This is a genomic window from Noviherbaspirillum agri (genome assembly GCF_054780595.1).
This window is the reverse complement of the sequence record NZ_BAAGWA010000004.1, coordinates 402,365-517,707: the sequence shown is the minus strand read 5'-3', so window position 1 is coordinate 517,707 and position 115,343 is coordinate 402,365. Positions and strand designations below refer to the sequence as shown.

Genomic DNA, 115,343 nt, shown 5'->3' with positions numbered 1-115,343 from the left:
GGTTACGTTGACAATAACTGAAGCACCTCTATTCGTCGCCGCAGTTATCGATTCAGTGGTCACCGTTGTCGAATATTTGGCGGTTCCACTAAATCCAAGTTGCTGAAGCCCGCTTGGAATATTTGAAAGTGCCGTTCCAGATGCATCTGTCAATATCGCTTGTCGAACGTATGCTTCCGGCGTATCTACAAGGTTAGCTGCCATCCTGCAGCTTGCTGCAGCGCAAGAAAAATCAAAGGCCTGTCCAAGAGTTGAATTTGTAGGCGTGTACGGCACACGAGGCACATTTGAAAATAAACCTTCGCCATTGCCCGCAAGTGCCCCCACTCCCCCATTTGCCCCAACAGTTCCCAACTTCCCACTATTCAAGATAGCCCGCGTCAGCTGCGCGCCACCAACCATACCAAACGCCCCATCCATAATCAGCGACGCCCGGATCTGCGCCCCCAACGCCGGATTGCCATTCTTATCCGCAATATCTGCTTCTTCCAACTTTCGCGCGACTGCTGCCGGGATATTGGTTAGGACAACAAGCGCATCCGCTAGCGCCTGTTGCGCCTGCTCGTCGCCCATGATGGCATTGGCAATGGTTGCACCTAACACGGGCAATCCGACAACCACCCCAGCGACGCTTTGCATTACCCCGTTACCCGCGCCGTACAACGTCGGCTTGTCCACCATCTGGCGATAGCGGTATTCGTCATTGACGACTTGCGTACGCTCGGCATTGACCGACGTATCGCCGTAGTCCGATTGGCCTTTGTAACTATCGCTGGCAGCCTTGAGATCGGCGTACCACATTTGACATGCGGTGCTGCTTGGATTTGCACAGGCAAGTTTCAACTGCTCGTTACGCCACGCGTCAAGCTTGTTCAACTCATCGATCTGGCTCTGAATCGTCTCGCAAGCGGTAGCATCTTTGCAGGTACCCCGTGCATCCATCAGTTTCGATCGACGCCTCGCCTCCGCGTGCTTGAGGTAATTATTCGCTGCCGCATTCGCGCCAAGCTGACTCGCGACATTGATCTGCTCCGCATCCAGCCCAGCCACTGCAGCCGCAATGCCGCTGATCATCCCTGCGAACTGCACCGTATCTTCGCGAACACCATAGCCTTCGGCCGCGATTTCGCCCATCGCGGCGCCCAGCGCTCCGGCGCTGCAGCCTTCGCTGCCGGCAGTGGCGGCTCCCGCCGCGCACCCAGCCATCGCATGCGCAATCTTGTTGGTGAGGTTATCCAGCGCCATGTCGCCGATGGCATGCGCACCTTGGGCGGCACCGGTATCGATGAATGCCGTCAGCAGATTGGACTTCAGATTGTCCTCGAGGCTGCCGCCATAGACCGCCGTGTTGATCACTGCTTTAGCAACCCCGGCTTGCAGGTTCTGGCTGAGCTGCTGGGTGAATTTCTGCGCGCCTCCCTGCAGGGCGGGCTCGCCCGTCGAGGGCAGGTTTAACCACTGAAGAGCGCCGCCGGTGACCATGGCGGCGATCAAGCCTTTCACGTTGGCGCTGGAACCTAGTTCCTTCAATGCAGCGCCCGGGTCGGTCGGGTTGTTGGCCACGGCAATCGCTGCCTGCGTGGCTAGGGTCGAGACGGCCGCTGTCGTAGCTCCAGCGGCGATTGTGCTGCCTGTAACCCCGAGTGTGCCAACTGTAGCGTCGCCTACGGCCGCGCCGGCGCCCGAGGCCGCGCCCCAAGTGAAGTAAGCCACCACGACCGTTAGTACCGCCGCACCTTCCGGTGTCAGGCCCTGTGCCTTGTAGTCCCACTTGCTGCTGATGTCCTCGATTTGTTCCCAGTTAATATTGACCTTGGGATCGTTGACGATCTGATTGACCCAACCCATGCCGGGCTGTGCCGCCAGTTGGGCAACGCTGTCCTTGCTTCCTACCTGGGCGGTGATTCCCGGAGCTTCGACGACGACGGTTCCTGCATCGATGTTGTTATATTCCGTTACCTGCTCCGTGCCGCCTTTGCCTTTAGCCTTCTGATACACCAGGTCTTTTTTGAACGATTCGGCACTGGTGGTAATTTCTGTTTGCTGTCCGTCGAGTGCCACCGAGCCGCTGGCAGCCCCAAGCGTCAGGGTGCCTGGTGTCGCAATGGTCGTGCCGGCAATATGGACGTCACCTGCGGTGGCGGTAATCCGGATGTTTTCCGCCTCCATCGTGGTGCGGGCCAGCGTGGTCTCTTGAATGCTTGATGTTTGTTTGGTCTTGCGGCCCACGCCTTCTGACGGATCGCTCCAGCCGAAAGCGTCGATCTTGGCACCCTTTTCCGTATGGGTCGTGGTGATACTGGCGGCATCGGTCGCCGCGCGAATATCGACAACGCCGCCGGCAATGCCGATATTTCCCCGCGTTGTTGTCAGCCCAGCGCCTTCCAGTCCAACCGCACCGGCACCATAAAGTGTGACGTTTCCTTCAGCACTACTGATGTTGGGTCCCTGTGCGGTGTAGGTAAAGGTTGTCTTGCCGTTGCCAGTACCGCGCGTCTCCGGTCGAATTGGCACCAAACTGAACGAAGTGAAGACACCGCTCTTCCATTTTTGCTTGTCGATTGTCTCGCTATAGGTGTCGTGCGTGGCGAAAGCAAGTAGCTGGTTACCAGCATAGAGCGTGGCATCTTTGGCGGCATTAACCTGAGCGCCTTCCAAGAGGAGATTGTTTCCGGCAATGACAGTGACAGCACCGTTAGCGCTGTTGAGGCTGGTGACCTTTGCTTCTGTGCTGTCGGTGTAGCGATTGTCGATGACAGTCGTTTTACGGAATAGGCTCTTTGACTTTTTGTAATACTCGCTAGCAGTGCTGTCTTGCGCGACCATCGCTTCTGCGATGACGTTGTTGTTCGCAACGACCGCAACTTCTCCATTGGTGGCGTTAAGCGCAACACCTGCAAGACGGACATCGCCGGTGCCAGCAACAGGCTTGAGGGCACCGCTTCCACCAGCGATACTCTCTGTCTCGCCGACGGCGCGCACCGATATGTTGTTACCAGCGGAAACTGCACCGCCAACGATGGTTTCGTCGGATTCCATCGCGCGATAGTATTTGTTCTTGCTGACACTTTGGATATCCACGAGTCGCGAATCCTTGACGGCTTCGATCGTGACATTGGCACCTTCGATGGCGACGTTATTGCCTGCATTGATGTTCACCCCTTTAAGGGCAACGTCGCCATTCTCATTTTTACCTGCGACTAAAGCAATGTTGTTGCCGGCATCGAATGCCGCCAACTCGTTCGTGACGCTTTCTTCCTTAATGTAGCCAGTGCGCCCTTTGGTGACGCGGCTGCCGGTCTTTTCGTTGAGGGCGTAGCTGGTTTCTACGGCGCTGACCTTGATGTCGCGACCTGCGACGACGGCGAGATCGGTTTCGGCTTGTACCTTGCTGGCTTTGCCGATCAAATCACGGGCGGCGTCGATGGTGACTGTGCCGCCCTGCACTGTCGCGATTCGGTCAGCATTGCCCCGGCTCGTCGCGGCAGTGGTAGTGGTCTTGGCCGTCTGCCCGGCAATCGTGCGGGTTTCCAGAATGACGTCGCGACCCGCGGACAAGGCAACCCGGCTGTTGGTGCCGGTGCCTTGAATCATGCCCGAAATGTTCTTGAGGTCGTTGTTGGCACGCGCGAAGACGTCCTGACCGCTAATGCGTCCGCCTCGGTTGACCAAATCATTGCCTGCCAATAAGGTGGTTTCATTATCGGCCGAGATCTGGCCGCTGTTAACCAGGTCGCCAGTAGATTTGATATAGACATCGGAGCCGGCGATCAGGCCGCCATTCGGCAATATGTCTCCGGCCTGTGGACGACGGAGGTATACCTGAGGAACCAAAACTTCCTGCGTGCTTCCATCCGCAAGAGTGACCTTCTTTGTGACGAGCAGAACAATATCGGTGGTCAGCAAAGCCATCTGTTCTGCTGACAATGCAACGCCCGGGCTAATCTGGTACTGCTTGGCATAGGCAATGCCCGCATCCATCAGGCTCTTGTATTCACTCTCTGTGCTGGTATAACCGCTGAAATAGCGGCGCCCAGTTAATGCCAGGATCTGGTCGTTGACCATTTGCTGTTCGACGAAACCATCACCGTAGCGCTTCATCAGACGTTCCGGATTGCGGTTGAGCGCCTCCAGGTAGTAATCGCTGGATAGAAAGTTATTCCTGTTTGTGAAGCGAGGATCGGTTTCAACCAGATACTTCGCACCTGGAGCCGCATTAACGATAAACAGACTGTTATTCGGCACTGTCCAGTTGCGATGCATGTTCTGCCCCGCAAGTTGATCCTGCACAGCCTGTGACACCGGGACATCAACCGATTTGCCGGCTGTGGAGATAACCTTGCTTGTGACCGATGAAGGACTTGCTCCTAGGTTGACGCCTGACGGTTTTGTTGTGGCGAGGCTAATTGAAGTAGTCGGATTCGACGCGTAGGGGCGATAAGTGAACGCCTGCAGTGTGGTGGTGGTAACGACGGGGGCTCCCGTTATGGCGCCGAGATCGTACCAATGCAGGTCGCCGCCATTACCGAGCGTTGCAACATAGCGCAGCTTTTGGGTGCCGACTTCGGTAACGGACTTCGTTCCCTCGGTGCCACGATTCTCGACGGTGGCACCCGTAATACCTACTGCACCGCCCGCAACAATACTGCTGTTGTCGTTTAGTACTGATCCGCTGGAGGAAATTGAAATTGCACCGCCTGCCAGTATCTGGGCAGGTCGTGTAGCGGCGAGTACAGTCTCTGTGGTATCCCGACGGGTAATTTGGTATTCATACCAGTCGTTGAAGCTGCGGTTATAGAGATTGTTATTAAAGGCAGTGATCTTTTGATCGAGCAGGTTTCCCTGCGTCGTCATGCGTTCTTGCCAGGTTTGGTAATCACGGCATAAGGCATAACCGGACATCTCGCAGTCCGACGCATAGGGCAAGAAGATATTCGGGGACAAGTCGGATGTTTGCGGAGGACTTACACCCATCAGCGCCCATATAGGATCAGTAAGTGCGTAACTAAGTCCAGTGCGGTTTCCGTCGATATCGTAGGCAAATGCACTAGCTTTGGGAGTGGACCCAAATGTCGCAAAAGGATAGGTCGTGCTAGGCAAGGCATATGCACCATGTCTTCCCAACTGGCGATCCGTGTTCCATCCCAATGTGGTCGCGTCATATTTCGTTGTGTCACTGCTGTTGTACCGCTGAATCAGCAATTGATTCACTGGCGTACTGGTTGTCACGATGCTCGTAACCAAACCATCGTTTCGGTTGATCAGTTCCTTGACACTGAGAGTGATGTTCTGGCCAGCCTCGATCTTGGCAGATCCATTAACAAGCTGTTGAACTTCTCCAATGGCGTTATAGTTACCATCAAAACCGCCCGCCATCACGATGTCACCCAGGCTGTAAAGCAGGCCGTCATTCGTATTGTTGACATTACGCGCGCCAATCAACAGATCGCTACGTGCTGCGACGACACCGGTGCTGCTGTTATTGAGTGTATCGGCTTGCACCTTCAGCAGATCGCCATAGATGCGGCCGGTATTGGCCACGGTATTGGCATTGATCGTCGTGGTGGTGCCGTCAATTAATCCTGAGACTGTGTTGGTCAACGTGCCGGTGGCATTCAACGTCGTGGTAGTCGCACTGATTTCATTGACGTTGGAGAGATTTCCAGTGTTAACCGTGAGATTTTCGACCGCACTAATCTTGCCGCTATTACTGACGTTCACTGCATTGAGGATCAGCTCTTTTTCAGCCAAGACGGTGCCTGAATTGCTGTAGTCACCCGTGACGTTAAGCGTCAGGTTTTCTGCCGAGGCAATGTATCCCGAGTGGGTCTGCGAACCGGTGTCGATAACAACAGCCTTTGCACCAGTGATCTTGCCTCCTCCATTATCAAATGCCGGCGCATTCAAGGAGAGATTGCCTGCGCTGCTGACCACGCCACGTGTATTGTCGAGCGACGATGCATTCAGACTCATCTCTGCGGATGAACGAATCGTGCCACCGACGTTACCAAGCGAAGTAACGGAAACCTCTACCGCACGGCCACTAATGTCACCGCCAGCCATACCGACTTCACTGTTATCCAGTGCAGCAGTTATGAGCTTCACAGCACTGTTAGAAGCGATTGCACCACCTCGGTTATCAATCGCCGCGCTTGTTCTGATGGCGATATCGCCCAGCGCGTTGATTACTCCTTTGGAGTTCAATACCGAAGATGCTGTCGTGGTGCTCTTGCCATTGGTGACAATGACACCGCCCGGTTGGCCTTTTGTCGATACATCAATGCCATTGTCGAGCACACCGGTTAAGGTCAATGTCTGGTCCAGCACACTCGCGATGTACCCGGAACGATTATCGACATCGCCCGCCGTTAACGTTATGGTTCCGCCGCTGACAATACCGCCATTCGTGCCGGTTAGCCTGTTATCGAGCGTGGCACCTTGTGTATTAACAGCCAAGTTACCGGCTGCTTGTAGCAGACCTCTGCGATTATCGATACTCTTTGTTGTAGCACTGAAATCTCCCCCGGCCACGATCTGGCCAGCGGAGTTGTCGACCTCAGCAGTCGTCAATTGAAGGCTTGCACCGCTGATGGTTCCGGCGCGATTGTCCATTACACCGGACTGAATGGCCGAATTTCCAAACGCCTGAATTCTTCCTTCATCGTTCAGAAGACTCTGCGAGTTGGTGTTAACGTTAATCGATGCGTTGACCGAAGCGATTCCGCCCTTTGTATTGATTAACTTCCCTACCGTGACGTCCAGAGCATCATTGCCGACAATTGATCCGTCCGTGTTGTCCAGTTGCTTCGCGTTTGAATCGATGCGCAGGGAGCCGCTAGTCGCTATGGCACCTTTCGCATTAAGAATCTCGCCGCTATTGATGGACACGGCGGCATTGCCGATTAAGGTGCCGCCTCGGTTATCCAGCAATCCGTCATTTGCTCCACCGGCTGACGTAACCGTCAATTTCCGGTTGGAGAGTATCTGACCGCCCCGATTGTCCACGTCAGTTCCATGTAACGTGACGTCGTCAATCGCCTGCCATGTTCCACCGACATTGGCAATCTGGTTGGATGCGGCAACAGTGAGCGTCTCCCCCGCATAAACGTTCGCATTGCTTGCTGCCACCTTACCGAGCGACGCGGTCAAAGCGACATTGCTGTCAGACGTTACTGTTGTATCGTTCAATGCGATCGTCTGGGATTGCAGAGCAAGATTACCGGCGGCGAGCAATTTGCCGCCGTTATCTGTGATATCCGAGGCATTGATCTGCAACGATCCGGCGCTAAAGATCGTGCCACTGTTAACTGCGCTTCCCGCAATCGAAAGAGCAGCGGAATCGCTGCTGCGCTGAACAATATTGCCCGTGTTCTGCAGCGACGCTGCATTGATCGTCAGTGTCCCCTGTGCTTCGACCGTACCCCGTTGAATCAACTTCCCCGTACTTGCGATGGTGGCGTCGCTTTCACTGACGGTTTGTCCATTCAGGGTAGTGTTGCCCGCACTAGAAAGTTGAACAGTTTGCTTGGCGTAGCTGTCCTTGAGCGTGAGATCGCCATTGGCGGACAGAGTGAGATTACTTTGGAGAGCGGCGATACGCCCCGTGCTGTTTACCCCGAGTCCTTGCTCTGTGGAGACCATATACACCTGATTTGCATACATGCCACCCAGGTCTTTGATGTCAATCGCGAACGCTGGTGCAGTACCATTTCCAGCTTGTCCGGTCGCTTGAAGTGTGCCGTACAGTACCTGATTGGCACCAGCAATTGCCTTCAAGTTCTTCGCCCAAACTTCGCCCTCAATCACTATTCCGCGCGCAATCAGGTCCAGCTGTTCCAGGTTCGTGGCATCCAGGCCGTTGCCACCCACCGTCAATTGTCCTTGGCGCACATCAAAGCCATGGATTGCGCCACCGCTTCCAAACTGAATCTGACCGGTACTCAGACTTACCCTACTTGTGTTCAGGAAGCCGCAGCCATCGCAGGTAATGCCGTTGGGATTGGCGACGACGATGTCTGCACGGTAGCCAGCTACCTCCATCGTGCCCCGCAGTTGCGAAGGATTGGCACCGACGACTTCGTTAAGGATGATTCGAGCAGGTGTTAGCCCCAACTGGTTGTTGCCCGTTATCCAACCACCCAACTGAGTCTGCACATTGGACGGGCTGTTATTGAGGATTAATCCGTTGGTATTGACGTTGAAATTCTCGTACTGGTTGCGCGACACCCCTGCTGGGCTGGGAGGTGCAATATGAACAATCGGGACGCCGTTACGGGCAGCGTCAAGTATCGGCCGTTGTCCGGCTGGCGCATTCGCATTAGGTGTAACGGTCTGCACTGTTTGCGCTTGCGCCGGCAAGGCGGGCAAGATGTTCTGCAATAGCAGCAAGGCCACCATGGTGCGCGCGACGCGGCGCACCCAGGATCGCTCGCCCGTCCGTACACATGACGAAGGCTTTAATGCAAGATGTTTCTGATTGTCGATTTGTTTTTGCATGCTCATGACAGTCCGTTTTTCTTGCTTGTTCATGTCAGTCCCGCGAGAGGAGGCGTGGAGTTCTAAAACGCGTAGGTGGCAGAAAGGTAGGTGTTCCAGCGTGCTGAATGGAAGCCTTCTGGTTTGTATAGTGGCGTTGCCAGCGTGAGATCGAACTGCAGGCGTTTCCATCTGCCACGCAGGCCGCCTGCCAGTCCCGCCAGCTTGTCACCGACCAGATTGATATCGCTTGGTCCCCAAACACGGCCGAAATCAATGGCGACAAACGCCACGGAGTCGACTCCTTCGATGAGGCGCACGGGCGTCGACAAGTCATTCCTGAGAACGTAGCCGTTCTCTGCAAGGAGCACGCTGTCTCCATCAAAGCCTCGCACAGTAAAGCGATCACCGATGCTGATCTGGTCTACGGAGAGCGTCTGGTCACGGGTGTGCTGAGCCCGAAGGCTTGCGCTGAACTGCACGGGCATGCCGCCCGCATTGAACGGTTGCTGATAAGCGGCTGTTACCTGCCAGATCTTCGGACGAAGCGTCAGGCCGCCGTCGGCTGCGGTAGGCAGGTCATCTTGCGCACCTCTCCAAGGCATCCCGCGGCGGTAGCTCGCCTCGAGGTCAATGGCGGCATTACCAAGTAATTGCTTGTAAGTGACGCCAGTGGTGAAACCCGTTGTGCGTCGACGCTGCACCACCAATTCGACATCATCAAGGAAGCTTGATGCACGACGCGTGGAGAGTGCGGCGAACAGCCCTGTCTTCGCCGCACTGGTGCGCAGCATCGTGCGATGCCAGCGGAGTTCTGCCGACTCGCTTCTGCCACTTGAGAGAAAGCGGACTGTCGTCCCTTGGACGACCTGTGCGAAACGGCTGTTGCTCTTGCTGAAGGTGAACGTGTTATAGCCCCATGGCAGGCTGTAGTTGAGCGAGGCGCTCTGCGTGCGATGCGAACGGTCGACGCTTTCCACGTTGGTATTCGCGGACACGGAGAGAATGTCGTTCAGCCCGAATGGGTTATCCAACGACAGGTAACCAGAAAACTGCGCGCGGCCCAAGGTCTTGCTTCCGGAGTCATCCAGCGTCGCACCGCCACGCAGCCTGTCTGTCAATGTGCCGGACTGACGCAATATCCTCACATTGCTGGTGTCTGGCTCTGCACCTGGTTCAAGTTCGGTTGCCACGGCCTGGCTCGGCAGCCGTTTCATTTGTTCGACACCTTGCTCCAGGTCGCGTACGTTGAGAATGTCGCCGGAGCCAACAGGAAAGGCGGTCCTCCACGTGCCCCATGCATCGTCTTCGGTACTCGCCGCGCCGGCCTTGTAAAGATTCACCTGCGCCACGCGTCCTGCGTGCAACCTGAACGTCAGAACGCCATCCTTGAGATTTTGCTGGGGGAGAGAGACTTTGCTGGTGACATACCCCCATTCGATCAGCTTTGCGTCAAGCGTTGCAGCGATCTGGCGCAATCCAATGACGCCGATGCAGCGATCCAGGTATGGCGCCGTGGTGGCCGAAAGCCAGCGAAATAAACCGGCATCAGGGCCGTTTAAGCGAATCTCGGAAATAACGAAACACGGGGACTCGGTCGGTAGTTCGTCAGGGACAGTGACGCCCTGCTCGCGATTCAGCACATCGCTCTTTGGCTGGCCGCGGAGTTGAAGCTCCCGGGCACGGTCTTCCTGACGACGAAGCCCTTCTTCTGCCGACTGAGCGGGTGGAAGACTGGATGGGGCAATTGCAGTCTGTGCAAGCGAGTCGTTCCAGAGGCAGAGGCTGACCACGGCGGAACCAATCCAGGCGCCAACCATTCGGGGAAAACGGCGCGGTTGTCGCTTGCGAAAAGTGCCGTGGCTCGGGCGTGTGAGGGTGAACACCTCAAGGCGAGGACGTTTCTTAAATGCCATGGAGCGACTCCGGTACCAGCGTGTGTCTGGATTCCAGCGAAAAAAGGAGCAGACGTGTTTTCAGTTCGCCTGCGTCAACAGGCCGGGTTGTTGCGCTAGTCGGGGAAAACAGCTGTTGAGGATAGCGAAGGGAGAATTCATGCCCGACGTGTATGTCGGATTACTTCTTACACGAGACACCCACTATCAACATCAGCAGTTGCTTATTGAGCGACTAGGCGCGACGTACACAAGCGGGGCGAAGTGTAGTGAGGGGTTTGATAAATATCAACAAACAAAGATTTATGTAGAATATTTCTTCATTGTAATTTTCAGAATTTTTCTTTTTATTCAATGACTAAGGTGTCTTAGCTGTTCCACACTGCTCGTCTCTTGAGTTGTAAATTAGTCACATCAACGGAAAAGAAACGGCGGAAGCGTCGAGCGTACTAATTTGCTTCGGGCGGCATCCTAGTTCGCTCCTGATATTTGAGGCCGCAAGAAATTACATGGCGACGCCATTTAGAAAAACGGCATCGCACCTAAGCGGAATGGGAGGCAAAAGAGGAAAAAAGGCTTACAGCGCCCCTATCAAATAACACGGATGGCAACCCGATGGAGCACGAAGGAGGGAACCGCACCTCGGAACGCAACTCATCAGAGTTGATGCAAGATGGAATCAGTGCAACCCCGACCGATCCGGCTCCGCCGGCGTTGAAATATTCTCCAGCGTCCGGTCCACCTGCGCCGAATGCTTTGTCGCAAGATCACCCAGTGAGACGATGCCAATCAATTGCTGCGTGTTGTGATCGATGACCGGAACGCGACGGATCTGGCTGTCGCTCATCTGCTGCATGACCTCGTCGACTTCCTGGTCGTCGAAGCACCAGCGGATCTGGTCGGTCATGACGTCCTCCACCTTTGCTTCGTCCGGCCCCTTGCCTGCCGCGGTTGCGCGCACCGTGATGTCGCGATCGGTGACGATGCCGATCAGCTTCTGTCCGTCGCATACCGGCAGGGAGCCGACGTTCAGCTCGTCCATCATTGCTGCGGCACGCCGGATGGTTTCCTGCGGCGACACGCTCTGTACATCTCTGGTCATGACATCTGCGATTGTTTGCATCACCTTCTCCTTTTGCCTGAGAACAAAAGCGCCAGCTCCTTGTTGAAGGGGCCGGCGCAAACGAGGTGAAACCAGTCTAGTACAAACTGCGCACAAGAAAAGGTGCGCAGCAGTCAGCGCGACGCAGAAATGCGTGAATGTGGAATGTTGGAAATATTGGAGACGGCGCTATCTGCACTATCAGCGCAGCAAGCGGCCGTCCTTGCCGAGCACGGTAATCTCGACGAAGCGCGATCCGATGCGGTTCTCCGGCGAGAAGCGTACTGTAAATCCGCCGGTATCGAATTCATTGAGGGTTTCGAGTGCCCGGATGACTTTCTCCCGCGTGAGGTTGGGACCTGCTCGGCGCAATCCTTCAACGAGTACCTTGGCCCCCACGAATTCCTCGAAGCTGGTGTAAGACAGTTCGCTGCCTGGCGGCGCAAACCGCTTCATCGCCAGTTGGTATTCCTTTGCAATGGCAGCGGCCGTAGTAAACGGATAAGGCATCACTTGGGCGATGCCGAGGCCGCGCGCGTGATTGGCGCCGATCTGCCGGACGATATCCTTGGGATTGACTACCGAGATATTGACCAGCTGCGCAACGGTAGATACCGAGCGGATCTCCTTGGTGAAGGCCGCCGTACTCTTGTTCACAGAGATCATTACCACTGCCTGCGGATTGGCGGCTGCAATCGCTTTCACCGCCTCGGCGACGTTATCGGTGTTCTTCTCGTAGGCGCCGGTGCCGACAATTTCCAGGTTGTGTCTCTTCAGCGCTGCTTCCACGCCGGCGAGCCCCGCCTTGCCGAACGGGTCATCCTGGTACATCACGCCGATGCGCTTCATGTTCAGCATCACCAGCTGGTTGACGATACCCTCCGCCTCGTCGGCATAGCCGGCACGGATGTGGAAGATGTAAGGATTGAAGGGCGTGCGCAGTACTTCGCCACCGGTATAGGGCGCTACCAGTGCGATATTGGCTTTTTCCAGCACCTTTTGATTCAGCAGCTCGGCAATATTGCCCGTTCCCGCAAAACCGATCAGCGCAATCGCGCCATCCTTGTCGATGACTTCCTTGGTAAGACGGACGGTTTCCTCGACCTTGTAACCGTCGTCCTTGACGACGTGCCGGATCTTCCGTCCATTGATACCGCCCTGTGCATTGACTGAGTCAAAGTAGACCTTGGCGCCAAGCACCATGTCCTTGCCGGTCTCGGCAAGCACGCCACTCAAGGGCGCCACCTGCCCGATCACGATGTCGTCAGCGCTCCACGCGCCAAACGCAAAAGATGCTGCGATACATCCTACTGCTGTGCGTAACCATCCAAGTGCTTTCATGGTGCCTCCTCCACTGTTCTAATGATCGGCGCATTCATTGCCTGCGATGCCGGCTTGCGCTTCTTACTTGTAGATTCCATGAACTCGCCCACCGCGCTGCGGCAGAGGGCGAGCAGTGAGACGGCAGAGCTAGACTATCCCTCCACCGTTTTCACAATAGGCGCCTGCACTGCCGGCGATGCCGGCTTGCGCATCTTCTTTACGAACTCCATCAGCTCCCCCACGATGCCCCGACGGAACGCCAGCACGCAGACGATGAAGATGAAGCCGGTGACGATCGTGACCGATTCACCGATCGAGCGGAACCATTCGATCGTCGTCAGCTCCGCCATCCAGTTGCCGAAGTCGCCCAGCTTGTTCTCCAGCGCAATGATCACCACTGCCCCGACGATCGGACCGGTCAAGGTGCCCAGGCCGCCGACCAGCGTCATCAACACCACCAGCCCGGACATGCTCCAGTGCACGTCGGTCAGCGTCTCGAAGCCCAACACGACCGTCTTCGTCGCACCGGCCAGGCCGGCGAGCGAGGCCGACAGCACGAACGCCAGGAGCTTGTACTTGTCGACGTCGTAGCCGAGCGAGATCGCGCGCGGCTCGTTTTCCTTGACCGCCTTCAACACCTGCCCGAACGGCGAATGCACGGTGCGCACGATCAAGGCAAAGCCCGCCACGCAGATCGCCAGCACCACGTAGTACAAGGTCAGGTCATTGCCGAGGTCGACCACGCCGAGCAGCTTGCCGCGCGGCACGCCCTGCAGACCATCCTCGCCGCCGGTGGCCGGCACCTGCAGGCACACGAAGTACAGCATCTGTGCCAGCGCCAGGGTGATCATCGTGAAGTAGATGCCCTGCCGGCGGATTGCCAGCAAGCCCATCACCAGGCCGATGACGGCGGCGGCAATGATGCCGGCGACCAGTCCCAGCTCGAACGGCAGCCCCCACACCTTCAGGGCATGGCCGGCGACATAGCCGGCGCCGCCGAAGAAGGCGGCGTGGCCGAACGACAGCAGGCCGGTGAAGCCGATCAAGAGGTTGAAGGCGCACGCAAACAGCGCAAAGCACAGCACCTTCATCAGGAACACCGGGTACATATAGAACGGCAAGGCCAGCGCCGCGGCCAGCGCGATGGCATATCCGACTTTCTTGTTCATTTCCAACTCCTTATTTCTCTTTACCGAACAAGCCGGCCGGACGGATCATCAGCACGATCGCCATGATGATGAACACCACGGTGGCTGACAATTCCGGATAGAACACACGCGTGAGACCTTCGATCACGCCGAGGCCCAGGCCGGTGATGATCGAGCCCATGATCGAGCCCATGCCGCCGATCACGACCACCGCGAACACGACGATGATCAGGTTGGACCCCATCAGCGGCGACACCTGGATCACCGGCGCGGCCAAAACGCCGGCAAACGCGGCCAGCGCGACACCGAAGCCGTAGGTCAGCGTGACCATCAGCGGCACGTTGATGCCGAACGCTTCGACCAGCTTCGGGTTTTCGGTGCCGGCCCGCAGGTAGGCGCCGAGCTTGGTCTTTTCGATCACGAACCAGGTCGCAAAGCACACGATCAGCGACGCGACGACGACCCACGCGCGGTATTTCGGCAGGATCATGAAGCCGAGGTTGAACGCGCCGCCCAGTGCTTCCGGCACCGAGTACGGCTGGCCGGACACGCCGTAGAACGAGCGGAACAGGCCCTCCAGCATCAGCGTGATGCCGAAGGTCAACAGCAGCCCGTACAGGTGGTCGAGCTTGTACAGCCAGCGCAGCATGGATTTCTCGATAATGATGCCGAAGATGCCGACCAGGATCGGTGCCAGCAGCAGCATCACCCAGTAATTGATTTCAAAGTAATTCAGGCCCATCCATGCGAGGAACGCGCCCATCATGTACAGCGCGCCATGCGCGAAATTGATCACGTTGAGCAGGCCGAAAATGACCGCCAGCCCCAGCGACAGCATCGCGTAGAACGAGCCGTTGACCAGGCCTAACAGCAGCTGGCTCAACATTGCTTGCAAAGGTATGCCAAAGATTTCCATAACTACTTACCAAAGTAAGGCCACATTCCATGCGGCGCTAAATTGCGGGACTGAGAGCAGGACCGATCGGCGATGCGCAGCAGCACGAAACTGCTGCACATCGCCGGACCGATACATCAACCGGGATTCAGCAAAGCCCGGCCTTCCGGCTTCAGGAAATTACTTCCAGAGCGCGCACTTGGTTTCGGCCTTGGTCATGTACGCCTGGTCACCCGGGATCGTCTGCACGACCTTGTAGTAGTCCCATGGGTACTTGGATTCGCTCGGCTTCTTCACTTCCATCAGGTACATGTCGTGCACCATGCGCCCGTCCGGACGGACCACGCCGTTCTTGGTGAACATGTCGTTGATCTTGGTGGACTTCAGCTTAGCCATGACCTTGTCCGCATCATCCGTGCCGGTGGCCTTGACGGCGTTCAGGTACTGATATGCCGCGGAATAGTCAGCTGCCTGCAGCATCGACGGCATCTTCTTCATCTTCTCGAAGTAGCGCTTGGACCACTTGCGGGTGTCGTCATTCATGTCCCAGTACCAGCCGTCGGTCAGGTACATGCCCTGCGTCAGGTTCAGGCCGAGGGAGTGGATGTCGTTGATGAACATCAGCAGGCCGGCCAGCTTCATCGACTGGGTGATGCCGAACTCGTTGGCTGCCTTGATGGTGTTGATCGTGTCGCCACCGGCGTTGGCCATGCCGAGGATCTTCGCTTTGGAGGATTGTGCCTGCAACAGGAACGAGGAGAAGTCGGAAGCCGACAGCGGATGCTTGACCGCACCCATCACCTTGCCGCCGCTCGCCTTCACGACGTCTGCCGTGTCCTTCTCGAGCGAAGCGCCGAATGCATAGTCAGCCGTCAGGAAGAACCACTCCTTGCCGCCCTGCTTGGTGATCGCGCCGCCGGTGCCGCGTGCCAGTGCCACGGTGTCGTAGGCATAGTGCACGGTGTACGGGGTGCACTCTTCATTGGTCAGGCGGGAAGTACCTGCACCGATGGACACGAACACTTTCTTCTTCTCTGCAGCGACTTTCGCCATCGCCAGGCTGGCGCCGGAGTTGGTGCCGCCGATCAGCATGTCCAGGCCTTGCTGGTCGATCCATTCACGTGCCTTGGAAGCAGCGATGTCCGCCTTGTTCTGGTGGTCAGCAACCACGAACTCGATCTTCTTGCCGTTGATGGCGCCGCCCATGTCGGCAATTGCCATCTTCACCGCTTCTGCACCGCCCGGACCGTCAACGTCGGCGTACACGCCGGACATGTCGGTGATCAGGCCGATACGGATCACATCACCGGAAACCTGTGCGGATGCCGAGGCGGAAAAACCGATGCCGAAGGCTGCGGTAACTGCGAGTGCGAGTGCGTTTGCTTTGAGTTTCATTGCTTCTCCTCTTTTATATGTGGAATTCATTCAGATGTGGTTCAAACGCCCAACAGCTCGTTCAATACCGGCATCTTGGATTCCAGTTCCGATGCAGCGAAGGACTCAACAATCTGTCCATGCTCCATCACGTAAAACCGATCCGCCAATGGCGCAGCGAAGCGGAAATTCTGTTCCACCATCACGATGGTGTAGCCCTTGGCCTTGAGCGTGGTGATCATGCGGGCAAGTGCCTGCACGATGACCGGTGCGAGGCCTTCCGAGATCTCGTCCAGCAGCAACAGGCGTGCGCCAGTGCGCAGGATGCGCGCTACTGCCAGCATCTGCTGCTCACCACCCGACAGGCGCGTACCCTGGCTGCTGCGGCGCTCCTTCAGGTTCGGGAAGAGGTCGTAGATTTCGTCGATCGACATCCCCTTGTCGGTCTTCGAAACGAACGGCGGCAGCATCAGGTTTTCTTCCGTCGACAGCGACGAGAAAATGCCGCGCTCTTCCGGGCAGTAGCCGACGCCGAGGTGCGCGACCTTGTAGGTCGGACGGTCGATGGATTCCACGCCGTTGATCTTGATCGAGCCCGTGCGTGTGCCGGTCAGCCCCATGATCGCGCGCAGCGTCGTCGTGCGTCCTGCGCCATTGCGACCGAGCAGCGTCACCACCTCACCCGGCTTTACCACGAGGTTGACGTCATGCAGGATGTGCGACTCGCCGTACCATGCCTTCAGGTTCTTGATTTCCAGTGCTGCTGTTGCCATTAGTGCGCTCCCTGCAATTCGCCGCTGGTCGTGCCCATGTAGGCTTCCATCACCTGCGGGTTTTTCGATACTTCTTCGTAGCTTCCTTCTGCCAACAGCGCGCCGCGCTGCAGCACGGAGATGGTGTCGCAAATGCCGGACACCACGCTCATGTTGTGCTCGACCATCAGGATGGTGCGGCCAGCCGACACCTTCTTGATCAGTTCGGTCACGCGATGCACGTCTTCATGACCCATGCCCTGTGTCGGCTCGTCGAGCAGCATCAGCTCCGGTTCCATCGCGAGCGTCGTCGCGATTTCCAGCGCGCGCTTGCGGCCGTAAGGCAAGTCCACCGTCATCGTGTTGGCAAAGCTTTCCAGGTCCACTTCGGCGAGCAGCTCGATCGCACGGTTGTTGAGCTGGTTCAGCGTGCGCTCGCTCTTCCAGAAATGGTAGGAAGTGCCGAGTTGGCGCTGCAGCCCGATGCGCACGTTTTCCAGCACCGTCAGGTGCGGGAACACTGCGGAAATCTGGAACGAACGGATCACGCCGCGATGCGCGATCTGTTCCGGTTTCAGTGCGGTGATGTCATTGCCGTTGTAGTAAATTGCGCCCTTCGTCGGCGTGAGGAACTTCGTCAACAGGTTGAAGAAGGTCGTCTTTCCGGCGCCGTTCGGGCCGATCAATGCATGGATCGAGCCACGCTTGACCTTGAAATTGACGTCATTCACCGCGATGAATCCCTTGAAACCCTTGGTCAGGTTTCTCGTCTCCAGTATTACTTCGCTTGCCATCCGTTTTCTCCAGTGTTGCTGGTTGCTTGTTGCGCTTTTCGCCGATTTTCGACGGTGTGCAGAACGCGCCTCTGCTGCGCTTTCCGCCTGAGCGGAAAGCGCCCTTCTATTTACTTCAACCCTGCTGCATTACTCCGTGTTGCTTACTCCGGGATCATCGCCGTGTTGTTCGAGAACGTGATCCGGTCCCCGGATGCCGGCATAGTGAGGATCGGCGGCAGGTTTGCGCTGGTCAGTGCTGGTGCCGCGCCCGGTGTGCCTCCGCGCGGTACCGTGCGGATCACCTGGCTCGGCGGCAGTGCCGCGCCATTCTTCAAGTGGGCATACATCAGGTTCATCGCCTGGATGTGATACGCATGAATCGGAATCAACCGCGTGTCATAACCTGGAAAGCCAAGGAACGCATCGAAATGCTGCGCGTTCGTGATTTCCACATACGAGAGCTTGCTTGCACCACCTTCTGCAAACTTGTTGGCAGCGAAGTAGGCCCGCGAGTTGTGGTTAACCGGGATCAGCGTGTCGTTGCGGCCATGCACGATGATGGCCGGCTTGCCGCGCAGATTGGCGCTACGCAGCACATCCTCCATCCCTGCACGCACGCGCCGTGAGTCCGCTGCAGCTTTCCCGGTCAACCGTGCGCCGGTCGTGATGTCGATGCCCAGTGCTAGATTGCGCAGGCAGATCGCGCCGTCGATGTTGTAATCCATCGCGTTGGTGGAAGGCGAGACGGAGAACGCATCGGCAACGGGACCACCCACGGCATTGTTGTTCACGAGCCCGAGGCCGCCGCTCGGCGTGCCGTTCGCCGTGGCGAACAGTTGCGCGTCCTGCACCGCGGACAGCGTCGTGATCGCACCGGTTGCCGCCGTCGGCGCAAAACTGTAACCGCACACGTTGTCCGTGACGCTGAACTTGCCGTACATATTGGCGTAGAACGGCGCGAGAATGGCGAAGGTCCCGTAATGCGATGCATGCAGCAGGTCGGAGTCAGCCTCCCATCCTGCATCGCGCAGCTTCTGCAGCGATTCATTTGCCTGTTCCAGCTGGGTGCTGCCGGCCAACAGCCCTTTCGCTTTCAGTGCGGTGCAGCGGTTGGCTGCCAGCACTGGATTGACCAGTACTGCCAAAGGCGACGCTGCCAAGGATGGCGACAACGCCGCACACGCCTGATACAGGTTTGCTGTCGTGATCGTATCGAACAGGTGCTTGCCTGCGCCGCTCACTGCCGCGTTTCCACGCTTGATGGACAGTGCCGGGTTCAATGCAACTTCCGCCACCGGCTCGGATACCGCGACACCATCGATCAGCCCCTTCCTGTCCTGCTCGGCTGCAAGCAGCGCCGCGCCGCCACCGTTGGACGCGCTGGAAGCAATGACGATGGTGTTGGCCGGCGTTATGGTGACCTGGCGTTTACCGTTCTTGGAAGTGTCGCCGAATTTTTCGTTGAGCACATAGAACGCAAACTCGACTGCCTGCAAGGTGTATTTGCCCCAGTCGCGTTCGGAATTTTGCTGCGAGTGCGCCTGCTTGATTGCAAAACGGTTGGGGAAGGCAGCGTTGAACGCGGCCCGCTCCCGGCCCTTGAGCTGGGCGGTGAAATTCGACGCCTTGCCTGCCGCATCGGCATTGGCTCGCGTGCCGTTCATCAGGTTGACGGTATCGGACTGCAGATCGTGGAAACCGATGCCGCTGCCCTTGTCGCTGTAGGCAACCGCGCAACGCTGCTTCAGCCCCCAGTCCCCTGCCGTGCCGATCGCACCATACACGCCGCGCGAACCCGACGATGTCGCGGTCACGATGCACGGATTGAATTTGTCAAAGTTGGCCGGCACCTGCACCATCAAGGTCACATTGACCCGGCCGCTGCCGTCATCTGCGTAGGCGATGTATTCATCGCCGGCGATCTTGCCGTCGCCAAGCACCGCATTGCCACTGTTGTCGACGTTGGGCCCGAACAGGCGTCCATAGCCACCGTTCGTGGTGACGTCGACCAGTGCGCGGTAGTTGGAGTGAATCGTATTGCGGCGCAACTCGGCCGCAGTGGGATTTGCGGGATCGGCATATGCAGGCGCCGCCCCCTGGATGCCCGTCCATCCAAGACCCGCCGTCAGCAGGTCATCGTTGACGCCGTCGTAGCTTGCCTTCTGTATCGGGCCGAGAAAATCCGGCTTGCGATTGATTTCGTCAGCCACAGCCCCGCCGTGCACCGCGAGCAGGCCCGCGGACACGACAAATGTAATGCACAAAGTTTTACGTGTTGCCATGTTGTCTCGCTCCTTGAAATTTCCGGTTGTCGCCAGCCGGTCAATCGATGATTTTTTCTTATGGAACTACGTACTACAGCATCACTACTACTTGAAACAAAACGCTACAGGGTCATGCCACCGCAAACTTCAATGACGGCGCCATTGATATAGCTCGCCTCATCGGATGCCAGGAAAGCAAACGTATTCGCAATCTCTTCCGGCTTGCCCAACCGCCCCAACGGCACCCGCTCTTCCATCATCCGGATCACTTTTTCCGGGATGTCCTTGATGATCGTCGTCTCGATGAATCCCGGGCATACGGCGTTAACGCGGATGCCGTACTTGCCCAGTTCGCGCGCCCAGGTTTTCGCCATGCCGATCACACCGAACTTGCTTGCGGCATAGTTGGTCTGGCCGAAATTTCCGTAGATGCCGACGATCGACGATGCATTGAGGATCACGCCCGATTTCCGCTCGATCATCGCGTCCACAACTGCACGGGTGCAGTTGAAGGTACCCTTCAGGTTGACGTCGATCACGCGGTCAAACTGCTCGTCGGTCATCTTCTTCAACTGCGCGTCAGCGACGATTCCCGCGTTATTTACCAGCACGTCAATCTGTCCGAACGTCGTCAGGGCGCCGTTCACCATCGCCTCGATGCTGTCAGGCTTCGTCACGTCCACCTTGAAGCCGAGGGCCTGCCCATCCTGCAGACGGATTTCCGCAACGGTCTCTGCCACTGCATCATCAAGATCACAAACAACGAGCTTTGCGCCTTCCTTGGCAAACTTGAGCGCAGTTGCCTTGCCAATTCCCCTGCTTGCGCCGGTAATGAGAGCTACCTTGTTTGTGAGTCGCACTTTTTCTCTCCGCTGTGTTCTTGTATCGAAGGTCCGGCACCATCAAAAGCATGGCAACACACTTGCCTTCGCGATCAGTGTTGCTACTGCAATCGCCATGCCAGCGCACGCAAGTCTTTGAATTAAAAGGAAAAGATAGAAAAAAAAGGAAAACAGAAAGGATCTTGGAGCGACGCCACGGAAGAAATGTGTCTACAAACCATACACTCGCAGCTTATATCTTGTTATGTCGTTGAATAATAACGCCTTTGCGATATGTACAGGATTCGGACAGGTGTCCATTAATTGGACAACAGCTTGAAATCAACAATCTTTTGATAGAGCGTTGCCCGGGATATTCCCAACTGCCGCGCCGCCAGCGCCTTGTTTCCGGCGCTGCTCTCGAGTGCCGCCTGAATCAAGTTCTTCTCCACCTCTGCCACAGCCTCGGCGAGCGGCCGGATGGATGCCTGACCGGCGCGCGCGTCGGCCGCAGGCGTCTGCACCATGGACGGTTTCTTGTCCTCTTCCGGAAGTATCGAGGCAAAGTCTTCCGCCGACAGCGCAATGCTGTCCGTCACCATGCCTGCCTGCTCCAACGCGTTACGGAGCTCGCGCACATTGCCCGGCCAGCTGTACGACGCGAGGAAAGCCCGGGCTGACGGTGTGAGTTCGCGTTGCGGCATGCCGGTGCGGGTTGCAATCTGTTCGAGCAGGTGCTCACACAAGGCATCGAGGTCCGCAATACGCTCGCGCAATGGCGGCAGCACGATCGGAAGCACGTTCAACCTGTAGTACAGATCAGAGCGGAATTTTCCATCCGCAACCAGCTGTTTCAGGTCGTGGCTCGTCGCGGCAATGACACGCACGTCCACCTTCGTGATCCGGTTGGAACCAAGCGGCTCGATCTCCTGTTCCTGCAAAACGCGAAGCAGTTTTGCCTGCACCTGCAATGGCATGTCTCCCACTTCATCGAGGAACAGCGTGCCCCCATCGGCGATCTTGAACTTGCCGTCGCGCCCCTTGCGGTCAGCACCGGTATAGGCACCGGGCGCCACACCAAAAAACTCTGCCTCGAGCAGCGACTCCGGCACGGCAGCGATATTGACGCCCACAAAAGGACGACCGGCGCGGCCGGACGCCGCATGAATGCCATGCGCGAGCAGCTCCTTGCCGGTGCCCGTCTCACCCAGCAGCAGCACTGTCGTATCGAGTTGCGCCGCACGCCGCGCACGATGTTTGAGCTCAAGCGAGGCCGGACTCACTCCAATGAAACTGGAGATCGAATACTTGGTATGGCGCAGCTGCGCGAGTTCTTTCTGGGTGTTCGCCAGCGCCCATTGCAGCTCCGCGAACTTGGACACCAGGGGCTTGAGCCGTTGCAGCCGGTCGTACAGAGCAAAACCGAGTGCACCGACCACGCGGCCGGAATCGTCCTTCAACGGGATACGCATGACGACCAGCGGCTGGTCGCGAATCATCATGATATCGAGCAGGATAGGCTTACCGGTCTGTACGACTTCCCGCATGCGGCTGTTGGGAATGACCTCTTCCACCGCCTTGCCCAGCGCAGCGTCCGGTCCCTCCTTGAGCCCGAGGAAGGCGGCATATTTGTCATTCATCCAGGCGATGCGCCCCTGGTCGTCAACCGCCATCGTTCCTTCGCAGGAATCGTCAAAGAGATCCAGCAAGGACTGCATGCCCACCTGCAGAAATTTGTCCACATCCCACGACGAACCGACAGACGTTTTCATATCATCTCCACCATGTTCTGTGACGCCGAAGAGTATTCGGCGCATTTATTCTGGGTTCCGTGCAATACAGCGGTTCCGGTCCGGTGCTGGCAAAAGCCGGAATGAGAGCCGTTGCTGGCCAATGCCCCGAGCAAGAGGTGCACTGACCAGATGACTCATGCAGCGGGCGTCAGGCCAGGGCAGAACGCAAATTCGCGTGATGTCCTGGCATTTGCAACGCGTTCGCGAGACGGCGGAGTGCCTGTTTCGGCATTATGCGAGGGCGCCCACATTCAGGACTCTCGCATGGGGAATTGCGTGAACGCCGCGTGTCCGACCCGCCTCTGTACACAAAATCAAGCATCCTCACGCATGCAAGACTGCCAATGCCATTTGGGCGGATTATAGATGCAAGCCTGAAGCAGCGTGCATCCGTGGTTTCCACTATTGGCAGAACGGGAAAGTTAAAAATTCTGGCAAGGCGCATCTGGATTACACCATAGGCTGGGCGCGTGGAGCATCGCAGAATCAGGCCGATAGTGACGGGCGCCATTTTTCAGGAGCGCACACATGCAGAAGCGGTGACAGCACGCCCTAACCTGCGCATGAGAGACGCTCTGGCCGAAAACACAAAAAAAGCCGCTGGAAAGCGGCTTTATCAGAAATCCGAGAGCGCCGATCGCGTCGGCGTCATCATGACGATCGCTTCAGAAGATCCAGGATCTCGGACAGTTCATTGCGGATTGCGACCGTATTGACCTCGAGCGGTGGCAGGCCGGCAGTCAGGTCGTCTTCCCCATTGCCATTCGCCATGCGACTGTCGAGCTTGTTTCGCGCGCCGCTGATCGTAAATCCCTGCTCGTACAACAATTCACGGATACGACGAATCAACAGCACCTCGTGATGCTGGTAATAACGCCTGTTCCCGCGCCGCTTCACCGGTTTCAACTGCGTAAACTCCTGCTCCCAGTAACGCAGTACGTGCGGCTTTACGCCGCAAAGGTCGCTGACCTCGCCAATCGTGAAGTAGCGCTTTGCCGGAATCGGCGGCAAAACGACAGCATCGGATTTGACTGGACGCTCGGCCATGGCTTAGATCAGGCGACGCGAGCAAGTGGCTTCTGGCTGGCGACTTCCACCATGCCTTTCAGCTTCTGGCTCGCATGGAAGGTCACCACGCGACGCGCGGTGATCGGAATTTCTTCTCCGGTCTTTGGATTGCGACCGGGACGCTGAGGCTTGTCACGCAGCTGGAAATTGCCGAATCCGGAGAGCTTCACTGCTTCGCCACGCTCCAGCGCATTGCGGATCTCGTCGAAAAATGTCTCGACCATATCCTTCGCTTCGCGCTTGTTCAGGCCGACTTGCTCAAAAAGCAATTCTGCCAGCTCGGCCTTCGTCAGTGTCGGCAGGTCTTTTTCAGCCTGCGTACGCGCCTGCGCCTCCTGCATCGCACGATCGAGATCGGCGGCCAACACGGATTGAAATTCGGCTGAGTTCACGTCATTCATAGTCGTTGTGGTCCCTGCATGCACCTACACTTCACGCACGCAGTTTGGCGCCATGTTTTTTCTCGACGCATGCGACAAATGCAGCCATTGCGGCATCCACTTTGTCGTCTTGCAGAGTAGTCTGAGTATCTTGCAATGTGAAACGGAAAGCAAGGCTTTTTTCGTCATTTTCCAGCCCCTTGCCACGATATTCATCAAATAAAACAATGGCTTGCATGATAGCACAGGCGGGATTCGCTTGCCGTTCGGCAATGAAAGCGTCCATCAAATCCTGCATCGGCACAGATTGTTTGACAACCACAGCGATGTCGCGCGTAACTGCCGGGAACTTCGAAATTTCGCGGTAAACCGGCACTTCTCGCTTTTGCAACGCAGCCGCATCCACCTCAAAAACAACCGGCGCAAGCGGAAGGTCATACTTTTGCTGCCAGCGCGGGTGCAATTCCCCGATAAAGCCGACGACCTTGCCGTCAACAAGAATCTGCGCCGAACGGCCCGGATGCAGCGCCGGGTGCTCAGCCTTGACAAACTGCAAAGCCACGGGGGCGAACAGCGCTTCAAGGTCAGCCTTTACGTCAAAATAGTCGACATTGCGCGTCGCCTGTCCCCACTGCTCATCCGCCACTGGACCATACGCGATAGCCGCAACGCGCTTGGGCTGGTCGTAGCCCGCGACCGACAACGGCCCGTCCTGAATGCTGGAGCTGCGCAGGAACACCGCGCCGACTTCGAACAGGCGCACGCGATTGAGCTTGCGATTGAGGTTGTAGCGCACATTGGCCACCAGGCTTGCAACCAGCGATGAACGCATGACACCCATCTGGCTTGCAATCGGGTTCAGCAAACGGATCGGATTGGTATTTGAAGCAAAATCCGCTTCCCACGCCTCCTCGACGAAGCTGAAGTTCACAACTTCCTGATAGTCCGCATCCGCGAGCTGCCGGCGGATGGCAAACAAAGAGCGCGAATTCTCCGGTGCGAGGCGCATCATGTTCGGTGCCACCGGCGGCAGCGCCGGAATATTCTCGAAGCCGTAGACGCGCGCGATCTCCTCGATCAGATCTTCCTCGATTTCGATGTCGAAGCGGAAGGACGGCGGTACGACCGTAAACGTACCTTCCCCTTGCGTGAACTCGAGTCCGAGGCGCGTGAAGATATCGGCAATCTGTGGATCGCTGATCGACACACCGATCACTTTCACCGCACGTGCAGTGCGGACGGTCACCGGCTTGCGCTCGGGCAGATTAATGACGTGGTCGTCCACCGGTCCGACCTGTGTTTCCTTGCCGCCGCAGATCTCCACAATCAATGCAGTAATGCGCTCGATATGCTCGACCGTGGTGGCGTAGTCGACCCCGCGCTCGAATCGATGCGCTGCATCTGTCGAAAAATTGTAACGACGTGCCCGCCCCTGAATCGCCTGCGGCCACCAGAATGCCGCCTCAAGATAGATGTTGGTTGTATCAAGAGATACAGCAGTGGAATCACCGCCCATGATACCGGCCAGTGATTCGATTTCCTTGTTGTCTGCAATGACACCGACCCAGTCGTCCACCTCGACGGTATTTCCGTTCAACAACTTGAGCGACTCGCCCGCCTTGCCCCAGCGCACATCCAGGCCACCATGGATCTTGTCCAGATCGAACACATGGGTCGGACGCCCCAACTCGAGCATGACATAGTTTGAAATATCCACCAGCGCAGAAATCGGGCGCTGACCGCTGCGCTCCAAGCGCCGCTTCATCCAGTCCGGCGTCTGAGCACGCGCATTTACACCACGAATGATCCGGCCCGAAAAACGGCCGCACAAGTCAGGCGCGGAAACCTTGACCGGCAATTTTTCCTGCGAATTGACTGTAACTGCCTTGAATGTCGGTGCCTTCAGAGGCACTCCGGTCAGCGCGGCAACTTCGCGAGCAACGCCCAGCACCGACAGGCAGTCCGCCTTGTTCGGCGTGAGTTTGATCGTAAACTTCAGGTCATTCAACTGGTAATAATCGCGGAAGTTCTGGCCCACCGGCGCGTCTTCCGGCAGGTCGAGCAAACCGCTATGCTCATCCGACAGCTTCAGTTCGCGCGCGGAGCACAGCATTCCCTGCGATTCGACACCACGCAACTTCCCGACCTTGATTTCAAATGGCTTGCCGTCCTCGCCCGGAGGGAGCTTCGCCCCGGCCAACGCACATGCCACCTTCATACCGGCGCGCACGTTTGGCGCACCACAAACGATGTTGAGCAAGGTGCCCGTACCGGCATCGACCTGGCACACGTTAAGGCGATCGGCATTCGGATGCTTGGCGACCTCCACAACTTTCGCCACGACGACGTTCGAAAATGGCGGAGCGACGGGTTCGACCTCTTCCACCTCTAGCCCCGACATCGTCAACAGGTGCGACAACTCGTCCGAAGTCATCTTCGGATCAACCAGGGTACGGAGCCAGCTCTCGGAGAATTGCATAGTAAAGACCTTCAGCCACAGAATCCACAAAGGCAGCCTTTCCTGCAGGAGCAGCCGCCTCAGCGAGGAGTATTAGTTGAATTGTTTCAGGAAGCGCAGATCGCCTTCGTAGAACAGGCGCAGGTCATTGATCCCGTAGCGCAGCATCGTCAGGCGCTCAAGGCCGGAGCCGAACGCAAAACCGATGAACTGCTCTGGATCGAGACCCATGTTGCGCACCACGGTGGGATGCACCTGCCCTGCGCCGGACACTTCAAGCCAACGCCCCTTCAGGGGGCCGCTACCGAAAGCAATGTCAATCTCGGCAGAAGGCTCTGTAAACGGGAAGTAGGACGGGCGGAAGCGCACCTGCAGGTCATCCGTCTCAAAGAACGCTTTCACAAAATTCAGGTACACGCCCTTGAGGTCTGCAAAACTGATGTCATCGGCGATCCACAGGCCCTCTACCTGATGAAACATCGGTGAGTGCGTCGCATCGCTGTCGACGCGATAGGTACGTCCAGGCGCGATCACCTTGATCGGCGGTTTGTTCATGCGGGCATAGCGCACCTGCATCGGACTAGTATGCGTACGCAGCAGCAATGGTTTGCCCTGCGTATCCTTGCCGTCCACATAGAACGTGTCCTGCATCGAACGTGCCGGATGATTCTCCGGACTGTTCAGAGCGGTGAAATTGGTCCAGTCAGTTTCGATCTCAGGGCCATCGGCCACATCGAACCCGATTGAGCGAAAAATTTCTTCGACGCGTTCCCAGGTGCGCATTACCGGATGAATGCCACCCTTGCCGCACCCGCGCCCCGGCAGTGTCACATCAATGGCTTCTGCATTCAGGCGTGCCTGCATCTGCGCATCTGCCAGCGCTTCGCGCCGTGCGTTCAGCGCCGCCTCGATCTTTTCCTTGGCCGCATTGATGATTGCACCTTGCACCTTGCGCTCCTCCGGCGCAAGCTTGCCCAAGCCCTTCATCTGTTCGGTGATCTGCCCGGTTTTGCCCAGGTATTTGGCCTTCGCATTCTCCAGCGCCGTCGCATCTTCTGCAGCAGCAAAATCGGTTTGTGCTTGGACAACAATTTGTTCTAGGGAATTCATGCGGCTTTTTCGCCCCGAAAAGGCGTCTAAAAACGACGATTCAAAATAAAACGGGGCACAGGTGTGTGACCTCTGCCCCGCTTATCTTTGCAGTGCCGCCGTCCGACGGCACATGCGATCACAACACTCAAGCAGCGATGTTGGCCTTCACCTGGTTGACAATGGCGGCAAATGCCGGCTTGTCCATCACAGCCATATCTGCCAGAACCTTGCGGTCAAGGCCGATGTTGGCTTTCTTGAGGCCGTTCATGAACACGCTGTATGTAACACCATGCTCGCGCGTAGCTGCGTTGATACGGGTAATCCACAGCGCACGGAACACGCGCTTCTTGTTACGGCGGTCACGGTATGCATACTGACCGGCACGCATGACCGCCTGCTTGGCGATGCGGAATACGGTACTGCGACGACCACGATAGCCTTTGGCTTGGTCAAGAACTTTCTTATGACGGGCCCGTGCGGTAACCCCACGTTTTACTCGAGGCATATTAGCTCCTTGGTGAGGTTAAGCGAACGGCATCATTGCGCGGATGGAGTCCATGTTTGTCTCATGAACGTCCACTGCACCGCGCAATTGGCGTTTGTTCTTGGTGGTTTTCTTGGTCAGGATATGACGCTTGAAGGCTTGACCGCGCTTGACGGTACCGCCCGGACGCACGCGAAAGCGCTTTTTCGCGCTGCTCTTCGTCTTCATTTTTGGCATGACAATATCTGTCCTCTCGGACAGCTCCGTTTTTTAACATGATTGCAGGTGGCAATACTTCATTGCTCTTGGATGCCTGCTTTCACTTGTTGAGTGGCGAACTGATGCCGCCACTATTTGCGCGACCTGTTCATCTCTGAGCAGGAAGCACGAATTCTATTTTTTCTTCTTGGGCGCCAGCACCATCACCATCTGGCGACCTTCCATCTTGGGAAACTGCTCGACTTGGCCGTGCGGCTCGAGGTCGGACTTCAAGCGCTCCAGCATCCGCATACCGATATCCTGATGCGCCATCTCACGCCCACGGAACCGTAAAGTGATCTTGGTCTTGTCACCTTCCTCAAGGAACTTGATCAGGTTACGCAACTTGATGTTGTAGTCACCATCATCAGTCCCCGGACGGAATTTAACTTCCTTGACCTGGATAACCTTTTGCTTCAGCTTCGCCTCGTGGGCTTTCTTCTGCTCCTGATATTTGAACTTGCCGTAGTCCATCAAGCGACAAACCGGCGGATTCGCGGTAGGTGCAATCTCCACCAAATCGACATTTGCCTCTTCCGCCAAGCGGAAAGCTTCAGCAAGACTGACGATACCAAGAGGTTCGTTATTAACCCCAGTGAGACGCAATTCCGGCACAGTAATTTCGCCGTTAATGCGATGCGACTTTTCAGTAGCTATTGCAGTTTCCTTTAAAAATCAAATAATTAAGCCGTGCTTCGCGCTTGAAGGGTTTACCCTCAGACTTTGGTGTCGACTTCACTTTTTAGTCGCTCCACCAGTGCGCCAACCGGCATTACACCCAAGTCGACGTTGCCTCGCGCACGCACGGCCACTGTGTGTGCATCCCGCTCCTTGTCGCCGACTACGACGATATAAGGCAATTTTTGCATGGAATGCTCGCGTATTTTATAGGTTATTTTCTCGTTGCGCAAATCGAGATGCACCCTAAACCCTTGTTTTTTCAGGTTTTGTGCGATGCCTTGAGCATAGTCAGCCTGTGCATCGGAGATATTCAAGACCGCCACCTGTACCGGCGCCAACCACAGCGGCATTGCGCCAGCGTGATTTTCGATCAGGATGCCCACAAAGCGTTCCATCGAGCCGACAATTGCCCGATGCAGCATCACAGGCACCTTACGCGTGTTGTCATCCGCCACATATTCCGCGCCGAGACGACCAGGCATCGAGAAGTCAACCTGCATCGTACCAACCTGCCAAGGACGACCGAGCGAGTCCTTCAAGTGGTACTCGATCTTCGGACCGTAGAATGCCCCCTCGCCCGGCAACTCTTCCCAGGTAACGCCACAAACGCGCAGCGCAGAACGCAAGGTTTCCTCTGCTCGATCCCAGGTTTCGTCTGAGCCGATACGACTGTCGGGACGAAGTGCAATCTTGATCGAAATTTCGGTGAAGCCAAAATCCTTGTAGACGCGCATTGCCTGCTGATGAAAGGCCGTCACTTCGCCTTCAATCTGCTCTTCAGTACAGAAAATATGCCCGTCATCCTGGGTAAAGCCACGCACACGCATAATCCCATGCAACGCCCCGGATGGCTCGTTTCGGTGACATTGCCCAAACTCACCATACCGCAACGGCAGATCCCGGTAGCTGCGCAGGTCGGAGTTATAAATCTGCACATGCCCCGGACAATTCATCGGCTTGAGCGCGTAATTGCGGTTTTCCGACTCGGTCACGAACATGTTTTCCCGGTAATTCTCCCAGTGCCCGGTTTTTTCCCACAAAGTTCGGTCGAGAATCTGCGGCGCCTTCACCTCCTGGTAGCCGTTTTCCTGATACACGCGGCGCATGTACTGCTCAACCTGCTGCCAGATGATCCACCCCTTGGGATGCCAGAAAATCAGGCCCGGAGCCTCATCTTGAAAATGGAAAAGATCAAGCAACTTGGCCAGCTTGCGGTGGTCACGCTTCTCCGCCTCTTCCAGCATGTGCAAATAGGCTTCCTGCTCCTCCTTTTTTGCCCACGCAGTCCCGTAAATACGCTGCAGCATCTCGTTCTTGGAGTCACCGCGCCAGTATGCGCCGGCCACCTTCATCAGCTTGAATACCTTCAACTTGCCGGTGGAAGGCACATGGGGACCGCGGCAGAGATCGGTGAACCTGCCTTCGGAATAAAGCGAGACATCCTCGCCTTGCGGAATCGATTCGATGATCTCTGCCTTGTACACCTCGCCAATCGACTTGAAGTAGGCTATCGCCTCGTCGCGCGGAAGCACTTTACGCGTTACTGGCTCGTCCTTTTTGGCGAGCTCGGCCATCTTTTTTTCAATTGCCTGCAGGTCCTCCGGAGTGAAAGGCCTCTTATACGAAAAATCGTAGTAGAAGCCGTTATCAATGACCGGTCCAATCGTCACCTGCGCCTCAGGGAACAATTCCTTGACCGCATAGGCCAGCAGGTGCGCCGTAGAATGACGAATTACTTCCAGCCCATCTGCATCCTTGTCGGTGACAATTGCAAGATCGGTGTCGCGATCGATCAAATGCGAAGTGTCGACCAGCTTGCCATCCACGCGACCAGCCAGAGCCGCCTTGGCAAGGCCAGCGCCAATGCTGGCAGCCACTTGAGACACCGTCACCGGCACGTCGAATTGACGCTGAGAACCGTCTGGAAGTCGAACTGAAATCATTTTGCGCTCCATGTCAGTGCGGGATATGACTGACGCAAGAAAACTGCGGACGAAAAAAAACGCGGACTAGCCGCGCTTTTTCACTGCAATGACGAAAAAGATCCCGACTAGCGTCGCTCACAAACCATTTTAGTGGTAGTTCGCGGTGTCATAACCGGGCTGCCTTTCTCGCTCTTACAAATTACTGCTTGTTCGTTGGTAGGCTCGATTGGACTCGAACCAACGACCCCTACCATGTCAAGGTAGTGCTCTAACCAGCTGAGCTACGAGCCTAAAGAAGCGAAATTATAGCGGCAATTTTTCATTTTAGCTAGTCCCTTTGATTTCTTGCGGCAAATCTCTTCGGTTACCTGCGCTGAACGAGGCAGGTGCCGTCAACGTTGGATACCGGATTGGCTTTGCGCCACATCTAATGTGCTGCAAAATGTTGATCAATCTCTACCCTCGCCCGTTCAAGCCAACAATTATCATTCCGCATGAAGTCTGATCCTCGTAACGCGTCCACCAGTCACCTGCACGCGCATCGCACCGGCGACGCCTCCTATCATCATGTCGCCGAGGGGCGAAACCAGAAAGTGCTTGCCTGGTCGGTGGGACTCACACTCAGTTTTGCCTTGGTCGAGGTCATTGCAGGCTTCTGGGCGAACTCGCTCGCGCTTATTTCGGACGCGGGTCATATGGTTACGGATGCAAGCGCACTCGGCCTCGCATTAATTGCTCAATTGATTGCAAAGCGCCCCCCGTCCGCCAAGCATTCATTTGGCTTCGGCCGGGCGGAGGCGCTGGCAGCCTTCGTCAATGGCTTGGCGATGCTCGTGCTGGTTGGATGGATTACCGTCGAAGCGATTCAGCGCTTTTTGGCGCCTGAATCGGTAAAAGGCCAAGCGGTATTTGCAGTTGCACTGATCGGCCTCGTCGTGAACGTAGTAGTTGCATGGGTGCTTTCACATGACAAGCAAAGCATCAATACCAAAGCGGCATTGGTACATGTTTTCGGCGATCTGTTGGGCTCCGTCGCTGCACTGGTTTCCGGTGTCGTCATTTACTTCACCGGATGGCTTCAGATCGACCCGTTATTGTCACTCGTCGTATCGGCATTGATTCTGAAATCCACCTTGAGCGTACTGCGCACGTCCTACCACTTCCTAATGGAGGGCGTGCCGCATCATATCGACTATCTTCAAGTCGGCAATGATCTGTCGACGATCAACGGCGTCCTATCTGTGCATGATCTGCATGTCTGGGAAATGTCACCGGGCGAACCCGCCTTGATAGGTCACCTGGAAATTACCGACATGCATCAGTGGCCGGAGATCCTCAGGGAGATCAAGTCGATGCTATTGTCGAAACACGGCATCGATCACATCACACTTCAGGCCGAACTGTCAGCTCCTCCGCAGGGCACTGAGGATCATTAATGCCGCTGCACGTCCAGAACGCCGGTGACGTCACGAATGACGGACATTGCCTTCTGAAGCTGCGCAGTTGAAGAGATTTCTGCCGTAAAGGACATGCGTGCCTGCCCTTTAGCGCTTTGCGTGCTGACGCCAATCACGTTGATTTTCTCCCGCGAGAGAACCTCGGAAATATCGCGCAGCAAACCCTGACGGTCGTTGGCCAGAATAAAGATATCAACCGGATAGACCGTATCCTTGCCCGACTCACCCCAAGTCGTCTGGATAACGCGCTCCAACGCCTTCATCCGCATCTGTGCAAGATTCTTGCAGTTTGCGCGATGAATCGATACACCTTTGCCACGGGTGATAAAGCCAACGATTTCATCCGGTGGCGCGGGCTTGCAGCATCGAGCAAGCTGCGTCATCAATCCTTCGGTACCGACCACGAGCACACCTGATTTGGCGCCTTGCGCGACGCTGGAAGCGCGACTCTTGTTGGGGACGACCGTATCGGCCGCTGGCGTCTTGTCAGCAGTTTTATGCGCGTCATCCGCATGGAGCACATGCTCGATATTGCGCAAGCTGAACTCTTCCTTGCCCACCGCGAGAAACAAGTCATCCACCTTTGCAAAACCAAGCTTGTGTGCCAGTTCCTCCAAGTTGATTGCTGTCTTGCCCTCGCGCTGGAGCGTTTTCTCCACCAGTGCACGACCATGCGCAAGCGTTTCCTGTTGTTCGATCGCATTGAACCATGCGCGAACCTTGGCGCGCGTCCGTGAGCTGGCAACATACCCCGGGCTGAGCCAATCTCGGGACGGCCCTGCCGCAGCGGCTGCCCCTCCCCTTGCCGTAATGATCTCCACCGTCTGGCCATTCTTGAGCGGCGTATTCAGCGGCACCATCGCGCCATCCACGCGTGCACCGCGGCAGCGATGGCCGATGTTCGTGTGCAGATGATAGGCAAAATCGATCGGTGTCGCCCCAGTGGGCAATTCGATCACACGTGCCTGCGGCGTCAGAACATAGATCCGGTCATCAAGCGCAGCGGACTTGAGCTTCTCCACCCACTCGCGCTGCATGTCTTCCTGCCCGACGACGGCGTCGGTAATTTCGCTCTTCCATGCGAGAAGCTGCCTCAGCCATGCGATCTTTTCGTCGTACTTTTGCGCCGAAAAACTGGAACCGCCGCTCTCCTTGTAGCGCCAGTGCGCGGCCACGCCGTACTCAGCGAAGCGGTGCATCTCATGCGTGCGGATCTGCACTTCGAGGGCACGCCCATCATCGGCAATAACCACGGTATGCAGCGACTGGTATCCGTTGGATTTCGGCCGGGAGATGTAATCGTCGAACTCCTCGGGGATCGGCGTCCAGATATCGTGAACGAGTCCGAGCACCGCGTAGCAGGTCTTTACATCGTCAACAATGACACGAAACGCGCGCACATCGTACAACTCGGAGAAATCCAGTGATTTGCCGCGCATCTTGTTCCAGATGCTGAAAATATGCTTCGGCCGTCCAAACACTTCAGCCTTGATACCCGCAGATGCCAGTTCGGATTTCAGCCGTGCGATTGCGGTGTCAACAAAACTCTCTCGCTCGATGCGCTTCTCTTCCAGCATCTTGGCGATACGCTTGTAAACCGCCGGCTCCAGGAAACGGAAAGCAAGATCCTCCAGTTCCCACTTCAGCTGCCACACACCGAGGCGGTTCGCTAGCGGCGCATAAAGATCCAAGGTCACGCGTGCGTAGGAATGCGTCCTTTCGTTCTCCAGTTTGAGTTCGGCAAAGTAGCGCAGGGTCGTCACTCGTGATGCGAGGCGCACCAGCACGACGCGCATGTCGGACGCCATCGCAAGCAGCATCTTGCGGAGGGTTTCGAGCTGCTCACCTGCCTGTTGCGCAGCATTCTTTCCCTTTACAACTTCCTGATAACCGAACGTCTGGTCATGCAAGCGCATCAACTGCCGGACCCCTGAAACAAGATCCGCGATTTCCGTCCCGAACCTGGCTTCAAGTGCGACAGCTGCGTTTGAGTCGAGGATAGGCAACTCAAATAGCAGGCCCGCGATCCGTGTGTCTGCGTCGGTGTTGAGATGCGCAAGTGTTGCAGCAACACCTTGTGAAAATTCGAGCGCATTCTGACCGGTCGACACGTTCTTGTCGCGATATATCGGCTCGATGAACGCAAGCGCATCGAGCACGCGCGCACCGTCCTCCGCAGTCAGGCCGGATGAGAGTTGAGCCTGTGTATCGCTCTGGGTTGCCGCAATAGAGACCATTTCAATGGCTATTTCTGGGCAGCGGTGACGATCATTTCAACCAGCCACTCGGGTTTCGCAAGCTTGGCTTCCACAGTCGCGCGCGGCGGAGAGTTGCCCTCCGCAACCCATTCGCTCCAGACGGCGTTCATGCCGGCGAAGTTATTCATGTCGGAGATATAAATCTGGCACATCAGGATGCGGGATTTGTCACTTCCAGCCTCGGCCAGCAGTCGATCGATGTGCGACAGCACTTCACGTGTCTGCCCGGCGATGTCCTGCTTGACATCTTCCGCAATTTGCCCGGCAAGGTAGACAGTGCCGTTATGTATGGCGACTTCTGAGAGGGTTTTACCTACATGCAAACGTTTTATCGTCATGGCGCTTCAAATTTTTTGGCGTGCGCAAATAATGCGTCGCACGACACTATCCAAGTAGAAATTCTCTTGCAACGGCGATCTGCTCGGAATGGACAAATGTGGGTGCGTGTCCAATGCCCGGAAACTCCACTAGCTTCGCTTTCGGTCCACGGGTGGCCATGGCCTGCGCGACCTCCTTCGTCACCAAATCGGACTCCGCGCCACGCACGAGCAGCGTCGGGCAGGCAATTGCGTCATATGCCATCCATAACACTGCTTCGGCATGCTGTGCACTTTCCGGTGTCGTTCCCTTGAAAGGCATTGCCAGCTTCAGGTCATAGTGCCGAATCCATTGACCGTCGGTATCCTGTCGGAGCACATCGGAAGCCAATTTGCGCCACTCTTCGTCTGAGTGCGGTCCAAACGGCCCGGAAATTTTCCTGATGTAATGCACTGCCTCGTCAAATGTCGAAAACCGAACCGCTTCACCGATATATTCTGCGATCCGCGACAGTGCGACCGCATTCAGTGCTGGTCCCACATCATTCAGGATCAACTTGCGTATCGGGCTATCCTTCAAGGAAGCTAATCCCATCCCGATCAGGCCGCCCATCGAAGTGCCGAACCAATGTACTGTCTCGGCATTCAAGCGCGCAAGCAAGGTCACCATGTCGCTAACGTATTGCGGAATCTGGTAGTACTGCGGATCACGCAACCAATCCGAGCGACCGCGCCCAACCACATCGGGGCACACCACGCGGTAATCCTGGCAAAGCTCCCTGGCAAGACTGTCGAAGTCATCCGAGACGCGCGTGACGCCATGCACGCATACCAGCACCTTCGGATTCTGCGGGTCGCCCCACTCCTTGTAGACCATCTTGTGCAAGCCCGCAGGTGACAAACACTGAACGGTTCTGATATGAGCTTGAGTCATTTTGTCGAGTATCGTTTTTATCCGCTTGCCATTCTCACATTTTACTGGTCGTTCCGCTTAAAATCCTACTTCAGTTAGCCGCAATTCCAAATTTCATTCGCAGAGGACATCATGCAAGGCACCATGCACAAAGGGAAAACAGCGCTCGTCACCGGCTCCACATCCGGTATCGGCCTGGGAATCGCCAGATCATTCGCAGCCCAAGGCGCGAATGTCGTTCTCAACGGCTTTGGAGACATCAAGGAGATTGAAGCGCTGCAAGCACTGATTCGCGATGAATTCAGCGTGCAAACGGCCTATCACAATGCCGACATGTCCAAGCCAGGTGAAATCGAAGCCATGATGAAATTTGCTGCCGAGCGTTTCGGCAGCGTTGAGATTCTCGTGAACAATGCCGGCATCCAGCACGTCGCCAATGTCGAAGATTTTCCGGTTGAAAAATGGGATGCAATCATCGCGATCAACCTCAACTCGGCATTTCACACGACACGACTTGCCCTGCCTGCCATGAAGGCAAAGAACTGGGGCCGGATTATCAACATCGCGTCCGTCCACGGCTTGGTAGGATCGGCACAGAAGTCGGCGTATGTCGCAGCAAAACACGGTATCGTTGGCTTTACCAAAGTGACGGCGCTTGAGACCGCCCATACCGGGGTGACCTGCAATGCCATCTGCCCGGGATGGGTACTTACACCGCTGGTGCAAAAGCAGGTTGATGCCCGCGCAGCACAACAAGGCTTGTCCAACGATGATGCGAAAAAGAGCTTGCTATCGGAGAAGCAACCATCAGGCGAGTTTGTATCACCGGAGCAGCTGGGTGAGCTTGCTGTTTTCCTGTCTAGCGACGCAGCATCTCAGGTGCGCGGCGTTGCCTGGAACATGGACGGCGGATGGGTGGCACAGTAAAGAATTGGTCGACTGGCGGCATGACTGCGCGTCTGTCGCCGAGTTGGAGTGTTTTCGCGACGCTCAATTGATAAAGAAAAACGGCGCCCACAAGCGCCGTTTTTCATTGAGATAACGTCGGCAATCACTGCACTGCGCTGACGTCAAGCTCCGCGCCGGTTTTCTCGATGATCTCTTCCTTGGTTACACCAGGAGCCAGTTCCACCAGCTTCAATCCTGACGGCATCACATCGATCACACCGAGGTCAGTGATAATACGGTTGACGACACCAACGCCTGTCAGCGGCAAGTCGCACCTCTTCAAAATCTTGTGAGAGGTCCTTCCGTCCTTGGCCTTTGCAACGTGCTCCATCAGAACCACGACGCGTTTGACGCCAGCCACGAGATCCATCGCGCCACCCATGCCCTTGACCATCTTGCCCGGAATCATCCAGTTCGCGAGGTCACCGTGTTCACTGACCTGCATCGCGCCCAAGATCGCAATGTTGATCTTGCCGCCGCGGATCATCGCAAAGGAATCTGCAGAACTGAAGAAGGACGAACCGGGGAGCGCTGTCACGGTCTGCTTGCCGGCATTGATCAAATCGGAATCAACTTCATCTTCCGTCGGGAAAGGCCCGATGCCAAGCAGGCCGTTTTCCGACTGCAGCCACACTTCAATGTCCTTCGGCACGTAATTGGCGACCAATGTCGGAAGGCCAATACCGAGGTTGACGTAGAAACCGTCCTGCAATTCCTTCGCCGCGCGTGCGGCCATTTCATCACGAGTCCATGCCATGTTCATTCTCCCTTACTTTGCGCGCGTGGTGCGTTGTTCGATGCGTTTTTCCGGCGTTGCATTGACCACAATGCGATGCACGAAAATGCCAGGAGTATGAACTTGGTCCGGATCGATCTCACCGGTTTCGACCAGCTTCTCGACTTCAACAATGGTGATTTTTCCGGCCATGGCAACGTTCGGGTTGAAGTTGCGGGAGGTTTTGCGAAACACGAGATTGCCGACCTTGTCGGCCATGTATGCCTTCACGAGCGATACGTCGGCAACGAGCGACCGCTCCATCACATACTGCTCGCCGTTGAATTCGCGCACTTCCTTGCCTTCGGCAACGATAGTGCCAACGCCGGTCTTGGTAAAGAACGCCGGAATCCCCGCTCCACCTGCACGCAGTTTCTCTGCGAGCGTACCTTGCGGTGTGAATTCCAGTTCCAGTTCGCCGGCCAGGTATTGGCGTTCGAACTCCTTGTTTTCGCCGACGTACGACGAGATCATTTTCTTGATCTGGCGGGTGCTCAGCAACTGCCCAAGGCCGAAACCGTCGACGCCCGCATTATTCGAAATTGCGGTCAGGTTCTTGGCACCTGAATCCCGCAACGCCGCGATCAACGCCTCGGGAATGCCGCACAGCCCAAAGCCGCCGACGGCAATAGTCTGTCCATCCTTGACAATGCCGGCCAAAGCGCTGGCAGCATCAGGGTAAACTTTGTTCATATCGACCCCTCTTCTCGTAGAAAATACCCGTAACCGGGCTGTTTTAATGTGTTCGCCAGCATATGATGGTGGACTAGGCCGTGCAATACGGTAAAAATACGAATTTATCTATAAGAAAGCGCCCGCAAAGCCATGAGCGCGCCATTTCAGATCGACTACGAGACAATCTTCAAGCAAGCACCAGTAGGAATGTGCGTGTCGCAGCACCGGGTCATCCATGCATGCAATGACACATTGGCGAAAATGTTCGGCTACCAGCCCGCCGACCTCGTCGGCCAGTCTTTCCGGGTGTTGTATCCCACACTGGATGAATTTGAACGCACCGGCGCCCGCATTGTTCCGATCATGAGTGCCAAGGGGTATTACTCGGACGAGAGAATCATGAAACGGGCTAATCAGGAGCTATTCTGGTGCCATGTCAGCGGGCGTGCCTTGATCCATGATGACCCGCATGCGGCAGGAATCTGGACATTCGAGGATCTCAGTGCCAAGCGTCCTGTCACCGCAGAATTGACGCCGCGCGAGCGGGAAATCGCTGCCTTGCTCGTGGAGGGGAAGACGAGCAAATTGATCGCGCGGCAGATCGGGCTCAGTCCACGCACCGTCGAAATGCATCGCGCAAGGCTGATGCGCAAATTCTCCGCATCGACATCAAGTGAGCTTGTGCATCGCCTTGTCGGCATGACCGCGTGACAGGCCTGGCAGGTTAAGTCAGGCGCGACGCGTTACTTCTCCGGCTCTGCCAGAAGCGCGCGAACCCGATCCGGTAACGGAACAGATTTTTCTGACGGAAAATTCACCCAGACGACCTTGGCGCCGCCCTGCGATGCAAGCACATCCGGTTCGTCAAGACGACGAATCTCCTGATAAGTCTCGAAACTGGACCGCCCCGGAACACCGACATAAGTTCGCACCTCGATCTCGCCCGGATACTTCAGCTGTTTGATAAACGTGCAATGCGCGTTGATGATCACCGGCCCTTCCCCGTTCGGATCGGGATCGCAGCCGGCTTCGGTAAACCATTCGATACGCGCCTGCTCGAGGTAGCGGAAATAGACCGTGTTGTTGACATGCCCCATCGCATCCATGTCCCCCCAACGGATCGGCATGCGCATCGTATGGACGAGTTTTTTAATAACCATTTTTTTTGGGATGTCGAAAGGTTACTGAGCGCTCATTCCATCGTCTGCGGTGATGATTGCACCGTTGATGAACCGGGATTCATCGGATGCCAGCAGTAGCAGCAAACCGTCGAGATCTTCCGGCTGGCCCAAGCGCTTTCGAGGGAGCATATTGATCAGTGTGCGACCTTGCTCGGTCTCGAAATGATCTTGATTGATTTCCGTACTAATGTATCCGGGGCAGATCGCATTCGTATTAATGCCGTAGCGCCCCCATTCCACTGCCATCGATTTCGTCATATGTACGACGGCCGCCTTGCTCATGCAATAGATACCGATTTGCGGCAGCACCCTCAGCCCTGCCACCGACGCAATATTGATGATCCTGTGCTGTTTTTTCGGATCTCCCTTCGCGCGTGCGATCATCCGTTTCGCCGCCTCCTGCGCGACAAAAAAAGCGCCACGCTGGTTGGTATCCATGACAAACGCGTAGTCTTCCGGCGTCACGTCCACCAGCCGTTGTGTTGTCGACACGCCGGAATTATTGACCAGGATATCAATAGGCCCTGCCTCTGTTTCCGCATGCGCGATCGCGGACTTGATACTGGCGTAATCCGTCACGTCTAGCGCAACGACATGCGCCGCGCCTCCCTCTGCTTCGATCTCTGCCCGCAGCTCCTTGAGACGCTCTGTCCTGCGCGAAGCGAGGACCACCTGTGCGCCGGCCTCAGCGAGAGCCTTGGCAAAGCGAGCTCCCAAACCACTCGATGCGCCGGTAATCAGGGCGATCTTCCCCTCGAAATTCATCTCGATTCCCACAGAATTCTCCTTGCTATTGTCTTGTGACTGACTGTGCTGTGTTATGGAGACGTTATCATTACACGAATGGCGCCCGATTAGAGTCTCATGTCTAGCATTCTCGGGGAAAATCCATGACAATTAGCACACTCGTTCGATAATTTTAACTACGGCGGTATGACCATGACTCAAACCCAGAACCTGATAGAACAATACGGCCCGCGCGAATCGATGGAATATGACGTCGTCATCGTCGGTGCCGGGCCTGGCGGCCTGGCGACCGCAATCCGCCTCAAGCAACTGGCCGCCGAACAAGGCAAGGACGTTTCCGTGGTCGTGCTTGAAAAAGGTTCGGAACCCGGTGCACATATCATCGCCGGTACCGTGATGGACCCACGCGCCATGAACGAACTCTTCCCGAACTGGAAGGAGCTGGGTGCACCGCTGAACCAGCCCGTCACCCGCGACGACATCCTGTTCCTCAGCGAGACGGGTGCAAAACGTACACCGGACTTCCTTGTTCCACGCAACTTCCACAACGATGGCAACTACGTCATCAGCCTCGGCAACCTGGTCCGCTGGCTGGCGCAGCAGGCAGAAGCACTTGGCGTAGAAATCTTCCCCGGATTCACCGCAGCAGAAATCCTGTATGACGACAAAGGTGCGGTCAGGGGTGTTGCCACCGGCAACATGGGCATTGGCAAAGACGGAGAGCCAACCGAAGCTTTCCAGCTCGGCATGGAGCTGCTCGGCAAATACACGATTTTTGCGGAGGGTGCGCGCGGCCATCTCGGCAAGCAGTTGATCGCGAAGTACAAGCTCGATGCAGGCAAGGATCCGCAAAGTTTCGCCATCGGTATCAAAGAGCTGTGGGAAATCGATCCATCGAAAGCACAACCCGGCCTGGTAGTTCACACCGCAGGCTGGCCGATGGACAAGGAGACGTTCGGCGGCGGCTTCCTCTATCACACCGACGACAACAAGGTCACGCTCGGCTTCGTTATCGGCCTCGACTACAAGAATCCGTGGATGAGCCCGTTCGAGGAGATGCAACGCTGGAAAACCCATCCAAGCATTCGTGCGCATATCGAGGGCGGCAAACGCATCGGCTATGGTGCCCGCGCGATTAACAACGGCAGCCCGCAGGCGCTTCCCAAGACCGTATTCCCTGGCGGTGCATTGATCGGTTGCGATGCCGGCTATATGAACGCCGCACGGATCAAGGGCAGCCATACGGCCATCAAGAGCGGCATGCTGTGTGCGGAAGCGCTGTTTGCTGCGGTGACTGCAGGACGTTCCGCGGACGAGCTGGCAGCTTATCCCGAAGCCTATGAGAAGAGCTGGTTGGCAGAGGAACTGCAACAGACGCGGAATTTCAAGCTTTGGTTCAAGAAAGGCTCATTGATGGGCCCGCTCATGACAGGCATCGAACAGTGGCTGTTGCCGAAGATCGGCGTCAAGAGCCCGCCGTGGACCCTGCATCGCGACAAGCCGGATCACGTCTATCTGCAACCAGCAGACCAGTGCGAGAAGATCAGCTATCCAAAGCCCGACGGCAAACTGACCTTCGACCGACTCAGCAGCGTTTTCATTTCCAATACCAACCATGAAGAGAACCAGCCTGCCCACCTGACGCTCAAGGACCCGACCGTTCCGGTGAAAATCAACCTGGCGAAATTCGCTGGTCCGGAGAGCCGCTATTGCCCAGCCGGTGTTTACGAGTTCGTGAAGAGCGAAAGTGGCGAGGATCGCTTGCAGATCAACGCGCAAAATTGTGTGCATTGCAAGACATGCGATATCAAGGATCCGACGCAGAACATCGTGTGGGTAACGCCGGAAGGTGGTGGCGGGCCGAACTACTCGGGAATGTAAAAAGTAAAAAAGCCGCATTTGCGGCTTTTTTATTGAGCTTTTGCCCGGAATATCACTGGTTCCATACGCCCGCCAGAATCTTCTCCAGCCAGAATGAACCGATGATGGTCTTGACGTCAGTGACCTTGCCTTCTTTTATCCATCCCAGCACTTCCGGAACAGAAGCGCGGAAAGTTTCAAGGAACTCCCCATCATCGAGTTTACGCTCGCCAGCAACGAGTCCGCGGGCGACGAAAATATCCAAGTGCTCATCCGAATATGCAATCGCATTATGGATCTTGCATACGAATTTCCAGTCGTTCGCCGTATAGCCTGTCTCTTCAAGCAGTTCGCGCTTTGCACAATCAAGAGGATCCTCCTCCGGATCGATCTTGCCCGCCGGGAATTCCACAAAAACCTGTTGCAACGGGTAACGAAACTGGCGCTCCAATAACACTGACCCGTCTTCAAACAACGGGAGAATGACTACTGCACCCGGGTGGCGGATGTACTCGCGCGTCGACTGCTTTCCGTCGGGGAGGAGAACCGTATCACGCTGAATCTTCAGAAAATGGCCGTCATATGCGACGCTTCCGTCGACTTTATGTTCTTTGAGGTCCAGGTCCACTCGATCACTCCGGTCTAGGAATTCAAAGGACTTATTTTACTTCGGTAAGTCTTTTGACGTTCACTCAACGTCAAGCGTGGTGCTTGCGCAGATAGCGCACAACAAAGCCGGGATAAGCGAGGACAAGGAAGAGGCAGACGGTGATTGCATAGAACTCCCACTGCTGCACAAAGACATTACCGATACGCGCTTCGAGTAGGTAAGCGACGCCTCGGACAACGAAATAAAGAATAACGAGTTCGATTAACCGCAGCCAGAACGGTTTAGCCTGCCGGCCAATTGGCATGACAAGGAAAAGGCGCTCATTCATAAACGGCAGGTTGGCGGCCAAAGCCGCCAACAGAATTACAAACCAGCTCAATAGAGAGACGTCCACTGGAGTATTGCGCCAACTCGATCGAAATTAGCTTCCGAGCGTCTGGACAATTGCCGTAGCGCATACAGCCATTAAAGGGCCAGGGAGAATGCCAAGAGCCAGAATGGCCACGCCGTTCACGCTCAAGGCCAAACGCATGTCGCCAGTCGCCACAATCTTTGAATTATCCACGGGCTCGTCAAAGTACATCGCCTTGACGACACGGAGATAGTAGAAAGCGCCCACCAACGACAGCATTACGGCGACCACTGCGAGCCATACCTGGCCAGTACTCAACACGGCCTGAAGTACTGCGAGCTTCGCATAGAAGCCCACTGCCGGAGGAATGCCGGTAAGGGAAAACATCAACAGCAACATGACGAAAGCGAACCACGGGCTACGCTGGTTCAACCCCTTGAAGTCATCAATGTTCTCCGCCTCAAATCCGGAACGGGCAAGCAGCATGATCACACCGAATGTGCCCAGCGTTGTCAGAACGTAAGTAATCGCATAGAACAACGCAGAGCTGTACGCATTACCAGCGGACGAAACATTGCCGTCAACTACACCAGACAACAAGCCAAGCAGCATGAAACCCATTTGTGCAATCGTTGAATATGCAAGCATGCGCTTCAGGTTGGTCTGGACGATTGCAGTGATATTACCCACGGCCATGGAGAGCACTGCCAGAACCGTGATCATCTGCTGCCAGTCAATCGCCAGCGGGAACAGGCCCTCAACCAGCAAACGGATACAAATGGCAAATGCCGCGAGCTTCGGCGCACCGCCCAAGAGCAGAGTCACCGCGGTAGGTGCGCCCTGATACACGTCCGGAACCCACATATGGAACGGCGCCGCACCAAGTTTGAATGCGAGGCCGGCGACAATAAACACCACACCAAATACCAATACGGTCTTGTTCACCGTGCCGGATGCGGTTGCTTTTGCCACTTCGGTAAGGTCTAACGATCCCGTCGCACCATACATCATCGAAATACCGTACAAGAGGAAGCCTGATGCCATCGCGCCGAGCACAAAGTATTTCATTGCTGCTTCCGTCGACACTGAGTTACCACGCCGCAGCGCAACCAGCGCATATAACGACAACGACATCAACTCAAGGCCCAGATAGATAACCAGGAAGTTATTACCGGAAATCATTACCATCTGGCCGATCAGCGAGAAAAGCGCAAGCACATAGAACTCGCCACCGAGCGTACCACCAAGCATCCCGCGGTCAGTTGCGTACTGACGCGAATAAATCAATGTCAGCCCTACCGCAACGTACGAGAAGATCTTCAGCAGATGCGACATCGAATCAGACACGAACATGTTATTGAACGTGTATGTCGTCGGGCTATTGAAGCTGACCAAGCTGAGCCCGAGGCAACCCGCCAACGCCAACATGGCCAACACATAAGTGAAATGGCGCTTCGCATCTGTAAGGAACATGTCGATCAGCAGAATCGCTGATGTCGCAATCACGAGAAAAATTTCCGGATAGGCCGGGACCAGGTTCAGAGTATCCATCTTGTCGTCGCTAATTTGCGTTCACGTATTCGTTCACCGGCTGGTCATTCAATTAATCTTCGATACCGCTACATGCTTGAGCAAGTCGGATACCGAAATCTGCATTACGTCGGTAAACGGAGCGGGATAGACACCCATGCCGATCACTGCAATGGCCAGTAAGCCGAGCATAAAGAATTCACGGCCGCTGAGGTCCTGCAGTTCAGCCACATGCGCATTGCCGACGTCGCCGAAGACCACGCGCTTTACCAGCCATAAGGAATATGCTGCCCCAAGAATCAAAGCGGTCGCTGCCAGCATGCCGATCCAGAAATTGAACTGTACGGAGCCAAGGATGACCATGAATTCCCCGATAAAGCCGGAAGTCGCAGGCAACCCGGCATTCGCGAGTGAGAACAATACGAAGAATGCGGCAAAACGGGGCATCGTGTTGATCACACCGCCGTAGTCTGCGATCTGACGAGAATGCATGCGGTCATAGAGCACGCCGATGCAAAGGAACATGGCACCGGACACAAAACCGTGCGAGATCATTTGCACGATGCCGCCCTGCACCGCCATGTCATTGAACACGAAAAAACCGAGCGTCACGAAACCCATGTGCGCGATCGAAGAGTACGCGACCAGTTTCTTCATGTCCGCCTGGACGAGAGCCACAAGGCCGATATAGATCACCGCAATCAACGATAGCGCTATGATGAACCCGGACAGCGTATGGCTCGCATCGGGCGCGATCGGCAACGAGAACCGCAGGAAGCCGTACGCGCCGAGTTTCAACATGATTGCTGCCAGCACCACCGAACCACCCGTCGGAGCTTCAACGTGTGCATCAGGCAGCCAGGTATGGACCGGCCACATCGGCACCTTGACAGCGAACGCCATCAGGAAGGCAAAGAAAATCATGATCTGCACATCGAGTGGCAGAGGTAGCTTGTGCCAAACCAGAATCTCGAAACTTCCGCCGGATTTGAAGTACAGGTAAATCACCGCGACCAGGGTCAGGAGCGATCCAAGCAATGTATAGAGGAAGAACTTCATCGCTGCATACACGCGGTTCGCCCCACCCCAGACGCCGATGATGATAAACATCGGAATCAGCGTCGCTTCGAAGAACACGTAGAACAGCAAGCCGTCGAGTGCGCAAAACACGCCAATCATCAGGCCCGACAGGATCAGGAAGGCGCCCATGTATTGCGAGACACGCTTCTCAATGACCTCCCACCCGGCGATCACTACGATCACTGTAATGAACGCCGTCAGCAATACAAACCATACGGATATGCCGTCCACGCCAAGGAAGTAGTTGACGTTGAAGCGTTCAATCCAGCTCGCCTTCTCGACGAACTGCATGCCGTGAGCCGTATTATCAAACTGTGAAATGAGCGGCAAGGTAACGACGAAGCTGACGATCGATCCGATCAGTGACAGCCAGCGCACCAAAGTACGGTTTTCATCCCGGCCGATTGCCAGAACAAGCAGGCCAAACACGACCGGGGACCAGATCGCGAGGCTCAAGAGAGGGAAAGTTGACTGCATCATGATTGTTATTTGCTCTACTTCGCCAACTTATTTGGCAAAAGACGGGAATGGCATGAAATAGATCAGGAAAAACAGCACCCCGATAATCATTACAAACGCATAGTGGTAGATATAACCGGTCTGAAAATGACGGATCAACGCCGAGAACCAGCCCACCACTTTTGCACTGCCATTGACGATCAGGCCGTCAATCAACGTGCGGTCGCCGACTTTCCATAGTCCGCCTCCCAGCAGACGCGCGCCATTGCCGAACACCACTTCATTGAACTTGTCCATGTAGTACTTGTTGTCGAGGATGGTGTAGATCGCGTGGAATTTGCTGTAGAACCATGCGGGCACCTTGGGATTCACCATGTAGCAGTAGTACGCCGAAGCGACACCTGCCAGCGCCAAGAAGAATGGCATCGTCATGAATCCGTGCAGACCCATTGCGGTCGCACCATGGAACTTCTCGGCCAGGGCGGCCATTGCCGGGTGTGCATCGCTGACAAAGATTACACCCTTGAAGAAGTCACCGAACAACATCGGACCAATCGTGACAAAGCCGATAAGAACCGAAGGAATAGCCAGCAGCATCAGCGGAAGCGTCACAACGAGCGGAGCCTCATGCGGTTTTTCACCCGGTGCGAGACCGTGATGGTGGTCGTCTGCATGATCATCATGTCCGTGGCCATGGTGGTCATCGTGTGCCTTGCCAAAACGCTCCTCGCCGTGGAAGACCAGGAAGTACATGCGGAACGAATAGAACGCTGTCACGAACACACCCGCCAGAACCGCGAAGTTCGCAAAGCCGGCACCCGCGATGTTCACTTCATGTACGGCTTCGATAATGCTGTCCTTCGAATAGAACCCGGAGAAGAACGGCGTACCGATGAGCGCGAGCGAACCGAGCAGCGAAGTAATCCAGGTGATCGGCATGTATTTGCGCAAGCCGCCCATGTTGCGGATATCCTGGTCATGATGCATGCCAATGATGACCGCGCCGGCGCCAAGAAACAGCAAGGCCTTGAAGAATGCATGCGTCATCAGGTGGAACACGGCGACGGAATAGGCCGAAGCACCAAGCGCAACGGTCATGTAGCCCAACTGAGATAGCGTTGAGTACGCAACAACGCGCTTGATGTCGTTCTGGATAATGCCCAGGAAACCCATAAACAGTGCCGTGATCGAGCCGATGACCAGCACAAAGGACAGCGCCGTATTCGACAGCTCGAACAGTGGCGACATGCGCGCCACCATGAAAATACCAGCGGTAACCATCGTTGCGGCATGGATCAGTGCCGAGATCGGAGTGGGACCTTCCATGGAATCGGGCAGCCACACATGCAGCGGGAACTGCGCGGACTTACCCATCGCACCGATAAACAGGCAGATGCAGGCAACCGTCAGCAACATCCAATCGGTACCCGGCAGCATCAACTGCGCAAGTTCATCCTTCTTTGCGAATACTTCGCCGTAGTTCATGGAGCCCGAGTAAGCGAGCAACAGGCCAATGCCAAGAATGAAGCCGAAATCGCCGACACGGTTAACCAGGAACGCCTTCATGTTCGCGTAGATTGCCGTCGGACGGGTGTACCAGAAGCCGATCAGCAAATACGATACGAGACCGACCGCCTCCCAGCCAAAGAACAGCTGCAGGAAGTTGTTGCTCATAACGAGCATCAGCATCGAGAACGTGAAGAGCGAAATATAGGAGAAGAAGCGGTTATACCCCTCATCCTCCGCCATGTAGCCAATGGTGTAGATGTGCACCATCAGCGAGACGAAGGTAACGACGCACATCATCATCGCGGTCAGGCTGTCAACCTGGAAGCCGATTTCCAGTTTGAGCCCCATCACGGTCATCCAGTTATAGATCGTTCCGTTGAAGGTCGCACCATCAAGCACGGCCAGCAGCGTCTGGAATGAAATGATGAAAGCAATCAGAACGCCAAGGATCGTCACTGAATGCGACGCCGTGCGGCCAATCTTGTTGCCAAAAAACTTGGTTCCGAACAGCCCCGCGATTGCGGCGCCAGCCAGAGGTGCCAACGGCACAGCCAATAGAACGTTAGGGTTGAGTTGCCCCGCCATGATGGACCTTATCGTTATTGTTGCGGTTAACCTTTGAGACTATCGAGATCTTCGACATTGATGGTATCCAGATTGCGGAACAGAACCACCAGAATCGCGAGACCAATCGCAGCCTCAGCGGCAGCCACGGTAAGGATGAAGAAAACGAAAATCTGCCCTGCTGCATCGCCCAGATAGTAAGAGAAGGCGACGAAGTTCATGTTGACGGCCAAGAGCATCAACTCGATTGCCATCAGCAGGATGATGATGTTCTTGCGGTTAAGGAAAATCCCGACAACCGATATCGCAAACAAGATTGCGCCGATGATCAGAAAATGTGCGAGCGACAATGCCACAATGCTTCCCCTTATTGTTTTTCTGCTGCAGATGCAGCCGGCTGCGCATTACCGTTGGCGCGCTCGGATTCGGCCTTCATGCTGAGGATGCGCACACGGTCGTTGCGCTTCACCTTGACGGCGTCGGCTGGATTGAAATACTTGCTGTCCTTGCGCCGGCGCAGGGTCAAGGCGACCGCTGCCACGATAGCGAGCAACAGGATGACGGCAGCCACTTCAAACGCGTAGATGTATTGCGTGTAAATCAACTTACCGAGTTCTTTGGTGTTGCCGATCGTCGCCGAAGCCGCGGGAACCTGCGTGTCGAGCGCCCAGAAGCCATGCAGAAGGACGGCAGCCATTTCGAGCACAATAACGACACCAATGGTCGCTGCAAGCGGTAGGTAACCCCAGAAGCCCTCGCGCAACTTGTCCATATTGATATCGAGCATCATCACGACGAACAGGAAGAGCACCATCACCGCGCCGACATAAACAAGCACGAGCACGATTGCGAGGAACTCTGCTTTCAGCAACAGCCAGAGCGCCGCCGCCGAGAAGAAGGACAGAACCAGGAATAGTGCGGCATGTACCGGGTTGCGGTCGGTAATGACACGGGTCGCTGCGAGCACAAGAATCGCAGCAAACGCGTAGAACAAAGCAGTTTTAAATTCCATAATGGACCAAGTAAGTCAGCCTGGACAGGCCAGATCAAGCAGAATCAACGATATGCAGCATCCGCTGCGCGAGCCGCGGCAATGTCCTTCTCATAGCGGTCGCCAACTGCGAGCAACATCTCCTTCGTAAAGTAGAGGTCGCCACGCTTTTCGCCGTGATACTCCAGGATATTCGTTTCAACGATCGAATCGACCGGGCAGGACTCCTCGCAAAATCCGCAGAAGATGCATTTGGTCAGATCGATATCGTAACGAGTAGTCCGACGCGTGCCGTCGTCGCGCTCACGGGATTCGATCGTAATGGCCATGGCCGGGCAGACCGCTTCACACAGTTTGCATGCAATGCAGCGCTCTTCACCGTTCGGATATCGGCGCAGCGCATGCAGTCCGCGAAAACGGGGTGACAGCGGCGTTTTCTCTTCCGGGAACTGCACTGTAATCTTCCGGGCAAACATGTAACGCCCGGTCAAGGCCAATCCCTTGAGCAGCTCGCGGAGCATCAAGCTGCCGAAAAAGTCTTTAATGGCTTCCATTTTGATCAGCCCTATTCCTTACTTCCAAATATTCCAGGGTGTCTGCATCCAGGTCGCTACGATCACCAGATAAGCGAGTGTCAGCGGGATGAATACCTTCCAGCCCAGGCGCATGATCTGGTCGTACCGGTAGCGCGGGAAAGACGCGCGAGCCCAGATGAACAGCGAAACGACGAAGAATGTCTTGATACCCAGCCAAATCCAGCCCGGAATCCAGTCGAGGAAGGCCACCGGTGCGGCCCAGCCGCCGAGGAACATCAGTGACGCGAGGATGGAGATCAGGATCATGTTCGCGTATTCAGCCAGGAAGAACATCGCGAAAGACATACCTGAATACTCAACCATGTGACCTGCAACGATTTCGGATTCACCTTCAACCACGTCGAAAGGATGGCGATTGGTCTCAGCGATACCAGAGATTACGTAGATCACAAAAATCGGCAACAACGGGAGCCAGTTCCACGACAGGAAGCTCAAGCCCTTGTCAGCAAAATATCCCTTGCTCTGCCCCATCACGATGTCGGTGAGGTTCAGGCTGCCGGATACCATCAAAACGATGACCAGAGCAAAGCCCATTGCAATCTCGTAGGAGACCATCTGTGCAGATGCGCGCATCGCGCCAAGGAATGCATACTTGGAGTTGGACGCCCATCCTGCGATGATGACGCCGTACACCTCCATCGACGCAATTGCCATCACGAACAGCAGGCCCGCGTTGACGTTCGCGAGTACAGTCTCGGGGCCGAACGGGATGACGGCCCATGCCGCAAGCGCAGGCATAATCGTCATGATCGGTGCGATAACGAACAAAGCCTTGTTCGCACGTGCCGGCACAACAATCTCCTTCAGCAAGAGCTTGAGCGCATCGGCGATAGGCTGAAGCAAGCCTGCCGGACCAACCCGGTTCGGGCCGAGGCGAATGTGCATCCAGCCGATCATTTTGCGCTCCCACAAGGTAAGGTAGGCAACGCAGCCCATCAGCGGCAATACGACGACGACGATCTTGACCAATGTCCAGATCACCGGCCATGTGGCGCCAAACCAGTCTTGCCCGGTGGCGTTGATGGTCATGAACATTTGATCCATTACGCTTTCTCCACATTGATTGCGCCGAACATGGCACCCAGACCAGCTGTTGACGGGTGGCCTGCAGCCACGCGTACCGCATTCTCAGGCAGTTTCGCGTCAACGGCAGCAGTTAGCACCGCCACACCTTGCCCTTGCGTCACTTTCACTTGCGCGCCATCGGCGACGCCAAGTTTCTGCGCAAGGACTGCCGACAGCCACGCCTTCGGAGCCTGCGCATCGTGTGTCTGCTGCAATGATTCTGCACGCCGGACAATGGCATCGGTGAAGTAAATCGGCACATCAGCGATACGCTCGCACTGCGCGACAGAGCCGGGCGTCGCGGCTTTCGGCAGCAGATCCACGATGTTATTTAGCCGGGATTTTAAGTCTGCCTCTTCTGCCACTTTCGATCCGAGCAGTTCAAGGCGGATCTCTTCCGAAGTCTCGTAATGGAAGCCGGACAGTTCAAGCATATTGCCGAGCACACGCAATACCTTCCATGCCGGGCGGGTTTCACCAAGTGGCTTTACCGAACCGTTGAAGCCTTGGGCTCGTCCTTCACAGTTAACAAACGTACCGGACGTTTCGGAGAAAGGTGCAATAGGCAACATCACGTCGGCATATTCGGCAGCATGCTTATATGGAGACATGGCGACGACCATTTCAGCCTTGGTCAGTGCTGCACGTGCTGTCTGCGGATCATGGCAATCCAATTCCAGCTCGGCGTGCAGCAAGACATATGCCTTACGCGGCTGAGAGAATGCCTGGATTGCATTTGCGCCTTTGCCGGGAATCGCATTCGCGATGTAGCCACCGACGGTGTTTGCCGCTTCAGTCAAGTATCCAAACTTGGCGCCGGTGTTATGTGCGATCCATTGCGCCGCTGCGTGCAGCTGCGATGCTTGCGGATGTTGTGCCGCAGCGTTACCCATGACGACAGCGTTCTGCTCACCGGACAGCAGGCTTGCAGCGATACCTTTCGCCACCTCGCCAGCTTGTACATTGGCGAACCCTTCAGGAGCGGCGATCCCTTTGGCCTGGGCGATGGCGCTGATTACTTCCGCAAGACCGGAGAGCCACTCGGACGGCGCCTTGATCAGTCGGTTAGCAACAGGTATCAACAGATCGTCGTCGGTTGCGTGCAGGATGCTGACCTTCGTCGTGCCACGTTTTGCGGCATGACGCAGACGAGCCGCAAGCAACGGATGATCCTTGCGTAGGAAGGAACCGATCACGAAGGCACGGTTGAGTTCGCCAAACTCTTGGATCGACATGCCAAGCCATGGAACCAGCTTGCCGTCGAGGGCGAAGTCGGACTGACGCAGACGAAAATCGACGTTATCCGAACCAAGGCCACGCACCAGTTTCTGCAAGAGCGAGAGTTCTTCAAGGGTGGAATACGGCGCAGCCAGCGCAGCGATCGAATCCGCTCCATGATCCTGGCGAATGTGGTTCAAGCCATGCGCGACATATTCAAGCGCAGTCTGCCAATCGGTCTCGATCCATTTTCCATCCTGCTTGATCATCGGAACGGTCAGGCGATCGCTGCTGTTCAATCCCTCGTAGGCGAATCGATCCTTGTCAGATAACCAGCATTCGTTCACGGCCTCGTTTTCCAGAGGAAGGACACGCATGACCTTGCCACCTTTGACCTGGACAATCAGGTTCGAACCCAAGCCATCATGCGGGCTGACAGAGCGGCGGCGCGACAACTCCCAGTTCCGCGCTGTGTAGCGGAACGGCTTAGACGTCAAGGCACCGACCGGGCAGAGGTCAATCATGTTGCCCGACAGCTCGGAATTGACCGTATTGCCAACAAATGTCGTGATTTCTGAATGCTCGCCGCGATTGAGCATACCCAGCTCCATGACGCCGGCGATTTCCTGGCCAAAGCGTACGCAGCGGGTGCAATGTATGCAACGCGCCATCTCGCGCATGGAGATCAGCGGCCCCGCATCCTTGGGCACGACGATGCGTTTCTCTTCTTCATAGCGCGATGCCGCCGGACCATAGCCCACTGCCAGGTCCTGCAACTGGCACTCCCCACCTTGGTCGCAAATCGGGCAATCGAGGGGATGGTTAATCAACAGGAATTCCATGACGCTCTTTTGCGCCTTGATTGCCTTGTCGCTGCTGGTGCGAACAACCATGCCGTTGGTCACCGGCGTTGCACATGCGGGCAACGGCTTCGGCGCCTTCTCCACTTCTACCAGGCACATACGGCAGTTTGCCGCGATGGACAGTTTCTTGTGATAGCAAAAATGGGGGATGTAGGTGCCGAGCTTGTTGGCAGCGTCCATCACCATGCTGCCTTCCTGCACCTCAACTTTTTTGCCGTCAATTTCGATTTCAACCATGGCTCTGTTCTATGCCGTTGGGTACGTAGTGCGTACCGGATTTGTTAAACGTAGGCGGGTACGATGCAACGCTTGTGCGTAATGTGATATTCGAACTCGTCACGGAAGTTCTTCACAAATGCTCGTACCGGCATTGCGGCTGCATCACCGAGTGCACAGATGGTGCGCCCCTGGATGTTGTCCGCGATCGTATTCAGCATGTCGAGATCGTCTGCGCGCCCCTGTCCGTGTTCGATACGATGAACCATGCGATAGAGCCAGCCGGTGCCTTCGCGACACGGCGTGCATTGACCGCAAGACTCTTCGAAGTAAAAGTACGACAGGCGCAGAAGCGACTTGACCATGCAGCGTGTTTCGTCCATCACGATGACTGCCCCGGAACCAAGCATTGAGCCGGCCTTGGCGATCGAGTCGTAATCCATGTCGGTATTCATCATGACTTCGCCAGTCAACACCGGCATCGATGAACCACCTGGGATTACGGCCTTGATCTTTTTGCCGTCACGCATACCGCCAGCAAGCTCAAGCAGCTTCGCGAATGGCGTGCCGAGCGGGATTTCATAGTTGCCCGGCCGCGCAACGTCACCAGAAATCGAGAAGATCTTTGTACCACCGTTGTTAGGCTTGCCCAGCGCAGCGTACGCTTCGCCGCCCATGCGCATGATGAATGGGACTGCCGCGAAGGTTTCGGTGTTGTTAATCGTTGTCGGCTTGCCGTAGAGGCCGAAGCTCGCGGGGAACGGCGGTTTGAAGCGAGGCTGTCCTTTCTTGCCTTCGATCGACTCGAGCAGTGCCGTTTCTTCGCCGCAGATATACGCACCGTAGCCGTGAAATGCATTCAGCTGGAAGCTGAAGTCGGTGCCCATGATGTTATTACCAAGAAAACCAGCCGCACGGGCCTCTTCCAACGCTTCTTCAAAGCGCTCGTATGCTGCCCAGATTTCACCATGGATGTAGTTGTAACCCTGCGTGATTCCCATTGCGTACGCACCGATGGTCATGCCCTCAATCAGTGCATGCGGATTGTAGCGAATGATGTCACGATCCTTGAATGTGCCCGGCTCACCCTCGTCAGTATTGCAGACGAGGTACTTTTGGCCAGGGAACTGGCGCGGCATGAAGCTCCATTTCAGCCCTGTGGGGAAACCGGCACCACCGCGACCACGAAGCGATGAGGTTTTCAGCTCGGCGATGACCTGCTCCGGCGGAATTTTTTCGCTCAGAATTCGTTTCAGCGCCTCATAACCACCACGCTTGACGTAGTCGGCCAGATGCCAGTTATTGCCGTCCAGGCCTGCGAGGATCAGCGGATTGATATGGCGGTCGTGCAGGCAGGTCATTTCTTCAGTTCCTCCACCAGCGCGTCGATTTTCTCGTTCGACATATGGCTGCACATGCGCTTGTTATTTACCAGCATCACAGGAGCATCACCGCAGGCGCCCATGCATTCCCCTTCAATGAGGGTGAACTGGCCATCTGCAGTCGTTTCCTTGTAGTCGACGCCGAGCTTTTGCTTCAGATAGTGCGCAGCGCGCTCACCACCGGATAAGGCGCAAGGCAGGTTGGTACAAACGGAGATCTTGTGCTTGCCAACCGGCTTGGTGTTGTACATGTTGTAGAAGGTCGCCACCTCTTGTACGGCAATCGCTGCCATACCAATGTAATCGGCGATGTCCTGCATCACTTCAGGCGAAAGCCAGCCTTTTTCATCCTGCGCAATGGCCAGAGCGGCCATTACGGCGGACTGCCTTTGGTCTGCGGGGAATTTCGCGAGTTCGCGATCGATTTTTTTGTACGCTTCTTGACTTAACAGCATAATGTCAGCCATCGGTGCGCGTTGCTCTGCGCGGGTTATCGGTCAATCTCACCAAACACAATGTCTTGCGTGCCGATGATCGTTACTGCATCGGCGATCATGTGGCCTTTCGCCATTTCATCCAGACCTTGCAGATGCGCAAAGCCAGGCGCGCGAATCTTCATTCGATAAGGCTTGTTGGCACCGTCCGAAATCAGGTAGATGCCGAACTCGCCCTTCGGATGTTCAATGCCTACGTATGCCTCGCCTTCCGGCACATGGAATCCCTCCGAGAACAGCTTGAAGTGATGGATCAGCTCTTCCATGTTGGACTTCATGTTCACACGCGATGGGGGCGCAACCTTATGGTTATCGGTGATCACCGGGCCCGGATTATTACGCAACCACTCAACGCATTGCTTGATGATGCGATTAGACTGGCGCATTTCCTCGACGCGGCACAGGTAACGGTCATAGCAGTCGCCGTTGACACCAACCGGGATATCGAAGTCGAGAAGATCGTACACTTCGTACGGCTGCTTCTTCCGCAAGTCCCACGCAACACCCGATCCGCGCAGCATCGGGCCTGTAAAGCCCATCGCCATGGCGCGCTCCGGAGACACAACGCCAATGCCGACCAGACGCTGCTTCCAGATACGGTTATCCGTCAACAGCGTTTCGTACTCGTCGACGTAACCGGGGAAACGGTTGGTGAAATCTTCAATGAAATCGAGCAGCGAACCTTGGCGATTCTCGTTTAGTTGCTTAATCGCTTTCTCGTTCCGAATTGCCGATGCTTTGTACTGAGGCATGGAATCCGGCAGGTCGCGATAAACGCCGCCCGGACGATAATAGGCGGCATGCATGCGCGCCCCCGATACCGCCTCGTACATATCCATCAGGTCTTCACGCTCACGGAAGGCGTAAAGGAAGACCGCCATCGCGCCAACGTCAAGCCCGTGCGCACCGATCCACAATAGGTGGTTCAGGATACGCGTGATCTCGTCGTACATCACACGGATGTATTGCGCGCGAAGTGGAACTTCGATTCCCAGCAACTTCTCAATCGCGAGAACATAGCCGTGCTCGTTACACATCATCGACACGTAATCAAGACGGTCCATGTACGGCACGGACTGCAGGAAAGTCTTTTGCTCAGCCAGCTTTTCGGTCGCACGATGCAGCAGACCGATATGCGGATCGGCGCGCTGGATGACTTCACCGTCCAACTCCAGCACAAGTCGCAACACACCGTGCGCAGCGGGATGCTGTGGACCAAAGTTCAGGGTGTAATTCTTGATTTCAGCCATTATTTCATCCCGTACTTTTCTTCACGAATAACACGCGGAGTGATTTCACGCGGCTCAATCGTCACGGGTTGGTAAATCACGCGCTTTTGCTCAGGGTCATAGCGCATTTCGACATAACCGGACACCGGAAAGTCTTTGCGGAACGGATGGCCAATGAAACCGTAGTCAGTCAGGATACGACGGAGGTCGTTATGCCCATCAAACAGGATGCCAAAGAAATCAAAGGCCTCGCGCTCATACCAGTTAGCGGAAGGCCAGACATCAACTACCGACGGGACGACAGGCAATTCATCATCCGGAGCAAACACCCGCACACGCAAACGAGAGTTATGCGTCACAGATAACAGATGCGAAACCACCGCAAAGCGCGCCCCATCCCATACGCCATCACCATACGTTGAGTAATCGACGCCACAAAGATCAATCAATTCTTCAAAACGCAAATCAGGATGGTCGCGGAGATCGCGCATCACCGCCAGATAATCGGAAGCACCGACAACAACCGTAACCTCACCCAATGCAACGGCCACGCTCCGAATCCGATCGCCGAGCACATTGCGCAAGGCGGCCTCGAGGGTTTCAATTTTCGTCGTCATATCTTTACTTAATCGGCAGCCTTAGCGCGCAATTGTGTTTGTACGCTTGATCTTGTTCTGCAATTGCATAATGCCGTACAACAGTGCCTCGGCGGTCGGCGGACAACCCGGCACATAGACATCGACTGGGACGATACGATCACAGCCACGCACAACCGAGTAGGAATAGTGGTAATAGCCGCCGCCGTTTGCACATGTACCCATGGAGATGACCCAGCGCGGCTCAGCCATCTGGTCATAGACCTTACGCAGCGCCGGAGCCATCTTGTTGCACAACGTACCCGCAACAATCATTACGTCCGACTGTCGGGGCGAGGGACGAAAGACAATACCGAAACGATCCAGGTCGTAGCGCGAGGCGCCTGCATGCATCATTTCAACCGCACAGCAGGCCAGACCAAATGTCATCGGCCACAACGAACCAGTGCGCGTCCAGTTGATCAGCTTGTCTGCTGTCGTTGTGATAAAGCCTTCGTTCAGTACACCTTCAATTGACATGACTTACTCCCAATCCAGAGCGCCCTTCTTCCATATGTACCAGAACCCGACGAGAAATTCGGCGATAAACACCATCATCGTCACAAAGCCTGGCCAACCGAGATCTCGCATAGCGACACCCCAGGGGAAGAAGAATGCAGTTTCCAGATCGAACAAAATGAACAGGATCGCAACCAGGTAATAGCGCACGTCAAACTTCATGCGCGCGTCCTCGAATGCTTCAAAGCCGCACTCATAGGGAGATAATTTCTCGCTATCCGGCTTATACGGCGCCATTACACGCCCAAGGACCTGCGGCACGATACCAACGCCGATACCAACGAGAATAAAAAGGAGGATGGGGAGATAATTTTCGAGGTTCACGATGTGGGCCGGACGTTGGTTAGTTGAATGATTTGCAAATCAAACCAAGATTCCTCGATAAAAAGCCAGCTTGGGGAACCCCTTGCTGGCCTTATTCGTATTGGTGCCGACGGCGAGACTCGAACTCGCACAGCTTTCGCCACTACCCCCTCAAGATAGCGTGTCTACCAATTTCACCACGTCGGCTGAAAGACTGCTATTTTACCCTGCCTTACCTCGTTTTTTCAATGAAGAATTACGGGAAATCAAAATCAGGATCAATTATTTTGGTATTTGATTTGCTTGACCAGCTGCCGGAGCCACTGGAGCGCCATTTTGCGTAGGCATAGAGTCGGTCGTTGCAGGCGCTGCAGTCGCAGGAGTAGGTGCGGTAGACGCTGGTACCGCTGGCAAATTCTCCATCACACCACCGCCGGCAGCAGTGCGCTTATTTCCGACGAATGCGAGTGCAAGCGTCGCACTAAAAAAAATCGCCGCTGCGATGCCAGTCGATTTCGACAGGAAGTTCGAGGAGCCGGTTGCACCAAACAGACTACCGGAGGCGCCAGAACCAAATGCGGCACCCATGTCCGCACCCTTGCCATGCTGAAGCAAGACGAGCGCGATGATCGCCAGCGCGGACACCACCTGAATCACAACGATGAAAGTGGACAAAGCGTTCATTAATATGTTTCCAATCTAAAGTTAAATCTACTGCCCCACGCTCACGCGGCCTTGATGATTGCAAGGAAGTCCGAGACCTTGAGTGACGCACCACCGATCAGGCCGCCATCAATGTCTGCCATCGCGAGCAGATCTTTGGCATTCTCCGGCTTCATGCTGCCACCGTACAGGATCTGAACCTTTTCGGCCTCCGTCGCATTCTTGGCCGCTAGACGGGATCGCAACATCGCGTGCACTTCCTGAGCCATCTGCGGGGTTGCAGTCTTGCCAGTGCCAATTGCCCAGACAGGCTCATAAGCCACGACCAACTTGCCGACATCAGACGCGCTGATTGCAGCCAGAACCACATCCATCTGCCTTCCGACCACACTCTCAGTCTGCCCCGCCTCCCGCTGCGCAAGCGACTCCCCCACGCAAAGAATAGGAGTAAGCCCAGCCTTGATTGCACTGACAACCTTCAGCGCAACAAGCTCATCGCTCTCACCGTGGTATGAGCGACGCTCCGAGTGACCGACGATGACGTATGCACAGCCAAAATCCTTCAGCATTGCGCCGGAGACCTCGCCGGTATAAGCGCCGGATTCGTGCGTGGAGATATCCTGCCCACCCCACATCACTGGGCTGCCGCTCAATGTTGACTGGCATTGAGCGAAATATGGTGCGGGCACGCAAACTGCGACAGCGCATGCCGACTGCCCAAGTTCAGCCTTTATTCCATTTAACAAGACTTCGTTGGCAGCAAGGCTGCCGTTCATCTTCCAGTTGCCGGCAATAAGTTTGCGACGCATAAGCACCTAAAAATAAAATAACTTTTGATTTTAGCCCGTGGCAGGCGCTGCGGTCAAACTGGGAAGCCTCGATTTGACTAGCTGCACCCTGCAATGTTCCACTGACGGACGTAACGAATACGGGCAGAATGCGCACGGGCTTTCCCCGATATCAAGCCACTTTCAATACGATCTTTCCGATATGCGTGCTCGCTTCCATCATCGCATGGGCCGAAGCGGCACTCTCCAGGGGGAATACCTTATGAATGACGGGCCTGATCTTTCCAGTTTCGATCAGCGGCCAAGCATGTTCGCGCAACTTGGCGGCAATCGCAGCCTTGAAGTCAACCGAACGAGGCCGCAATGTCGAGCCCGTGATTGTCAGCCTCCGCCGCAGCACTTGGCCAAGGTCGACAGCAGCTTTTGACCCACCTAACAACGCAATGATCGCGATGCGCCCGTCATCAGCGAGGCAATTCATTTCTCGAGGCACATAATCACCCGCCACCATGTCGAGAATGACATCTACGCCTCTGCTCCCGGTTTCCGCCTTGATTGCATCGACAAAATCCTCAGTGCGGTAGTTGATACCTCTTGCAGCCCCGAGGGCTTCGCACGCGCGGCATTTCTCATCCGTACCTGCCGTTGCGAAGACACGATGCCCCATCGCCGAGGCAAGCTGGATCGCTGTCACCCCGATGCCGGAACTCCCTCCCTGCACCAGCAAGGTCTCATCCCTGGCAAGCTGCGCCCGGTCGAACACATTGCTCCATACGGTAAAAAAAGTCTCAGGCAGAGAAGCCGCCTCCAATGCGGTCAGGCCTTTCGGAACCGGGAGACATTGCCGCACTGGCGCAGTACAGTATTCTGCGTAGCCACCGCCCTGCACGAGTGCACAAACGAGATCGCCCTTTTTATAACTTGTTCCCGTCAAATCACCGTCCACGATCTCCCCAGCAACTTCCAATCCAGGGAGATCCGATGCCCCGGCCGGTACGGGGTAGTGCCCTAAACGCTGCAAGACATCTGGACGGTTCACTCCCGCAGCATGCACCTTGATGAGGAGCTCGCCGTGTTGAGCAACAGGAATTGTCCGTGTCCCCAATTGCAGTACGTCTGGCAGTCCGAACCGCACGATCTCAATCGCTCTCAAAGCTCGCCTCACATACGAGAAAACGGGCATTGTACGACAGTCATTTCATGATCATGTACCTGAGGTGTTCCCGATGCTTCGCTAGAAATGACAACCGGCAACAAAATTGATTTTACGCAACATCCTTACCGCTCAGCCAGAGAACAATACGTCGCAATGCACCCAAGGTGGTCACCATCCTACGCAGTTCCTCGCACTAGCCCCACCTCAACGGCCTGTTACACATTCGCTTTCCAAAGTTACAAAAAGTTGGGAACCAAGTAATGAATTTAATTTCCAATCGGCAATGTCGTTAATCCTGCGCAATGCCTCGCTTGCTCATACGCCCTGCCGCCAAAAGGAAATTCAATGAACAAAAAACTTCACTCATCGGCGATCAATGAAAGCCTGGCCCTCGCGCTTGAGAGCGCGGGGCAAATTGCCTTCGATTGGCACATACCCGACGACTGCCTGCAATTCAGTGGCGCGCTCGCCGCGACCTTGCAAGGCCAGTTACCAGACACATCAAGAAACTGGCGTTCGCGGGATCTTCCGGCATTGATTCACAAGGACGACCATACGCGTTTTCAGCGGCAGCTACATGCCGCCCTTAAAGGCTCAGAGGACGAAGAATCATTGTTTCGCGTCGAGATTCGACTGCGTGATGCCCTGCATTCATGGCGCTGGGTAGAGATCGCAGGAAGAGTGGTGGAACGCGATGCACAGGCACTAGCCATCCGGATGCTGGGCACGTTCTCCGATATTCACGAGAGAAAAGAGGCGGAGAACCAAAGCGTGCGTATGCGCGATACCTACGCTGCGCTAAGCCATGCAAATCAGGCCATCGTGCGAAGCCGTGACCGAGACACGCTTTTTGCCGAGATCTGCCGGATCGCTGCCCAACATGGACACTTTCACGCCGCGTGGATCGGTGTAATCGACCCCAGCGGATGTTTCGTCTCTGCTGCGTCCGCCAAACCTCATGCCGCTGCGGCGGGGGAAGAAGCACTGGCTGAAGCAGCAGTCCGTAAAAACAAAGTCCAGGTAAAGAACAGTACATGCGAGTGGCCGTCATGCCCTGCTTCGTCCTCGCATACCGGTAGTGACGTATGCACCCGGTCGATTGCAAGCTTTCCCTTTCATCGCTCTGGAGAACCCTTCGGCGCACTGACACTGCATTCGGAACAAGAATTTTTTTTCGACGCGGCGTTGATTGAACTGATTGAGGAACTGGCGCAAAATATCTCATTCGCCATGGATAACTTCGAGCGCGAATCCAGACGCAAGGCAATGGAAGCTGCATTGGCGGAAAGCGAAAAATTCAAGACAGCCATTTTGACTGCAGCCCTCGACTGCATCGTTTCAGTCAACCGAAAAGGTGAAATCGTCAGCTTCAATCAGGCAGCCGAATCAGCCTTCGGCTATCGGGGCGCGGATGTGCTTGGCAAGCCCTTTGCCGAAATCGTCGTTCCGGCGGAATGGCACGGAAAGATCCGGCAGGACATCGAACGCTTCTATGAAACAGGCAAATCAACGATCCTGAATCGCCGCATCGAGCTCACTGGGATACACGCCGACGGCTCTACCTTCCCCGCCGAAGTTGCAGTGGTGCCGTTGAGTGGCCATGGCAGGCAGGCTTTTACTGCATTCATCCGAGACATCTCGGACCAAAAACGCGCGTCAGATCTTCAAATGGGGCAGAACCGCGTACTCAATATGGTCGCTACTGGCTCCAATCTGTCGGATATCCTGACGGAGATTGCGCACTTCGCTGAAAAACTATCGGGCCGCGGCTTATGCTCCATCCGCCAACTCAGTCACGACGGAGCGTTACTGTCTAACCGCGTCGCACCGAGTCTTCCGCAAGATTTTGTGGCACAAATCGATGACGCGCACGTCGGACCGTATAACCACTCATGCGGAACGGCCGTTTATCGAGGCGAGCCTGTCACGGTTGCAGACATCGCCACTGACCTCCTTTGGGCCGAATCGTGCGAACTGGCTTTGGCGTATGACCTGAAAGCATGTGCATCTTGGCCGATACTAGGAAGGAATCACAAGATTCTGGGCAGCTTTGCCTTCTTTTATCGCGATGCAATCAGCCCTTCGGCCAACGATTTGCGCCTCTTTGAAATCTGCACCCGACTCGCTGGGATTGCCATTGAGAGCCGGGCATCAGAGGAACGGATGCGCTATCTGGCGCACTATGATGGCTTGACCTCCCTGCCGAACCGCTTCTTGTTCAAGGAGTACTTGGAGCTTGCATTACACAATGCCCGTCGCAACAAGAAAAAATTTGCAGTGTTCTTTCTTGACCTTGACGGATTCAAGGAGATCAATGACTCGCTCGGCCATGACGCTGGAGATTTTGTCTTGCGCGAGGTGGCTAAGCGAATGCATAACTGCCTGCGGCATACGGACAAGATCGCGCGCATGGGCGGGGATGAGTTTTACGTTCTTATCGAGAATCTGAGCAACGGGCGCTATGCTGCAGATGTTGCGCAGAAGCTTCTTGACGAGGTATCGAGGCCATTACGCATTGGTGAGGAAGACTGGCACCTGAGCGTCAGTATCGGCATCGGCATCTTCCCGGAAGATGGTACCGATGCACAGAGCCTGCTGCAGAATGCCGACAGCGCGATGTACCGCGCCAAGAATAGTGGCAAAAACGGGTTTCAGTTTTTCTCTGCACGAAAGGATGCAGAAGCGACCGTATTGACGCTATTCAGCAAGCGCTCGGCTTCGCTTAGAAGCGAGGAGAACGCACTCAGAGTAAACTGACTCGCTCCTCTACTCAATCTATTGCGCGCGGCCCTACACAGACAATAGAAGGACAATAGAGGACGCCCTGCAGCGTTCGTCTCTACAGCAAATAAAAAACCGCCCGAGCTTTCGCAACGGGCGGTTCTCAATCAAAAGTGATCGCTATCTGCAGCGCAATCCGATCACTGTTGCTGCGGAGCCGCTGCCCCTTCCTCAGCCGCCGCCGCCTTCATCGACAGCTTGAGGCGACCGCGATCGTCGGTTTCCAGAACCTTGACGCGCACTTGCTGGCCTTCCTTCAGATAGTCGGAAACCGCATTGACGCGCTCATTGGCGATCTGGCTGATATGGAGCAGGCCATCCTTGCCCGGCATGACTTGAACGATCGCACCAAAGTCCAGCAACTTGAGCACCGTACCGTCATAGCTCTTGCCCACTTCGACGGATGCAGTCAGCTCTTCAATGCGACGCTTTGCTTCCTGGCCGGCCGCTGCATCTACGGATGCGATCGTCACCACGCCTTCATCGGTGATATCGATCTGCGTGCCGGTTTCCTCGGTCAGTGCACGAATCACTGCACCGCCCTTGCCGATCACGTCACGGATCTTCTCCGGATTAATCCGGATAGTGATCAAGCGGGGAGCGAAATCAGACAGCTCTGCTTTACCATGGGGCATGGCTTCCTGCATCTTTGCCAGGATATGCATACGGCCTTCCTTCGCCTGTGCCAGCGCCACCTGCATGATTTCCTTCGTGATCCCCTGGATCTTGATATCCATCTGCAGCGCGGTAATGCCGTTTGCAGTACCAGCCACCTTGAAGTCCATATCACCGAGGTGATCTTCGTCGCCAAGGATGTCGGTCAGGACGGCAAATTTGCTGCCTTCCTTGATCAGGCCCATCGCGATACCCGCGACATGCGCTTTCATCGGAACACCCGCATCCATCAGCGCCAGGCAACCACCGCACACGGAGGCCATCGAAGACGAACCATTGGACTCGGTAATCTCGGAAACGAGACGCACCGAATAGCTGAACTCTTCCGGAGCCGGTAGGGCGGCTTGCAATGCGCGCTTCGCCAGACGGCCATGACCGATTTCACGACGCTTGGGCGTTCCGACACGACCGGTTTCGCCGGTCGCAAACGGAGGCATGTTGTAGTGGAGCATGAAGCGGTCTGAATACTCGCCCATCAACGCATCGATCTTTTGCTCATCGCGTGCGGTACCAAGGGTTGCAACCACCAGCGCCTGGGTTTCACCACGAGTGAACAACGCGGAGCCGTGGGTGCGCGGGAGCACGCTTGAACGGATCGAAATCGGACGAACGGTGCGCGTATCGCGACCATCAATACGCGGTTCGCCTTCGAGGATCTGCGAACGGACAATCTTTGCTTCGAGGTCGAACAGGATGCTGCCGACTTCTGCCGAATCAGGAGCTGATGCACCTGCCGCTACTGCTTCAGCAGCCAAGGCAGCGTTGACTTCTGCAGACACGGTGTTCAGCTTGGCAGTACGGGCCTGCTTATCCTTCGTCTGGTAAGCATCGCGCAGCTTTGCCTCAGCGAGCTCGGTTACGCGTGCAATCAGCACATCATTCTTCGCTGCCGGAGCCCATTGGACTTCTGGCTTGCCGCCATCGCGAACAAGCTCGTGGATGGCATCAATCACGGCCTTCATCTGGTCATGGCCGTACACCACCGCGCCCAGCATTACTTCTTCGGACAATTGGTTCGCTTCGGACTCAACCATCAGCACAGCCTGCTCGGTACCAGCCACAACGAGGTCGAGCTGGGATTTTGTCATCTGTGAGGCGGTCGGATTGAGCACATACTGGCCATCGATGTAACCAACGCGCGCCGCACCCAAGGGACCACTAAAGGGGATGCCAGCAACGCAAATCGCCGCAGATGCGCCGATCATCGATGCGATATCCGGATCGATTTCCGGGTTGACGGACAGGACATGCACGATGACCTGCACTTCATTCAAATAGCCTTCCGGGAAGAGCGGGCGAATCGGACGGTCGATCAGGCGCGAGGTCAGCGTTTCCTTCTCGGACGGACGGCCTTCACGCTTGAAGAAGCCACCCGGGATACGACCGGCAGCATAGCTCTTCTCAACATAATCGACAGTCAGCGGGAAAAAGTCTTGTCCGGCCTTGACATCCTTCTTTGCGACGACGGTCGCCAGCACGACGGTATCGTCAATCGACACGACGACGGCGCCAGATGCCTGGCGAGCGATTTCGCCGGTCTCCAGCGTGACGGTATGCTGGCCGTACTGGAAGGTCTTGGTAACTTTATTGAACACGGTGTTTCCTTTCTATTTTTGCCGACAGATTTTCAGGCGCTGTCGTTCACCTCACCACGGATGACAGGTCACGCATGACCGCCACCTTTACTGCTGAATTACAAACCATCAAATGACAAAATGCCTGCATCAGCAAACTGACGCAGGCATTTTGTCGATAAACCGAGCGAGTGCCGCAACTAATTACTTGCGCAGGCCGAGCTTCTCAATCAGGGCACGGTAACGGGTTGCGTCTTTACCCTTCAGGTAGGAGAGCAGGCTCTTGCGACGGTTAACCATCATGATCAGGCCGCGGCGGGAGTGGTGATCCTTTGCGTGGGCCTTGAAATGGTTGTTGAGTTCGTTGATGCGCGCGGTCAGCAATGCGACCTGCACTTCCGGAGAACCGGTGTCGTTCTTGCCGCGAGCATTATCCGCAATGATTGCGGCCTTGTTGATGTTTTCGATTGACATGAATTACCTTTCACATGCGATGCACAGAGTCGCAACCCCATACATCGTGAACAATTGACAAATAATCTTGGTCGAATTGACCAAGACGCGCAGTATAAAGGAAATGCCTCGGTTATTCAAACACTTAGATCGGCGACACCTTGGCTTGCCTTCAATAAGTAAACTGGAGCAGCCTTCACCTCAGCCAAGATTTTTCCAGTTTGCAATTCAGCTCCTCGCTTCAAAGTGGCATCATCGCCGTCGTTGGTGCGCCAGTACAAAAGACGAAGGAAAATGAGCATGAAGTTCTTACGGAACATAATTACAGCGGGATCCCTGCTTGTCCTTGGCGCTTGCGCATCCATCCTTCCCGCGCCAGTCAACATCGGCGACAGCGAAGCCGAGGTGATTGCAAAGCGTGGCCAACCGACACATCGCTACCAAGACGGGAAAGACCAATTACTCGAGTATGCCTTAGGTCCTTGGGGACAAAAGACCTACATGGTGCGCATTGATGAGAATCGAAAGGTCAGATCTTTTGAGCAAGTACTGACAAATGAAAAATTTGCAACGATTAAGGTCGGAGAAGCAACAAAAGCTGATGTTCTTCGCACGATCGGTGCCCCTTCGGAGACATCCTATCTTTCGCTAACGGATTTGGAAGTCTGGTCATATCCATACAAAGAAAGCGGTGTATGGAATTCCATGATGCACGTGCACTTCGACCGCACAGGCGTTGTCCGGAAGATGCTCAACGGTCCCGATCCACGCTTTGATCCGGACAAGCGCTTCCCCTTCATCTTGCTGCGTTGAATACACCATAAATCCCAGTAGTAATGAGCTCCCGGTCATGACGAAGCCGTAAAAAAACCGCCTGCTAGGCAGGCGGCTTCTCCTTGTTGAGCAAGGTTCACAGCTGCGGATTAAGTTTTTCCGCCTTGGAGTACAGCTTGTTGAGTGCCGAAATATAGGCTTTGGCGGACGCAACAACAATATCCGGATCCGCACCGACACCATTAACGATGCGGCCAGCCTTCGACAAACGCATTGTTACCTCACCCTGTGATTGCGTACCGGTGGTGATTGCGTTCACGGAAAAGAGCAACAGCTCTGCACCACTCTTTGCTTCGGCCTCAATCGCATTAACCGTCGCATCAACCGGACCGTTACCCTGCCCCTCGCATGAAAGCTCCTTGCCTCCCATGCTGAACACGACTTTTGCACTGGGCCTCTCCCCGGTTTCGGAATGCTGAGACAGGGATACAAAACGATAGTACTCATTGTCGTGCGAGTGCTGCTCGTCAGAGACGAGTGCAATAATGTCCTCGTCAAAGATCTCCGACTTGCGATCAGCCAGCTCTTTGAAGCGAGCGAAAGCAGCATTCACTTCTGTTTCCGAATCAAGCTCAATACCGAGCTCTTCCAGACGCTGTTTGAATGCGTTTCGCCCGGACAATTTGCCAAGTACGATCTTGTTTGCAGTCCAGCCCACCTCTTCAGCACGCATGATTTCGTAGGTATCACGCGCTTTTAGCACGCCATCCTGATGGATGCCGGAAGCATGAGCGAAGGCGTTAGCACCAACAACCGCCTTGTTTGGCTGCACGGCGAAGCCGGTAATCTGTGAAACGAGCTTCGACGCCGGCACAATCTGTGTCGTATCGACGGCGACATCAAGCTTGAAGTAATCCTTGCGCGTCTTGACCGCCATGACAACTTCTTCCAGCGCAGTATTGCCGGCTCGCTCACCCAAGCCATTGATCGTGCACTCGACCTGGCGCGCGCCCCCAATCATGATCCCGGCCAATGAGTTGGCTACTGCCATGCCAAGATCGTTATGGCAATGCACGGACCATACCGCCTTGTCCGAGTTCGGGATACGTTCGCGCAGCGTCTTGATCATGTTGCCGTAAAGCTCAGGAACGCCGTAGCCCACCGTATCGGCGAAGTTAATCGTCGTCGCCCCTTCCGAAATCACACCCTCGATAACCCGGCACAGAAAATCGATATCTGAACGGCTGCCGTCTTCAGGACTAAACTCCACATCGTCCGTGAACTGGCGGGCGAATCGTACCGCCAGCCTTGCCTGCTCATACACCTGGTCCGGAGTCATGCGCAGCTTCTTTTCCATGTGCAGCGGGGAGGTCGCGATAAACGTATGGATTCGCTTTCTTGCCGCCGGCGCGAGTGCTTCCGCAGCACGCGAAATATCGCGGTCGTTGGCGCGCGACAGGGAGCACACCGTCGAATCCTTGATGATCCCTGCGATGGCCTTGATTGATTCAAAGTCCCCCGGAGATGCTGCAGCAAAGCCAGCTTCGATCACGTCCACCCGCAGGCGCTCGAGTTGTTTCGCGATGCGGATTTTTTCATCCTTGGTCATCGACGCACCAGGCGATTGCTCGCCATCTCGCAAGGTGGTATCGAAAATAATCAATTTGTCGGCCATGCTGCACTCCTCTTAGGAAAATTCAGAAAACGATGCGTCTTTCAAATGGTTCTTCGCCTGCCCTTGCCTTCATCAGCATGAGCCAGGAACTGCACGAATTGTGGGGATAGGGGATTTAGCGCGCGTTAACGCACTAGTAGGAACAGCGGCAGCAGCAGGCCTAGAAGGGGGCTGCTGTGAGAAGCGGATGTGGAAATGTGGATTTCGCGGAACATGCGAAAAACTATAAGCGGAATTATGGAAAAGTGCAACTGTTTGACGGAAAAGGGTTTTTCGCCAGTTCAGTGGCTGGCACCCTCAGGCATCCGCTTTGGCCACGCACGTTTCGTTAATGCTGAAGCCGGATCCGTAACGCCTGACCGGGATAAATCTTGTCGGGATCACTCAACATCGGCTTGTTCGCTTGAAAGATTGCGCAATAGCGAGTCCGGTCTCCATAAAAATCCTTCGCAATCTTAGAGAGTGTCTGCCCGTCCTGACCTCCTACCATTTCAACTCGCCCACTGCCGTACACGCTACGCTGACCTGATCATTCGCATGTGCAACGCCTTGCACATTCCTACAGCACAGGGCATTTCTTGCGTTGACTGTTTGGCGCAGGGCCGATGACCGTTACCGTGGCTGATGCGGAATCATAAGCAACGATGAAGTTCTCTGTTGGAAGGTTTTGTACGGCCATGTCGTCGAGTATGTCGCGCTCCAGGGGCTGTTGCTTGTTTCGACTCTTGGCGGACGATCGCTGCGGTTACTGCTCCTCCGCGTTTTGGCGTGCAGGACCTGAGTGAAGCAGCTTTTCCCCTACGTTCTTGAGAAAGGCAGCCAATCCCACGATACGTCCTTTGTCGCCATCGAAAAATGATCGCAGGAGCAGTGAAACCTCACCACTAGCATGACATGACGCAGGACAAACGCCGTTATTCTTTTGCGTCGTGCGTTGAGTCGTGTGTCTCTCCGTCATTGGTATCCACAATGCTAACCGGCTTTCCCTTTGATAAACGCCAGAAATAAACAGCGTAACCAGAAAGACCATAAAGAACAAACATGCCAAACAGCACCTTCGGAGGATCGCTCGAGATCAACACAAATACCAAGACAATCAGGAATATCGCAATAAATGGGACCGATTTCTTGAAATTCACTTCCTTGAAACTGTAAAACGGTACATTCGTTACCATGGTCAGACCGGCATACAAAGTGATCGTCCATGCGAACCATTTCAATTCCGGTCCGGTCCAGCCCAAGTCATCCATCAACCAGACGAATCCCGTCACCAGTGCCGCCGCTGCGGGGCTCGGCAAACCCTGGAAGTAGCGTTTGTCGACGACGCCGATATTCGTATTGAAGCGCGCCAGGCGCAGAGCCGCTCCAGCGCAGTAGACGAACGCCGCAAGCCAACCCAGCTTTCCCATTCCCCTCAGCGACCACTCATAAACAACGAGCGCAGGCGCAGCACCAAAGGACAGCATGTCAGAAAGGCTGTCATATTGGGCACCAAACTCGCTCTGGGTATTAGTTAGCCTCGCTACACGACCGTCAACGCTGTCCAGCAGCATTGCCGCAAAGATTGCAACCGAGGCGTAGTCGAATTTCAGGTTCATTGCCATCACAATGGCGAAGAACCCGCAGAACAAATTCGCCGTGGTAAATGCGTTTGGTAGAAGATAAATGCCACGCCGGCGCAGCGTAGGCGCCGACACCTGCTCGCCTTCTTCAAACTGTGCATGGTGCAAGGTGCGCTTGCCCGGCCGCGCTGTTCGCGGCGCTAATCCCGCGCTACTTTTTGCTTTGCGACGATTAAAAGTTGCCATGCTGATTCCGTTTCAATGATGATGCTAATAAGATTACAAGGCGGCTCAAATCGTTTCGACCGTCCAATAAATTATCGTCAGTGATTAATCTGGATGTTGGGTAGAGCAGCTTAGAGCGGCTGCAACAGGCAGGAAGAAATCCCGCACATCCTGGACGACATCTGGGACAAACAGGTTGTCAGAGCCGCGTTCGTACAGTAACGATGAGTAGAGCGTGGCTATTCTAGACGAGAGGCCAATAAATGTAACCTCTTGGCATGCCTTCTTTCCAACACATTTCACGAATGGCAATTCCGATTTTCGCCATGCCCGGTGCACTTAATCCCGAGAGGTCCGGCATGCGAACCGCAGACACCAAGTCGACACAACTATTTAAATCGCACCTTTCCCACAACCCGCATTCCGAGCGTGGTTTCACCCGGCTCAAAGCTCGGCTCTTCAACCTGAACGGCTTCTGCTGCCGTTGCACGCATCGCTTTTGCTGCATATGCATCTTGTTGAGGGGCATACGCGCCGGTGGCTTCGAAGTCCACCGAGTCCAGAACCGCGTCGGATACATTCCGGCTCATTGCCTTTGCGATCGCTGCGATGCGCTCCATGAGATTGGTATAGGCCGCCGCGATACGTTGTTCGTCGAGCTTCGTGCTGGTGTCCTCAGCCAAGCCGAACTGCAGACTGCTTAGTGCAAGTACCCTTTGTGCGGCAGCAACTGTCTTCGGCAACCCGCTCAGATTGCGTGTTGTCACTTCGACATAATGACCAACCCGCCATCCCACCAGTTGTCGCGCCTTGTTGCCCTGGCGTGGCAGAATCGGTTCTTCGTTATAGACCGGGTATGTGTAGTAACCGCGCGTCTTCATGCTTGCCTGGGGATCCTCTCTCCTGAGAATGTCTATCCCCTGTTTCATCTTTTGGTTGACGCGTGTTGCGGCGACGGCCTTGTCCTTATCCTGCTCCTCGACCATAAACGTGACACGCGCTTCGTCATTCTCATGCTTGATCTCGCCAAATGCAGGCACGACCACCAAGGTGCCTGAGGTTTGGATCGGTGGCGGCACTTGCGGTTGCGCAGCGAAGGCGCTACCACCAAAGAAAAGCAATGCTCCAATGAGGGAAAGGGATCGAAACATCGAGCGTCTCCAAAAAAATAGGGCGCACATACTGTGCACCCTATTTATTCTACCCAACTCAAGCAAACGGAAAATTTGCTCAAGAAACAGGTTCAGCAAGCTTAGTTCTTCGACTGATCAACCAGCTTGTTCTTTTTAATCCACGGCATCATTGCGCGCAGCTTCTCACCAACTTGCTCGATCTGATGCTCGGAAGTCAGGCGACGACGGGAAATCAGCGTCGGTGCACCAGCCTTGTTCTCGAGGATGAAGCTCTTGGCATATTCGCCGGTCTGGATGTCCTTCAGGCACTGACGCATTGCATTCTTGGTGTCTTCAGTGACGATGCGCGGACCGGTGACATACTCACCGTACTCTGCATTGTTGGAAATCGAGTAGTTCATGTTCCCGATGCCGCCTTCATAGATCAGGTCAACGATCAGCTTCAGCTCATGCAAGCATTCGAAGTACGCCATTTCCGGTGCATAGCCAGCTTCCACCAGTGTCTCGAAACCTGCCTTGATCAGTTCAACGGTACCGCCGCAGAGCACTGCCTGCTCGCCGAACAAGTCGGTCTCGGTTTCTTCGCGGAAGTTCGTTTCGATGATGCCGGCACGGCCGCCACCGTTGGCCATTGCGTAGGACAAAGCGATGTCACGGGCGCTGCCGGACTTGTCCTGGTACACCGCAACCAGATGCGGCACGCCGCCACCTTGGGTGTAAGTACCGCGAACGGTGTGGCCCGGCGCCTTCGGCGCCACCATGATGACGTCGAGGTCAGCACGCGGCACGACTTGGCCGTAGTGGACATTGAAGCCATGCGCAAACGCCAGAACGGCGCCCTGCTTGGCGTTCGGTGCAACGTTCTCGTTGTAGACCTGGGCGATGTTCTCGTCAGGCAGCAGGATCATGATGACGTCAGCTTGCTTGACTGCATCGTTTACTTCGGCAACGTTGAGGCCGGCATTCTTTGCCTTTTCCCACGAAGCGCCGCCCTTGCGCAGGCCAACGGTCACTTTGCAGCCGGAATCATTCAGGTTCAGCGCGTGGGCGTGACCTTGCGAACCGTAGCCGATGATGGTGACGTTCTTGCCTTTGATGAGGGACAGGTCACAGTCTTTGTCGTAAAAAACTTTCATTGATATTCCTAAATTGGTTAAGTAGTTGCTATTGGTATTCAAACTTTGAGAATGCGCTCACCACGGCCGATGCCAGAGCCGCCAGTACGGACCGTTTCAAGGATCGCGGTACGATCGATCGATTCGATGAACGCGTCGAGCTTGGACTTGTTACCTGTCAGTTCGATCGTGTACGTCTTCTCGGTGACATCGATGATGCGGCCACGGAAGATGTCCGCAGTACGCTTCATCTCTTCGCGCTCCTTGCCGACGGCACGCACCTTGATGAGCATGAGCTCGCGCTCGATGTGTGCGCCTTCGGTGAGGTCAACGACCTTGACGACTTCGATCAGGCGATTCAGGTGCTTGGTGATCTGCTCGATCACGTCGTCCGAACCCGTTGTGACAATCGTCATGCGCGACAGGGTCGCATCTTCGGTCGGAGCTACCGTCAGCGTTTCGATGTTGTAGCCGCGAGCAGAAAACAGGCCAACGACGCGCGATAATGCACCTGCTTCATTCTCAAGCAGAACAGAAATGATGTGACGCATTACAGATCCTCCGAACCCAAGAGCATTTCAGTCAAGCCTTTGCCGGCTTTCACCATTGGCCAGACATTTTCGGTTTGATCCGTAATGAAGTTCATGAATACCAGCTTGTCCTTCATGCCGAACGCTTCTTTCAGCGCCCCTTCGACGTCGCCCGGCTTCTCGATCTTCATGCCGACATGGCCGAACGATTCCGCGAGCTTGTTAAAGTCAGGCAGAGAGTCCATATACGACTCGGAATAGCGGGAACCGTAATCAATTTGCTGCCACTGACGCACCATGCCGAGGAAGCGGTTGTTCAGCAGGATGATCTTCGGCGTCAGGTGGTATTGCTTGCAGGTAGCGAGTTCCTGGATGCACATCTGGATCGACGCTTCGCCAGTGATACATGCGACGGTCGCACCCGGGTTTGCCATCTGCACACCCATTGCATACGGCAAGCCGACACCCATCGTGCCAAGACCGCCTGAATTGATCCAGCGGCGCGGCTTGTCGAAACGGTAGTACTGCGCAGCCCACATCTGATGCTGCCCGACGTCGGAGGTAATGAAGGCGTCGCCCTTGGTGACTTCCCAGAGTTTTTCGACGACCGACTGCGGTTTGATGACTTCGCTGGAGCTTGCGTACTTCAGGCATTCACGGCCGCGCCATTCATTGATCTGGCGCCACCATGCTGCGAGTGCGGACGAATTCGGCTTGGCAGTTGCCTCTGCAGCATCAAGCTGTGCAAGCATTTCCTGCAGCACGTCTTTCACATTGCCGACGATCGGAATATCGACCTTCACGCGTTTGGAGATGGACGACGGATCAATGTCGACATGAATAATCTTGCGGGGATGCGTCGCAAAGTGCTTCGGATTGCCGATCACGCGGTCGTCGAAGCGGGCACCGATGGCAATCAGAACGTCGCAATGCTGCATCGCCATGTTGGCTTCGTACGTGCCATGCATGCCGGGCATGCCGACGAACTTGTCGCTGGAGGACTTGTAGCCGCCCAGACCCATCAACGTATTGGTGCATGGGAATCCAAGCTTGTCGACAAGCTTGTTCAGTTCGGCGGATGCGTTGGCAAGGATAATGCCGCCGCCGGTATAAATCATCGGGCGCTCTGCGGAGAGCAGCAGTTGCACCGCCTTGCGGATCTGGCCGGAATGGCCCTTGTCGACCGGCTTGTATGAACGCATCTCGAGTTCCTTCGGATACTCGAATGCGTGTTTCTGCATCGTGATGTCTTTCGGGATATCGACCAGCACGGGTCCCGGGCGGCCGGTGGTGGCGATATAGAAAGCTTTCTTCATCGTCGCGGCGAGGTCCTTGATGTCCTTGACGAGGAAGTTGTGTTTGACGCATGGGCGGGTAATGCCCACGGTGTCGCATTCCTGGAATGCATCCTGACCGATCGCATGCGACGGCACCTGCCCGGAAATTACCACCATCGGAATCGAATCCATATAGGCGGTGGCGAGGCCGGTGACGGCATTGGTGACGCCGGGGCCAGAGGTGACGATGGCTACGCCGACTTTATTGGAGCTGCGCGAATAGGCATCAGCAGCGTGTACGGCAGCCTGCTCGTGGCGTACCAGGATGTGCTGAAACTTGTCTTGATTGAAGATTGCGTCGTAGATGTAGAGCACTGCGCCGCCGGGATAACCGAACACATGTTCGACACCCTCTTCGGCCAGGCAGCGCACGACTATTTCCGCGCCTGTCAGTTCTGAACTCATTGCTTGGTTCCTTTCAAGGTCCATTGGAGATTGATCGGATGCTCTCTCCTGGCGAAATCATGCGGAACAACAGGGCCATGGCTTCCCTTCTTTGTGCGGTCACGCCGGTTCGTCGCACACCCGTAGATGTGGTTCAAAGCGACGCTAAACGCGACTCGTTCAGCCAAGGTTTCTGCAATTCCTACATGCATTTCTCACGCTTGTGGCGTGGGTTAGAGCAAACAGCTTTTAAATGTAAAGCGCGTCTGTTCGAAAGGCGGCGTCATGCACCGCGCGAAAAGACATTCCCTTGCCGGATGTGAAGGGACTGATAAGTTAATGGGTTGCACCATTTTGGTCAAGCTAAATTCCTTCAAATCCTTTTGAAATCAAGCGTTTTCCGAACAAGTCCGGGACAACGCGGACCTTTTTTGCTAGCATGCGCTCAGTTCGGAAACATGCCTGACAGCATCAAATCTCGCGCCTTCCTCATCTCCTTCAAAGCCGTTAAAAACTCCGCTGCACCGCATGGCAACTGAAAAAGAACTTTCCGACTTTCTGGAAAACGTGGAGCGCCGGGCATTCAAGCAAGCAGCCTATGCCGTCCGCAAGGACGAGGCAGCACTCGATATTGTTCAGGATGCAATGATCAAACTGGCGGAAAAGTACGGCGACAAGCCTTTAGCGGAGCTGCCCCTGCTTTTTCAGCGCATTCTGCAGAACACAATTCACGATTACTTTCGTCGCGAAAAGACGCGCGGCACGTGGATCAGCCTGTTTTCCGGATCCGGGAACGATCATGAGGATTCTGCAGGATTCGATCTACTGGAGAAATTCGGAGCCGAAGAAGGAACCGAGGCAGCGGAGTCCTGTGCTGACAAAGTCGAGCGAGACCAGGTGCTGGCAGCCATCGATGAAGAGATAAGGAAACTGCCGTCACGTCAACGGGAAGCCTTTCTGATGCGTTACTGGCAAGATATGGATGTCGCCGAAACGGCTGCAGTGATGGGCTGCTCCGAAGGCAGCGTAAAAACACACTGTTCTCGTGCCACACACGCGTTAGCCCAAGCGTTGCGAGCCAAAGGAATCACGTTATGAATAACCGAGAATTGGACTTCGCGTACAAGATACGTCACGCCCTCAATGAGGACCTTGACAACATTCCTGCGCCGACACGAGAAAAGCTTGCTTCTGCGCGCAAAACCGCACTATCTCGCAAGAAAAAGAGAACGCCAATCATGGCATTTATTCCGCAACAAATATTTGCGGGCCAATCCGGGGGCTTTTTCAGCGCCCCAGCATCTTGGTTAAATCGGATGGGGCTTGCCATACCCCTTATCGTACTGGCCGTCGGTCTGGTCGGTCTGTACGAATTTGAGCATGACCGCCACATCAATGACACGGCCGAAATAGATGTCGCGGTCCTCGCTGATGAACTGCCCCTGTCAGCTTATCTGGATCATGGATTCAATGCCTACCTTGCAAAGCAGGATGACTAAAACGAGGCGCAACCTGGTTTTGGATATCGCACGGTATCTGCAGCCAGTATTCCTTGTAGCCATTTCATCGGTGCTTTCATTTGATATCGCCGCGGAACCGCTTGGCGATCCGGCTGGCGGAACCCATACAACTATCGCAGCAGCCCCGACTGCGGGTGCGTCAGGAATCACCGCACCACACCTGCCGGCCAAGCCAGCCTGGAATGAACTATCACCAGCACAACAGCAGGCACTTGCGCCATTGTCCAGCGAATGGGATCAGCTCGACGCGTTCCGGAAGGGGAAGTGGCTGGCTATCGGGAACAAGTTCCACAGAATGAAACCGGAGGAACAGCAACGGGTACAGGAGCGCATGCGCGACTGGGTCGCGCTGACACCCGAGCAGCGGAGGATGGCGCGTGAAAGCTATGCTCGCTCCAAGAAGCTGAATTCAACCCAGAAGTCTGCCCGTTGGGAGCAGTACCAGCAACTGCCGGCGCAAGAAAAGAAGAAGCTGGCGGCAGATGCAACCACCAAGAAGTCCGTTGCTGCGCTACCCCCAGCGGCCGCACAAGGCAAGCGACGAATACCGCCAATCAAATCGGCGCCCAAGCCGGTTCTTGAACGTTCCGTGACGCCGCAAGCAGCCACCCAGTCCGCACTTCAGCCATCCCCGCAATCCGACAGGTAAATTTGCTCTTGAATACTACTGTGACACCCTCCTTAAAGCGCCGCCTGGCCAGCATGCTGTATGAAGCCATGCTGATGTTCGGCGTGTTATTCATTTCAGGCTTGCTCTTTGCTGCACTGTTGGAGCAAAGGCATGCGCTCTATCTTCGGTCGATTCTGCAGGTTTTGCTCTTTCTCTTGATGGGCATGTACTTCATCTGGTTCTGGACGCATGGCGGCCAAACGCTGGCGATGAAGACATGGCGAATCCGTCTCGAGACACCGACCGGCGGAAAGGTCACCGCAAAGCAGGCGCTCGTACGTTATGCCCTATCGTGGCTGTGGATTGTGCCGGGCCTGGCGATTGCCTGGCTGATCGGCGCAAAAAACTGGCCGTCCGTGTTAATTCCGGCAGCAAATATTCTGCTATGGGGACTCGGGGTTTATCTCGATCCCCAGAGGCAATTCCTTCATGATCGACTCGCCGGGACGCGTATTATCGGCGTCCCTGAAGAGAAAAAAGGTACGAAGCAGTAGCTTCGCTACAGTATGGCGCCGCATGAGCACCGGCTCATGCCAACGTCACACCGCTGTTGCTGCAAGATCGAAGGGACGGCTGTGCCCACCGTAGAGCCGCTCCATGATCGCCCGCTCTCGGCTCACGACGGTCGCCACAAAATCCTCTGGCCGCTTCATCTTCTTGAATGCCTTGAAGCCACGCTCGAGAAAGCTCTGCAAGTCGGCCAGGTCCGCCAGCTTGGCTGGCCTCCGCATCATGGACAACGTGCTTCCAATGAACGGAACTTGTACCAGTGCGCACAAGGCCATCCCGACTGACTCGACGTGTTCGAGCTGCCGCACCCTGTCGGCACGCGCCGTCACTCTCGGATACGCCTCGATGTAATCGGCCTCAGAAAACACGGGGCCAAGCTGCCCCGCCATTGCCGCATCGAGCCGCTCGGAAAGCGCATCCAATGCGACCGCATCGGCCACGGTTTCCAGCGCCGCAGACGGCAACAAGCGCTCCATCGTTGGGACCACACGCTCCAGATTTGCATCCCGCTGCGTCAGGTCCTCGGTCCCGTATATATCGCTAAGAAAGAACGCGGCAGCGGCATTCGTTTCTGGATTAGCGAGCAAATCGCCATGCGTCCCCGCCATGCGTTGCGACTGGAATTGCCGCAACGCCAGACGTGCAGCACGGGACGCCTCGTCATCGCTGGCAGCCCGTCTTTCGGCAATCACTGAGTCCAGTTCCTTGCGGAGACGCACGATGATGGTTTTCTTCGTCATGATGATATATGGCAATCACTTGCTTTACTGTGGTTTTCGAGGTCCTTCGGGCGTACGCATCGATGCCTCGACCGCCATCATTTTGAACCAGGCAGGGAAGGCATTTTTCGATAAACCCAGAGTAGAACTAGACCTCTATTTTCCATCGGCGGCGCCTCGCACCCTTGCGCTACACTGAATCGATACATAAAAAAGAGGCTTGGAGACATGGTAACGACACTATCCCGCCGCACATTCCTGAAAGCGGGGATTGCCGGCGCGCTCGTGCTTGCTTCTGCGGGCGGCATCTACCGCCTGACACGGCAAGCAGAGCTCCCCGAAAAATTCGCCCTCGACGAAAATATCCGATCCGTACTGACTGCTCTCATCCCGGTAATGCTGCGGGATGCGATAGAGCCAGCATCGACGGACCTCGAGAACGCTATTGCGGGCGTACATGACGCAATCACCGGCCTTCCGTTGGCAACACAAAAAGAAGTCCAGGATCTCTTCGGCATGCTGACGCTCGGACCGATACGCCGCTTTCTGGCCGGGATTCCGGACGACTGGCCGCAAGCGAAAGCGGAGGACGTGGAAGCGTTCCTTCAAAACTGGCGCTTCAGTCGCTTCACCTTGCTGCAAAGCGCTTACCATGCGCTGCATGACCTGATCACCGGTTCATGGTATGGCAAGGACTCGTCATGGGCAGCCATTGGTTATCCCGGCCCGATCAAAGCACTTAGCTGAGGAATGAAATGACAAGCACCGTGACCAGTGCAACTCCCAATCCGATTCCCGACCCGATCCAGGCTGGCCTCGCAAAGGGGTGGAAGGTTATCGATGCCTCCACGCTGACGGATAACCGCAACATTGAGGCCGATGTTGCGATCGTTGGCACCGGCGCAGGTGGTGGCGTGACCGCCGAAATTCTCGCGCTGACCGGACTGTCCGTGGTCCTGATCGAAGAAGGTCCATTGAAGTCATCAAAGGACTTCAAGATGCGCGAAGCGCAAGCCTATCCGGCGCTGTACCAGGAATCGGCAGCACGCAAAACCAAGGACAAGTCCATCAGCATCCTGCAGGGCCGCGCAGTCGGCGGGTCGACCACTGTCAACTGGACTTCGAGTTTCCGCACGCCGAACGGCACGTTGAACTACTGGCAGAAGATGTTCGGCCTGGCGGATTATTCGCCGGAAGCCTTGGCACCGTGGTTTTCAACCATGGAGCAACGGCTGAACGTCGGGGTATGGCTGACCCCACCCAATGAAAACAATGACCTGCTCAAACGGGGTGCAGCCAGACTCGGCATCCCTACTGCCTCTATTCGACGCAATGTGAACGGATGCTGGAATCTCGGCTACTGCGGGATGGGATGCCCTACCAATGCAAAGCAGTCGATGCTGGTAACCACCATTCCCTCTGCCTTATCGCGTGGCGCCACGCTGCTGATGCGCACACGCGCGGAGCGGCTCCTCCTAAAGAACGACACGGTTTCAGGCCTTGCCTGCACAGCGCTCGACGCAAGCGGACTTGCGCCTTCAGGGATAACCGTCACTGTGCGCGCCAGGCATTATGTCGTTGCCGGTGGAGCGATCAATTCTCCCGCATTGCTGATGCGTTCAGGCGCGCCTGATCCACATGCTTTGCTTGGCAGGCGTACTTTCCTGCATCCCACCGTCATCTCTGCCGCACTCTTCGATCAGAAAGTGGAGGGATACTCCGGCGCCCCGCAATCAATTTATTCTGATCACTTCCTGGAGACCCAGGCGATCGATGGGCCGATGGGCTACAAACTGGAAGCGCCACCACTGCATCCGGTATTGTTCTCATCCACGATGTTCGGTTTCGGTGCGCAGCACACGGCAATGATGAAACAGTTTCCGCACACGCACGCGCTGATTTCCCTACTGCGCGACGGCTTCCATGAGCAGTCCGCGGGTGGAACGGTAGCACTGCGTGATGATGGCTTTCCGGTCCTGGATTATCCAATCACCGATTTCGTCTGGGATGGGGTCAAGCGGGCATTGCTGACGATGGCAGAAATCCAGTTCGCTGCGGGTGCGAAGACCGTCTATCCGGTACACGAAATGGCGGAGGGTTACGCCACTTGGGCGGCCGCACGCAAGGCGATTGAAAACCTCCCATACAAACCATTGCTGGCAAGGGTCGTTTCTGCGCATGTGATGGGCGGATGCGCCATGTCGGATGACACCAGGCTCGGCTTGGTATCATCAAATGGCCGCTACCATGGTGTCAGCAATCTGTCGGTACACGACGGCTCGCTGTTTCCGACATCGATAGGGGCAAATCCTCAGTTGTCGATTTACGGAATCACCGCTAAGCTGGCAAGCACTCTCGCTACCGAACTTACCGGCAAACCCGCACCAAAGCTCGCTTCTGCAGACGCATGATTGCTCGCATTACTCGTCTTATATTGCTCGTTCAGCTCCTCTTTGCTGCCGGAATATACCTTCTGGCTAAAAAAGCTTTCGGCATCGAAAATGCCGTTATCGCACTAACGGCGAGCATTGGCTCGGTGTTATTGATTCGAATGATCATTACCTTCAATAACTTCGTGCTAGCGCGCCGCTATCGCAGCGAACTACCACTTCACTACCGTATCGGCTGGTGGCAGGCATGCAGGCTATTTCTCACAGAGTTTAAGGCGACGATGACCAGCTCATCCTTGACGATGCCGTTTCACGCCTTCTCCCGGAATGTGCCGCATGATCCGGAGGGGTTGCCTGTGCTTCTGATTCATGGTTATGGCTGCAACAGCGGTTACTGGCATTCGATGAGCAAAGCGCTGGTCCGAGCGAAGATTGCGCATTACGCCGTCAACATGGAACCAGTGATCGGAGGTATCGACGAGTATGTGCCGATCATTCATGAAACAGTTGAGCGCATCTGCAACGAAACCGGACACGACAAAGTGATTCTGGTCGGCCACAGCATGGGTGGATTGGTCGCACGTGCTTACTTGCGCGTGCACGGCAACAAACGTATCGCCAAGGTGATTACGCTCGGCACGCCGCACCATGGCACCGGACTCGCACATTTTGGCGTCGGCCTGAATACGCAGCAAATGCGATGGACGGCAACGGAGCAGGAGGGAATTGCGAGCGATTGGTTACGTGATCTCGCGGCAGGGGAAGGCCCGGATACCTACCGGCTTTTTGTCTCGATCTATTCCCACCACGACAACATCATTTCACCACAGCGCTCGTCCCATCTTGCAGGCGCAAAAAATATCGAGTTCCATGCCATTGGCCATGTTGCGCTGGGGCTGGATCCCGTCATTCACGCACAAGTGATCAGGGAGATCAGACGGGCTTCCCGCGTTCGAAAACCCCAACTGAAGATGCGCGCTGCGCGAGAATCAGCAAAGAGCGCACCCTCCCCTAAAGCCAACCTGATTTCTTGAACCGGTAATAAAGATAGCCGCACACTGCGGCGACCACGATCAGCGCCATCAGGTATCCGTATTTCCACTTCAGCTCGGGCATGTATTGAAAGTTCATGCCCCATATCCCGACAAATGCGGTAGCCACGGCGAAAATCGCTGCCCACGCTGCAAGCCGCTTGTTGACCTCGCTTTCATCGATGGTCACCATCGAGAGATTCACCTGTATCGCCGTACCGATCGTGTCGCGGATGTTATCGATGGAGGCGTTGATTCGGTACAGGTGGTCATACACGTCGCGGAAGTATTCCTGGGTATTGAAACAGATTCGCGGCACCCTTCCCCCGTGCAGCTTTGCCACTGCCTCCATCAGCGGAGCGACCGCATGCTTGAGCGTCATTGCCTTGCGTTTTAACTGATACAAGCGCTCGATATTCGCCCGCTCCGATCCCTTGAGGAAGATTTGCTCTTCGACCGTTTCCAGTTCCGACTCGAGTTCTTCCAGTACAGGGAAATAGCGGTCGACCACCGCATCCATCAGCGCGTAGAAAACAAAGACAGCGCCGTGCTTCATTAAGTGCGGCTCGCGCTCGCACCGTTCACGAACGCCGAGAAAACCCTGGCTGCTCTGGTTGCGGACAGACAGGACATAGCGCTCTTCAACGAAAATATGCAGTTCGCCGACGACAAATTCACCGTCCACCATCTCGATGATATGCACTACCCCGAACAGCGAATCCCCATACTCCTCGATTTTCGGCCGCTGATGTCCATGCAATGCATCCTCCACCGCCAGTTCGTGCAGACCGAATTCGCGCTGCATCTGTCGAAGTTCATCCGGCTCCGCATCCCTCAACGCAACCCAGACAAAGCAGTCCTCTCGATGCAGATATTCCCCGATCTGCTCCGGCCGTACCTCGGTGAGCCTCTTTCCGTCCTGATATGCCACGCAGTTGATGAGCATAAGTCCTGCTCCTGAAGATTTGTTCAACATTGCTGCAAGCACTGTGCTTGAGCTGTTTCAAAAAACTCCTGCCTGTCATCAACATTGGCGACGTCACCTTCGACAAGCTCTGGCCAGAGCAGCTGGAGGCGCTGATGAAGGCAAGACCAAGTTGGCGGGAATAATGTCGCGTCATATCATTCCCGGCAAAGTGACAGTATCAGATGTGACGCCAGGAAAGGCGAGAACCTACAAGGCGAAGAAGTCACCTTGACCTCCGATAATGGAAAAGTGGCGGCCGACAATGCCAACAAGATTCAGAGCGATCTTTTGGTGAATAACTGCGTTATCCATGAGATTGGCGTAATGGCGTTACCCTATAAACGTGGGCCATAGCGATAAATTCATCGTACCTGTGCACACGACAACGCGGACGCAAGAATGCATGCACATTGGCATCATGCTGTCGCACATGCTCGCAGGTGGATCTTGAGGCTGGCGGTTCCATGCACATAACTTATCCTTATGCACTTTCTCGCTACCAGCCTCAGTCCGCGCGTTGCCCGCTTCAACAGCCCGCTAGAAATGCACGCCTTTCAATAGCTGCTGCAGAGCAATCTGGTCCGCACTCATCTGTGGTGCCTTCTTGTCCTCATTGCTCCTCGCAGCATCGGAGTCCGGGAACATCCGGAAACTGGTGTTCATGATGATCTGCGACACCCGCGGCACCAAGGCGTGCAATACCTCCCCGAGAATCCCGAGTCGTGTCGCAATGCGCACCGGCTTATCGACGATTGCCTGTGCAATCAGATCTGCCGCATCATCAGGCGAAAGCGTCGGCACGTTTTGATAGATCTTTGTCGGTGCGATCATCGGCGTGCGCACCAGCGGCATGTTGATCGTTGTGAACTTGATGTTCATGTCCGCAAATTCCGAAGCGGCGCAGCGCGTCCATGCGTCCAGTGCGGCTTTTGAAGCGACATACGCTGAAAAGCGAGGGGCGTTCGTCAACACGCCAATGGAAGAAATATTAATTACCTGCCCTTGCTTGCGCGCCACCATGGTCGGCAGCAGGCCCATGGTCAGGCGCAGCGCACCGAAATAGTTGAGCTGCATTGTCCTTTCGAAATCGTGGAAGCGATCGTAGCTCGATTCGATGGCGCGGCGGATGGAGCGGCCCGCATTATTCACCAGGATATCGACACCTCCATGCTCCTCAATGAGCACGCGCACGAAGCGATCGCAGTCCACCATGTCCGCGACATCCGCCCGGTACGTAATGACGTCGAAGCCGCGCTCCCTGATTTGCCGCTTTGCGTCCGCAAGCTTGTCTTCGTCGCGGCCGCAGATGATCGTCTTTGCACCGGCCTCGGCGAGCTTGTGCGCAACCGCCAAGCCAATACCGGATGATCCTCCCGTGACAAGGACGACCTTTCCTGCCACTTGGCCGCGCAGCGTGCGATCGATGAACAAGTCCGGATCGAGATTGCGCTCCCAGTAGTCCCAGATCCGATAAGCGTACTCGTCCAGGCGAGGGCAACTGATTCCGCTCCCCTTCAACGCGGCGACCGTTTCGCGATTGTCGAATCGCGTCGGGTAATTGATGAACTGCATCAAATCCTCCGGCAACCCGAGATCCTTCATCAGCGCAGAACGCACACGCCGCACAGGGGTAAGCGCCATCATGCCCTTCTTGACCGACTTCGGAACAAAGCCGAACAACGCAGCATTGATACGCAGGCTCATGGTCGGCGCATGCGCTGCACGCGCGAATGTGTTGAGGACATCTCCAACACGCATCGGCTGCGGATCCGTCAGGTGGAAACACTTGCCGTCAAGCTCAGGCTTGTGTGCGATGTAAACCATTGCACTTACGACATAATCAACCGGCACAATATTGATTCGCCCTCCTTCAATGCCAATGGCGGGCATCCACGGAGGAAGTATCTGGCGGACGCGCTGTATCAGCTTGAAAAAATAGTAGGGACCGTCGATCTTGTCCATTTCGCCGGTCCTGGAGTCACCGACGACCATGCCGGGGCGGTAGATACGGAATGCCCCTTTGCATTCGTTACGGACCACCTTTTCCGATTCGTGCTTCGACGCAAAATAGGGATGCTCGAGGTTTTCCGCCTCTTCAAACATATCCTCACGGAAGATACCTTCGAAAAGCCCGGCCGCCGCAATGGAACTGACGTGATGCACGCAGCCTGCACCTATCTCGTTCGCGAACGCGACAGTATTGCGCGTGCCGCCTATATTCACCTCCATCTGCTGCACCGGGTCCGCTTTCAGATCGTAGATGGCAGCGAGGTGGAAGAAGTGGTCGATTCTGTTGGCCAGCCGACTGGCATCTTCCCTCGACACACCAAGCTTAGGATTGCGCAGATCTCCGTATATGGGAATCGCGCGGGTCTCGTCTGCTTCCCAGTACTCGAGCAGACCGGGGACTTTGTCCCTGCTTTCCTCGCGCATCAGGAAATACACAATGCTGCCTTCACGATCAAGCAGCTTCTTCACCATCCGCTTGCCGATGAAGCCGGTTGCCCCTGTAACGAAATACTGCATGCTGACTCCCTTTTTCTTGAACTTGTTCGGGCGACAATCATTGCAGGCAGGGCTTGCGCTGACAAGGCGCTGCATATTGATGCTTATCAGTTAGAAAGCCCTCTCTATGGCTTTAGAATGCGATCTCTACTTTTGCAACCTAAACTGTTTTATCAAAGGTGCGTCGGCTTGTATGACGTTTGAATCAATCATTAAACGGAGAATACGATGGTAAAAAAACTGAAGGCACTGGCCAAGTCTGACGACACACAACTTGCCGAAGCAGTTCGCACATCGGCGCAACAGATCTGGCAAGCGGGGTTGGGAGCGTTTGCCAAGGCGCAGGAGGAAGGCGGCAAAGTATTTGCGAAACTGGTGAAGGAAGGCACCGAGCTTCAAAAGCGTACCCAGAAGCTCGCAAACGGGAAGGTCTCCGATGTGACTGATACCGTGACGAGAATGGCTGAAAACGTCAGCAAGCAGGCGTCCGGTTCCTGGGACAAGCTGGAACAGGTGTTCGAGGATCGTGTGTCGCGCTCGCTGCAGAGCCTGGGCGTACCGACTCAAAAGGACATCCAGATGCTGACCAAGCGTGTCGAGGAACTGAGCAAGGCGGTGGCCACGCTCTCCGGCAAGAAAATGGCAGTGAGCAAAGCTGCTGCAAAACCTGCAGCGAAGAAAACGGCTGCAAAAAAAGCGGTGGCCAAACCTGCGGCAAAGAAGGTAGCAACGAAAGCTGTCTCGAGGAAGAGAGCTGCAGCAAGATAGGTTATACAAACATGTACATGTGCCTTCCGGCTTTTACGGCAATTTCAGGGCTTGCTTGATCGCAAGCCCTTTTTTGTTGCACGTTTCCATACGCAAGCCGGTTGCTGATTCGCCGGTGCCATCACTACCATACAGGCGTATATTTGAGGCGTGCATATGCGTACTCCCTTACATCCGATGACCTCTTCCGGCCATAGCACAAAGAGAACTGCGGGGCGCCCATCCCGCCGCCGGTCTTCCAGACCGAATCGCAGCACACCGCTCATCGGTCTTGCGCTGGCTGGCGGTGGGCCGCTTGGCGCGGTATATGAAATCGGAGCCCTTGCCGCACTCGAAGAGTCGATCGAGGGATTGGACTTGAACGATGCCAAAATTTATGTGGGCATCAGCGCCGGCGGTATCATCGCAGCCGGGCTTGCAAACGGCATCACGCCGCATCAGATGTGCCGTCTGTTCGTCGAGAGCGACGCCCTCGACGAGGACGATTTCCCCTTCAAACCAGAGATGCTGCTCCGCCCGGCATGGGAAGAATTAGGCATACGAGGTGCAGCGTTCCCGGTGTTGCTGGCAGGAGGCTTGCTGCACTATGCACGTCGTCGCAGAAAAACAACCGTCGCCGCCTCGCTCGAACGATTGAAGGCCGCACTACCCACTGGAATATTCTCCGGAGCGGGCATTCATGAATTCATGGAGCGCGTCTTCGCAGAACCCGGCCGGACCAATGATTTTCGCCGGCTAAAACAGAAGCTCGTCATTGTGGCGACCGATCTCGATACTGGCGAGCCTGTCCGGTTCGGCATGCCTGGTTATGATCGTGTGCCTATTTCCAAGGCTGCCCAAGCCAGCGCCGCCGTTCCCGGACTCTTTCCGCCGGTCGAGATCAATGGCCATTATTATGTGGACGGCGCCTTGCGCAAGACGCTTCATGCATCCATAGCACTTGAAGATGGTGTTGACCTGCTCCTTTGCGTCAATCCGATCGTGCCCTACAACGCGCGTGCCACGCACGCCCCCGGCAAGCTTGCACAGGGCGGGCTGCTTACCGTACTCTCACAGACCTTGCGTGCAATTATCCATTCCCGCCTTGAAGTCGGCATGGCAAATTATGCCGTGACCTATCCGCACAGCGATATTCTGCTGATCGAGCCAAGTCAGGAAGATGCGGACATGTTTTTCACTAACCTGTTCAGCTACAACAACCGGCGGCGCATGTGTGAGAACTCCTACCAGAATACGCGGATGCTGCTGTGGCAACGCCGGCACGAAATTGCTCCCGTCCTGAAGCGCCACGGCATGCGCCTGAAGCTTTCCGTCCTCAGCGATACCAGCCTCACCCTGGTGAAGAATCCTGCCGGCGACAAGGGTGACCGATTCGGTTTGGCAAACCTGTCTCAAGTACTTGACAACCTGGAACGGCATCTGAAAATCGCTGCAGGATAGCGCCGACGGCCGTTTGTGTATCGTTTTATCAGTGTTATGCTAGCAACAAACGAAAATGGAATTGGGAGGCAGCTAGCATGCAACACAAAGCCCCTCGGCGCACACGCGAACGGATCCTCGAACTGTCGCTCCGGCTCTTCAACGAATTCGGCGAACCGAACATCACCACCACCGTCATTGCCGAGGAAATGAACATTTCCCCGGGCAATCTCTACTATCACTTCCGCAACAAGGACGACATCGTCAACTCGCTGTTCGCGCAGTTCGAGGCGGAAATAGGACGCATGCTTGCCGTGCCTGCCGACCGGCGGCCCAACATCGAGGACGTGTGGCTATATATGCACCTCATGTTCGAACTGGTATGGCGTTACCGCTTTTTCTATCGCGACCTCAGTGACCTGCTCTCACGCAACCGCAAGCTGGAGCTGCACTTCAAGCAAATCCTCGCGCACAAGACCAAGGTCGCCCAACAACTATGCGTTGGTCTGCGTGCCGACAAGGCCCTGGAAGCCACAGATGCTGAAATCGATGCACTTGCGACTAATATTGTTGTGTTGGGCACGTACTGGCTCTCATACGAGTACGTACGCAATCCGCGCAAGTACACCGAACAAGACGTCATGGCAGATGCCTTGGCACGCGGCTGCTATCAGGTTCTTTCCCTGATCGGCCCTTACCTGCGTGGCGAAACCCAATTGTTATTTGAAAAACTGGCTGAAGAATATCTAAAAAAACTTAAGTAAGGAGAAGTCAATGGCGTGGAGCAAGTTCCCCTATCCCGATGAAACATATGTCTACACGCCAGCGAGCCTGAAAAAAAACTGGGGACGGCTTCATACCGGCGATGCCGAACCGTTTCCGAAAGACGCTGCGCTCGTCGACGCCTGGATAGCATTCCATGCAGGCGAGTTTGAAAAGGCCGTCAAGCTCGGTCTTGCGCTAGGTATCGACGGCTACACTGTCGCAAACAAAGCAGCGTGCATCTATGCGAACTATCTTGAGAAGTCCGAGAAGAAGAAGCTGAGTCTGTTTCAGGAAATCGCCGAGCGCTGTGAACAGCAGCAGCGCGAACAGCCCAAGAATCCGGCCGGCTACTACTGGCATGCCTATGCGCTTGGCCGGTATGCGCAAGGGATCTCGGTGGTCAAGGCGCTTTCAGCAGGTATCGGCACAAAGGTCAAAAATAGTCTCGACACGACCATCAAACTTGCACCAAAACATGCCGACGCGCATATCGCCCTTGGCGCGTATCACGCAGAAATCATCGACAAGGTCGGTGCAATGATCGGCGGCCTCACGTATGGCGCGAAGAAGGAAGATAGCCTGAAGTTCTTCAAGGCAGGCATGGCGCTCAACCCACACTCGGCCATCTCTCGGGTTGAGTACGCAAATGGACTCGTCATGCTGGAAGGCAAGAAGAAAATGAACGAAGCCGTCAAACTGTATGAAGAGGCAGCGGCTTGTGAGCCAATGGATGCCATGGAAAGGCTTGATGTGGAATTGGCGAAGGAGGAATTGGAGGACTGACCTTCTCCTTCCGCGCTGTCGTCAGGCAGTCGCTGAGAAGCCTTTGAGACCTGGACCGGCCGTGCAAAGTCGCAGACTGACGTAGCCGCTTCCAACAACGGCCATGCTCGAGTAGCATGGCCGTTTTTTCATGGTGTGAAGAAATGAAATCGATCTGTGTCTACTGCGGTTCCTCGATCGGGGCCTCTCCTGCTTACGCCGATGCTGCACGCCAACTTGCCAAGGCAATGGTCGACGACAATATCTCACTCGTCTATGGCGGCGGAAACGTCGGACTGATGGGCGTCATCGCGGACGAGGTACTTCGCCTGGGTGGCGAGGCGACGGGAGTGATTCCCAGGGCGCTGATGGATCGAGAAGTGGGACACATCGGCCTGACACGCCTGCATATCGTCAAGGACATGCATGAGCGCAAAGCGATGATGGCGGATCTATCTGATGGTTTTGTCGCCATGCCGGGCGGGATCGGCACGCTCGAAGAACTGTTTGAGGTCTTTACCTGGTCGCAACTCGGCCTGCATGACAAGCCAATCGGATTACTGAATGTGAACGGATTCTACGATGGCCTGATCGCATTCCTGGAGCATGTCGTGAATGAGCGGTTTCTGAAAGCCGAGCAGGCATCGTTGCTGGTGCACGCATCCGAACCAGCCGCTCTGGTCGAGCGCCTGAAAACCTTCCGGCCGCCTCGGCACGACAAGCTGTTTGACGCAGCAACCGCCGGAAAAATCATTTGAAGCGTTGAATCAGGGCTGCAGCTGGTTCAATCGCGCGTCGACAAAGGCCCGCAGTTCCGGTGACAGGCTGTTGCTTGCCCTGGCGCGTTTGAATGCGTCTTGCGCTTCTTTCGTGCGGTTCTCTGCCTGCAGCGAAATGCCCAGCCCCATCCACCACACACCGTTTTGCGGAGCCTTTTGCAGGGCGACCAGATACCGTTCCGCTGCCTGCTTGTGCCGCTCATCACGTTGCAGCAGCGCAGCAAGAAAGGCATGGTAGTCCGCACGGTCGGCTGAATGCGGAAGAGTCTGTTCCAGCGTATCGATCGCCGGCCGCAACTCTCCCCTTTCGACCTGGAGCCTTGCGAGAATCATTGCCAGTCCGGGCTGTGTCGAATCGAGTTTCAGTCCTTCCTGAGCCAGGCGCATCGCGTCGTCCTGGCGCTTGTTTTCGAGCAAGAGTCCGATCAACGTCTGGCGCGCCGCGACATGGTGGCCATCGAGCTGCAATGCCTGTTCCAGACTGGCCATCGCCTCGTTGCTCCGTCCTTGCTGGTGTGCCTGCAAGGCCTTGCGGTAATCGTTTTCCGCTCGTTGTTGCGGGGTGAAATCCTTTACTTGCTTGGTAATCGCCACCGGCGCAGGGACGAAATCAGGTTGTTTTACTGCTACCGTCTCTATCGGCTTGCTCGTCGCCTTGAGCTTGCCGACCTCCGATGTCGTGGACATCAACACCGGCTGTGCAATAACAGAAGCCGGCGGTGGAGCAACCTGCTGCACTGGCGTCGGTACTGAAGGCCCGGGATCCGACGCCGGAACTTCCGCCACCACTTGGGGCAGCGCTACCGGAGCAGCATCAACTTCGTGAACCAGGGTCGGTTCCGATTTCTGCGGCGGAACCGATACCACACTCAAATCAGCATCCAGGCGCAACGGCAACTGTCGACGGACATCAGGCGCTTTCTCTGCCATTGGTTCACGGACCATCAGCCAGATGACCAGGCCGGACAACACAATGCCCAATGCAAGTGCGACCCACCAGGCCGGATGCACGCCACGGCGCTCCGGAACTGCACGAATCTGTTGGGCAAACGACTCGGTGGTACCAATGTCGGAGCGGCGCGCCTCCAACTCCTGGAGCATTTGATTAATCAGGCTCATGCGAAGTACTTCCATCCCATGCCGGTACCGGCGACAAGCAATGCAGTCAAGCCGAACCATGCCCAGGGCCAGTGCGCCTTCCGCGCAGCAGCCGTATCGCTGGCCGCGGCCGTGATGTGGCGTGCGTTGATCTGCTGCCGGCCTTCGCCATAGGCGAGCATCATGGCCTTGTGGGCAAGGATGTTCACCAGGCGCGGGACGCCGCCGCTGGCCCTCTGCAATGACTTGATCGCGCTTCTGTTGAACAAGCGGCCACCGGCGTAACCGGCGACGCGCAGCCGGTGCGATACGTAAAATTCCATGTCGTCCTTCGTCAACGGCCCCAGGTGATAGTGAAACGTGATGCGCTGGTTCAATTGACGAATGCTTTCCTGTTGCAGCTTTCTGTTCAGCTCCGGCTGCCCGAACATCACAATCTGGAGCAGCTTGCGCTTCTCCGTCTCAAGGTTAGTCAGCAGCCGCAAGGCCTCGAGGGTTTCGATCGGCATCGCCTGCGCCTCATCGAGGCAGAGCACGACGCGCTTGCCCTCACGGGCAAGCACAAGCAGGCGGTGGTTGATTGCCTTCAGCAGTTGGTGCTGGTCGACATCCCTCTGTTGCGGAACTTCGAGTTCGTCAGCCAGCGCCAGCATCAGCGTACGCGGTTCCAGCAGCGGATTGGGAATATAGGCCGTGACGAAACCGTGATCCAGCGAGGACATGAATTTGCGGCACAACAGCGTCTTGCCCACGCCGACCTCGCCGGTAATCTTGATGAATCCCTCACCGTTGCGTGCTGCGATCAGCAGTGTGTTCAACGCTTGCTGGTAGTTCGAGCACGCGAAGAAAAAACTCGTGTCCGGCGTGATGCCGAACGGGAGTTCACGCAGGCCGAAATGGGCTTTGTACATCCTGAACAGGCTCCGCTATTTGAACTCTGTCACGCCTCTGGGGTCGAGCGCCTGAATACGTCGCTGCGATTCGCTGATGTCCTGCGCCCATGAGTTATTTCCCTGCACAATCGTCGGCTTGAGCAAGATGACGAGCTCGCGCTTCTGGGTGACCTGGTTCGTATTGCGGAACAGGTGCCCCAGGACAGGAACATCACCCATGCCCGGCAACTGCGCACGATCCGAAGTACTCGCCTGACGCATCAGGCCGCCGATCGCGACGATCTCGCCGTCACGTCCGCGTACCACGCTGTCGGTTTCGGACACGGTGCTCGACGCCAATGGCAAGGAGTAAGTGCCCGAATTGCCAAGATTGAGAGGCTTGTCGACGGTCGTCACGTTGCTGACCGACGGATGAATATGCAGGATGATATTGCCGCTTTCGTCGATCTGCGGGGTAACGTCAAGCGCCACACCTGAGAAGAATGGCTGCACCGTTACGGTCGGGCTGGTCGTCGTGGTCGCCCCGGTCGCCGAGGTCGTGGTGCTGATGTTAGTCACAAAGAACTCATCCGTACCGACCTTCAGCACCGCCTTCTGGTTGTTCAAGGTTGCGATGCGTGGACTGGACAGCACGTGGACCTTGCCTTGGGTTTCGAGGAACGAAATCAAGGCAGCGAAATTGCTGGTCTGGAAAGCCAGGCCGAACAAGCCAGCACCGGTGGAAATCAGATTCTGGCCCGGCGTTGAGATAAAGTCACCGCCGGTGAACGTGCGCGCTGCAAGGTCAACGTTATTGACGCCGGTTGCCAACGGACCGTTGGGCTGCAGCACCGTATTCGGCGAGAGCTTGCCTATCGATGCGCGGCTGTTGTCCCTGCGGCTAAATGCCGACCAATTCACGCCAGACTGAAAACCATCGCTCAGCTGCACTTCAATGATCTTCGCTTCCAGGATCACCTGACGGTCTACCGACAGCTGGGTCGCCTTGAGGTAGGCATTGACGTTCTTCAGTTCATCCCACATCGCGCGCACCAGCACCACACCGGACTGCGGGCTGATGACGACGCTGCGGCCTTCCTTATTGCCGACAATCGCCTCCAGCGACGCCTTGAGCTCTGCCCAAAAGTCTGCGTTGGATGTCGTGCTGATCTTGCTGCTGTTGAGCGTCTGAGTGTTCGTCGTATTCCCGGCTGGAGCGTTCGGTGTATTCGCAGTCGACGTCGCATTGCCGCCGGTAGTCGAGTCGCTGACCGACCCGGATGTCACACGGATGTCCGATGTGCCGCGACGGTTGGCAGTCAGGTAGTTAACGGTAAACACGCGGGTCTGCAGCGTCAGCGGCTTGATGTAGATCCGCGTCCCATCGACCTGGTAGTCATAGCCGTACAGCTCGCGAATGGCATCGAGCGCCTCGAACAAGGTCACGTCCTTGAGATTGGCGGACACCGTGCCGCTGACTTCCGGGTGGACCAGCATGCTGTACTGCGTGCCCGACGCGATCGCCATAAAGAACTGCGCTGCCGGCACATTGTTGAGCGTGAGGCTGAACCTTTCTTCCAGCGGCTTGCGTGCCTTGGGTACCTCAATGTTGATTGGCGGCAGCAATGCGGCCGTAACCGCGTCCGGCTGCCGACCGGTCGCATCCGGCTTGGCCGCCTTGCCCACTTCGGCAGCGATCAAGTCATATGTGCCATGGTTGGACGACGAGCTTGCACAACCGAGCAGACTCAAAGCAACGAAAAACGATAGGGTCTTTTGCATTCTGTGATGTGCCTTCATTGTCATCGGTTATTTGCTTTCGAGCCGATGCGGCTGGAGTCCGGTTGCTTCTCGATATTCGGGAAAAGCTTCAGCGATTTCAGATTCTTACCTTCTCGCAGCAGCACTTCGGTTTCTGTAATCCGTACCACCCTTGCGTCGCCCACCTTGTCACCGACGTGAATCACACGGCCGCTAACGATCGCCTCTGCCCGACGTTGCGAAATCAGGATGGATTGCAGAACCGGTCCTGCAGAAGCAGCCCCGCCTTCCGAAGGCTGTTCCATACCTGCAGCCGCTGGGGGACGTGTGGGATCAGACAGCCCTTGGGCAGTCGCCAAGGCGCTTATGCCGCTAAACGTGCAGGTCAGCATCAGTGCAATGCTGACCCATGGTGCAGCGTTCCTCAAATGTTCAGCCATTGCTTGTCCAGGCTTAAGGTAAACAAGGTCAGCGTCAGCGTCGCCTTCGGATATTCAGTCACCTCCAGCTTCGTGCCGCCCCAGAACAGCTGCCATGGCATTGCCTCTAGCTGCGACAGATAGCTCAGCAAGTCGAGATACCCTCCCTCGACCACGATCTCGACACCATGACGGTAGACCGCCACCAACCCATCCTGCGCCGCACTGCCGGCGGTCGCCGCCGCAGTGCTTTTGGCTGCCATTGCTGGCTCGTTCAATCGCGAAGGCGGAAGTTTCTTCAAGGACAGCAAACGGAGCTGCGCATTTTGCCGAAGTATGTCCTCAAGTAAGAGTGACATTTTTTCGGGGGAAATAAATCCACTTTGCATCCCTTCCACTTTGCTACGTATCTGTTGCGCCTGCTGTTGCAACTGCTGCAAGCGCGTCTTGTTGTCCTGGTCCGGATCAATGGATTGCGCCCGCGCCATCTGCTGCATCTCCGCATGCAGCGCCGCAATTTTCGCCTGATCCTGCTTGATACTTTCGGATAGTTGTTTCTGTTTTGCGGTTTGTGGATCCAGTATCGCGACGTTTACCAGCACGATTACGATCAGCGCCGCCATGCCGAAGATAATTACCCGCTCGCGTAGGGTGAGCGCGTCGATCTTCGCAGAAATTCTTTGCCAGTGCTGCTTCATTTACTTTTTGCTCCGGACAGGTCCGCCTGGGTGCTGGTCGAGGACGACTGCAAACTAAACTCGATGAAGGGTACGCCCACTGCCGTGCCGCCTGCAGAAGCAGCTCCCTTATCTGTCGCATGCTCCACAGGCGGCTGCACCGCCTGCATCTCCAGAGTGGCGAACGATTTTCCTTGCAGCACGGGTTCCTGCTTCAGCCGGTTGATGTAAATAGGAACCAAGTCGGGGCGCAGTGCACGCCCCTCAAGCCCAATACTCGTGCCGGTGTCATTGATGGTGAAGCCGGTCAACCAGACCCCACTCACAATCCGCCGCGAAAATGCACGCATGTGTTCCGCGTAGCTGCGTGTCTTGCTCAATTCAGCATTCTTTAGATCGTCCGTCACCTGCCGCAAAGCATGAATTTCGGCTTCCGTGCGCTGCACCTCCTCTTCAAGTGTCTGGTCTTTCTGACGCGGCCCATAGCTGGCCTTTACCTGGTTCAGTTGCTCCTGCACCAATGCCAATTGCATGTTAGTGGCCTTGGCATCCTCGGCGAGCCCAGCCACGCGGTAGCTTGCGAAGCTGCCCATAGCGAGGCAACCGAGCAAGATCAGGCCCAGCGCCTGCGCCATCGTCACAGCCGAAAAATACTTCTTCTGCTTGAGGAAGATCGGGTTGAACAGGTTGATCTGCTGGCTCACAGCGCTTTCTCCTCATGGCGCAGTGCGGCGCCTAGCGTCAGGAAATAACGGCGCTGCTCATCGAGCGACTTCAATTCCGGGAACTTTGATATGTCCAGAACGGTTTCCAGGTTCAGCGTCTCTACCGGAACGTACAGGTTGGAAGCGAGATAGTCCCGCAGTCCGGCGGCCGCCTCACCCAAGGGCGCCAGCACCAGCTTGGCGAGCGTGATGAAGTGATACTGCCGGTCGAAGTGATCTAGCGAGCGCTGCAGCTCCAGCGTGATGCGGTCGAAGGTTGCATTCCTCTGTTCTTCGCTTTCCTGCGCCAGTTGGCTGAAGGGGATATCGATCCGGCGCGACAAATACAGCTCGCCGGAATAGGTAACGGTCAGCAGCCCTCCCTCGGCATCGAACGACAGCAATGCGAGGCCGCGCCCCTCCGGCTCCAGCAGTGCGGCGATATTCCTTTGCGCCATCTCCGGAATGTCGATCACGCTCAGCGGAATCCGCGCCTGCTCGAACGCGGCCTGCCGCTGCTGGATCAACTGGTTGCGCGCGGCGATCGCATACAGCGAATGGTTTCTCACCGGCGCATTTTTATCCACTGGCACATCCAGCACATCAATGGTCGCGTCATCGACATGGAAATCCAGCATGTCCTTCAGGCGCCAGCGGATCGCGGTTTTCAGCTCGTCCGGCGGCACGTTCGGCGCTTCCACCGACAGCATCTGGTACTCGCCGGACGACAGCAGATGGGCGCGCTGATAACGGCTGGCTTGCAGATCCTTCACTAGCCGGTCGAGTGGCGGTGTATTACCTCCATTCTCGCCCGGAACAAAAGCAAGCACTTCCACGACCGGGAGCGTCAACGGTGCTCGCCGGATCGAGGCGGCACTGATCGCACCATCCTGAAAGCGGATCGCCAGCAGACCCGCTGTTTTCTTGACCTTTGCAAACAAACCCATGCGCCGATATACCTTAGAAGTTGCCTGAAGTTAAGTGAATAAAGTATTGCTGTCAATCATTTTTCCGCAACGAATCTACGTTGATTTCCCTATGGAAATACCAATCCGCAATTAATAAATCTCGCGGATATAGATCACCGGTCCCTTTCTCACACCGAAGGTGGCACGACCCGTTGTGCTGGGCAGCCAGGCTGGCGAAATTAGCCTGATGTCGGCGCTGCCGTTGCGGCCTGCTCCAGGCGCGGCCAACACGAAGCAGCCGGCCTGCGGGCACCGACCGCCGACTAGCGTCGTGGCGACCGGCGCACCAATGACGCTCACCGCCTCCAGCGGAGCCTTGTAGTTATCGAACAGTACATTGGTCGGTGCGACGATTGTCGAGGTGTCGGTGTCGCTGATGACCCAGCGGCTGCCGTTGTAGTATTGCGCGGTCCCGCCAATCGGCAGCCTGAGCAGTTCCGAACCATGGGCATTGGCGACCACAAAACGCCCGCTGACGATCAAGATCCCGCCTTCCACCGAAGCCGATGCCGGGTTGCGCAGGGACGTGACACCGTCCGCGTCCGTTGCCCGCAGATAGATGTTGGTCGGTCCCGGCGGCGTGCCGGGATAGGCGTTGGGTAGCGTATAGGCGGTATTACTTGTTTTTGCTTCGCCTGCCACGAAAACGTCAGCCCCCACGCTGGCCGGAGGTGCCGGCAATGTGGCGGAGGTGCGCAGAGTGCCCGCTGCACCGGCTGGAGGATTCTCCTTGAGGATGCTACCCTTGCCGTCCCAAGCCTTCAGTCCGGTCTCCCGCGCGTAAGGTCCCTTGTAATTCGTTGTTATCCCCCCGGTGGCGTTTCTGGCGATGATCTGCGTTGTGAATGGCTGGCCGGAATAGACGAAGCCATTGAAATTGACAGGACAGGTCAGCGCAGAGGGACAAGTCATCCCGCCCGTGATGGCGGTATCGAAGTGATTCGGAATGAAGCGTCCGATATTGCCGCTGGTACCCTCGAGGGGAATCAACGGGTCAATCTGCTTGCCCAGGAAGTTTAAATTCATTGCCTTCAGCGTGATCACGCCAACCTCATCCCAGGCCAGATCCTTAACCGTGGCGACGCCGTTGGTGAAGTCTTTGCGGAGAATTGACGTGGCACCGGCGAGCGCCCCGTCCGAGCCGGGTTCAGGTGCCTGCCGGCTATGCGTTAGGTTGACCTTTTCCGTGTCCCTGCCGGTTCCGAGGCCGAAGCTTGGTGTTACCGCTCCCCCCTTCGTGCGCGCGGTAATAATTGCATTGAACGTCTGACCGGCCTTGACAAAAACGCCGCCCCCGCCCGTCAAGCCAGGATCCGCCGGTACCGTACCGGGATCGCAGCTGTTTGGCGTCACCAGAGCGGTACAGGGAATCACCGAAAAATCATATGGCCGCACGAGAAATGCGTTGCTCGATCCGGTCACGATGTTCACTGTGCCGGTTGTCGTCGGATCTGCAATGGCCGCTTTGGCATACAGCTTGATCTGACCCACGTCCCAGTATTTCAAGCTCAGCGAACCGTAGCCGTCCTTGTCAAACTGCACAGATACATCGCTTGCTGGATCAGGAACGCTACCCGAACCCGACACCTTAGTACCGTTTACCTCCAGGCCATTACTGCCAGACTGACAGGTATTGGGGTCGGTGCACTGATACGCAAACTTGATGGTGCTGCTCTTATTCCCGAGCAGCGAAATGCAGCGCGCCGGCGTTGTTTCCGAACTCTTCACCGCGCGTATCGTGATTGACTGAGGACTCGGCTGCAGCGCATCTGTCACATTAGAAGCCAGTCCCGCAAGCAGTGTGCCGATCTGGTCCACTGCTCCATTGGAATAAAACCGCAGTCCGGCATTACCAAACACCAGATTCTTGTCCTCGCTCGCCGCTTCCGTCGTATTGCCGTCGCTGATATCGATGTTCTGCGTGATGGCACTGCTCTGTTTCAGGCAGAGTCGTATGCCCGCCTCACCCTCAGCAAAGGTATAACTCGCCGTGCCGTTATTGCCTGTGGTTTGGATAAAACTGTTTGCACAGGCCTTCGCCGCCCCACTGGCGTCATAGCAGGTCCGGTCGCAGCTGTCCGCCGAAGATACCCAGGTGCCTGACATTGTATTGTTGGCGATATTTCGCGCCGCCAGCGTGATGCTCCGTCCACCCGCATTCACAGGCTTATGGCTGACATCGTGCGCCGTAATGGTGACCGGCTCGGCTTCGCAGGTAATTCCCGCCTCACTATGGCTGATCGCATAGTGATTCACATTGGACAGGCAGTCGTCGGAACCTAAGCGGACGCCGACAATTTCGCTCACTTTCAGGTTCGTGGCGCAAATTCCACTATCGCCGACCTCGGCGCCGTAGCTGTTCGTGTAGTCGTTATTTCTTCTGAAGGTCGTCCCGTTCGCCCCGCCAGTCACCGCGCAGGAATTGAGCGAACCTGATGCGAGAACATACCCGCCACCACCGCCACCGCCCGGTCCATGCGGCGAACCGCCACCAGTATTGTTGCCGCCCTTTCCACCGGAAGCGATCACTTTAAGTCCGGACAAGCCGCTGGCAGCATAAACCAGCACAGAGCCACCCGCCCCGCCGCCGCCGCTGCCGTCATTTCCAACACTGTCATTGCCCGCGGCACCGCTGGCATCAAAGATTCCACTTCCGGTCAGGCTCCCGGCACGCACCATGATGATGCCGCCACCGGCAGCGCCGCTGCTGGCAAAACCGTTACCCGGCGTGCCGGTGCCGTTATTCGTGGTTCCGGCACCGCCACCGCCACCGAGTATCAGCCTTGTGGCGCCTAGTCCCGGCACTTTAGCGCCACCTCTTCCTCGTCCAGGTGTGGAAGATGCACTCCAACCGTAGCCGCCAATGCCACCCGCGCCAGCATTGCCACCACCGCCCCCCCCGGTATTCCTGTCGTTGTCCGCCGGATTGTCGTCCGTTCCACCGCCACCGGCGTTGGCCGGTGCGCCCATGGCATAGCTGCCGTTGGGATACCCCTCGGCTCCGGTATTACCCAGAGTCCCATTGTTATTCACATAGCGAGGAGTACCGGCAATACCTTCGCCTTTCGAGCCATTGGCATTGTTGCTTGCCAGGGTCCGAAAATCGTTATTGGCGCCAGATCCGCCTCCCAATGTCCTGCCGCCGCCACCGCGGAAACCCTTGCCGCTGACATCCAGCGTGACACCATTCAGGTTCAATGCGCCTGCAGCATCCAACGCCAGAACCCCCCCTGTACTACCGTCCCACGCCCGCGCCGTGAGCGGGACCAGCGCCCCCGTCCATGCCGGTACACGAATGACTTGAAAACGCCGTTGACCACGGCTTGAGGTTGCTGTGGCATTGGTGTAGGCATTAACTGTTCCGCATCCCAGCCTGAGCGTACCGCCGCCAAGTCCCACCGAATTGGCTGCCACGACATATTCATACAACCCGGAATTCCCTGCACTGGTCATACCGCTGCCGTTACCGGCTGTCGCCCCTGAACCGTAGCGGGTATTGTTGGCAGCATCAATGGTGGCATCCTGCATCTGCAGGATGAGCAGCACATCTCCTCGTTCAATGGGCGTGCTCGAGCCGGTTGATGCCGCCAGCTCAATGGAGGTGGCACCCGCAGGAATGGTGGTATTGACCGAGGCAGGAGGATAGTAGGTGTTGACTACCGGATTGAAGGTGTAGTCGACAGTGATCTGAATGCTGTCGACATAGGCAGTAGTGGTCACGCCGAAGATGCGGGTCGACAGCGCCGCGCCGAAACCCGGATCGTTGATATCCGCCGCTGTCCAACTCCCGCCCCATAAATTGCTGGGACCACCGTAATCCTCGGCAGTCATAGTTGTAGGATAGGCAGTCCCTTTTGAGAGGTCGGTTGTCTGAACAACCCCGCCCTTAACGAGCCGCATCCGGAAATCCCTTGCGTCGGCGAACCATCCTTCACTAGCAGCACGCGTCACGGTGACAGTGATGCCATCGATGCTTGCGCCACCTGGAATAGCAAAGTTATACCCGGCACAACGCAGATAACTGGTTTCTGCGTAGGAAAGAAACTCTCCATTAGCAGTTGCATTGTATTGACCACTCGACTGGGCATTAGCGGGATCACTCCAGTCCTTCGATCCCGCCCCTTCAGCATTAGCACAGATGCTGGGCTCCTTTGTCAGGCTTAGTGCATTCGCAGCATCTGTCCAGACAAATGAAACGCATAGCACGATGAGAGATAACAATCCAAACCGATTTTTCATATCCGTCATCCCTACTCAAAATTTTGGACAGTAACGCAGGCATTCATGTCTGTCCTTCCTGCAGCGGAATCGCGTTCAGCTGACTATAACTTCCAGCCGACGCTCCACACGGTTCGGCTTGCCAAGCGTGCCGCTGGTCGCAACTGAAACGATGCGGTACACCTTCACGGCCTCACCGGCCTCGGTGGTCGAGGTCTCCGTGCACTCCACCACGACACTGAATTGCTGCAGATCGTCGGCCAGTCCCGGCAAAGGAGCCGAACTGGCGCAGACGCTGGGAGTCCCGAGCGCGCGATACACGCCCCACTCTATTCCCGCGCGCGCTGCCTGATATGCCCGGCTGCCCAGCACATCCTGCGCCGAGGTCGCATGCTGTGTTGTCGACAGCGTCGCCATCAGCGCCGCCAGACCCGCCAGCAAGAGCAGCAGGAAGATCGCCGCCACGATGGATACGCCGCGCTGCGCATCAAGCACCGCCCGGCGTACGATGGGGGCCGGCGAAGGATCAGGGCACATTATTGACATGGACCTCGTGATACAAAGTGACAGTTTCGTTATTCTTCTCAAGCGTGATGTGCATCGAGACCAGGCCGCTGCGCTGCGTGATGCCAGCCTCGTAGTTGAACTCGCAATCGGTCACATTGTCGGCCAGACGCGCCGAACTGCCGCCGGGATCAGCCGACTGCGCCGCAGTGATGGGGTAACCCCAGTAGCGCGTGAGCGTGCGTGCGACCAGATCGCATTTGTAGGTCACCGGCGTGTCCACCACCTGAAACCGATGGCCGGGTGAATCGAACGGAAAATCGCCGGACGTTATCACCACATTGTTCACAGTGCCGATGCTGCCGTTGTATGCGCGCCGGTTGTGCGTAGCGCCGGCATTCCCTTCATAGGCATCTGCGCCGGGCACGCCGAGGTTGTAGATCACGATCTGGTCGCCAGCGCTCATCGTTACGCCCGGGCCGATCACATCGAAACTGGTGTCCGCGTTGCGAAAATCGAGAGGATCACCGCTGCCGTCATTGGCGGTCGCCGCACGGTAGCGGCCACCGGTGCGGGTCTGCAGGAATTCGAGCACCCGGCCGCTGCCAGTAATCCGCACGCTGTTCGGCAGCGCCAGCCGTATATCTCGCGACATGCGGCGCAGCGCGGTGTCTGCGGCATCGGTCAGCTCGGCCCGCTGTGCCACGTCCATATAGGACTGGATCGGTCCACGCGCAAACAGCGCCACCATCGCGCCAGCGATGCCGGTGATGACAATCGCCACCACCGCTTCAATCAGGGTAAAGCCGCGGCTGGTCCCGGCCAGTATCGAAGGCGTCTTCATGGCGTCGGGCTGTAACGGAAGCGGTAACCAGTAAGTGTGATCGTCTCGCCATCAGGCTGTGTCACCTGCACATTGATCTTCAGCGCGCGCGAGGCGTCGGCCGCGCCGGCAAGGCCGAAGCTGTTGCCCACCTCGGCTATCCTGACCTCGGCCTTGTAATCCCCCAGCCCGGTGATCTTCTGCGTGCCATCGGTGACGGCGAAAATACCGCTGTCCATCTTGAAACCGTGATAATCGCTCACGTTGTCGAAAGGATTGTCGACAGAATGACGTGCCTCCTTCACCCCGCTGATCGTCTCCGGCCCCAACGCCTCGACTGCGGCGCATGTGCCGCTGGCAGGATCATAGGCATCCGGATCGCAGGTGGTGAACGGCTGCAGCATGATTTCTTCCAGCAGCGACTCCGCCACCGCGAGGGCCTGCTTGCGTATCATCGGGTCGGCGCTGTGCTTGACCGTGCTGCTCATCACCGACGCCAGCCCCGCCACGCCGACGCCCACGATCACGATGAACAGGATGGTCTCGATCAGCGAAATGCCGCGCTGCCGCCCTCCCCATGCGCTGGCTTGCTTAATGTACATAGCCTGTTTCCGCCTCCACCCGGATGCCGGTCGCGAAATCCGCCACCTCGATGGTCGCGCCTGCATTCGGCCGCCCCAGCGGATCGAAAGTCAGTGTGGCGGGAAATCCCCCGCCATTGAAATTCTTGAACTTGATGTTCGCATTGCGATACTTGGTATTTCCCTCGGCCATGGTATCGATCCTGTAGGGCGAGGTACCGTCTGGCCCGGCCAGGTCCATGCCGGCCGCACCGCTACAATTGGCCGGGGTGGCGGGATTGGCGGCGGCGATCCGCAGGCTGACCGTTTGCTCGGTGAAGGTCACGCAGACCATGCGGCGGCTGGCGATGGCGTTTTTCTGCGCATAGCGCAAGGCAGCCACCGTCTCGTCGTACAGGCCGCGCTCCTCGAAGCCGTGGGTGCCGAAGAAGCGCGGCACGACGAAGGCAGCCAGGATGCCGACGATGATCAGGGTGACGACCAGTTCGACCATGGTCAGCCCCTCCTGCCGGCGCGGGCTCTCGGCGGTAATAAGTACAGTCATAAGTTGCCCTGTCGGCTGCCGCATACAGTGTCGGCAGCGCATCTGCACTCACATATCGATCGGCACCAAGCGATTCCCGGTTACCGTCCAAGAGAAGCTAAAAAGCGGACGAGGGCACCGGAGTGCCCTCGTTTTTCATGCAAGTCGGTACAGCTCGCTTTCTTGCATTAGTCTTTTTGTTTAGCAACCGGATGTAGTGGTGACATACGTCGGCGGAGTCTCGACTTTGGTATTAGCATCGTACGTTGCAGCTGTGTATGCAACAGCGCAATTTCCTGGCGTTGTACCGTACTCCTTTGCCTGGCTATGGGAAATACTATTCTTATCAGTAGCCGTGACGAAATCCGTATCGGGGCTGAGGGTCAACGCCTTTCTCAGCTCACTTGCGTCCTTAGCATAACCATAATTAACGGCCACCTTGGTACCATTAATTTCAACCTCCACGCCGGTGGCAGCTGCCTTACTTGCAATACCAGCTGCCGCAGCCTTGGCATAAATCATGGTATTGGCACCGCGCATTGATGCTTCTACACCCTTCATCACGCTGCTGCGCGCATCATTACTCAGGTCCACGAACTTCGGCAGCGCCGTCGCTGCCAGAATCCCCAGAATCACAATCACGACAACCAGTTCGATAAGGGTAAAACCCGATTGCTGCTTCTTCATACCGTTTCTCCTCGGTGAAAATAAAAATCCTGTTGTTTAAAACAACCACTGCTTGTTACTGACAATTTGCTTCCGTCAAATTGGCATTGCTGTACGTCGGCGCGTATGTCGGCGATGTCGCGTCCTTCGGATTCGGCACGGTGTACGTCACCGAGCACTTGTCATGATCCTCGTCCGGCGTGACGGTGAATACCGTTCCATCGGTGGCCAGAACGAATCCCGGCATCGCCTTGCCGCCATCATCAACCAGGCCCGCTGCGCGGCCGATCGACTCCAGTGCCGCAGTCGGATAGCCATTCTGCATATCAATATTGTTGGCCGGACCTTCCATCGTGACGTCAGTATCAGGCCCCAGATTCTTGGCAAGCTGGATCGAATGCGCAAGCACCGCCCCGGCCCTGATCGACGCCAGCGCGCCGCTCATCTTCGCGATGCGCGCCTCGGTCTGAAGTGCAGCAAAGCGCGGCAAGGCAATCGCGCTGAGGACCGACAGGATGGTGATGACCACCACCAGTTCGATCAAGGTAAAACCTGCCTGTCTTTTCTGCATTTATTCCATTCCAATAATTGTTACATCCAGAAACAACGTTTGCTTCGTGGAATTATATATACCCGCGAGGAAAAATCCATGATTTGCTTGATTCCTCTCAAAACAGTTCTCGCGGGAAGGGGCAAATACAACAGGTTTCTCTATGGCATTATTATTGTAACCACCGGTAGGATTCGACCTCCAGCCGCACGCTGACAACGGGTACCGGGCCAGGGTGCGCCGGGCTGTCCGTTGCTGGTGAGGAATCGAGGCTGCCGTGCACCACCACCACCTTCAGGCGGATGCGCTTCTGTCCGGAGGAATCGGGCTGCAGGTAATCGCTGCGCACTGGCCAGTAGCTCAGTACGCGTTCGGCCGGGTCGAACTGCCAGGTACCGGAAAACTTTTCCGCCGATTCGAAATCAGCCGCGACCGAGGTGTAGGCCGGCTGCCGGTCCTCCAGCCAGTCCAGCGGGTTCTGCCGTTCCAGCGATGCATAACTGCTGGCGCGCCCTTGCGTCATCATGGTCGCCATGCGTATGCGTAGCGCACTTTTCAGGAGGCTGATCGTGTACTCGACCTTCGCCTTCTCCGCCGCCTCCTGGTAGAACGAAAGCCGGTCCAGCAGGATGGCGGCGAACACGGCAATCACCATGATTACGACCAGCAGTTCCAGCCTGGAAGACCCTTGGGCTCTTTTCATGGAAGCCATTGCCGGGAGAACGCGGTACATGGGCTGCGACACCTGGGCCTACTTGCCCATGCTTGCCTTGCCCAGATCCCAGATCGGCAGGAACACGCCGAGCGCGAGGATCAGCACCAGGATGCCGAGGCCGGTGATCAGGATCGGCTCGATCTGCGCCGACAGCGTCTTCAGTTCGTAATCGACCTCGCGCTCATACATGGCGGCGATCTCGTCCATCAGGTCGTCGATGGCGCCGGTCTCTTCGCCGACCGCGATCATCTGCAGCACGACCGGGGTGAAGACGCCGGAGGCCACCGAGGTGCGCAGGATGGTTTCGCCGCGCTCGACGCCGTCGCGCATCTGCTCGACACGGCTGGAAATGTAGGCGTTGTCGACCGTCTGCGCGACCACGTTCAGGCCCTGCACGATCGGCACGCCGCTCTTGCTGGCCAGCGCGAAGCTGCGCGCGAAGCGCGACAGCGCGCCCTTGAGCAGGATCTTGCCGACGATGGGCAGGCGCAGCTTGACCTTGTCCCACTGGAAGCGCCCCTTGGGCGTGCCGATATAGGTCTTGAACGCGATGCCGGCGCCGGCGATCGCTGCAAGCAGGAACGGCCAATACTCGACAGTGAAATTGGAGGTGCCGAGCAGGATCCGCGTCATGAGCGGCAGCTCGGCATTGAAGCCTGCGAACACTTTCGCAAATGCCGGGATGACGAAGATGTTGATGACCGCGATAGCGACCACCATCGCAACCACCACGAAGATCGGGTAGCGCAATGCGGTTTTCACGCGCTCGCGCATGTCGCGCTCGAATTCGAGGTGGTCGAACAGGCGCAGGAAGATTTCATCCATCCGTCCGGTAGTCTCGCCGACGCGTACCATGCTGAGGTAGAAGGACGAAAACACGTCCGGATGGCGGCGCATCGCCGCCGACAGTTCCCGGCCCGCATCGAGCGATTCGCGCAGGTCCTTGACGACGCGCGCAAACGACTTGTTGATTGCGGATTCCTGCAGGCCGGCCAGGCCGCGCATGATGGGCACGCCGGATTTGAGCAGGGTGTAGAGCTGGCGGCTGAACAGCTGCACGTCGATCGACCGTATCTTCGGTTCGGTCAGCCTGGTCCACCAGTTGTCGGCCCCGTCCACGACCGGCTTCCTGGTCGGGACGATTTCGATCGGCGTGACGCCGGTGCTGAAAAGCTGATCGGCGACGCCGCCGCTGTCGGCGCTTTCCAGCACGCCCTGCAGCAGTTCGCCGCGCGCGTTGCGGCCTTTGTATGCGAAATATGGCACGTTGCTTCCTGCGTTATGGGCTTAAGCCGCGAGCGGGCGGCTCTTGCCGCCTTCAGTCGACTTGATTGCTGATCCGCATGGCTTCGCTGACCGTGGTCTTACCCCCGACGACCAGCGCGACCGCATGCCGCCGCAGGGTCTGCCCCGCCATCTGGGCCTGCGCCACTTTCATGAAGTGGGCGGGGTCCTGGTGGTTGGCGGCCTCGGCAACCGCTTCCGTCATCTCCAGCATTTCATAGACGCCGGTACGTCCACGATAACCGGTGCCGTTGCAATGCGAACAGCCCCGTCCATGGAAGTACTTGCGCTGGGTGACGGTGTCGCCCAGTTCGGCCTTCAGCCACTCCTGCTCGGTCGGCTTCAGCGTGTAGGGCTCGACGCAGCTTTCGCAGATCACCCGCACCAGCCGCTGCGCCAGCACCGCCTGCAGCGAGGTGGCGACCATGTACGGCGGCACGCCCATGTCCAGCAGACGCACCGGCGTGCTGACCGCATCGTTGGTATGCAGAGTGGAAAGGACCAGGTGGCCGGTGAGCGCGGCGCGCATGCCGATCTGCGCGGTTTCCTGGTCGCGCATCTCGCCCACCAGCACCACGTCCGGGTCTTGCCGCAAGGCCGCGCGCAGCACGCGGGCGAAGGTCAGCTCGATTTTTTCATTGACCTGGACCTGGTTAATCCCCGGCAGCCGGTATTCCACCGGGTCCTCGACGGTGATCAGCTTTCTGTCCACGCTGTTCAGTTCCGACAGCGCGCCATACAGGGTCGTGGTCTTGCCGCTGCCGGTCGGGCCGGTCACGAGGACCAGTCCGTTCGGACGCTCGAGGATTGCGCGGAATCGTTTGACCATGCCTGGCGGCATGCCGATCGAATCCAGTTTCAGGGTGCCGCCGCTCTGGTTCAGCAGACGCATGACGACCGATTCGCCGTACTGCGTCGGCATGGTAGAGATACGCACGTCCACCTGCGTCTGCTTGACCTTGACCGCGAAGCGGCCGTCCTGCGGCAGGCGTTTTTCGGAAATATCGAGGCCGGACATCAGCTTCAGGCGCAGCGCCAGCGCCTGCGCGATCTTGATGTCGGCTTCGGTCTGCAGGTGCAGCATGCCGTCGATGCGGAAGCGGATCTGCAGCCGGCTTTCCTGCGGCTCGATATGGATGTCGGACGCACGGACCTGGGTCGCATCGTCGAACACTGACTGCAGCAGCTTGACGACCGGCGCTTCCTCGATGCCGGGCGTCCCGCCCAGCGCACCGAAGTCCACGCTGGCATCGCCCAAATCCTGCTCCAGCTCACGCGCAAAGTCGGTGATTTCGTCGGTGCGTCGGTAGAGGCGGTCGATGGTCTGCAGCAGCTCGCCCTCGTTGACCACCGCCAGCTCGATGCTGCGCTTGACCGAGCGCGCGATCTCATCATAGGCGAAGAGGTCAGTAGGATCGGCCAAACCGATCAGCAGCGTGCTGCCGCGATCTTCCAGCGCGATTGCCCGGAAGCGGCGCGCCTGCGTTTCCGGCAGCATACGCACCACTTCCGGCCGAATGTTATAGAACTTGAGATTGATGTAAGGAATGTTGAGCTGCTTGGCGAGCGCGCTGGAAATCTGCTCTTCGGTGACGAAACCGTTTTCGATGAAGACGCGCCCGAGCTTGCGACCGGTGCGTTTCTGCTCGCCAAGGGAAAATTGCAGTTGCTCTTCGGACAGCAACTTTTGCTGTACCAGAATCTCGCCCAGTCGGACCTTTTCCGGCCGTGCCATACGCGCTCCTTCCTGAAATCACCCGCGTATTTTAGCCAGATTCGACTTTCTGTAGCGAATTGTTTTTATTGGGAAATTTAATATCCGGTCAGCTATTGAGCGCTTGCCGGAAGTCTTCCAGAAGGTCGTCTGTGTCTTCGATACCTACCGAAACCCGGATCAGCGATTCTGCAATTCCCATGCTGGCGCGCCGCTCTGACCCCATCTCGTAGAAGATCGTATGGGCCACGGGAATCACCAATGTCCTTGTGTCGCCAAGATTGCTGGCCGGCACGCCCAGCTTCAACCGATTGAGGTAATCGAAGCAATCGATCCCCTCTTTCAGTTCGAAACTGAACAAGCTGCCATAGGCACGGAACAGGTCCTTGGCAAGCTGATGCTGAGGATGCGACGCAAGGCCGGGATAGTAGACCGCTGCGACGCGATCGTCAGCTTGCAGCATGCTGGCGATCGCAAGCGCGTTGGCACATTCCCGCTCCAGTCGCAATGCCATCGTCTCGGCACCGACAGCGATGTGATGCGCGGCTTCCGGGCCCAGCGCACCGCCGAAGTCACGCAGGCTCTTCGCACGGATCTGCGCCAGCCCCCATTGCGGCGTGGCGAAGCGCTTGTAGTTATCGAAGATATTGGGATAGCACGACCAGTCGAACAGACCGGTATCGGTCAGGCTCCCGCCCAATGCATTGCCGTGGCCTCCAATCGACTTCGTCAGCGCGTTCACCACCAGGCTGGCACCGACCATCTTCGGCCGGAAGAGGTAGGGCGAGGTCATCGTGTTATCGACGACGTACAGAATGCCGCGATCGCGGCAAAGCTGGCCGATACGCTTCAAGTCCGCAATCTGCGTGCGCGGGTTGGCGATGGTTTCCACGAACACCATGCGGGTCGCCGGTGTCAATGCAGCTTCAACATTGCGGACGTCGGTCGCGTCGACCATCGACACGTCCACTCCCAAGCCCGCCACGGTCTGCCACAGGCTGTTCGTATTACCGAACAGGAACGATGACGACACCACATGATCGCCTTCGCGCAGCAGTGCCTGGGTGACCGCTGCGATGGCCGCCATGCCAGTGGAGAAACAGACGGTACCGAAGCCCTGCTCCATCTTCGTCACTTTATCTTCCAGTGCCGAGACGGTCGGATTGCCCTGGCGGCCGTAGCGATATCCGGGCTGTTTTCCCTGGAACACTTCCGCCAGCTGGCGTGCATCCCGATAGCCGAAGGTGACGGAGGTATGGACAGGCTTGTGCAGGGATCCGTGCTCGATCGGCTTCTGGCGATCGCTATGCAGGATGGTCGTGGTAAAGCCGTATTTTTTCGTGTCAGTCATGATCAATAAAAAACCCGTTTAGCAATGCGCTAAACGGGTTGATGAATCTTGCATCCCCTTTAGCTGCACTTGTTTTGGATAAATCGTCTTATCCTGGCGCCCGCAAGCAGATTCAAATCGGCGCGCGCTAAATCGTATCGCAAAAAAACAATCGCGTCGAACCGCTAGAGCCGTTTCAGCCCGGCAGGATTCGCAAAAGAAAAACCCGCTGCCCTCGCAGGCAACGGGTTTGCGCGACCATGGCAGCGATTAGTCTACGCGTGCCAGATTCAGGTTCAGCTGCGAACGAACTGCATCTTCGTTCACCGGCTTCGGATTGTTCCGCGCAAATTCCAGCCGGTCCAAATAATCCCGGGAAATATCGCCCGTCACATAAACACCGTCAAAGCAGGATGCCTCAAAGCTCTTCAGCGTCGGATTCACATCCGAGATCGAGCGCTTCAGCGCATCGACATCCTGATAAACCAATGCGTCGGCGGTAATCTCGCGGCACACTTCTTCCTCGGTGCGGCCATAAGCGATCAACTCATTACGTGTCGGCATGTCGATACCGTACACGTTCGGGAACATTACCGGCGGCGCCGCGGACGCGAAGATCACGCTCTTCGCACCGGAGTCGCGTGCCATCTGCACGATCTCGCGGCTGGTGGTACCGCGCACAATGGAGTCATCGACGAGCAGCACGTTCTTGCCCTTGAATTCGGCGCCGATTGCGTTGAGCTTCTGGCGCACGGATTTACTGCGGTGTGCCTGCCCTGGCATGATGAAAGTGCGGCCGATATAGCGGTTCTTGATAAAGCCTTCCCGGTAGTCCAGATTGAGCTTGAGCGCCAGTTCCATGGCAGCCGGGCGGGAGGAGTCTGGAATCGGCATCACCACGTCGATATCGCCAGTGGAGAATTGCTTTTTGATCTTCTCGGCCAGGTACTCGCCCATTTTCAGGCGAGTCGCATAAACCGATGCGCCGTCGATCACGGAGTCAGGGCGTGCCAGATAAACATACTCGAACGCACATGGGCTGAGCACGGGATTGTCTGCACATTGCTGGTTATAGAGCTTGCCGTCCAGATCGATGAAGATCGCCTCGCCGGGCATCACGTCGCGCAGGAAGCGGAAACCCAGCCCTTCAAGCGCGACCGACTCACTCGCCAGTATGTACTCAGGCCCCTTTTCGGTGTCGTTGAAGCCAATGCACAGCGGACGAATGCCGAACGGATCACGGAAGGCCAGCAAGCCATAACCGGCAATCTGTGCCACCACCGCGTAGGAACCGCGCACCCGCTTGTGCACCATCGACACCGCCTTGAACAGCGCGGTGGGGTCAAGCGAATATCCCGTGGTTGCCTGCTGGATTTCGTGCGCCAGCACATTCAGCAGCACTTCCGAGTCGGAGTCCGTGTTGATATGGCGACGGTCATTCTGGAACATCTCGACCTTGAGCTGCTCCCAGTTGGTGAGGTTGCCGTTATGCGCAAGAATGATGCCGAAAGGCGCGTTCACGTAAAACGGCTGCGCTTCTTCTTCACTCGCAGATCCGGCAGTCGGATAGCGGACCTGGCCGATACCTGCGTTACCCGGCAGAGAGCGCATATTGCGGGTACGGAAGACGTCGCGCACCAAGCCGTTGGCCTTGTGCATCGAGAACGTATTGCCATGATTGGTTGCGATACCCGCTGCGTCCTGACCGCGATGCTGCAGCAACAACAGCGCATCGTAAATCAGTTGATTGACTGGGCCATGAGAAACAACGCCAACAATGCCACACATGGTGGACTCCTCATTGAAACAATTTAAAACTGCACATGCCGCGCGACATCGCCCGGCAGGAACGGCTTCACGGTACGCGCTGCAGTCTCTGCCAGCGGACTCAACAAAGCCTCTTTCCAGAATGGCTGCTGCGGTATCGCGGTCATGCCGCACACCAGCACGACTGCCAACACAATCACCACGCCTCGCCCCAAGCCGAACAGTCCTCCGAGGCCTCGATCTGCCAGTGTCAGGCCGGCGGCCTTGATCAATGCATCGATTGCCATCGTCAGCAGCATCATCAGCAACCTGACGCCGATGAACAATGCCAGGAACGCGACGATCAGCCGCGTTACATTTCCGGGCACCATATCGGGCAACCAGCTCGCCAAATCCTCTCCGTAGGCATTCGCCACCACAAACGAGACGATCCAGCTCAGCAGCGACAATATTTCTTTCACCAGTCCGCGCAAGGTGCTGATCACAATGGAGCAGATCAGAACGAACAGCACCAGATAATCAAAGATCGTCACAACGGCCCGTTATTTCATCAAACGGGCACGACGGTGCCGTTCAGCCCCAGCTTGACAATCTTTGTGCGAACCTTCTCGGCCTCTTCCTTGCTGGAGAACGGTCCCACACGGATGCGCGTGCGCTCTCCGGATTCGGTCGCGACCTTTTGCGTATATGACTTGATACCAGCCTGCTTCAGCTTGGCCTGCAGCTCGTCTACTTTGTCCTTGGTCGCCAATGCCGCAACCTGGATGACGAATTTGCCACTGTTCTTGTCCACTGACTTTGGATCGGGCTTCCCTTCAAGAAGTGCCCGCGCGCGCGCACTGTCGTCAGCATGCTCCGCCGGTTTCACGTCAGCCTTGGGCGTTGGCGCGAGCTGCGTAGCAGGATTCGGTTTGTCGGCTTCCTTGGCTTTGGCCGGCGCCGGAGGCGGGGATGCCGGGCGCTGTGCCGGCGGCGCCTTGGCTTGTGTCGGTGCGGGATCGACAATCTCTTCAGCGGCATCAAGGGAAGAATCCGGCTGACGATCGGTGGACACAGCCGCCGGCTTGGCATCAGCGGACTTTGCAGACTTGTCTTTGGAGGGGATCTGGATCGCGATGTCGTCCGCCAGCGGTTTTGGTTCGGAATCGAGGATCATCGGAAGGCCGATGACTGCAGCCAGTACCAAGGCGATGGCACCGATAAGACGCCGGCGAGCGCGCTTCTTTTCCGGCAGAACCGGGTCGGCGGGTGTATTGCTCTGCGCGCTCTTGCGTTTTGTCCGGCTGCGGACCGCCTGGGACTCTTCCTCGGCACGCGAATAGAACGCGGTGTCGTCGGAAGCGGATTCTTGCTTGTTTTTGCGAAGGATCGAGAACAAGCTCATGCGATAAAAATAAAATCCATCAATCAGATTCGGACGCGGCCTTGATAAAACAGCAGGTCAATCAAGACTGCCCTTCGGATTTCATGGCTTCCATCACGCCAGCAACCGTGAGGAAGGATCCGAAAACCGCAATTCTATCATTCTCGTCGGCCCTGCTTCTCGCGCACCTGAATGCCTCTGCCGGCGATGTGAAAGTTTCAATGCTTCGCTCTGCACCGGGAGTCGTTTGCGGAACGACTCCTGCATCGAGCAGTTCCTGTTTCAATTGTTCCGCGGTGGCCGCCCTCGGCAACGGCAAGTCTGTCACATACCAGTGGTCGACGCGGTCCTTCAGGTGCTTGATTACTCCCTCGACATCCTTGTCCTGCATGGCGCCGAAGACAGCGAAGGTATAGCGGTGAAAACCCATGTTATCGAGGTTTTGCGCCAGCGTCGCTGCGGCATGCGGGTTGTGTGCGACGTCGAGGATGACGCTCGGCCGTCCCGGCAGAACCTGGAACCTGCCCGGCAGCTCGACCATGACAAGCCCATTGCGCACTTCCTGTGCGCCGACAGGCAGGCGATTGCGCAGCGCCTCCAGTGCTGCAAGCGCAGCCGAAGCATTAAGCAACTGATTTGCACCGCGCAGGCTCGGGTAGCCAAGCGAATTTCGCCGTTGGCCGCGTCCGCCGTAATTCCATTGCTGCTTGTCGCCGGAATAATTGTAATCGTGGCCAAACAGCCATAAATCAGCGCCGATTGCCTTTGCATGGTCGATCAGGGATTGCGGCGGCACAGGGTCGCCGCAAATTGCAGTGCGGCCGGGACGGAAAATGCCGGCCTTCTCGAAGCCGATCTGTTCGCGCGTATTGCCGAGGTACTCGGTGTGGTCGATATCAACGCTGGTTACGATGGCCACATCGGCATCGATCACATTGACTGCATCCAAGCGACCGCCGAGCCCGACTTCGAGTATCACTGCATCGAGCTGGACCTGCGCGAAAAGCCGGAGGATGGCGAGCGTCGTGAATTCGAAGTAAGTCAGCGAAATATCGCCGCGACTGGCCTCGACAGCAGTGAATTGCTCGGTGAGCGACTCATCGGATACTGGCTCGCCATTGAGACGCGCCCGCTCGTTGAAATCCAGCAGATGAGGCGAGGTATACAGCCCGACGCGGTAACCGGCCTGCATCAGGATCGACTCCAGCATCGCGCAGGTCGACCCCTTGCCGTTGGTGCCGCCGACGATGATGACTGGGCAATCAAAGTGAATCCCCAGCCGCTCTTTCACCTGGGCGACCCGCTCCAGACCCATGTCGATGGCTTTGGGATGCATTTTCTCCAACAGGGCGAGCCAGTCCGGGAGTGTGGCAGGAAGGTTTTGCATGGCGAGATGAAATCGGAAGCTGAAATTAAAAAGCCCGGACTGCGGTAGGTCCGGGCTTGCGAATGACCTGTACTACTTAGGCCAGGACTTCTGCGGGCTGGTTCTGCAGCAGAGCGAGCAAACGCGCAATTTCTTCACGCATCTTGCGGCGGTCCACGATCATGTCGACCGCACCCTTTTGCACGAGGAACTCGGCGCGCTGGAAGCCTTCCGGCAGTTTCTCGCGGACAGTGTTTTCAATCACGCGCGGGCCGGCAAATCCGATCAATGCCTTGGGCTCGGCAATGACAACATCGCCCATGAAAGCGAAGGATGCGGACACGCCGCCCATGGTCGGGTCGGTCAGCACCGAGATGAACGGCAGCTTCTTCTCGGACAGCTTGGTCAGCATTGCAGTGGTCTTCGCCATCTGCATCAGCGACAGCAGACCTTCCTGCATACGTGCACCGCCGGTGGCAGTAATGCAGATAAACGGCACTTTCTGCTCAAGTGCAGTCTGCGCACCGCGTGCAAAGCGTTCGCCAACGACCGAGCCCATCGAGCCGCCCATGAATTCGAACTCGAAGCAGGCGACAACGACCGGCAGGGTCATGATGGAACCACCCATGACCACCAGCGCATCGGTTTCGCCAGTTGCTTCCATCGCGTCCTTCAGACGGTCAGGATACTTTTTGCTGTCCTTGAACTTGAGCGAATCGATCGGCAAGGCTTCCTGGCCGATTTCATAGCGGCCGCCGGCATCAAGCAGCGCGTCCAGCCGCTCGCGCGCACGGATGCGCAGATGATGATCGCACTTCGGGCAGACATGGATATTCGATTCAAGGTCGGTACGGTACAAAACCGCTTCGCACGACGGGCACTTGACCCAGAGGCCTTCCGGCACCGATTTGCGGTTTGCGGAATCAGAGCGCTGAATGCGCGGGGGAAGCAGTTTCTCAAGCCAGCTCATTGTTGGGACCTTTTCTCAATTTTTTGCTTGCGGCATTGTACCGCCGGCCTTGCCTTGCGCCAATATCGCGATGGAATGGCAGTTTGCCAACAAACTTATTCATCCAGTGCTTTACGGATTCCTGCAATAAAACTTTGCACTGCCTGCACTGCCTTGTCGCGCGGTGTATTTTCCAGTTCCTGAATGATGCGACTGCCAATTACCACCGCATCAGAAACCGAGGCGATTGCCTTCGCCGTTTCTGCGTCACGTATCCCAAAACCAACACCGACTGGTACCGTAACGTGCTTCTTAATCTCCGGAATCTTTGACGCTACTGCGCCCAAGTCCAGATGTCCGGAACCGGTAACGCCTTTCAGTGACACGTAGTATACGTAGCCACTTGCAATTTCACCAACTTTTGCAATTCTTTCATCCGTCGATGTAGGCGCGAGCAGGAAAATCGGATCAAGGCCGCTCTCTTTCAGAGATGCAGCGAAGTCCTGGCACTCTTCCGGCGGATAGTCGACAACGAGTACACCATCGACGCCTGCTTGCCTGGCCGCGTCAATGAACGCCTGTACGCCCATGTGTTCGATCGGATTGGCATAGCCCATCAGGACAACCGGCGTGGTCTGGTTGCTCGCCCTGAATTCCGTCACAAACTGCAACACGCGACGCATGCCGACGCCATTTGCCAAGGCCCGTTCCGATGCGCGCTGAATGACAGGCCCGTCAGCCATTGGATCAGAGAAAGGCACGCCCAGTTCGATGATGTCCGAGCCCCCGGCAACCAAGGCGTGCATCAATGGGACAGTCAATTCGGGTGCCGGATCACCTGCAGTGATAAACGGGATCAGGCCTTTCTTGTTTTTTGCTGCCAGCGCGGCCAACGTTGTTTTAATTCTGGACATGGTGAAATTTGCTCTTATAGGAGGTTCCGGTAGATGCCGGAACCTGTTGTCGCCACGGTCTCGTCAAACGGACCGCATTCGTCGAATCAAAAGATGGATGCCATGCAAAGCCAGCTCAGAGCTTCTTCTTCATGCGCTCTGCCACGGTATGCATGTCCTTGTCGCCGCGCCCGGACAGATTGGCCAGAATAATTTTGTCTTTCGGCAAAGTGGCCGCGAATTTGGCTGCATACGCGA

The 115,343-nt window shown here is 56.3% G+C and carries 100 protein-coding genes, 2 tRNA genes and 1 pseudogene (2 of these 103 running past the window's edge); 18 read left to right on the top strand and 85 right to left on the bottom strand.

Annotated elements, in window-relative coordinates:
- The 21 genes from ACYVIA_RS10505 to ACYVIA_RS10405 form a co-directional block, all read right to left on the bottom strand.
- On the bottom strand, positions 1 to 8,529 hold the 5' portion of the coding sequence (locus tag ACYVIA_RS10505; protein ID WP_460840505.1) for a two-partner secretion domain-containing protein. It extends 162 nt beyond the left edge of the window; the window shows 8,529 of its 8,691 coding nt (coding positions 1–8,529); its start codon is at positions 8,527 to 8,529; its stop codon lies off the left edge, out of view.
- Between the two features lie 29 nt (positions 8,530 to 8,558).
- Positions 8,559 to 10,391, bottom strand: a complete 1,833-nt coding sequence (locus ACYVIA_RS10500; protein ID WP_460840503.1) for a ShlB/FhaC/HecB family hemolysin secretion/activation protein — start codon at positions 10,389 to 10,391, stop codon at positions 8,559 to 8,561.
- Positions 10,392 to 11,049: 658 nt separating this feature from the next.
- The gene (locus ACYVIA_RS10495; RefSeq protein WP_460840501.1) at positions 11,050 to 11,493 is read right to left on the bottom strand and encodes a CBS domain-containing protein; all 444 of its coding nucleotides are present in this window, start codon (positions 11,491 to 11,493) and stop codon (positions 11,050 to 11,052) included.
- A 180-nt stretch (positions 11,494 to 11,673) separates the two neighbouring features.
- Positions 11,674 to 12,813: an ABC transporter substrate-binding protein gene (locus ACYVIA_RS10490; protein ID WP_460840499.1), complete on the bottom strand. Its 1,140-nt coding sequence runs from the start codon at positions 12,811 to 12,813 to the stop codon at positions 11,674 to 11,676.
- Positions 12,814 to 12,947: 134 nt separating this feature from the next.
- Complete coding sequence (locus ACYVIA_RS10485) at positions 12,948 to 13,964, bottom strand: branched-chain amino acid ABC transporter permease (protein WP_460840497.1); 1,017 nt, start codon at positions 13,962 to 13,964, stop codon at positions 12,948 to 12,950.
- A gap of 10 nt (positions 13,965 to 13,974) precedes the next feature.
- Positions 13,975 to 14,859, bottom strand: coding sequence for a branched-chain amino acid ABC transporter permease (locus ACYVIA_RS10480; RefSeq protein ID WP_460840495.1), 885 nt, complete (start codon positions 14,857 to 14,859; stop codon positions 13,975 to 13,977).
- 159 nt (positions 14,860 to 15,018) lie between these two features.
- Complete coding sequence (locus tag ACYVIA_RS10475; RefSeq protein ID WP_460840493.1) at positions 15,019 to 16,233, bottom strand: ABC transporter substrate-binding protein; 1,215 nt, start codon at positions 16,231 to 16,233, stop codon at positions 15,019 to 15,021.
- A 41-nt stretch (positions 16,234 to 16,274) separates the two neighbouring features.
- Complete coding sequence (locus tag ACYVIA_RS10470; protein ID WP_460840491.1) at positions 16,275 to 16,985, bottom strand: ABC transporter ATP-binding protein; 711 nt, start codon at positions 16,983 to 16,985, stop codon at positions 16,275 to 16,277.
- Positions 16,985 to 17,758 carry an ABC transporter ATP-binding protein gene (locus tag ACYVIA_RS10465; RefSeq protein WP_460840489.1) on the bottom strand — a complete coding sequence of 258 codons (774 nt, stop codon included), beginning with the start codon at positions 17,756 to 17,758 and terminating at the stop codon, positions 16,985 to 16,987. Before ACYVIA_RS10465 ends, ACYVIA_RS10470 begins: the two co-directional genes overlap by 1 nt.
- Before the next feature lie 143 nt (positions 17,759 to 17,901).
- On the bottom strand, positions 17,902 to 20,022 hold the full coding sequence (locus tag ACYVIA_RS10460; protein ID WP_460840487.1) for a D-(-)-3-hydroxybutyrate oligomer hydrolase: 2,121 nt from the start codon (positions 20,020 to 20,022) through the stop codon (positions 17,902 to 17,904).
- A 104-nt stretch (positions 20,023 to 20,126) separates the two neighbouring features.
- Entirely contained in the window at positions 20,127 to 20,864 is a 738-nt protein-coding gene (gene fabG, locus ACYVIA_RS10455) for a 3-oxoacyl-ACP reductase FabG (RefSeq protein ID WP_460840486.1), read from the bottom strand.
- A 281-nt stretch (positions 20,865 to 21,145) separates the two neighbouring features.
- Entirely contained in the window at positions 21,146 to 22,597 is a 1,452-nt protein-coding gene (locus tag ACYVIA_RS10450; protein WP_460840483.1) for a sigma-54 interaction domain-containing protein, read from the bottom strand.
- A 672-nt stretch (positions 22,598 to 23,269) separates the two neighbouring features.
- On the bottom strand, positions 23,270 to 23,665 hold the full coding sequence (locus ACYVIA_RS10445; RefSeq protein ID WP_460840482.1) for a MerR family transcriptional regulator: 396 nt from the start codon (positions 23,663 to 23,665) through the stop codon (positions 23,270 to 23,272).
- Positions 23,666 to 23,673: 8 nt separating this feature from the next.
- The gene (locus ACYVIA_RS10440; RefSeq protein ID WP_460840480.1) at positions 23,674 to 24,087 is read right to left on the bottom strand and encodes an integration host factor subunit alpha; all 414 of its coding nucleotides are present in this window, start codon (positions 24,085 to 24,087) and stop codon (positions 23,674 to 23,676) included.
- 31 nt (positions 24,088 to 24,118) lie between these two features.
- Positions 24,119 to 26,545: a phenylalanine--tRNA ligase subunit beta gene (gene pheT, locus ACYVIA_RS10435; RefSeq protein WP_460840478.1), complete on the bottom strand. Its 2,427-nt coding sequence runs from the start codon at positions 26,543 to 26,545 to the stop codon at positions 24,119 to 24,121.
- A gap of 72 nt (positions 26,546 to 26,617) precedes the next feature.
- Positions 26,618 to 27,634: a phenylalanine--tRNA ligase subunit alpha gene (gene pheS / locus ACYVIA_RS10430; protein WP_460840476.1), complete on the bottom strand. Its 1,017-nt coding sequence runs from the start codon at positions 27,632 to 27,634 to the stop codon at positions 26,618 to 26,620.
- Positions 27,635 to 27,761: 127 nt separating this feature from the next.
- Complete coding sequence (gene rplT, locus ACYVIA_RS10425) at positions 27,762 to 28,121, bottom strand: 50S ribosomal protein L20 (protein ID WP_460840474.1); 360 nt, start codon at positions 28,119 to 28,121, stop codon at positions 27,762 to 27,764.
- A gap of 18 nt (positions 28,122 to 28,139) precedes the next feature.
- Positions 28,140 to 28,337, bottom strand: coding sequence for a 50S ribosomal protein L35 (gene rpmI, locus ACYVIA_RS10420; protein WP_324102518.1), 198 nt, complete (start codon positions 28,335 to 28,337; stop codon positions 28,140 to 28,142).
- 156 nt (positions 28,338 to 28,493) lie between these two features.
- Positions 28,494 to 29,015 (bottom strand): translation initiation factor IF-3, encoded by a 522-nt coding sequence (infC, locus tag ACYVIA_RS10415; RefSeq protein ID WP_460840543.1) that lies wholly within the window; start codon positions 29,013 to 29,015, stop codon positions 28,494 to 28,496.
- Between the two features lie 59 nt (positions 29,016 to 29,074).
- On the bottom strand, positions 29,075 to 30,982 hold the full coding sequence (gene thrS / locus ACYVIA_RS10410) for a threonine--tRNA ligase (protein ID WP_460840541.1): 1,908 nt from the start codon (positions 30,980 to 30,982) through the stop codon (positions 29,075 to 29,077).
- 196 nt (positions 30,983 to 31,178) lie between these two features.
- A tRNA-Val gene (locus ACYVIA_RS10405) sits at positions 31,179 to 31,255 on the bottom strand.
- A 203-nt stretch (positions 31,256 to 31,458) separates the two neighbouring features.
- Between ACYVIA_RS10405 and ACYVIA_RS10400 the strand changes: the two genes are divergently transcribed.
- A complete protein-coding gene (locus ACYVIA_RS10400) occupies positions 31,459 to 32,400 on the top strand; it encodes a cation diffusion facilitator family transporter (protein ID WP_460840471.1) in 942 nt (313 codons plus the stop codon).
- Here the strand turns inward: ACYVIA_RS10400 and ACYVIA_RS10395 are convergent.
- The 3 genes from ACYVIA_RS10395 to ACYVIA_RS10385 are packed head-to-tail and all read right to left on the bottom strand — an operon-like array spanning position 32,397 to position 35,930.
- Positions 32,397 to 34,658 carry a RelA/SpoT family protein gene (locus ACYVIA_RS10395; protein ID WP_460840470.1) on the bottom strand — a complete coding sequence of 754 codons (2,262 nt, stop codon included), beginning with the start codon at positions 34,656 to 34,658 and terminating at the stop codon, positions 32,397 to 32,399. The two genes, ACYVIA_RS10400 and ACYVIA_RS10395, sit on opposite strands and share 4 nt — an antisense overlap.
- Before the next feature lie 8 nt (positions 34,659 to 34,666).
- Positions 34,667 to 35,017, bottom strand: coding sequence for a RidA family protein (locus tag ACYVIA_RS10390; RefSeq protein ID WP_460840468.1), 351 nt, complete (start codon positions 35,015 to 35,017; stop codon positions 34,667 to 34,669).
- A 46-nt stretch (positions 35,018 to 35,063) separates the two neighbouring features.
- Complete coding sequence (locus ACYVIA_RS10385; RefSeq protein WP_460840467.1) at positions 35,064 to 35,930, bottom strand: alpha/beta fold hydrolase; 867 nt, start codon at positions 35,928 to 35,930, stop codon at positions 35,064 to 35,066.
- Positions 35,931 to 36,041: 111 nt separating this feature from the next.
- Between ACYVIA_RS10385 and ACYVIA_RS10380 the strand changes: the two genes are divergently transcribed.
- Positions 36,042 to 36,836 carry a 3-hydroxybutyrate dehydrogenase gene (locus ACYVIA_RS10380; protein ID WP_460840465.1) on the top strand — a complete coding sequence of 265 codons (795 nt, stop codon included), beginning with the start codon at positions 36,042 to 36,044 and terminating at the stop codon, positions 36,834 to 36,836.
- A gap of 124 nt (positions 36,837 to 36,960) precedes the next feature.
- Here the strand turns inward: ACYVIA_RS10380 and ACYVIA_RS10375 are convergent, their stop codons facing one another.
- Both ACYVIA_RS10375 and ACYVIA_RS10370 read right to left on the bottom strand, forming a co-directional pair.
- Positions 36,961 to 37,614, bottom strand: a complete 654-nt coding sequence (locus ACYVIA_RS10375; protein WP_460840463.1) for a 3-oxoacid CoA-transferase subunit B — start codon at positions 37,612 to 37,614, stop codon at positions 36,961 to 36,963.
- A gap of 12 nt (positions 37,615 to 37,626) precedes the next feature.
- Positions 37,627 to 38,325, bottom strand: coding sequence for a CoA transferase subunit A (locus ACYVIA_RS10370; protein ID WP_460840462.1), 699 nt, complete (start codon positions 38,323 to 38,325; stop codon positions 37,627 to 37,629).
- A gap of 132 nt (positions 38,326 to 38,457) precedes the next feature.
- Here ACYVIA_RS10370 and ACYVIA_RS10365 point away from each other — a divergent pair, with 132 nt between their 5' ends.
- On the top strand, positions 38,458 to 39,018 hold the full coding sequence (locus ACYVIA_RS10365; protein WP_460840460.1) for a LuxR C-terminal-related transcriptional regulator: 561 nt from the start codon (positions 38,458 to 38,460) through the stop codon (positions 39,016 to 39,018).
- A 32-nt stretch (positions 39,019 to 39,050) separates the two neighbouring features.
- Here the strand turns inward: ACYVIA_RS10365 and ACYVIA_RS10360 are convergent, their stop codons facing one another.
- Both ACYVIA_RS10360 and ACYVIA_RS10355 read right to left on the bottom strand, forming a co-directional pair.
- Entirely contained in the window at positions 39,051 to 39,467 is a 417-nt protein-coding gene (locus ACYVIA_RS10360) for an acyl-CoA thioesterase (RefSeq protein WP_460840458.1), read from the bottom strand.
- Between the two features lie 21 nt (positions 39,468 to 39,488).
- Positions 39,489 to 40,253, bottom strand: coding sequence for an SDR family oxidoreductase (locus tag ACYVIA_RS10355; RefSeq protein ID WP_460840539.1), 765 nt, complete (start codon positions 40,251 to 40,253; stop codon positions 39,489 to 39,491).
- Positions 40,254 to 40,427: 174 nt separating this feature from the next.
- Here ACYVIA_RS10355 and ACYVIA_RS10350 point away from each other — a divergent pair, with 174 nt between their 5' ends.
- The gene (locus ACYVIA_RS10350; protein WP_460840456.1) at positions 40,428 to 42,116 is read left to right on the top strand and encodes an electron transfer flavoprotein-ubiquinone oxidoreductase; all 1,689 of its coding nucleotides are present in this window, start codon (positions 40,428 to 40,430) and stop codon (positions 42,114 to 42,116) included.
- Positions 42,117 to 42,168: 52 nt separating this feature from the next.
- On the opposite strand, the gene ACYVIA_RS10345 is transcribed toward ACYVIA_RS10350, so the two are convergent.
- From ACYVIA_RS10345 to ACYVIA_RS10250, 20 genes are all read right to left on the bottom strand, one after another.
- Positions 42,169 to 42,723, bottom strand: coding sequence for an NUDIX domain-containing protein (locus ACYVIA_RS10345; RefSeq protein WP_460840455.1), 555 nt, complete (start codon positions 42,721 to 42,723; stop codon positions 42,169 to 42,171).
- A gap of 70 nt (positions 42,724 to 42,793) precedes the next feature.
- Entirely contained in the window at positions 42,794 to 43,099 is a 306-nt protein-coding gene (locus ACYVIA_RS10340; RefSeq protein WP_460840453.1) for a DUF2818 family protein, read from the bottom strand.
- Between the two features lie 27 nt (positions 43,100 to 43,126).
- Complete coding sequence (gene nuoN / locus ACYVIA_RS10335) at positions 43,127 to 44,608, bottom strand: NADH-quinone oxidoreductase subunit NuoN (RefSeq protein ID WP_460840451.1); 1,482 nt, start codon at positions 44,606 to 44,608, stop codon at positions 43,127 to 43,129.
- Between the two features lie 48 nt (positions 44,609 to 44,656).
- The gene (locus ACYVIA_RS10330) at positions 44,657 to 46,147 is read right to left on the bottom strand and encodes an NADH-quinone oxidoreductase subunit M (RefSeq protein WP_460840449.1); all 1,491 of its coding nucleotides are present in this window, start codon (positions 46,145 to 46,147) and stop codon (positions 44,657 to 44,659) included.
- A 27-nt stretch (positions 46,148 to 46,174) separates the two neighbouring features.
- Positions 46,175 to 48,220, bottom strand: coding sequence for an NADH-quinone oxidoreductase subunit L (gene nuoL / locus ACYVIA_RS10325; RefSeq protein ID WP_460840448.1), 2,046 nt, complete (start codon positions 48,218 to 48,220; stop codon positions 46,175 to 46,177).
- Between the two features lie 26 nt (positions 48,221 to 48,246).
- Positions 48,247 to 48,558, bottom strand: coding sequence for an NADH-quinone oxidoreductase subunit NuoK (gene nuoK / locus ACYVIA_RS10320; RefSeq protein WP_460840538.1), 312 nt, complete (start codon positions 48,556 to 48,558; stop codon positions 48,247 to 48,249).
- A gap of 8 nt (positions 48,559 to 48,566) precedes the next feature.
- Positions 48,567 to 49,211 (bottom strand): NADH-quinone oxidoreductase subunit J, encoded by a 645-nt coding sequence (locus tag ACYVIA_RS10315; RefSeq protein ID WP_460840446.1) that lies wholly within the window; start codon positions 49,209 to 49,211, stop codon positions 48,567 to 48,569.
- Positions 49,212 to 49,255: 44 nt separating this feature from the next.
- A complete protein-coding gene (gene nuoI, locus ACYVIA_RS10310; RefSeq protein WP_460840444.1) occupies positions 49,256 to 49,744 on the bottom strand; it encodes an NADH-quinone oxidoreductase subunit NuoI in 489 nt (162 codons plus the stop codon).
- Positions 49,745 to 49,762: 18 nt separating this feature from the next.
- Positions 49,763 to 50,830: an NADH-quinone oxidoreductase subunit NuoH gene (nuoH, locus tag ACYVIA_RS10305; RefSeq protein ID WP_460840442.1), complete on the bottom strand. Its 1,068-nt coding sequence runs from the start codon at positions 50,828 to 50,830 to the stop codon at positions 49,763 to 49,765.
- The gene (nuoG, locus tag ACYVIA_RS10300) at positions 50,830 to 53,169 is read right to left on the bottom strand and encodes an NADH-quinone oxidoreductase subunit NuoG (protein ID WP_460840441.1); all 2,340 of its coding nucleotides are present in this window, start codon (positions 53,167 to 53,169) and stop codon (positions 50,830 to 50,832) included. The genes nuoH and nuoG overlap by 1 nt, the downstream gene beginning before the upstream one ends.
- Before the next feature lie 44 nt (positions 53,170 to 53,213).
- Complete coding sequence (gene nuoF, locus ACYVIA_RS10295; protein WP_460840439.1) at positions 53,214 to 54,509, bottom strand: NADH-quinone oxidoreductase subunit NuoF; 1,296 nt, start codon at positions 54,507 to 54,509, stop codon at positions 53,214 to 53,216.
- Positions 54,506 to 54,997 (bottom strand): NADH-quinone oxidoreductase subunit NuoE, encoded by a 492-nt coding sequence (nuoE, locus tag ACYVIA_RS10290; protein WP_460840437.1) that lies wholly within the window; start codon positions 54,995 to 54,997, stop codon positions 54,506 to 54,508. Before nuoE ends, nuoF begins: the two co-directional genes overlap by 4 nt.
- Positions 54,998 to 55,020: 23 nt before the next feature.
- Positions 55,021 to 56,274 (bottom strand): NADH-quinone oxidoreductase subunit D, encoded by a 1,254-nt coding sequence (locus ACYVIA_RS10285; protein WP_460840435.1) that lies wholly within the window; start codon positions 56,272 to 56,274, stop codon positions 55,021 to 55,023.
- Positions 56,274 to 56,870: an NADH-quinone oxidoreductase subunit C gene (locus ACYVIA_RS10280; protein ID WP_460840433.1), complete on the bottom strand. Its 597-nt coding sequence runs from the start codon at positions 56,868 to 56,870 to the stop codon at positions 56,274 to 56,276. Before ACYVIA_RS10280 ends, ACYVIA_RS10285 begins: the two co-directional genes overlap by 1 nt.
- Positions 56,871 to 56,891: 21 nt before the next feature.
- A complete protein-coding gene (locus ACYVIA_RS10275; protein WP_460840431.1) occupies positions 56,892 to 57,368 on the bottom strand; it encodes a NuoB/complex I 20 kDa subunit family protein in 477 nt (158 codons plus the stop codon).
- 3 nt (positions 57,369 to 57,371) lie between these two features.
- Complete coding sequence (locus ACYVIA_RS10270) at positions 57,372 to 57,731, bottom strand: NADH-quinone oxidoreductase subunit A (RefSeq protein WP_460840429.1); 360 nt, start codon at positions 57,729 to 57,731, stop codon at positions 57,372 to 57,374.
- A gap of 101 nt (positions 57,732 to 57,832) precedes the next feature.
- Positions 57,833 to 57,917 (bottom strand) — tRNA-Leu (locus tag ACYVIA_RS10265).
- 75 nt (positions 57,918 to 57,992) lie between these two features.
- A complete protein-coding gene (gene secG, locus ACYVIA_RS10260; protein WP_460840427.1) occupies positions 57,993 to 58,394 on the bottom strand; it encodes a preprotein translocase subunit SecG in 402 nt (133 codons plus the stop codon).
- 41 nt (positions 58,395 to 58,435) lie between these two features.
- A complete protein-coding gene (gene tpiA / locus ACYVIA_RS10255; RefSeq protein ID WP_460840425.1) occupies positions 58,436 to 59,182 on the bottom strand; it encodes a triose-phosphate isomerase in 747 nt (248 codons plus the stop codon).
- A gap of 151 nt (positions 59,183 to 59,333) precedes the next feature.
- Positions 59,334 to 60,314 carry an NAD(P)H-quinone oxidoreductase gene (locus ACYVIA_RS10250; protein ID WP_460840424.1) on the bottom strand — a complete coding sequence of 327 codons (981 nt, stop codon included), beginning with the start codon at positions 60,312 to 60,314 and terminating at the stop codon, positions 59,334 to 59,336.
- A gap of 348 nt (positions 60,315 to 60,662) precedes the next feature.
- Here ACYVIA_RS10250 and ACYVIA_RS10245 point away from each other — a divergent pair, with 348 nt between their 5' ends.
- On the top strand, positions 60,663 to 63,074 hold the full coding sequence (locus ACYVIA_RS10245; protein ID WP_460840422.1) for a sensor domain-containing diguanylate cyclase: 2,412 nt from the start codon (positions 60,663 to 60,665) through the stop codon (positions 63,072 to 63,074).
- 164 nt (positions 63,075 to 63,238) lie between these two features.
- Here ACYVIA_RS10245 and pnp read toward each other — a convergent pair whose 3' ends face one another.
- The 3 genes from pnp to ACYVIA_RS10230 form a co-directional block, all read right to left on the bottom strand.
- Positions 63,239 to 65,368 carry a polyribonucleotide nucleotidyltransferase gene (pnp, locus tag ACYVIA_RS10240; protein WP_460840420.1) on the bottom strand — a complete coding sequence of 710 codons (2,130 nt, stop codon included), beginning with the start codon at positions 65,366 to 65,368 and terminating at the stop codon, positions 63,239 to 63,241.
- 183 nt (positions 65,369 to 65,551) lie between these two features.
- Positions 65,552 to 65,821 (bottom strand): 30S ribosomal protein S15, encoded by a 270-nt coding sequence (rpsO, locus tag ACYVIA_RS10235; RefSeq protein ID WP_460840418.1) that lies wholly within the window; start codon positions 65,819 to 65,821, stop codon positions 65,552 to 65,554.
- A 116-nt stretch (positions 65,822 to 65,937) separates the two neighbouring features.
- The gene (locus tag ACYVIA_RS10230; RefSeq protein WP_460840416.1) at positions 65,938 to 66,102 is read right to left on the bottom strand and encodes a hypothetical protein; all 165 of its coding nucleotides are present in this window, start codon (positions 66,100 to 66,102) and stop codon (positions 65,938 to 65,940) included.
- Here ACYVIA_RS10230 and bamE point away from each other — a divergent pair.
- Positions 66,101 to 66,613, top strand: a complete 513-nt coding sequence (bamE, locus tag ACYVIA_RS10225; RefSeq protein WP_460840414.1) for an outer membrane protein assembly factor BamE domain-containing protein — start codon at positions 66,101 to 66,103, stop codon at positions 66,611 to 66,613. The genes ACYVIA_RS10230 and bamE overlap by 2 nt on opposite strands.
- Before the next feature lie 97 nt (positions 66,614 to 66,710).
- Here the strand turns inward: bamE and ACYVIA_RS10220 are convergent, their stop codons facing one another.
- The 6 genes from ACYVIA_RS10220 to ACYVIA_RS10195 all read right to left on the bottom strand — a co-directional run bounded on the left by ACYVIA_RS10220 (position 66,711) and on the right by ACYVIA_RS10195 (position 74,556).
- On the bottom strand, positions 66,711 to 68,249 hold the full coding sequence (locus ACYVIA_RS10220; RefSeq protein ID WP_460840412.1) for a 2-isopropylmalate synthase: 1,539 nt from the start codon (positions 68,247 to 68,249) through the stop codon (positions 66,711 to 66,713).
- Between the two features lie 914 nt (positions 68,250 to 69,163).
- Positions 69,164 to 70,057 carry a CDP-diacylglycerol--serine O-phosphatidyltransferase gene (pssA, locus tag ACYVIA_RS10215; protein ID WP_460840411.1) on the bottom strand — a complete coding sequence of 298 codons (894 nt, stop codon included), beginning with the start codon at positions 70,055 to 70,057 and terminating at the stop codon, positions 69,164 to 69,166.
- Between the two features lie 368 nt (positions 70,058 to 70,425).
- Positions 70,426 to 71,187: an SIMPL domain-containing protein gene (locus ACYVIA_RS10210; protein ID WP_460840410.1), complete on the bottom strand. Its 762-nt coding sequence runs from the start codon at positions 71,185 to 71,187 to the stop codon at positions 70,426 to 70,428.
- 101 nt (positions 71,188 to 71,288) lie between these two features.
- Positions 71,289 to 72,305: a ketol-acid reductoisomerase gene (gene ilvC, locus ACYVIA_RS10205; protein ID WP_460840409.1), complete on the bottom strand. Its 1,017-nt coding sequence runs from the start codon at positions 72,303 to 72,305 to the stop codon at positions 71,289 to 71,291.
- 38 nt (positions 72,306 to 72,343) lie between these two features.
- Positions 72,344 to 72,835, bottom strand: coding sequence for an acetolactate synthase small subunit (ilvN, locus tag ACYVIA_RS10200; protein ID WP_135086867.1), 492 nt, complete (start codon positions 72,833 to 72,835; stop codon positions 72,344 to 72,346).
- Positions 72,835 to 74,556, bottom strand: a complete 1,722-nt coding sequence (locus tag ACYVIA_RS10195) for an acetolactate synthase 3 catalytic subunit (protein WP_460840407.1) — start codon at positions 74,554 to 74,556, stop codon at positions 72,835 to 72,837. Before ACYVIA_RS10195 ends, ilvN begins: the two co-directional genes overlap by 1 nt.
- A 507-nt stretch (positions 74,557 to 75,063) precedes the next feature.
- Here ACYVIA_RS10195 and ACYVIA_RS10190 point away from each other — a divergent pair.
- Genes ACYVIA_RS10190 through ACYVIA_RS10175 form a run of 4 tightly spaced genes read left to right on the top strand, consistent with a single transcriptional unit; the run spans position 75,064 to position 77,219 of the window.
- Positions 75,064 to 75,633, top strand: a complete 570-nt coding sequence (locus ACYVIA_RS10190) for an RNA polymerase sigma factor (RefSeq protein ID WP_460840405.1) — start codon at positions 75,064 to 75,066, stop codon at positions 75,631 to 75,633.
- Positions 75,630 to 76,034 (top strand): DUF3619 family protein, encoded by a 405-nt coding sequence (locus ACYVIA_RS10185; protein WP_460840403.1) that lies wholly within the window; start codon positions 75,630 to 75,632, stop codon positions 76,032 to 76,034. Before ACYVIA_RS10190 ends, ACYVIA_RS10185 begins: the two co-directional genes overlap by 4 nt.
- Positions 76,027 to 76,704, top strand: coding sequence for a DUF3106 domain-containing protein (locus ACYVIA_RS10180; RefSeq protein ID WP_460840401.1), 678 nt, complete (start codon positions 76,027 to 76,029; stop codon positions 76,702 to 76,704). The genes ACYVIA_RS10185 and ACYVIA_RS10180 overlap by 8 nt, the downstream gene beginning before the upstream one ends.
- Before the next feature lie 8 nt (positions 76,705 to 76,712).
- The gene (locus ACYVIA_RS10175; protein ID WP_460840399.1) at positions 76,713 to 77,219 is read left to right on the top strand and encodes an RDD family protein; all 507 of its coding nucleotides are present in this window, start codon (positions 76,713 to 76,715) and stop codon (positions 77,217 to 77,219) included.
- Positions 77,220 to 77,264: 45 nt separating this feature from the next.
- On the opposite strand, the gene ACYVIA_RS10170 is transcribed toward ACYVIA_RS10175, so the two are convergent.
- Positions 77,265 to 77,975 (bottom strand): FFLEELY motif protein, encoded by a 711-nt coding sequence (locus tag ACYVIA_RS10170; RefSeq protein WP_460840398.1) that lies wholly within the window; start codon positions 77,973 to 77,975, stop codon positions 77,265 to 77,267.
- A gap of 207 nt (positions 77,976 to 78,182) precedes the next feature.
- On the opposite strand from ACYVIA_RS10170, the gene ACYVIA_RS10165 reads away from it, so the two are divergent.
- Genes ACYVIA_RS10165 through ACYVIA_RS10155 form a run of 3 tightly spaced genes read left to right on the top strand, consistent with a single transcriptional unit; the run spans position 78,183 to position 81,378 of the window.
- Positions 78,183 to 78,701, top strand: a complete 519-nt coding sequence (locus tag ACYVIA_RS10165; protein ID WP_460840396.1) for a twin-arginine translocation signal domain-containing protein — start codon at positions 78,183 to 78,185, stop codon at positions 78,699 to 78,701.
- Between the two features lie 8 nt (positions 78,702 to 78,709).
- Positions 78,710 to 80,365 carry a GMC family oxidoreductase gene (locus tag ACYVIA_RS10160; RefSeq protein WP_460840394.1) on the top strand — a complete coding sequence of 552 codons (1,656 nt, stop codon included), beginning with the start codon at positions 78,710 to 78,712 and terminating at the stop codon, positions 80,363 to 80,365.
- Positions 80,362 to 81,378: an alpha/beta fold hydrolase gene (locus ACYVIA_RS10155; protein WP_460840391.1), complete on the top strand. Its 1,017-nt coding sequence runs from the start codon at positions 80,362 to 80,364 to the stop codon at positions 81,376 to 81,378. Before ACYVIA_RS10160 ends, ACYVIA_RS10155 begins: the two co-directional genes overlap by 4 nt.
- Here the strand turns inward: ACYVIA_RS10155 and corA are convergent.
- Both corA and ACYVIA_RS10145 read right to left on the bottom strand, forming a co-directional pair.
- Positions 81,356 to 82,321, bottom strand: a complete 966-nt coding sequence (gene corA, locus ACYVIA_RS10150; RefSeq protein ID WP_460840389.1) for a magnesium/cobalt transporter CorA — start codon at positions 82,319 to 82,321, stop codon at positions 81,356 to 81,358. The two genes, ACYVIA_RS10155 and corA, sit on opposite strands and share 23 nt — an antisense overlap.
- Before the next feature lie 558 nt (positions 82,322 to 82,879).
- Positions 82,880 to 84,868 (bottom strand): SDR family oxidoreductase, encoded by a 1,989-nt coding sequence (locus ACYVIA_RS10145; RefSeq protein WP_460840387.1) that lies wholly within the window; start codon positions 84,866 to 84,868, stop codon positions 82,880 to 82,882.
- Between the two features lie 207 nt (positions 84,869 to 85,075).
- On the opposite strand from ACYVIA_RS10145, the gene ACYVIA_RS10140 reads away from it, so the two are divergent.
- The 5 genes from ACYVIA_RS10140 (at position 85,076) to ACYVIA_RS10120 (ending at position 89,319) form a co-directional block, all read left to right on the top strand.
- Positions 85,076 to 85,615, top strand: a complete 540-nt coding sequence (locus ACYVIA_RS10140) for a phasin family protein (RefSeq protein WP_460840385.1) — start codon at positions 85,076 to 85,078, stop codon at positions 85,613 to 85,615.
- Between the two features lie 177 nt (positions 85,616 to 85,792).
- Complete coding sequence (locus ACYVIA_RS10135; RefSeq protein ID WP_460840384.1) at positions 85,793 to 87,055, top strand: patatin-like phospholipase family protein; 1,263 nt, start codon at positions 85,793 to 85,795, stop codon at positions 87,053 to 87,055.
- A 77-nt stretch (positions 87,056 to 87,132) separates the two neighbouring features.
- Positions 87,133 to 87,798, top strand: a complete 666-nt coding sequence (locus ACYVIA_RS10130; RefSeq protein ID WP_460840383.1) for a TetR/AcrR family transcriptional regulator — start codon at positions 87,133 to 87,135, stop codon at positions 87,796 to 87,798.
- Positions 87,799 to 87,808: 10 nt separating this feature from the next.
- Complete coding sequence (locus ACYVIA_RS10125; protein ID WP_460840380.1) at positions 87,809 to 88,582, top strand: hypothetical protein; 774 nt, start codon at positions 87,809 to 87,811, stop codon at positions 88,580 to 88,582.
- Between the two features lie 143 nt (positions 88,583 to 88,725).
- Complete coding sequence (locus tag ACYVIA_RS10120; protein WP_460840378.1) at positions 88,726 to 89,319, top strand: LOG family protein; 594 nt, start codon at positions 88,726 to 88,728, stop codon at positions 89,317 to 89,319.
- Between the two features lie 9 nt (positions 89,320 to 89,328).
- On the opposite strand, the gene ACYVIA_RS10115 is transcribed toward ACYVIA_RS10120, so the two are convergent.
- From ACYVIA_RS10115 to ACYVIA_RS09995, 25 genes and pseudogenes are all read right to left on the bottom strand, one after another.
- Positions 89,329 to 90,459, bottom strand: a complete 1,131-nt coding sequence (locus tag ACYVIA_RS10115; protein ID WP_460840376.1) for a tetratricopeptide repeat protein — start codon at positions 90,457 to 90,459, stop codon at positions 89,329 to 89,331.
- On the bottom strand, positions 90,456 to 91,349 hold the full coding sequence (locus tag ACYVIA_RS10110; RefSeq protein ID WP_460840374.1) for an ExeA family protein: 894 nt from the start codon (positions 91,347 to 91,349) through the stop codon (positions 90,456 to 90,458). The genes ACYVIA_RS10115 and ACYVIA_RS10110 overlap by 4 nt, the downstream gene beginning before the upstream one ends.
- Positions 91,350 to 91,364: 15 nt before the next feature.
- Positions 91,365 to 93,092, bottom strand: a complete 1,728-nt coding sequence (mshL, locus tag ACYVIA_RS10105) for a pilus (MSHA type) biogenesis protein MshL (RefSeq protein ID WP_460840371.1) — start codon at positions 93,090 to 93,092, stop codon at positions 91,365 to 91,367.
- Positions 93,093 to 93,112: 20 nt separating this feature from the next.
- Positions 93,113 to 93,463 (bottom strand): MSHA biogenesis protein MshK, encoded by a 351-nt coding sequence (locus tag ACYVIA_RS10100; protein WP_460840369.1) that lies wholly within the window; start codon positions 93,461 to 93,463, stop codon positions 93,113 to 93,115.
- A gap of 32 nt (positions 93,464 to 93,495) precedes the next feature.
- Positions 93,496 to 94,188: an MSHA biogenesis protein MshJ gene (locus tag ACYVIA_RS10095; RefSeq protein ID WP_460840368.1), complete on the bottom strand. Its 693-nt coding sequence runs from the start codon at positions 94,186 to 94,188 to the stop codon at positions 93,496 to 93,498.
- Complete coding sequence (locus ACYVIA_RS10090; RefSeq protein ID WP_460840366.1) at positions 94,185 to 94,871, bottom strand: PilN domain-containing protein; 687 nt, start codon at positions 94,869 to 94,871, stop codon at positions 94,185 to 94,187. Before ACYVIA_RS10090 ends, ACYVIA_RS10095 begins: the two co-directional genes overlap by 4 nt.
- Entirely contained in the window at positions 94,868 to 95,818 is a 951-nt protein-coding gene (pilM, locus tag ACYVIA_RS10085) for a type IV pilus biogenesis protein PilM (RefSeq protein ID WP_460840365.1), read from the bottom strand. Before pilM ends, ACYVIA_RS10090 begins: the two co-directional genes overlap by 4 nt.
- 111 nt (positions 95,819 to 95,929) lie before the next feature.
- Entirely contained in the window at positions 95,930 to 100,087 is a 4,158-nt protein-coding gene (locus tag ACYVIA_RS10080) for a DUF6701 domain-containing protein (protein ID WP_460840363.1), read from the bottom strand.
- A gap of 66 nt (positions 100,088 to 100,153) precedes the next feature.
- Positions 100,154 to 100,603 (bottom strand): hypothetical protein, encoded by a 450-nt coding sequence (locus ACYVIA_RS10075; RefSeq protein ID WP_460840362.1) that lies wholly within the window; start codon positions 100,601 to 100,603, stop codon positions 100,154 to 100,156.
- On the bottom strand, positions 100,584 to 101,405 hold the full coding sequence (locus ACYVIA_RS10070) for a PulJ/GspJ family protein (protein ID WP_460840361.1): 822 nt from the start codon (positions 101,403 to 101,405) through the stop codon (positions 100,584 to 100,586). Before ACYVIA_RS10070 ends, ACYVIA_RS10075 begins: the two co-directional genes overlap by 20 nt.
- Positions 101,402 to 101,986 (bottom strand): type IV pilus modification PilV family protein, encoded by a 585-nt coding sequence (locus ACYVIA_RS10065; RefSeq protein ID WP_460840359.1) that lies wholly within the window; start codon positions 101,984 to 101,986, stop codon positions 101,402 to 101,404. Before ACYVIA_RS10065 ends, ACYVIA_RS10070 begins: the two co-directional genes overlap by 4 nt.
- Positions 101,976 to 102,509: a prepilin-type N-terminal cleavage/methylation domain-containing protein gene (locus tag ACYVIA_RS10060; protein ID WP_460840357.1), complete on the bottom strand. Its 534-nt coding sequence runs from the start codon at positions 102,507 to 102,509 to the stop codon at positions 101,976 to 101,978. Before ACYVIA_RS10060 ends, ACYVIA_RS10065 begins: the two co-directional genes overlap by 11 nt.
- A 180-nt stretch (positions 102,510 to 102,689) precedes the next feature.
- Entirely contained in the window at positions 102,690 to 103,175 is a 486-nt protein-coding gene (locus ACYVIA_RS10055) for a type II secretion system protein (protein WP_460840355.1), read from the bottom strand.
- Positions 103,176 to 103,230: 55 nt separating this feature from the next.
- Positions 103,231 to 103,725, bottom strand: a complete 495-nt coding sequence (locus ACYVIA_RS10050) for a prepilin-type N-terminal cleavage/methylation domain-containing protein (protein WP_460840353.1) — start codon at positions 103,723 to 103,725, stop codon at positions 103,231 to 103,233.
- Between the two features lie 151 nt (positions 103,726 to 103,876).
- A complete protein-coding gene (locus ACYVIA_RS10045) occupies positions 103,877 to 104,407 on the bottom strand; it encodes a hypothetical protein (protein WP_460840351.1) in 531 nt (176 codons plus the stop codon).
- A gap of 48 nt (positions 104,408 to 104,455) precedes the next feature.
- A complete protein-coding gene (locus ACYVIA_RS10040; protein WP_460840349.1) occupies positions 104,456 to 105,685 on the bottom strand; it encodes a type II secretion system F family protein in 1,230 nt (409 codons plus the stop codon).
- A gap of 52 nt (positions 105,686 to 105,737) precedes the next feature.
- Positions 105,738 to 107,438, bottom strand: a complete 1,701-nt coding sequence (locus ACYVIA_RS10035; protein WP_460840348.1) for a GspE/PulE family protein — start codon at positions 107,436 to 107,438, stop codon at positions 105,738 to 105,740.
- An 88-nt stretch (positions 107,439 to 107,526) separates the two neighbouring features.
- On the bottom strand, positions 107,527 to 108,768 hold the full coding sequence (locus ACYVIA_RS10030) for a cystathionine gamma-synthase family protein (protein WP_460840346.1): 1,242 nt from the start codon (positions 108,766 to 108,768) through the stop codon (positions 107,527 to 107,529).
- A 249-nt stretch (positions 108,769 to 109,017) separates the two neighbouring features.
- Positions 109,018 to 110,535, bottom strand: coding sequence for an amidophosphoribosyltransferase (gene purF / locus ACYVIA_RS10025; RefSeq protein WP_460840345.1), 1,518 nt, complete (start codon positions 110,533 to 110,535; stop codon positions 109,018 to 109,020).
- 23 nt (positions 110,536 to 110,558) lie between these two features.
- Positions 110,559 to 111,047: a CvpA family protein gene (locus ACYVIA_RS10020; protein WP_460840341.1), complete on the bottom strand. Its 489-nt coding sequence runs from the start codon at positions 111,045 to 111,047 to the stop codon at positions 110,559 to 110,561.
- A 17-nt stretch (positions 111,048 to 111,064) separates the two neighbouring features.
- Positions 111,065 to 111,898, bottom strand: a complete 834-nt coding sequence (locus ACYVIA_RS10015) for an SPOR domain-containing protein (protein WP_460840339.1) — start codon at positions 111,896 to 111,898, stop codon at positions 111,065 to 111,067.
- Between the two features lie 61 nt (positions 111,899 to 111,959).
- Positions 111,960 to 113,264 (bottom strand): bifunctional tetrahydrofolate synthase/dihydrofolate synthase, encoded by a 1,305-nt coding sequence (gene folC, locus ACYVIA_RS10010; protein WP_460840337.1) that lies wholly within the window; start codon positions 113,262 to 113,264, stop codon positions 111,960 to 111,962.
- A 76-nt stretch (positions 113,265 to 113,340) separates the two neighbouring features.
- Entirely contained in the window at positions 113,341 to 114,213 is an 873-nt protein-coding gene (accD, locus tag ACYVIA_RS10005; protein WP_460840334.1) for an acetyl-CoA carboxylase, carboxyltransferase subunit beta, read from the bottom strand.
- Between the two features lie 95 nt (positions 114,214 to 114,308).
- Positions 114,309 to 115,106, bottom strand: a complete 798-nt coding sequence (trpA, locus tag ACYVIA_RS10000; protein WP_460840332.1) for a tryptophan synthase subunit alpha — start codon at positions 115,104 to 115,106, stop codon at positions 114,309 to 114,311.
- 205 nt (positions 115,107 to 115,311) lie between these two features.
- Positions 115,312 to 115,343, bottom strand: a pseudogene (locus ACYVIA_RS09995) (tryptophan synthase subunit alpha); its annotated part runs 217 nt beyond the window's last position; the annotation flags it as partial.

Bases quoted from the DNA above. Each gene is read 5' to 3' on its own strand.
- ACYVIA_RS10500 (WP_460840503.1), bottom strand. From the start codon at position 10,391: ATGGCATTTAAGAAACGTCCTCGCCTTGAGGTGTTCACCCTCACACGC.
- ACYVIA_RS10495 (WP_460840501.1), bottom strand. From the start codon at position 11,493: ATGCAAACAATCGCAGATGTCATGACCAGAGATGTACAGAGCGTGTCG.
- ACYVIA_RS10490 (WP_460840499.1), bottom strand. From the start codon at position 12,813: ATGAAAGCACTTGGATGGTTACGCACAGCAGTAGGATGTATCGCAGCA.
- ACYVIA_RS10485 (WP_460840497.1), bottom strand. From the start codon at position 13,964: ATGAACAAGAAAGTCGGATATGCCATCGCGCTGGCCGCGGCGCTGGCC.
- ACYVIA_RS10480 (WP_460840495.1), bottom strand. From the start codon at position 14,859: ATGGAAATCTTTGGCATACCTTTGCAAGCAATGTTGAGCCAGCTGCTG.
- ACYVIA_RS10475 (WP_460840493.1), bottom strand. From the start codon at position 16,233: ATGAAACTCAAAGCAAACGCACTCGCACTCGCAGTTACCGCAGCCTTC.
- ACYVIA_RS10470 (WP_460840491.1), bottom strand. From the start codon at position 16,985: ATGGCAACAGCAGCACTGGAAATCAAGAACCTGAAGGCATGGTACGGC.
- ACYVIA_RS10465 (WP_460840489.1), bottom strand. From the start codon at position 17,758: ATGGCAAGCGAAGTAATACTGGAGACGAGAAACCTGACCAAGGGTTTC.
- ACYVIA_RS10460 (WP_460840487.1), bottom strand. From the start codon at position 20,022: ATGGCAACACGTAAAACTTTGTGCATTACATTTGTCGTGTCCGCGGGC.
- ACYVIA_RS10450 (WP_460840483.1), bottom strand. From the start codon at position 22,597: ATGAAAACGTCTGTCGGTTCGTCGTGGGATGTGGACAAATTTCTGCAG.
- ACYVIA_RS10445 (WP_460840482.1), bottom strand. From the start codon at position 23,665: ATGGCCGAGCGTCCAGTCAAATCCGATGCTGTCGTTTTGCCGCCGATT.
- ACYVIA_RS10440 (WP_460840480.1), bottom strand. From the start codon at position 24,087: ATGAATGACGTGAACTCAGCCGAATTTCAATCCGTGTTGGCCGCCGAT.
- pheT (WP_460840478.1), bottom strand. From the start codon at position 26,545: ATGCAATTCTCCGAGAGCTGGCTCCGTACCCTGGTTGATCCGAAGATG.
- pheS (WP_460840476.1), bottom strand. From the start codon at position 27,634: ATGAATTCCCTAGAACAAATTGTTGTCCAAGCACAAACCGATTTTGCT.
- rplT (WP_460840474.1), bottom strand. From the start codon at position 28,121: ATGCCTCGAGTAAAACGTGGGGTTACCGCACGGGCCCGTCATAAGAAA.
- rpmI (WP_324102518.1), bottom strand. From the start codon at position 28,337: ATGCCAAAAATGAAGACGAAGAGCAGCGCGAAAAAGCGCTTTCGCGTG.
- thrS (WP_460840541.1), bottom strand. From the start codon at position 30,982: ATGATTTCAGTTCGACTTCCAGACGGTTCTCAGCGTCAATTCGACGTG.
- ACYVIA_RS10400 (WP_460840471.1), top strand. From the start codon at position 31,459: ATGAAGTCTGATCCTCGTAACGCGTCCACCAGTCACCTGCACGCGCAT.
- ACYVIA_RS10395 (WP_460840470.1), bottom strand. From the start codon at position 34,658: ATGGTCTCTATTGCGGCAACCCAGAGCGATACACAGGCTCAACTCTCA.
- ACYVIA_RS10390 (WP_460840468.1), bottom strand. From the start codon at position 35,017: ATGACGATAAAACGTTTGCATGTAGGTAAAACCCTCTCAGAAGTCGCC.
- ACYVIA_RS10385 (WP_460840467.1), bottom strand. From the start codon at position 35,930: ATGACTCAAGCTCATATCAGAACCGTTCAGTGTTTGTCACCTGCGGGC.
- ACYVIA_RS10380 (WP_460840465.1), top strand. From the start codon at position 36,042: ATGCAAGGCACCATGCACAAAGGGAAAACAGCGCTCGTCACCGGCTCC.
- ACYVIA_RS10375 (WP_460840463.1), bottom strand. From the start codon at position 37,614: ATGGCATGGACTCGTGATGAAATGGCCGCACGCGCGGCGAAGGAATTG.
- ACYVIA_RS10370 (WP_460840462.1), bottom strand. From the start codon at position 38,325: ATGAACAAAGTTTACCCTGATGCTGCCAGCGCTTTGGCCGGCATTGTC.
- ACYVIA_RS10365 (WP_460840460.1), top strand. From the start codon at position 38,458: ATGAGCGCGCCATTTCAGATCGACTACGAGACAATCTTCAAGCAAGCA.
- ACYVIA_RS10360 (WP_460840458.1), bottom strand. From the start codon at position 39,467: ATGGTTATTAAAAAACTCGTCCATACGATGCGCATGCCGATCCGTTGG.
- ACYVIA_RS10355 (WP_460840539.1), bottom strand. From the start codon at position 40,253: ATGAATTTCGAGGGGAAGATCGCCCTGATTACCGGCGCATCGAGTGGT.
- ACYVIA_RS10350 (WP_460840456.1), top strand. From the start codon at position 40,428: ATGACTCAAACCCAGAACCTGATAGAACAATACGGCCCGCGCGAATCG.
- nuoN (WP_460840451.1), bottom strand. From the start codon at position 44,608: ATGGATACTCTGAACCTGGTCCCGGCCTATCCGGAAATTTTTCTCGTG.
- ACYVIA_RS10330 (WP_460840449.1), bottom strand. From the start codon at position 46,147: ATGATGCAGTCAACTTTCCCTCTCTTGAGCCTCGCGATCTGGTCCCCG.
- nuoL (WP_460840448.1), bottom strand. From the start codon at position 48,220: ATGGCGGGGCAACTCAACCCTAACGTTCTATTGGCTGTGCCGTTGGCA.
- ACYVIA_RS10315 (WP_460840446.1), bottom strand. From the start codon at position 49,211: ATGGAATTTAAAACTGCTTTGTTCTACGCGTTTGCTGCGATTCTTGTG.
- nuoI (WP_460840444.1), bottom strand. From the start codon at position 49,744: ATGGAAGCCATTAAAGACTTTTTCGGCAGCTTGATGCTCCGCGAGCTG.
- nuoH (WP_460840442.1), bottom strand. From the start codon at position 50,830: ATGGATCAAATGTTCATGACCATCAACGCCACCGGGCAAGACTGGTTT.
- nuoG (WP_460840441.1), bottom strand. From the start codon at position 53,169: ATGGTTGAAATCGAAATTGACGGCAAAAAAGTTGAGGTGCAGGAAGGC.
- nuoF (WP_460840439.1), bottom strand. From the start codon at position 54,509: ATGACCTGCCTGCACGACCGCCATATCAATCCGCTGATCCTCGCAGGC.
- nuoE (WP_460840437.1), bottom strand. From the start codon at position 54,997: ATGGCTGACATTATGCTGTTAAGTCAAGAAGCGTACAAAAAAATCGAT.
- ACYVIA_RS10285 (WP_460840435.1), bottom strand. From the start codon at position 56,274: ATGGCTGAAATCAAGAATTACACCCTGAACTTTGGTCCACAGCATCCC.
- ACYVIA_RS10280 (WP_460840433.1), bottom strand. From the start codon at position 56,870: ATGACGACGAAAATTGAAACCCTCGAGGCCGCCTTGCGCAATGTGCTC.
- ACYVIA_RS10275 (WP_460840431.1), bottom strand. From the start codon at position 57,368: ATGTCAATTGAAGGTGTACTGAACGAAGGCTTTATCACAACGACAGCA.
- secG (WP_460840427.1), bottom strand. From the start codon at position 58,394: ATGAACGCTTTGTCCACTTTCATCGTTGTGATTCAGGTGGTGTCCGCG.
- tpiA (WP_460840425.1), bottom strand. From the start codon at position 59,182: ATGCGTCGCAAACTTATTGCCGGCAACTGGAAGATGAACGGCAGCCTT.
- ACYVIA_RS10245 (WP_460840422.1), top strand. From the start codon at position 60,663: ATGAACAAAAAACTTCACTCATCGGCGATCAATGAAAGCCTGGCCCTC.
- rpsO (WP_460840418.1), bottom strand. From the start codon at position 65,821: ATGTCAATCGAAAACATCAACAAGGCCGCAATCATTGCGGATAATGCT.
- bamE (WP_460840414.1), top strand. From the start codon at position 66,101: ATGAAGTTCTTACGGAACATAATTACAGCGGGATCCCTGCTTGTCCTT.
- ACYVIA_RS10230 (WP_460840416.1), bottom strand. From the start codon at position 66,102: ATGCTCATTTTCCTTCGTCTTTTGTACTGGCGCACCAACGACGGCGAT.
- ACYVIA_RS10220 (WP_460840412.1), bottom strand. From the start codon at position 68,249: ATGGCCGACAAATTGATTATTTTCGATACCACCTTGCGAGATGGCGAG.
- pssA (WP_460840411.1), bottom strand. From the start codon at position 70,057: ATGGCAACTTTTAATCGTCGCAAAGCAAAAAGTAGCGCGGGATTAGCG.
- ACYVIA_RS10210 (WP_460840410.1), bottom strand. From the start codon at position 71,187: ATGTTTCGATCCCTTTCCCTCATTGGAGCATTGCTTTTCTTTGGTGGT.
- ilvC (WP_460840409.1), bottom strand. From the start codon at position 72,305: ATGAAAGTTTTTTACGACAAAGACTGTGACCTGTCCCTCATCAAAGGC.
- ilvN (WP_135086867.1), bottom strand. From the start codon at position 72,835: ATGCGTCACATCATTTCTGTTCTGCTTGAGAATGAAGCAGGTGCATTA.
- ACYVIA_RS10195 (WP_460840407.1), bottom strand. From the start codon at position 74,556: ATGAGTTCAGAACTGACAGGCGCGGAAATAGTCGTGCGCTGCCTGGCC.
- ACYVIA_RS10190 (WP_460840405.1), top strand. From the start codon at position 75,064: ATGGCAACTGAAAAAGAACTTTCCGACTTTCTGGAAAACGTGGAGCGC.
- ACYVIA_RS10185 (WP_460840403.1), top strand. From the start codon at position 75,630: ATGAATAACCGAGAATTGGACTTCGCGTACAAGATACGTCACGCCCTC.
- ACYVIA_RS10180 (WP_460840401.1), top strand. From the start codon at position 76,027: ATGACTAAAACGAGGCGCAACCTGGTTTTGGATATCGCACGGTATCTG.
- ACYVIA_RS10170 (WP_460840398.1), bottom strand. From the start codon at position 77,975: ATGACGAAGAAAACCATCATCGTGCGTCTCCGCAAGGAACTGGACTCA.
- ACYVIA_RS10165 (WP_460840396.1), top strand. From the start codon at position 78,183: ATGGTAACGACACTATCCCGCCGCACATTCCTGAAAGCGGGGATTGCC.
- ACYVIA_RS10160 (WP_460840394.1), top strand. From the start codon at position 78,710: ATGACAAGCACCGTGACCAGTGCAACTCCCAATCCGATTCCCGACCCG.
- ACYVIA_RS10155 (WP_460840391.1), top strand. From the start codon at position 80,362: ATGATTGCTCGCATTACTCGTCTTATATTGCTCGTTCAGCTCCTCTTT.
- corA (WP_460840389.1), bottom strand. From the start codon at position 82,321: ATGCTCATCAACTGCGTGGCATATCAGGACGGAAAGAGGCTCACCGAG.
- ACYVIA_RS10145 (WP_460840387.1), bottom strand. From the start codon at position 84,868: ATGCAGTATTTCGTTACAGGGGCAACCGGCTTCATCGGCAAGCGGATG.
- ACYVIA_RS10140 (WP_460840385.1), top strand. From the start codon at position 85,076: ATGGTAAAAAAACTGAAGGCACTGGCCAAGTCTGACGACACACAACTT.
- ACYVIA_RS10135 (WP_460840384.1), top strand. From the start codon at position 85,793: ATGACCTCTTCCGGCCATAGCACAAAGAGAACTGCGGGGCGCCCATCC.
- ACYVIA_RS10130 (WP_460840383.1), top strand. From the start codon at position 87,133: ATGCAACACAAAGCCCCTCGGCGCACACGCGAACGGATCCTCGAACTG.
- ACYVIA_RS10125 (WP_460840380.1), top strand. From the start codon at position 87,809: ATGGCGTGGAGCAAGTTCCCCTATCCCGATGAAACATATGTCTACACG.
- ACYVIA_RS10120 (WP_460840378.1), top strand. From the start codon at position 88,726: ATGAAATCGATCTGTGTCTACTGCGGTTCCTCGATCGGGGCCTCTCCT.
- ACYVIA_RS10115 (WP_460840376.1), bottom strand. From the start codon at position 90,459: ATGAGCCTGATTAATCAAATGCTCCAGGAGTTGGAGGCGCGCCGCTCC.
- ACYVIA_RS10110 (WP_460840374.1), bottom strand. From the start codon at position 91,349: ATGTACAAAGCCCATTTCGGCCTGCGTGAACTCCCGTTCGGCATCACG.
- mshL (WP_460840371.1), bottom strand. From the start codon at position 93,092: ATGCAAAAGACCCTATCGTTTTTCGTTGCTTTGAGTCTGCTCGGTTGT.
- ACYVIA_RS10100 (WP_460840369.1), bottom strand. From the start codon at position 93,463: ATGCTGACCTGCACGTTTAGCGGCATAAGCGCCTTGGCGACTGCCCAA.
- ACYVIA_RS10095 (WP_460840368.1), bottom strand. From the start codon at position 94,188: ATGAAGCAGCACTGGCAAAGAATTTCTGCGAAGATCGACGCGCTCACC.
- pilM (WP_460840365.1), bottom strand. From the start codon at position 95,818: ATGGGTTTGTTTGCAAAGGTCAAGAAAACAGCGGGTCTGCTGGCGATC.
- ACYVIA_RS10080 (WP_460840363.1), bottom strand. From the start codon at position 100,087: ATGACGGATATGAAAAATCGGTTTGGATTGTTATCTCTCATCGTGCTA.
- ACYVIA_RS10075 (WP_460840362.1), bottom strand. From the start codon at position 100,603: ATGTCAATAATGTGCCCTGATCCTTCGCCGGCCCCCATCGTACGCCGG.
- ACYVIA_RS10070 (WP_460840361.1), bottom strand. From the start codon at position 101,405: ATGAAGACGCCTTCGATACTGGCCGGGACCAGCCGCGGCTTTACCCTG.
- ACYVIA_RS10065 (WP_460840359.1), bottom strand. From the start codon at position 101,986: ATGTACATTAAGCAAGCCAGCGCATGGGGAGGGCGGCAGCGCGGCATT.
- ACYVIA_RS10060 (WP_460840357.1), bottom strand. From the start codon at position 102,509: ATGACTGTACTTATTACCGCCGAGAGCCCGCGCCGGCAGGAGGGGCTG.
- ACYVIA_RS10055 (WP_460840355.1), bottom strand. From the start codon at position 103,175: ATGAAGAAGCAGCAATCGGGTTTTACCCTTATCGAACTGGTTGTCGTG.
- ACYVIA_RS10050 (WP_460840353.1), bottom strand. From the start codon at position 103,725: ATGCAGAAAAGACAGGCAGGTTTTACCTTGATCGAACTGGTGGTGGTC.
- ACYVIA_RS10045 (WP_460840351.1), bottom strand. From the start codon at position 104,407: ATGAAAAGAGCCCAAGGGTCTTCCAGGCTGGAACTGCTGGTCGTAATC.
- ACYVIA_RS10035 (WP_460840348.1), bottom strand. From the start codon at position 107,438: ATGGCACGGCCGGAAAAGGTCCGACTGGGCGAGATTCTGGTACAGCAA.
- ACYVIA_RS10030 (WP_460840346.1), bottom strand. From the start codon at position 108,768: ATGACTGACACGAAAAAATACGGCTTTACCACGACCATCCTGCATAGC.
- purF (WP_460840345.1), bottom strand. From the start codon at position 110,535: ATGTGTGGCATTGTTGGCGTTGTTTCTCATGGCCCAGTCAATCAACTG.
- ACYVIA_RS10015 (WP_460840339.1), bottom strand. From the start codon at position 111,898: ATGAGCTTGTTCTCGATCCTTCGCAAAAACAAGCAAGAATCCGCTTCC.
- folC (WP_460840337.1), bottom strand. From the start codon at position 113,264: ATGCAAAACCTTCCTGCCACACTCCCGGACTGGCTCGCCCTGTTGGAG.
- accD (WP_460840334.1), bottom strand. From the start codon at position 114,213: ATGAGCTGGCTTGAGAAACTGCTTCCCCCGCGCATTCAGCGCTCTGAT.
- trpA (WP_460840332.1), bottom strand. From the start codon at position 115,106: ATGTCCAGAATTAAAACAACGTTGGCCGCGCTGGCAGCAAAAAACAAG.